This window comes from Amycolatopsis sp. 505 (genome assembly GCF_031625235.1).
Classification (GTDB): Bacteria; Actinomycetota; Actinomycetes; order Mycobacteriales; family Pseudonocardiaceae; genus Amycolatopsis.
This window is the reverse complement of the sequence record NZ_JACKQP010000002.1, coordinates 507,789-621,086: the sequence shown is the minus strand read 5'-3', so window position 1 is coordinate 621,086 and position 113,298 is coordinate 507,789. Positions and strand designations below refer to the sequence as shown.

Below are 113,298 nucleotides of genomic sequence, written 5' to 3'. Positions count from 1 at the left end.
CGACCCGGACCTGGAGTGGGACTTCCGCCTGCCGCGCGTGGCGTCGATCAACACGTCCGGCCACAAGTACGGCCTGGTGTACCCGGGCGTCGGCTGGGTGCTCTGGCGCGACAAGGCCGCGCTGCCGTCCGAGCTGGTGTTCAACGTGAACTACCTGGGCGGCGACATGCCGACGTTCGCGCTGAACTTCTCCCGCCCGGGCGCCGAGGTCGCGGCCCAGTACTACACGTTCGTCCGGCTGGGTCGCTCCGGCTTCCAGGCGGTCCAGCAGGCTTCCCGTGACGTCGCCCTGCACCTGTCTTCGGGGATCGAGTCACTGGGCCCGTTTTCGCTGCTGACGCGCGGCGACCAGCTGCCGGTGTTCGCATTCACGACCCGCCCGGACACGGGGTTCGACGTCTTCGACGTGTCCCGAAGGCTGCGCGAGCGCGGCTGGCTGGTGCCGGCGTATACGTTCCCGGAGAACCGCACGGACCTGGCGGTGCTGCGGATCGTGGTCCGCAACGGCTTCACGCACGACCTGGCGGACCTGCTGCTGGCGGACCTGAAGCGGGTGTTGCCGGAGCTGGAGGAGCTGGGCGGCCGCCCGAAGGACCCGGCTAAGGCGACCGCGTTCCACCACTAGTGCCAGGACTTGGCGCGGGCGTACTGGTCGGGCCACCGCACGTCCGCGCCGAGTGTGTTCGCCGCGCGCAGTGGCCAGTGCGGGTCGCGCAGCAGGGCTCGGGCCAGGAACACCGCGTCCGCCTGGTCGCCGGCGATGATCTGCTCCGCCTGGTGTGGGTCGGTGATCATGCCGACCGCGCCGGTCGGCAGGCCGGCGTCGGTGCGGATGCGCTCGGCGAACGGCACCTGGTAGCCCGGGCCGACCGGGATGTCCGGGTGCGGGGTGTTGCCGCCGCTCGACGCGTCGATGAAGTCGACGCCGCGTTCGGCGAGCAGCTTCGCGAGGCGGACGGAGTCTTCGACGGTCCAGCCTCCCTCGGTCCAGTCCGTCGCCGAAAGGCGGGCGAACAGCGGGACGTCCGTGGTCGCGCGCACCGCGTCCGCGATCTCCAGCGCGAGCCGGGTGCGGCCGTCGAAGTCGCCGCCGTAGCGGTCGGTGCGGGTGTTCGACAGCGGCGACAGGAACTGGTGCACCAGATACCCGTGCGCGAAGTGCAGCTCGATGAGGTCGAAGCCGGCGTCGACGGCTCGCCGGGCCGCCTGCGCGAAGGCTTCCGGCAGCGCAGCGACCTCGTCGGTGCTCAGCGGCCGCGCGGGAGCGTAACCCCCGAAGGGCTGTGCGTCCGCTCCGACGCTCTGCCAGCCGCCCTCTTCGGGCGGGACGCTGCCCTGGCCTTCCCACGGCCGCCGGGTCGAGCCCTTGCGGCCGGCGTGGGCGAGCTGGATGCCGATGGCGGTGTCCTGGCCGTGGACGAAGCCCACGATCCGGCGCCACGCTTCGGCCTGCGCGTCGGTCCAGATGCCGGTGTCCTGCGGGCTGATCCGGCCTTCGGGCGTCACCGCGGTCGCCTCGGTCAGAACCAGCCCCGCGCCGCCGGCGGCGAACTGGCCGAGGTGCACGAGGTGCCAGTCGCCGGGTAGGCCGTCGGTGGCGGAGTACTGGCACATCGGCGACACCCAAGCGCGGTTGGGCAGCGTCAGTCCCCGGACGGTGATCGGGCTGAAGAGTCGGCTCACCTCAAGAGCAACGACACGTGCCAGGCGTCTCTTCCCGTCGCCACGGCGTCTACCGGCGGGTAACGTCGACCACATGGGTGTCGCTGCTGACGAACGCCGGGCCTTGAGCGCCCTCTTCGATGAACTCGGGCCCGACGCGCCGACCTTGTGCGACGGCTGGACCACGCGGGACCTCGCCGCGCACCTCGTCGTGCGGGAGCACCGGCCCGATGCCGCTCCCGGGATCGTCGTGCCCGCTCTGGCCGGGTACACGCAGAAGGTCCAGGACCGCTACGCCGCCAAGCCGTGGGCGAACCTGGTCGAGCAGGTGCGGCGGGGGCCGTCGAAGTTCTGGCCCACCGCGATCGGCCCGCTCGAAGAGCTCACCAACACCGCCGAATTCCTCGTCCACCACGAGGACGTCCGGCGCGCGCAGGACGGCTGGGCGCCGCGGCCCGCGGACCCCACCCGGGACGCCGCCGCCTGGAAGTCGGCGAAGCAGGCCGCCAAGCTGAACCTCCGCAAGTCACCCGTCGGCGTGACGCTGCGCACGAAGGACGGCCGCGAAGCCGCCGTCAAGACCGGGCCCGATCCGGTGACCGTCGTCGGGGAGCCGGTCGACCTGCTGCTGTTCGTCTTCGGCCGCGACGCCGTTCACCTGGACTTCGAGGGTGACGCGGCCGCCGTCACCAAGCTTCAGACGGTGAACCGGGGGCTTTAAGCTGCCACTCATGCCGATGATCAGCGTTGCCATGTTCCCCGGTCGCACGCCGGCCCAGAAGAGCGCCTTGGTCCGCGAGCTGACCGACGCCTTCGTCCGCACCTGCGGCGGCAAGCCCGAGGGTGTCCAGGTGACGCTGGTCGAGATCGGCGCCGACCACTGGGCTTCCGGCGGCGTCCTGTACTCCGAACGCTGACCTCGCCGGGAGACCGGACCGGCCTCCCGGCGAGGACGTCAGCGCAGGCCGAGGGCCCGCAGCGCGAAGTGGACCTCGATCGCGGTCTGCTTGATCGTCTCCGCGATCACCAGCGAGCCGTGGCCCGCGTCGTAGCGGTAGAACTCGTGGTGCAGCTCGCGGCCGCCGAGGCGGTCGAGGTAGTTCTCGATCTGGCGGATCGGGCAGCGCGGGTCGTTGTCGCCGGCCAGCACGAGCACCGGCGCCGTCACGGCGTCGACGTACGTGATCGGCGAGCACTCGCGGTACACCGCGGGCACGTCCTCCGGCGAACCGCCGAAGAGCGCGCGGTCGAACGAGCGCAGCTGCTCCATCTCGTCCTCGTACGCGGCGACGTAATCCGCCACCGGCACCCCGGCGACGCCCGCCGCCCACCGCGTCGGCTGCGTGCCGAGCGCGAGCAGGGACAGGTAGCCGCCCCACGAAGCGCCGTTCACGACGCACTTCGCCGGGTCGCTGAGTCCGGTTTGGACGGCCCAGTCGTGGACCGCGGCGACGTCCTCGAGCTCGGTCAGCCCGGGACGGCCCTCGATGGCGTCGCGCCAGGCCGAGCCGTAGCCGGTCGAGCCGCGGTAGTTGACCTCGACCACGGCGAACCCGGCGTCGAGCCAGGTCGCGCGGTAGGCGGAGAAGCGGTCCTCGTCCGCCGCGTGCGGGCCACCGTGCAGGGAGAACACCGTGGGCAGCGGCCCGTCCGGCGCGCCCGAAGGCCGGGAGACGAGCGCGTGGATCCGCCCGCCGACGCCTTCGACGAACGCGTCGGTCACCGGCTCCGAGCCCGGTGCCCGCTCACCCGGCGGTTCCAGGAGGATCGCGTCGGTGCCGTCGGTGGTCCGGGCCCGGACCGCGGTCGGCTCGGCGGCACTGGACCACGAGTACTCGACCGTGCCGTCCGGGCGGACGCCCGCGCCGCCGATCCGGCCGGCCGGAGTGTCCACTGAGGACAACTCCGCCGTGTCGAGGTCGTAGCGGTACAACGAACTGCGGCCCTCGTGGAAGTGGACGACCAGCAGGGCGCGTGCGTCCGGGTACCAGCCCGCGACGACCTCGCCGGGCAGGTCCAGTTCGATCTCCGTCTCGGTGTCGGTCCGGACGTCCCAGACGAGCAGCTCCTCACGGCCGCGGCGCTCGTGCAGCACCAGCAGCCGCTGGTCGCCGGGCAGTGGCGAGAATTCGAGGGCGGAGAGGCCCTTGCCTTCGCCGTCCCACTTGTCCGCGACGGCCTCGAACCCGTCGGTCGCGAGCACCCGCAGCGCGGGGTGGCGCGAGTCGCCGTGCTCGGAGTGCGAGATCGCGATCAGGCTCTCGTCGCGGGAAAGGGAGGCGATGCCGGCGTCGTCCGGGTGGCTGTAGAACCGGCGCGTCTCGCCGCCGATCCGGGCGAACAGCTCGCTGCCGTCGTCGGTCGAGACGCCGACCGCGACGAGCCGGGTGCCGATCTCGAGGCCGGCCGGATAGCCGTCGTGGACGTCCGGGACGGCCTTCTCCGGCTTGCTGCCCTCGGTCGCCGCGAACGGCTCGCGGACCCAGGAGCCGAACTCGTCGCCGTCGGTGTCGTCGAACCACCAGATCCACTCGCCGTCCGGGGACGGCGTCGAGTGCAGGGTGCCGTTGGGCCGGTCGGTGACGCGGCGGTGCTCGTCCGTCGCGCGGTTCCAGGCGTAGACCTCCCAGACGCCGCTGGCGTTGGAGACGTAGACGCATGCGTCGGGGGCGTCGCGGGCCCACTCGGGCACGGAGATGCGCGGGGCGTGGAAGCGGGCCCGCCAGCGGGCTTCGGCTTCGGCGTCGTCGAACAGCCGGTCCGGGACCACCGCGGGCGGATATTGGTTGGCTGACTGCGTGCTCACCCCTCGATCCTGCCACCTTCTGGCCGTACTGTGTGCGAGGTGCTGGAGGGTTACGCGCCGGGCTACGGGCGAGACGCGGTGTCGATGATGGCGGCGCGCACGGCGGCGGAGCGCGCGACGTTCGCCCAGCCCCTGTTCCGGCCGGGCATGTGGGTGGTCGACCTGGGCTGCGGTCCCGGCTCGATCACCCTGGGCCTGGCCGCGGAGTCCCGGGTGACCGGCGTCGACCGCGACGCGGGCCAGGTGGTGCTCGCCCGCGAGGCGGCCCGCCGGGCCGGAAGGTCCACAGTGGACTTCGTGGTCGGGTCGGCGTACGACCTGCCGTTCGCTTCCGGCAGCGTGGACGTGGCTTTCTCGCACGCGCTGTTCGAGCACCTCGCCGCTCCGGCGGACGCGCTGGCCGAGTTGCGCCGGGTACTCCGCCCCGGCGGCAGGCTGGCGTTGTCCACATCGGACTGGAGCAAGGCACGTCTGCGGCCGAAGACGGCGAACGTCGACGCCGCGCTGAGAGGCCACTACCTCCTGCGCCGCCGCGCGGGCGGCAACCCGTTCGCGGGCCGCCACATCGCGGAGGAGTGCGTCCGGGCGGGGTTCACGGAGGTGGCTTCGCGGGCGAAGTACCGCGAGGACATGAGCTATCGCGACCTGGCGAAGTACGTGGAGTCGCGGCTGGACGCGGCGATCGCGGACCCGGCGTACGCGCGCGACCGCGACCAGCTGGCCAGCGCGGCCCGTTCGGCGTGGATGTGGACGCGCGGCGGTGACGGGGATTTCAGCCAATGCTGGGTCGAGGTGACGGCCACGCGAAAGTGAACGAGAACGCGCGGCCGCGCAGGGGGTCCAGGGCGGCGAAGCCCCCTGGCGGGGGTCTGGGGGTTCGACCCCCAGAAAATACCGAGGGGGCCGCGTAGGTTCGCGCAATTTGCGAACACGCGGCCCCCAAGGACCATCTCGTCGGGGTGGCGGGATTTGAACCCACGACCTCCTCGACCCGAACGAGGCACGCTACCAAGCTGCGCCACACCCCGAGGTACTGCTTAACGGGTCGTGGAGAAGTCTAGCGGACGCTGTCGCGGGCTTTGCGGGGGGCCGACTTATGGGGCTCGGACGACCCCGATCCGCGCGGGACCAGCGTCAACAGGCTCGCCTCCGGCGGGCAGGCGAACCGGGCCGGCGCCCACGGCGACGTCCCCAAGCCGGCCGAGACGTGCAGCCACATGTGCGCCCCCCACCGGGAGGCGCCGCGGGCCCGGCTGCGATCCAGGTCACAGTTGGTGACGATCGCGCCGTAACCCGGCAGCCGGAGCTGGCCGCCGTGGGTGTGGCCGGCCAGGACGAGGTCGTAACCGTCCGTGGCGAACGTGTCGAGCACCCGCGGCTCCGGCGAGTGCGTCACGCCCAGGCGGACGGCCGCGCCGCTGTCGGCCGGGCCCGCGATGTCGGCGTAGCGGTCGCGGCGCAGGTGCGGGTCGTCGACGCCGGCCGCGAACACCCGCTGCCCGCCGACGTCGATCGTGCGGCGGACGTGCGTGAGGTCGGTCCAGCCGTGCTCGACGAACGCCGCGCGCAGGTCGCGCCACGGCAGCTGGACGCCGTGGATGCGCTTCTTCTTGCCCTGCGGCATCAGGTAGCGGGCCGGGTTCTTCGGCTTGGGCGCGTAGTAGTCGTTGCTGCCGAAGACGAACACACCCGGCCGGTCGAGCAGCGGGCCCAGCGCGCGCAGCACCGCCGGGACGGCCGTCCGGTGCGACAGGTTGTCGCCGGTGTTGACGACCAGGTCCGGGTTCAGCTCGTCGAGCGCGGCGACCCAGCGCTGCTTGCTGTGGTGACCGGGCAGCATGTGCAGGTCCGAGACGTGCAGGATGGTGAACGGCCGCGAACCGGGCGCCAGCACCGGCAGTTCGGCGGTGCGGAGGGTCCAGCGGCGCCGTTCGATCCCGACGGCGTAACCGAGGGTCGCGGCGCCGAGCGCCACCGTCCCCGCGGCGAGGCGCGCCACCGTCGCCCCCGACGTGCGTGTGTTACTGAGCGTGCTCACAAACTCCAGGATACGTGCTCAACAGTTGGATGACTTCGCCGCCGTTACGGGGAACCTGGCGCTTAGCATTTGCGTCGGCCCGAAGACGGGAAACAGGCCGGGGGGCTTGGGGAGAACGATGGAGCAGTTCGGGCCGTACCGGATCGAAGGCCTGCTCGGCCGCGGCGGCATGGGCGAGGTCCACCGCGTGTACGACACCGCGCACGACCGCGTCGTCGCGCTGAAGCTGTTGTCCGAGCCCTTCGTCACCGACGAAGCCTTCCGCGCGCGGTTCCGGCGCGAGTCGCAGATCGTCGCGCGGCTGCGGGAGCCGCACGTGATCCCGATCCACGCTTACGGCGAGATCGACGGCCGCCTGTACCTCGACATGCGGCTCGTCGAAGGCCGTGACCTGAAGGAAGTGCTGGCCGACGGCCCGCTCGACCCCGCGCGGGCCGCCGGGATCGTGACGCAGGTCGCGGGGGCGCTCGACGCCGCTCACGTGGACGGCCTCGTGCACCGCGACGTCAAGCCGTCGAACGTGCTCGTGACGAGCGCGGACTTCGTGTACCTGGTGGACTTCGGCATCGCCCGGTCGATGACGGCGGAAGGGACGTCGATCACCGGCACCGGCAACGTGATCGGCACCCTCGACTACATGGCGCCGGAACGCTTCGGCGACGCGCCGATCACCGGTCTCGTCGACGTCTACGCGCTGGCGTGCGTGTTCTTCGAGTGCCTGACCGGCCACCGCCCGTTCCCGGCGGAGGGCGCGGCCGCGCAGATGGGCGCGCACCTGACCGCGCCGCCGCCGGTGCTTTCGCGGGCGCGGCCGGGGCTCCCGCCGGCCCTCGACGCCGTGCTGGCGCGCGGCATGGCGAAGAACCCGGCCGACCGGTACCCGACGGCGGGGGCGTTCGCCGACGCCGTCCGGGCGGCCCTCACCGCACCGGCCCCGCCGATCCCGACGTGGCAGAAGACGTTGCCGGGCTTCGTGGCGCACGCCGCCCCGGCGCCGACGACCCCGCCACGGCCGATGCCGCTCCCGACCGCGCCGCACCCGGGCCCGGGCCCGTTCACCGGGCCTCCGCGGGTGGCCGGGCCGGCCGCGAAGCCCCCGAAGCCGCAGCGGAACCGGTGGATCGCGCTGTGCGCGGTGCTGGCGGGCGTCGTCGTGGTGGCGCTGGTGATCACGTACGTCGTCACGCGGGACCGGACGACCCAGACGGGCGGTCCCGGCCCGACGGATCCCTCGATCACCGGCGAAACGTCGGCACCGCCGTCGGAAACCTCGACCGGGCAATCGTCCACTTCGGAATCCCCGAAGTCTTCGGAAGCGAAGCCGGCGCACGACGACCGCCTGGCCGCCGCGGTGCCGCCGATCTACCGGACGTGCACCGACGCGGCGGCGCCCGCCGGAGCGGTGGCGGCGGTCGAGTGCGGCGGTTCGACGGTCGGCGACGTCCGGATCGGCAACGTCTGGTTCGCGGAGCCGACCGGTGCGCGCTTCCTCCGCTTCGCCGACGCCGCGGCGATGGACGCGTTCTTCCAGAACATCGTGAAGGCCCAAGGTCTCACCCGCAACGACGCCCAAGGCGCGTGCCGCCCGGAGAAGTACCCCAAGATCTGGGGCACGTACTACCGGGCGGAGGTCCCCAACCCGGTCCCGGGCGAGTACCTGACCTGCTTCCTGGGCGACCCGGCCCAGCTGGTGTGGACGGAGAAGAAGAACCTCGTGGCGGGCATCCTGCTGTCCACGAAGGTCACCACGAACGACGACCTCGACAAGCTCTACCAGTGGTGGAACACGGAAATCCTGTCGGAGATGCCGCAGAGCTGAAAGCCGGAGGGCCCCGCGACGTCCGCGGGGCCCTCCGGCTTTCAGCGGGCGCCGCCGCCCATGTACTTCGGATCCGGTTGGGGCAGGTCCATCGTCGGCTGCCCCTCCATGATGTTCTTCATCGCGCCGAACCACGTCCGGGCCGGTGACCGGCCACCGAAGATGGTGCCGGTCGGGCACACGCGGACGTTGCCCGGGCCGGCGTCGCAGATACCGCCCTGGCCGCCGCCGAACTTGAACGTCATCGCCGCGCCCGCCAGCTGCGGGGTGCCGCCGACGAACGTCGCCGAGACGTTGCCCTGGGTGGTGCCCGTCTTGCCGATCATCGGGCGGTTCCAGCCGACGCCGCTGGCCGCCTGGAACGACGTGCCGCCCGGCTGGTCGTCCTTGCTCATGCCCACCGCGAGCGTGTTCGCCAGTGGCTCGGGCACGGCCTGCTCGCAGGGCGCTTCCTTGATCGGCACCGGTTTCCCGTTGCGGTCGGTGACCGCGCTGATCGGCGTCGGCGGGCACCAGACGCCGCCGGAGAGGATCGTCGCCGCCACGTTGCCGAGCTCCAGGCCGCTCAGCGGGCTGAAGCCCAGCGTGAACGCGCCGAAGCCGGGGTTGGCCCCGCGCGGGCCGTAGTACTCGGCCTGGCTCAGCCGCTTCGCTTCCGATTCGGCCTTCGGGTCGACGGTGCCGCCGCCGATGTTGCTCGCCATCGTGTCGCGCATGCCCAGCCGCCTGGCCATGTCGATGCCGGGGGCCGTGCTGCCGAGCCGGTCTTCGAGCTCGACGAACGTGGTGTTCGGCGACGTCGCCAGCGCGGTCTGGATCGTCGCGCCCTCGGCGATGCGGCTGTAGTCACCGGCGTTGCCGACGCAGTACCAGTTCGAATTGGCCGGCGGGCCGGTCTTCGGACAGGTCTTCGCGCCACCGGTGAACACGTGCGAGATGTAGTTTTCGGGCACCTGCACCGGTGTGAAGATGCCGGCGACGCCCTTCTCCAGCGCCGCCGCCGTGGTGAAGATCTTGTACGTCGACCCCGCACCACCGGTGTTGTAGACACCCGCGGGCAGCGCATACGTCGTCTGCCCGGCGTCCTGGTTCTGCCCGTAGTCGCGGTTCGCCGCCAGCGCCACCACTTCGTGCCGGTCCTTGCCCGGTTTGATCAGCGACAGCGTGTTCGCGATGTACGGCTGGGTCTTCTTGACCTGCGCCTCCGCCGAGACCTTCGCCTCGTGGTTGGCGCGCTCGTCCAGCGTGCTCTTGATCGTGTAGCCGCCGGAGTAGAGCTGGTCCTTCGTCATCCCGCCGGCCTTGAGGAGGTAGTCCTCGACGTACTGGCAGAAGAACCCGGCCTCCGGGCCGGCGCCGATGCAGTTGGCCGGCGGCTTCTTCGGGCCGTCCGCGACCACGCCCAGCGGCTCACCCTTGAAGCGGTCCGCGTCGGCCTTCGCCAGCTTCTTGTTGTCGACCATCCGGTCGAGCACCAGGTTACGGCGCGCGGTGGCCTTGTCCGGGTGGTTCCACGGGTCGTTGTTGATCGGGTTGTTCACCAGGCCGGCCAGCAGTGCGGCCTGCGGCACGGTGAGCTTCTCCGGCGTCGTGTCGAAGTACGCGTGCGCCGCCGCGCCGATCCCGAAGATCTGCCGGGAGAATTCGACGATGTTGAGGTAGTTGGCCAGGATCTGCTGCTTGCTCAGCTTCGTCTCGAGGTTGATCGCGATCCGCGCTTCCTTGAGCTTGCGCGAGATCGACTGCTCCTGGGCCTTCTTCTGGCCGATCGGGTCGTTCCGGTAGACGACGTTGATCAGGTAGTTCTTGGTGAGCTGCTGGGTCAGCGTCGAGGCGCCCTGGGTGTCGGCGCCGGTGCTGTTGCTGACGGCCGCGCGCAGCGTGCCCTGCCAGTCGACCCCGTGGTGCTCGTAGAACCGCTTGTCCTCGACCGAAACCAGGGCCCACTTCATGGCCTCGTTGATCTGGTTCTCGGTGATCGGCAGCCGGTACTGGCTGTAGAGGGTCGCGATGGGCTTGCCGGTGCTGTCGGTGACCGTCGTCACCAGCGGCGGCGGGATGTCCGCGAGGTCGGAGGAAGTCTTCTCCACCGTCTCGCTCGCCTGGTTCGACATGACGCCGGCCGCCCCCACGACGGGGAAGAGCATGCCGGCGACGAGCACCCCCGCGAGCAGACAGAGGCCGATGAGCTTGAACAAACCATCCGCTTTTCGCACGAGGGCCAGGCTACCCGGAACGGATCAGGCGCCGGTGACGCCGTGTCTCCGAAGGTGTGAAATCAGTGACAAAACAGCCCCCCTTCGGTGACAACTGGTAACGGAAGGCATTCTGGGTCTCGACGGGGGGAACCGACGGCCCCTACAGTCCGTCAACGTCTCACGAAGACAAGCCGTCGGATGGATCAACGCGGGTGGGAGCTCGCCTGGTCCGAACGGCGGCACCGGCACCGGGGAGGTGCCCGGGTAACCGACGTGAGCTGAGGGAGACACGCTCGCGGGGGCAAGGGAGCGCAGTGCCTTTCCCCGCTGGTGCGTCGATCACCAGGGTAGGGAGCTGGGGGTATGGAAACCAACCAGTCGAGCTGGCGAATCAACGCGTCCTGCCGGGACGCCGATCCGGACGGCCTGTTCGTCCGGGGTGCGGAGCAGAACCGGGCGAAAGCCGTCTGCATGGGCTGCCCGGTCCGCACGGAATGCCTCGCCGAAGCGCTCGACGGCCGGATCAACTTCGGCGTCTGGGGTGGCATGACCGAACGGGAACGGCGGGCCCTGCTGCGCCGCCGTCCCGACGTGGAGAGCTGGGCCGACCTGCTCGAAGCGGCCAAGCGGGACGCGGAGGAACGCGTCTCGGTCGGCTGAGCCGGGCTGCGGGTGGCGCGGTCCTGCTGCCGCGCCGCCCGTACCGCTCAGCCCGCGAGCTTCACGCCGATGTCGCGCAGGCCGTCGAGGTCGTGGACGTCGCCGGCCAGGGCCGGCACCTTCGCCAGCGCCACCTCTGGGTGCGCCCGGGTGAACCGGGCCAGCAGCCGCTCCTCGCGGGCCGCCAGCCCGACCCGGTCGGCGTGCAGCCGCAGCACCGCCTCGGCCAAGGGGGCGTTCTGCAGCGACTCGGCCGCGGCCAGTGCCTCCGTGCCGGACAGCTTCGCGAGCACCGGGTGCGTCCGGTTCGCGATCAGCCCGGCCAGCGGCATCGACTCCGAGGACAGCCGCTCCACGAAGTAGGACGCCTCGCGCAGCGCGTCCGGCTCCGGCGCGGCGACGACGAGGAACGACGTCCCGGACGAACGCAGCAGCTCCGCCGTCTTGCGGGCGCGCTCGCGGAAGCCGCCGAACATGCTGTCGAAGGCCTGCATGAACGCCGACGCGTCGGTGAGCAGCTGGCCGCCGATGATCGTCGACACGGCCTTGGCGAACATCGAGAACCCGGCGTTGACGACCTTGCGCAGACCCCAGCCGCCCGCCTTCGCCGGAGCGGTGAGCAGCCGGATCATCCGGCCGTCCAGCGCGCTCGACAGCCGGGTCGGCGCGTCGAGGAAGTCCAGAGCCGACCGGCTCGGCGGGGTGTCGACGATGATCAGGTCCCACTCGCCGGTGGCCGCGAGCTGGCCCAGCTTCTCCATCGCCATGTACTCCTGCGTGCCGGAGAACGACGTGGAAATCGTCTGGTAGAAGGGGTTCTGGAGCAGCTGCTCGGCGCGTTCCGGGCCGGCGTGCACGCGCACCATGTCGTCGAAGGTGCGGCGCATGTCGAGCATCATCGCCCAGAGCTCGCCCTTCGGCTCGAACCCCTCGACGTGCACCCGCTTCGGGTGGTTGCCGAGTTCGCGCAGGCCGAGCGCCTGCGCCAGCCGCCGCGCGGGGTCGATCGTCAGCACCACGGTCTGGCGGCCGCGCTCGGCCGCGCGCAGGGCGAGCGCCGCGGCCGTGGTCGTCTTGCCGACGCCGCCGGAGCCGCAGCAGACGATCACGCGGCTTTCCGGGTCGTCGAGCAGCGCGTCGATGTCGATGGTGGTCACAACCGCACCCCCTGGTCGGTCAGGGCTTCGGCCAGGTCGTAGAGGGCCGCGACGTCGACGCCTTCGGTCAGGTCCGGCAGCTCCAGGGTCGGCAGGTCGGCCTCGGCGAGCTGCTCGCGCGCCCGCTGCTCGGCGGCTACCCGCACGGCGTGTTCGACAGTCTCTTCCACGAGCGCGTCCAAAGTGTCTTCCGGCAGCTTCAGGCCGGCCGAAGCGAGCCCGTCGCGGACGCGGGAGGCGTCGACGCGCCCGTCGGCGGCGGCGGTCACCGACCGGGCGGGCAGCCGCGGCGGCCGGACCCGGTTGACCAGCACCGCACCGGGGCGCAGGTCGGCGCCGTCCAGCTCGGCCACGGCCTCGACGGTCTCGCGGACCGGCATCTCCTCCAGCAGCGTGGCCAGGTGGACCGCGGTCTCGCCGGAGTGCAGCAGCCGCACCACGCCCTCGGCCTGGCCGCGGATCGGGCCGGTCTTCGCGAGGTCGGTCAGGGCCTTGGTGACGTCGAGGAACTTGACGACCCGGCCGGTCGGCGGCGAGTCGACGACGACGGCGTCGTAGGTGTGCCGCCCGTCGGACTCCGTGCGGCCGACGCACTCCTTGATCTTCCCGGTGAGCAGGACGTCCCGCAGGCCCGGGGCGAGGGTGGTGGCGAACTCGATCGCGCCCATCCGCCGCAGCGTCCGGCCGGCGAAGCCCAGGTTGTAGAACATTTCGAAGTACTCGAGCAGCGCGGCCTCGACGTCGATGTGCAGCGCGCGCAGCTCGCCGCCACCCGGGACGGACGCGATGCGCTGCTCGGCGTACGGCAGCGGCTCGGTGTCGAAGAGCTGGGCGATGCCCTGCCGGCCCTCGACCTCGATGAGCAGCACCCGACGGCCTTCGCGGGCGAGCGCGAGGCCGAGCGCGGCGGCGAGCGTCGTCTTGCCCGTCCCGCCCTTGCCGGTGACGAAGTGCAGCCGGGCGCGGGCAAGCTCGTCGGTCCAGCCGGCATGGGAAATGGTCACTTCTGCACCCTAATTCAGCGCTCAACCGGCCAGCAGCATGACGCCGGCCGCAGCGGCGACGGCGGCGACGAGTGCCCAGCTCAGGAGGCCGGGCAGCACGGTCAGGGTGAGCACGCCCACGACCACCAGCAGGGTGAAGGTGATCACCCCGCCGAGCGCGACCTGGCCGGAGCTCTGCGTCCGGTCGCGCACCTTTGCCATCACGACGAGCACCAGCGGCAGCCCGGCCGCCGCGAGCAGCGCCGTCGCGATCACCCGCCACGTCTCCACCCCGCCACGCTAGCGACGCGCGCCCCCGAGCGTCGCGAATGACTCATTCGGGACCTCCGAGGTCGCGAATGAGTCATTCGCGGCATCCGGGCCGGGCGGCACGGAGCGTGAGATGGGCCACAGTCCGGCGCGTCGCGGGCGTTAATCCGGCGGTGGCCCGCGGTGCGGTTGCCCGCTTGGCTACGCTCCCGGCTATGAGCGCCACCAAGTGGGAGTACGCCACCGTCCCTCTGCTGATCCACGCGACGAAGCAGATCCTCGACCAGTGGGGCGAGGACGGCTGGGAGCTGGTCACCGTGCTGCCGAACCCGAGCGGCGAGCAGCACGTCGCCTACCTGAAGCGTCCGAAGGGCTGACCCGGTGAGCTGGAGCGAACGGCTGAAGGAGCTCGGCATCGAGCTGCCCGGCGTCGCGGCCCCGCTGGCCGCGTACGTGCCCGCCGTCCGGAATGGGCAGCACGTCTACACCTCCGGCCAGCTGCCCTTCGTCGACGGCGTGCTCGCCGCGACCGGCAAGGTCGGCGCGGAGATCAGCCCCGAAGAGGCGAAGGGCCACGCCCGCACGTCGGCGCTCAACGCGCTCGCGGCCGTGCACGCACTGGTCGGCATTGACAACGTCGCGCGGATCGTCAAGGTTGTCGGCTTCGTGGCTTCCGCGGAGGGCTTCACCGGTCAGCCCGCGGTCGTCAACGGCGCGTCCGAACTGCTCGGCGAGGTCTTCGGCGACGCGGGCATCCACGCCCGCTCGGCCGTCGGCGTCGCGGAGCTGCCCATCGGCTCGCCGGTGGAGGTCGAACTGATCGTGGAGGTGCAGTGATGGACCCGGACATCGAGCAGTCCACCCACGAACTGCTGCTCCGGCTGGCCGGGCGGCTGCCCGACCAGCTGCTGTGGCGGTTCCGCGACTGGCTCGGCGAGGGCGCCATGGGCACCCTCGCCCGGACCCTGCCGAGGTCTTTGCTTAAGCACAGGATCGACCTCGACCAAACGGAGTACCGGCTGCTCGTGGCCGGTCTCATCCCGCACGGCGCCGACTGGCACCAGGTCAGTTCGACGCTGGGGGTAGACGACGTCACCGAGAACCGGTACACATTCACGTCGAGTGCGCCCGAATGGGTTAACTCGGTCGACTCCGTGTCCGTGTTGATCCACGCAACGTTGCGCGGTCGCCCGGACGTGGGGGAAGTGCGGCAGAGCTGGCGGCACGTCGGTGTGGTCGGACAGGGCACCGCCAAGCGCGTCCTGCTGATCAACGCGCTGTCGGGGTTGCCGAGGTTGACCGGCGAACTGCAGCGCGTGCTGCGGGTCCTGGGCGACGAAGAGCCCAGCGTCGAAGTCATCCCGCCGCGCTTCGACCTGCCGGGGTACCACCGGGCCGCGCTGGCCGACTCAGAGCTGGTCTGCGTGGGCGCCGTGGCGGGGACCCGGCTAGTAGCCGCATAACGCTCGCCCGCCAGCGAGCTGGGAGGGAGCAAGGCAATGGTGGAGGTCCACGACGGCCCGCCCATGGACGGGTTCTCGGTGCCCCTGCGCCTGCACAACCTGTTGCTGGCCCTGGCGGGCCGGATCGACGACAGCGCGCTCACCGAAGCGCGTGAGCTGATCGCCCGGGCCCACATCGACGAGGCGGTCGAGCTGACCACCGGCACGCTCATCGCGGGCCGGATCCCGGTCAGCTCCGCCGAGCAGCGCGAACTGGCGCTGGTCCTCGAGATGAGCCGGTCGGACGCGACGCTGGCGAACGACCTGCTGGTCGATGAGGCCGAGCCGGTCAACACGCACCGGTTCACCGGCGAGAACGCGCCGGAGTTCGGCATCGCCGAGGCGCTCGACCGGACGCTGCAGGTGCTGCCGGACGTCCGTTCGGTGCACGCGGTGTGGCGCAACACCCCGGCCGGCAGCGTGCCGGGCGCGTTGCCCCAGCGCGTGGTGCTCGTGGAGCTGGGGCCGGAGGGCAACCCGCCGGCCGTCGCGTTCCGCGTCGACACGGCGCTGCGCCGGGCCGGGATCCACTCGGTCGTCGAGGTCAGCGGTCCGGGCGTCGCGCACTCCGAGTACCACCAGGCCGCTTCGGCGGCCGCGTCGCCGGCGTGGGTGACCGGGAGCACGACGTCGAGCTCGTCGTCGTACCGCTCGGAGCCCGCGAAGCCGCCGGCCCCGGTGACGTCGGAGCCGGTCGCGGAGTCGGGCAGCCGGCACAGCATGCGGTCGAGCAGCACCACCACGACGGCGCCGGCCGAGCCGGTCGCCCCGGTGGTGCCGATCGTGTCGCCGCCCGCCCCCGAGCCGCCCCGCAAGGCGCGGTCGGAGACGCGGGCGGAACGCACCGCCGACCTGACCCCGGCCGAGGTGGCGCAGCTGCGGCAGGCGCTGGCCGAGGACCCGGAGAAGGGCCGCGAGATCGCCGCGGGCAAGCCGTCGATGCACGAGGTCGTCGAGCTGCCGGCACTGGATCTGGACGACCCGAGCCTGAGCGAGCGCGACCGGGCGCTGCTGCGCGAGCTGCACGCCGAGCTGGCCGAGCGCGAGCGGGCCGAGGCGGCGAAGATGCGGCTCAACGGCGCGTCCCGCTCCGGCGGCGACCAGCGCGGCTGGACCGCCCCGTAGGACTCTGTTCGCGAGAAGGCGGCACTTCCCGTATGGGAGGTGCCGCCTTTTCCGTGTCCGGCGTGCCACAACTGCGCGACGGGACGTCGGGGTGCGGAGGTATGTTGCCGAGGTGGAGCAGCCAAAGGAGTTTGTCTTCGACATCCCGGTCGGCGCGGGGGTGGCCACCCGCGCCAACGCCGACGGCCCGCCGGCGACGCCGAAGGACGCGGCCACGGTGATCCTGGTCCGGGACGGCGCCGACGGCGTCGAGGTCTTCCTCCAGCACCGGGTCAAGGGCATGCCGTTCGCGGGCGGGATGACCGTGTTCCCCGGCGGCGGGGTCGACCGGCGCGACGCCGACACGTCGGTGGCGTGGGCCGGGCCCGAGCCGTCGTGGTGGGCCTCGCGGTTCGGCTGCGACGAAGCCCTCGCGCGGGCGCTGACCTGCGCGGCGGTGCGCGAGACGTTCGAGGAGTCCGGCGTGCTCCTGGCGGGCGGCGCGGAGGAGGCGCTCACCGACGTCACGCCGTACGCGGCGGCCCGCCAGGCCCTGGAGACGCGGGAAGTGTCGCTGGCCGGGTTCCTCGCCGACGCGGGCCTGACGCTGCGGGCCGACCTGTTGCGCCCGTGGGCGCACTGGATCACGCCGGAGCAAGAGCCGCGCCGCTACGACACCCGGTTCTACGTCGCGAAGCTGCCCGAAGGCCAGGAGGCCGACGGGGCGACGTCGGAGGCGTCGAGCTCCGGCTGGCAGCGTCCCGAAGAGGCCATCGCCGACGCCCGCGAAGGCCGCCGGATGCTGATGCCGCCGACCTGGCTGACGCTGAGCGAGCTGGCGGAGTTCGCCACGGCCGACGACGTGCTGAACGCGCCGCGCGAGATCGTCCGGATCGCGCCGACGCTGGTCCGCGAGAACGATCACGTCCGAGTCGTCCTGGAGCCGCGATGAGCGCCCCGGCCTACGGCGTGCTGCGCCAGGTCTCCGAGACGGCTTCCGTGCTGCTGGAGAACAACCCGTCGTCGATGACGCTCGAAGGCACCAACAGCTGGGTGCTGCGCGCGACGCCGTCGAGCCCGGCCGTGGTCGTCGACCCGGGCTACCGCGACCTCGAGCACCTCGAGCTGCTGGCCGCGGTCGGTCCGGTGGAGCTGATCGTGCTCACGCACCACCACCCGGACCACGCCGAGGGCGCGCCGTGGTTCGCCGAGCGCGTCGGCGCCCCGGTGCGGGCGTTCGACCCCGCGTTGTGCGTCGGCGCTTCGTCCTTTGTGGACGGTTCGGTGCTCGAGGCGGGCGGGCTCTCCCTCCGGGTCCTGCACACGCCCGGGCACACCGACGACTCGGTGTCCCTGGTCCTCGACGGCCAGGTCCTGACCGGCGACACGATCCTCGGCCGCGGCACGACGGTGCTGCACGACCTCGGCGACTACCTGCGTTCGCTGCGCAAGCTGATCGAGCTGCCGGCCGGGACGGTCGGCCTGCCCGGGCACGGTCCGGAACTGCCCGACCTGCCGGCCACCGCGCGCGAGTACCTCGCCCACCGGGAACAGCGGCTCGACCAGGTGCGTTCGGCCTTGAAGACGCTCGGGCCGGACGCCACGCCGCGCCAGGTCGTCGAGGTCGTGTACGCGGATGTCGACAAAGCGCTGTGGGCGCCTGCCGAGTGGAGCGTGCAGGCGCAGCTGGACTACTTGCGGTCGGAGGAGAACGGATGAGCAACGTCGAGGTCGAGTTCTATTGGCGCCCGGGCTGCGGCTTCTGCGCGGCCCTGGAGCGGCCGCTGTCGAAGAGCGGCTTCAACGTCCGCGCGATCAACATCTGGGAGGACCCGTCGGCGGCCGCCCGGGTCCGCGAGGTGGCGAACGGCAACGAGACGGTCCCGACGGTGATCGTGGGCTCGAAGGCGATGGTGAACCCGTCGTTCGCCGAGGTGGAGGCGGCGGTCAAGGCCGCATCGGCGAGCTGAGCGCGGCGGGCCGCCCCCGGTTGTAGCGGGAGCGGCCATCCGGGCGACTCACTGCCTGTGGACGACGACCGTGCGATCGACTTCGTGCTCAACGGCGAGCAGTACCGGTTGAGCCGCGCCCAGGTACTGAGCGCGGCGGCCCGCGGTGGGCCGGAGCCCATCCGCACGCACTGGGTCGGCATCGGCGAGCAGCGGTGGCCGCCGCGGCAGATCTTCGAGCGTGCGCTCGGGGTGCCGCGGACGGACTTCATCTCGCACTACGCGATCCGCCAGCTCCGGCGGCTCGGCTTCCCGACGAGCCCGCTGCCGCACGAACCGGGGATCCCCGAACGCGAACGGCCCGCGCCCGAAAGCGACCTCGGGTCGGCGATCAAGTCCTTCATCGACCTGCACGAGTTCTTCGGGCAGGAAGATCTTTCCCGCCGGGTGAGCCGGCTCGAAGACCGCCTGGAGGGCGCCGACCGCGACACCGTCGAGGAGCGGCTGGCCCCCGAGGGCTTCACCGCCGACCTGCTCGAGGGCGCGCTGCTGGTGCGGCGGCACGCCGGCCGCGTCAACGACCTCATCCACGCGGCGATGATCGTCCGAGCGCTGCCGAAGATCCTCGAACCGGGCGAACGCATCGTCCGGCGCCCGTCGCTGGCCTCGGGCAACGACGGCGGCCGCAAATTCGACCTCGAGACGGACCGCCGCGTGGCCGAGTTCAAGGCCGCCCAGTGGAAGGGCCGCGACACGATGCGCAAACGCATGCTCGTCGCCGACCTGGTCGGTCTCGTCCTCGAACGCGGTGATCGCCGCGCCGAACTGTACGTGCTCGGCTCCTCGCCGCTCGACTTCCTGCGCACCAGCACCTCGACGGTCGAGTGGGCACTCGGCCGCTCGTCACCGCACCTGCGGCAGGCCTACGAACAGCGCTTCGGCAGCGCCGTGCTGACGATCGGCCAGTTCACCGCCGGGCCGGCGGCGGACGTCGTCCTCCGCGACCTGACCGGACTCATCGGCTGAGCATCGGCATCAGGTAGTACGTCAGTTCCACCTCCCCGGCCTCCGCGGCCCGCAGGACGCACGCCCGCATCCCCGGCTGGATCGACAGCACCACCCGCTCGCTGCCGAACGCCGCCAGTGCGTCCAGCAGGTAGCGGGCTTGGAAGGAGGGTGCCGTCCGCCCGCCGCTGACCTCCGCCTTCAGGACCTCCTCCGCCTCGCCCGTGTCCTGCCGTGCGCTCGCCAGCCGGACCTGGGCGTCGCCCACCTCCAGCGTCAGCACCCGCCTGTCCTCCGCGTACACCCCCACCCGGCGGACCGCCGCCGCCAGGGCGTCCGCCGCCACCGTCACCGTGGTGTCCACCGCGCCCGAGGGGATCGAGTCCTCCGACAGGAAGCCCGCGTCCAGGACCGCCGTCGCGACCAGGCCTCCCGGCCAGCTCACCCCGAACCGGCCCGGGCTCACGTGCAGCCCCACCCTCCCGCGGGCCTGCCGGGCCGCCTCCGCCAGAAGGGCCGCCGGGACCAGGACGTCCAGGGTGCCCGGCGACCGCAGTGGCAGCCGGGCCACCGCCATCCGGTAGCGGTCCGACGCCGTCAACGTCAGGCCGGACCCGGCCGCCTGCACGCGGACGCCGGTGAACAGCGGGAGCGGGTCGTCCTTCGCCGCCGTGCCCGCGACGATCCGCAACGCCGACGCGAACGCTGCTCCGTCCACTTCGGACACCTGGGCGGGTGGGTCCGAAGCAGGACCGGACGACGGCAGCAGGGGCAGCGCGAACCGGGCGTTGTCCAGCCGCAACGCCAGGCGCGTGCCCTCGACGACCAAGCGGACCAGCTCCGCGTCGAGCACCTTCAGCGTCTCCACCAGCGGGGCGGCCGGGACCACGACCGCGCCGTCGGTGTGCGTGGTCGCCGGGCAGCCGAAGCGCACGGCGAGGTCCGCTGCCGCGCCGGCGACCGTCAGGCCGGCCGCGTCCGCCTCCAGCCGCAGCCCGGTGCGGGACGGCAGGAGGCGTGACGCGGCCGAGACGGCCGCCGAGAGGCGGTGGGCAGGCGCGGTGACGTCCATGCCCACAAGCTAGCGGCGGGCACCGACAAAAACGGCGGAACTACGCGTTGACCAGCGCCGGAACCGGCGCGGGCCGGGCCGAGCGGACCGTGCCGCGCAGCAGCCACACGACCAGCGCCAGCGCCAGCCCCGCCACGCTCGCCGCCAGGAAGGCCGCGCCCGGGCCGGCGTGCTCGACGACGTACCCGCTGATCGACTGGCCGGCCGCCAGCCCGAGCGTCACCGCCGTGAGCACCCAGCCGAACGCCTCCGCCGCCGTGCCGGACGGCGCCACCACCTCGATCGTCGTCGAGTGGGCCGTCGACTGCGGGGTGATCAGCGCCCCCGCCAGCAGCATCATCAACGCCAGGCCCCACAGCGAGGACGGCCACGCGAGCAACGCGACCAGCGCACCGAACCCGCCGAGCAGCACTGGCAGCCGCAGGCCGAGCTGCCGCGGCCACGGCCGCAGGCTGTAGGCGACGCCGAACGCGACCGAGCTCAGCGACCACGCCGAAAGCAGCAGACCGCCCACGGACGCCTGGCCCGCTTCGGTGGCCGCGGCCGGCACGGCGACCTCGACGAACCCGATCACCACGCCGAAGCCGAGCGCGGCGATGGCCAGCGTCCGCATGCCCGGGCTGGCCAGCGCGCCCAGCAGCGACCCCGACGAACCCGAGGAGGGCCCCCACGCGCGCACGGCCGGGCTCAGGGCGAACAGCACCGCGCCGGTGAACTGCAGCGCGACGCCGAGCACCAGGCCGGTGCCCGCCCACGGCGCCATGACCAGCAGCCCGGCGACGCCGGGGCCGAGGATGAAGAAGACCTCCATGCTGATCGCCTCGTACGAGAAGGCCGCGTTGCGCGGGCCGCCCGGCGGGAGCAGCCGGCCCCACAGCGCCCGCGACGCCGACCCGACCATCGGCTCGGTCAGCCCGGTGAGGGCGCCCAGCGCGACCAGCACGGCCGTCGCGGCGTGCGACTCGATCGCCGTGACCAGCCCGCTCATCGACAGCGCCAGCAGGACCGCGACGGTCAGCAGCGGCCGCGTCGGCCCGAACCGGTCGATCAGCCTGCCCTGCACCACCGCACCGACCGAAACCCCGACGAGTGAACCGGCCGAGACGAGCCCGGCGACGGCGAAGGAACCGGTCTCGCGCTGGACGTAGAGCAGCGCCGAGATGCCGATCATCGCGATCGGCAGGCGGGCGAGCACGGACGCGACGGCGGGCCACCGGACCGCCCGGGTCGTCAGCGCGGTGCGGTAGTCGGCGAGGGACGTGCGGCTTTCGTGGTTCGAGACAGACTGGGACACGCGTACAAGTATGCCGCAGAGTGGTACGTCGGTACCAGTTATTTGACGGTCAGGTTCGTCACCGCCGGATCCCGGGACCGGCGCGAGAGGTCTCGATCAGGTAACACTCACGATATTCTCCGTGGACTCCTGCAACGAAACGGCCCGGACGGCGTCCTTGAGAGTGAATGGCCTTGAATTCGTGGGTATGGGCCGTGATGGTTGAACAACAGCACAGAAAACCCAGCTCCCTCCGGCACTCGGGTCGGGGCCTGGCCCGGAGGGCGGGGAGCGCGGATCGTCGGGGGATGGTCCGCGCAAACAACGAAGAGCCGGTGCGCCACGTCGGGGGTGGCGCCCGGCTCTTTGTTGTGAACGCAGAAGGCCCCTCGGGTGCACCGAGGGGCCTTCGACGTGCGTGGTTCAGCGAGCCCGGCGGGCCAGCCGCTCCGGGTCCAGGATCAGCACGCTCTTGCCCTCGAGCCGCAGCCAGCCGCGGTGGGCGAAGTCGGCGAGCGCCTTGTTGACGGTCTCGCGCGAGGCGCCGACGTACTGGGCGATCTCTTCCTGCGTCAGGTCGTGCGTGACCCGCAGCAGGCCCGCCTCCTGGCTGCCGAAGCGCTGCGCGAGCTGCAGCAGCGCCCGCGCCACGCGGCCGGGGACGTCGGTGAAGATCAGTTCCGCGACCATGTTGTTCGTCCGGCGCAGGCGGCGCGCGACCACGCGCAGCAGCTGCTCGGCGATCTCCGGGCGGGTCGAGATCCACTGGCGCAGGGCCGGGCGGTCCATGGTGACCGCGCGGACCTCGGTGACCGTGGTCGCGCTCGACGTCCGGGGGCCGGGGTCGAAGATGGACAGCTCGCCGAACATGTCGGACGGGCCGAAGATGCCCAGCAGGTTCTCGCGGCCGTCCGGGGACTTGCGGCCGATCTTCACCTTGCCGGACTGGATGATGTACAGCTTGTCGCCGGGTTCGCCCTCGTTGAAGATGACATGGCCGCGGGGGAACTCCACGGATTCCAAGGTCTGGGCCAGCGCCTCCGCCGCTGCCGGCTCCACACCCTGGAAAATGCCCGCACGGGCCAGGGTTTCGTCCACCTCGGGTGCCTCCTCGTCGAGAAACGATCACGCTCCCCCTGGGCTGGAGGAGCGTGACGCCGATCACTTGCGCGTCAGTCTAGGGCGTACTCGCGAGATCGCCCGCCGGACTCGCGCACGGCGGAAACGATCTCGTTCGAACGTGGAGCCTAACTCCGCACGCGGCGCGCGCGTAGCCTGGCTGCCCGTCCGCCCAGCCTACGCAGCCGGAACAGCTCCAGCGCACGGCCGATGCCGTGCCCGTAGAGCGCCCTGACCTCGTTGGGCTGCGCCTGCTCGAGGAACTCTTCGACCTCGTTCTCCTGCACCGCGACGTGCTTCAGCCTGCTCTCGACGCGCTCCATGCCCAGCGCGAAGAACATGATCACCAGGGGGACCAGGATGACGAACCAGACAGTCATGACCGGACCCCGAAACACTCGATGGAAAGCATCTACTCCAGATCCTCGCTCATGGCGGCCGGAAAACGCGCCGAGGTGGTGCTCTGGCGTGTCGGTCGTCCACCGGTGCAGTCACCGGCTCGTCCGACGGCGCCCGTAGGCTATCGGGGTGCCACCTGCCACCACGAACGCCCCCCGTGAGGGCGCTGGTGAAAGCCGATTGGCTCTGGTGAGACGCGCCAGGCGGATGAAGCGTTGCCTCGACGACGTGTATCCGGGCGCCCACTGCGAGCTCGACTTCACCACGCCACTGGAACTGCTGGTCGCGGTCGTGTTGTCCGCGCAGACCACCGACGTCCGGGTGAACCTCGTCACGCCCGCGCTGTTCAAGCGCTACCGGACCGCCGCCGACTACGCCGGTGCCGACCGCACCGAGCTCGAGGAGTACCTCCGGAGCACCGGCTTCTACCGGGCGAAGGCCAACTCCGTGATGGGCCTCGGCGCGGCGCTGGTCGAGCGCTTCGGCGGCGAGGTCCCCGGCAAGCTCGAAGACCTGGTCACCCTGCCCGGCGTCGGCCGCAAGACCGCCAACGTCGTCCTCGGCAACGCCTTCGACGTGCCGGGGATCACCGTCGACACCCATTTCGGCCGGCTGGTCCGGCGCTGGGGCTGGACGGCGGAGGAGGACCCGGTCAAGGTCGAGCACGCGGTCGGTGAGCTGATCCCCCGCAAGGAGTGGACGATGCTCTCGCACCGGGTGATCTTCCACGGCCGGCGCGTCTGCCACGCCAAGAAGCCGGCCTGCGGCGCCTGCCCGCTGGCCAAGGACTGCCCGTCCTACGGCACCGGGCCGACCGGGTTCGAGGAAGCCGCGAAGCTGGTCAAAGGCGAAGAAAAGGACCACATCCTGGCCATGGCGGCGCCCCGGTGACGAGCGTCACCAAGTGGGCACTGGCCGCCGCCGTCCTGGCGGTGGCCTTGCTCGTCGCGCTGCTGCCGCGCGGGGGTGCCGACACCGCCGCGAAGCCGGCGGGGGACCTCGGGCCCGCCCGATCCGCGGCGGCGCTCCAGCCGTGCCCGGCGCCCGGGGCGGCACAGCCGGTGAAGCAGCTCGACGGCGTCACGGTGGACTGCCTGGGCGACGGCGCGCGCGTCGACGTCGGGAAGGCCCTCGCCGGGGCTCCGGTGCTGGTCAACGTGTGGGCGTCGTGGTGCGAGCCGTGCCGGACCGAGCTGCCCGTGCTCCAGGAGTACGCGAAGCAGCCGGGTGCCGTGCGCGTCCTCGGCGTCCAGGTGCAGAGCCCGGCGAAGGACGGCCTGGAGCTGCTCGCGAAGCTCGGCGTGCACCTGCCGTCGGTGTACGACGGGGACGGCGGCAGCGGACCTGTCCGGACGGCGCTCAAGGTGCCCTCGGCGCTGCCGGCGTCCTACTTGGTCACCGCGTCCGGCGAGGTGCGGTTCATCGCGAATCCTCGCTCGTTCGTGAACACTGACCAGGTGCGTGTGGCAGTCGAGGGGGCATCGTGATCGGACCACTGGTCGAACCCGAGTCGGTTCCCGAGTGGCTCCGGCCGCTGGTCAAGGTGAGCGCCGAGGTCGACTCGAAGACGTTCACCCGGTTCAGCCCGCCCGAGGACACCTACACGCGCGCCGCCGCGGTGCTCATCCTCTTCGGCGAGCGCGAAGCCGACGGCGAGCCGGACGTCCTCCTGCAACGCCGCGCCGACACGCTGGGCTCGCACGCCGGCCAGGTCGCCTTCCCCGGCGGCGGCGCGGAGGACGGCGACGGCGGCCCGATCGGCACCGCGCTGCGCGAGGCCGAAGAAGAAACCGGCGTGGTCCCCTCGGGCGTCCGCCCGGTCGCGGTGCTGCCGGAACTGTTCGTCCCGGTATCCGGGTTCGCCGTGACGCCGGTGCTGGCCCACTGGGCCGAGCCGTCGCCGGTGCACGCGGTCGACCCGGCCGAGACGGCGTCCGTCGCGCGGGTGGCCATCGCCGACCTGGTCGACCCGGCCAACCGGTTCACCGTGCGGAAGAAGGGCATGCCCTGGAAGGGGCCGGCCTTCGAGGTCAGCGGCTTGTTCGTCTGGGGGTTCACCGCCGGGCTGCTGTCGGTCCTCCTGAGCCTGGGGGGCTGGGAGCGCGAATGGGACGCGGGCGACGTCCGGGACCTCGACGAGGCGCTGGCCGCGTACCACGCGCAGCGTCTTACCGGGGCTCCGCCCCGGGCCGGGGGCTCCGCCACCCGGACCCCCAAAAAGCAGGTGGCAGGGGAGTGACGCCGTGAACTGGGTCGATGTGCTGGTGCTGCTGCTGGCCCTGCTGGCCGCCGTGTCCGGTGCGTTCCAGGGCGTGATCATCGCGCTGCCGTCGCTCGTCGGCGTCGTGCTCGGGGCGGTCGCCGGGATCAAGCTCGCACCGGTCGTGGTCTCGTTCTTCGACGACCCCGTCTGGAAGGTCGCCTTCGCCGTCGCCACGGTCGTGTTCCTGGTCGCCTTCGGCGAGGCGATCGGCGTCTACGTGGGCCGGCGGCTGCGGCAGAAGATCAACCCGGACAAGCTCTCCGGCATCGACAAGACGCTCGGCGCGGTCGTGCAGGCCCTCGTCGTCTTCGTGGTGGCGTGGTTGATCGCGACCCCGCTGACGACCGTGTCCGGCCTGCCCGGGCTGGCCAAGGCGATCAACAACTCGGTCGTGCTCGGCAAAGTCAACGAGGCCATGCCGGAGGCCGCCCAGGGCTTCCCGAGCCAGCTGCGCAAGCTGCTCGACGCGTCCGGCTTCCCGTCCATCGTGGACCCGTTCCAGAAGGCCCCGACGGCGGACACCTCGCCGCCGGATCCCGCCCTGCAGCGCAGCGGGATCGTCCAGGACCTGCACGGCAGCGTGGTCAAGATCCGCGGCACCGCCGGCTCGTGCTCGCGGTCGCTGGAAGGCAGCGGGTTCGTGGTCGCGCCGCAGCGGGTGATGACGAACGCGCACGTCGTGGCCGGCACCGACACCGTCGGCATCGAGACCACCCAGGGCGATTACCCGGCCCGCGTCGTCTACTTCGACCCGGAGGTCGACATCGCGGTGCTCGCGGTGCCGCGGCTGAAGGCCGAGCCGCTGCAGTTCGCGCCGGAGACGGCGCGGGCGGGCGACAGCGCGATCGTGCTCGGCTACCCGCTCGACGGCCCGTACCGGGCGACGCCGGCCCGCGTGCGCGGCCGGATCAACCTGCGCGGCCCGGACATCTACGAGGCCAACACCGTCCAGCGGGACGTCTTCACCGTCCGCGCCGAGATCCGCAGCGGCAACTCCGGCGGCCCGATGGTGACCCCGGACGGCAAGGTCATCGGCGTCGTTTTCGGCGCGGCGGTGGAGGACCCGGAGACCGGCTTCACGCTGACCGCCGAGCAGGTCCGCGCCGAGGTCGACGCGGCTTCGTCGCAGTCGGCGAACGTGTCCACCGGCTCCTGCGCGGCCTAACGCCCGAAGCGCAGCGCCAGGCCGTCGAGCAGGGCCCGCATGCCCAGGTCGAAGATGTCGTCCAGGACGAGGTCGTAACCGGTCTCGGTGAGGTCGGCGAGCATCCTGGCGAACGTCGGGTGCCCGGCGGCCATCGCCGCCACGGCCGGGCCCTGGTGGTCCATCCAGTCGTCCTCGGTCAGGCCGGACGACGCCAGCGCGCTCTGCTCGCGCTCGAGGTGGACCGCCATGCCCTGGACGTGGCCGAAGACCAGGACGTGCAGGTTGCACAGCGTCGCGGCGTCGACGCCCAGCTCGGACAGCGCCGCGAGGGTCCATTCGCCGTGCACGGCGAGGTTGCGCAGGGGCAGCGGCCGGGTGATCGGCCCGAGCTGCGCCAGCCACGGATGCCGCTTGAACAGCGACCAGAGGGTGCGGCCGCCGAGCAGCAGCCGCTCACGCCAGTCGCCGGACGGCTCGGCCGGGTAGCCGCGCTCGCCGAACGCCGCGTCGGCCATCAGCAGCACCAGCTCGTCCTTGCCCCGCACGTACCGGTACGGCGCCATCGCCGCGACCCCGAGGCGGGCCGCGACACCGCGCATGGACAGCGCGCCGAGGCCTTCGGTGTCGGCGATGGTGATCGCGGTCCGCACGAGCTGCTCGCGCGTCAGCCCGCGCTGACCGCCGCGGCGGTCGCGGTCGGCGACGACCGTGCCGGACCGCGGCTCAGCGCGGACCACGCCCTCCTGGCTCAGCAGGTCCAGGGCTTTCGCGGCGGTCGCGAGCGCGACGCCGTGGTCGGCCGCGAGCCGCCGGGTCGAGGGCACCCGCGCGCCCGGCGGGAGCTCGCCGCGGGCGATCCGCGCCCGAAGTTCGTCGGCGATGGCCACGTACTTCACGACTGACTCCTGACCTAGTACAGACGGCCATCTGTACTAGTACAGAAATAGCCTTTGAGCTGCTCTTTCTCCACAGTGGAGCGTACAAGCGTACGACTCTGGAGGAAACCATGCGGAACATCCTGATCTCGGGTGGCGGGATCGCCGGCGGTGCCCTGGCCCGGTTCCTGGCCCGCGACGGCTGGTCGGTGACCGTGGTGGAGCGGGCACCTGGCCCGCGCACCGGCGGCCAGGCGATCGACGTGCGCGGGGTCGCCCTCGACGTCGTCGACGAGCTGGGTCTCGGCGACCGGATGCGCACGCTGCGGACCCGGATGCGGGGCATGTCCGTGGTGGACGGCGACGGCCACGAGCTGCTCCGCTCCGAGGAGCACACCTTCAGCAGCGGGCGGCTCGACAGCGCCGACTTCGAGATCCTGCGCGACGACGTCGTCGAACTGCTGCTGGGCGCACCCGGCGTCGAGTACGTCTTCGGCGACTCGATCACCGCCCTGACCGAAGAGGCGCACGGCGTGCGCGTCGAGTTCGAGCGCGGCGGCTTCCGGACGTTCGACCTGGTCGTCGGGGCGGACGGCCTGCACTCGGCGGTGCGGCGGCTCGCGTTCGGCCCGGAAGCGGACTTCACCCGGCACCTCGGGCAATACCTGGCGATCTTCCCGACGGCCAACTTCCTCGGTCTGGAGGACTGGCAGATCTGGTTCCGGCACGAGCACACCGGGGGCGTGGTCTACCCGGTCCGGGAGAACACCGAACTGCGCGTCACGCTCGGCTTCGGCTCGGAACCACTGCCGCGCATGACCGTTCCGGAGCAGAAGCGGCTGGTCGCCGAGCGGCTCGGCGGGATCGGCTGGGAGGTGCCGAAGCTCCTCGAAGCGATGGCCGCCGCGGACGTCTTCTACTTCGACGCCATGGCCCAGATCCACCTCGACCGCTGGTTTTCGGACCGGGTCGTGCTGCTCGGCGACGCCGGATATTGCGCGTCGGCGCTGTCCGGACAGGGGACGAGCCTCGCCCTGGTCGGCGCGTACGTCCTCGCGCAGGAACTCGGCCGGGCCACTCGCGAAGAGGCCTTCGCGGCTTACGAACGGCGGATGCGGCCGTTCGTCGCGGTGAACCAGGCACTGGCCACCGAGAATCCCGAAGGACCGGCCTCGGAGGAGTCGGTGGAGCGGGCGAAGAACGCCATCAGTCTCGCTTGAGGAAGCCCGCCAGGGCCGCCGACGTGCGGTCGGGCACCTCGAGGTGCGGGAAGTGCCCGACGTCCGGCCAGATTTCCGGCTCGGCGTGCGGGCCCGCCCAGCGCGTCGACGACATCGCCGTTTCGGGGAGGATGCAGGTGTCGTCGGCGCCGTGCAGCTGCAGCGTCGGCACCGCGATCCGGGTGCCGACCGCGTCGGTGAACCGGCGGCCTTCGCCGCGGAACTGGGCGCGGAACGCCCACCGGTAGTACTCGAGCGCGCTGTGCGCGACCCCGGGCACGAGCATCGCCTGCCGGAACGCCTCGACGCTGCCGGTGAAGTCCGAAGTGGACCGCCAGCGGCGGCCGGCCCAGCCGCTGAACAGGTCCGCGACGGCCTGGGCGTCGTCCTTCACCAGCCACTTCTCCGGCGCCATCGGCACCTGGAAGCGAAAGAGGTGCCCGGCCGCCCGGCCCTGGCCGCGCCACGGGCGGGCCGCGCCCGAGCGCAGGGCGAGCGGGTGGGCCGCGCCGATCGCCGTCACCGAGGACACCAGCCGGGGGTGCAGCGCCGCGACCGTCCAGGCCAGCATGCCGCCCCAGGCGTGCCCGACGAGGTGGGCGCGGCGCGCCCCGAGCGACTTGATCAGGCCGCCGACGTCACCGGCCAGCGTCCAGGCGTCGTAGCCGCGGGGTGGCTTGTCCGAGTCGCCGTAGCCGCGCAGGTCGACGGCGACCGCGCGGAACCCGGCGTCGGCCAGGGCGCTCAGCTGGTGGTGCCAGGTCCACCAGAACTCGGCGAACCCGTGCAGCAGCACCACGACCGGCCCGTCGCCGAGTTCGGCGACGTGCAGGCGGATGCCGTTCGCGGACACGTCGCGGTGGACCCACGGGCCGTCGAGCCGGACGATCGACGGGTCGGGGGACGCGTGCAACGACTCAGTCGCGCGTGGTCACGCCGGCTTCGGGCGCGCGCTGCGGCTTGAGCGCGGCGGCGGTCTCCTTGACGCTGGCGATGGTCCGCTCCGGTGCCTTGAACTTCTTCACCTTGCGGTAGCCCAGGAAGCCGGCCGCGCCCGCGACGAGCAGCATCAGGACGAACACGATGCCGAACGCGATCCAGCGGTACCGCACCCACTCGGCCAGCCCCTCGGCCGCGAAGAAGAACAGGAAGAACGTGCTGTACAGGAAGACCGTCAGCGCGATCAGGAAGAAGACGGCCCCCTTGAGGCCCTTCTTCACCTCGCCGACCAGCTCGGACTTCGCGAGCTCCATCTCGGCCCTGACCAGGGTGGAGATGTGCTGGGTCGCGTCGCCGACCAGCCGGCCGATCGACTGGTCGCCGGGGACGTCGGAGGCGGAGGACAGCGGGAGGTAAGGCACGGCCCCCACGCCGTCGGGGGTGCGTTCGTGTTTGGGGCTGCTCACCGGGTCATCGTGCCATGTGTCCCGAAACCGGGCGCGGCGGAGTCACAGTGTGTCGGCGTTTTCGGCGTGAACCTTGCTACGGCGGAGTAGCAAGGCCGCCGCCAGCAGGGACGCCGTCGCCGACGCGATCAGCACCGCCGCCTTCGCCAGCTCGCTCGTCTCACCCGGCAACGCGAGCTCCGCGATCAGCAGGCTCACCGTGAACCCGACCCCGCCGAGCACCGACAACGCGGCCAGGTCCCGCCAGCCCATCCCGCGCGGCTTCTCCGCCAACCGCAGCTTCACGGCGAGCAGGCTGGCCCCGAGGATGCCGACGACCTTGCCGCCGAGCAGCCCGGCGAGCACCGCGAGCGGCAACGCCGTGGTGAACACCGCGCCGAGCGCGTCGGCGTTGACCGAGATCCCGGCCGCGAACAACGCGAACACCGGTACGGCGACGGCCGCCGACCACGGCTGGAGCCGGTGTTCGAGGCGCAGCGCGGGGGCTTCGGCCTCGCCCTCGTCGGCGCGGACGCGGGTGAGCAGGCCCAGCGCGACGCCGGCGATCGTGGCGTGGATGCCCGCCGAGTGCACCGCGACCCAGGTGATCAGCGCCAGCGGGACGTACAGCCACGGCGTCCGGACGCGGCGGTGCTGCAGGAACGCATACAGGGCGAGCGCGAGGACGGCCACGGCCACGGCGACCAGGTCGAAGCCGGTCGTGAACAGCACGGCGATGACGATGATCGCGCCGAGGTCGTCCACCACGGCCAGGGAAAGCAGGAAGACCCGCGCGCTCGACGGCAGGTTCGACGCCGTCAGCGCGAGCACGCCGAGGGCGAAGGCGATGTCCGTGGCGACCGGGATCGCCCAGGCCCGTTCGATCCCCGGCGTCCCCCAGCCGACGGACAGGGCGACGAGCGCGGGCACGACCATGCCGCCGAGCGCGGCGACGACCGGCAGGATCGCCTGCTTGAACCGGGACAGCTCACCGATGACGAGCTCGCGCTTGAGCTCCAGCCCGGCGACGAAGAAGAACAGGGCGAGCAGGCCGTCCTTGGCCCAGTCGCCGATCGTCAGGTCGAGGTGCAGGAATTCCGGACCGAGCCGGAACTCCCGCAGCGCGTGGTAGCTGTCCCGCAGCGGCGAGTTGGCCCAGAGCAGCGCGACCGCCGTCGCGCCGAGCAGGATGAGCCCGCCGGTCGTCTCCGTGCGCAGGTACCGGGCGAATTCACTGAACGGGCGGGTCATCGGGGGCGGCTCCAGGGGTCGCTGATCACTGTTGCCGACCAGGCTTCCCGGCGCACCTCGATCGAATTTTACCAAGCCTTTGTCACCCATTGTCATGACCGCTGTCACACGTGGTGCCGGTGGTGGGTAACCAGCCGGGCTCTTAGCATGCGAAACGACAACGAAGTCCCTAGACAAAGGAAGACGAGTTGTGAGCACCTCCACCGAGGTCCAGCAGGACACGAGGTTCTTCGGGCACCCACGAGGACTGGCGAACCTCTTCGGCGTCGAGATGTGGGAGCGGTTCTCCTACTACGGGATGCTCGGCATCCTGCCGATCTACCTCTACTACAGGGTCGAGCAGGGCGGTCTGGGCCTGGCGCAGGAGTCCGCGCTCGGCATCGTCGGCGCGTACGGCGGCCTGGTCTACCTGTCGGCCGTCATCGGCGCGTGGGTGGCCGACCGCCTCCTCGGCTCCGAGCGGACGCTGTTCTACAGCGCCGTGCTGATCATGATCGGGCACATCAGCCTGGCGCTGCTGCCGGGCCTGGCCGGCATCGGCGTCGGCCTTGTGTGCGTCGCGGTCGGCAGCGGCGGGCTGAAGTCGAACGCGACGGCGATCGTCGGCACGCTCTACGCCGAAGGCGACGAACGGCGCGACGCGGGCTTCACGATCTTCTACATGGGCGTCAACCTCGGCGGGTTCGTCGGCCCGCTGCTGACCGGCCTGGCGCAGACGGAGGTCGGCTTCCACCTCGGGTTCGGCCTCGCCGCGATCGGCATGGCGCTCGGCCTGACGCAGTACACGTTCGGCCGCAAGAACCTCGGTGACAAGGCGAAGGAGGTGCCGAACCCGCTGCCGTCGTCGCAGCGCGCGCTGGCCGTCGGTGCCGCCGTCCTGCTGGTGGCCGCGGTGGTGACCCTGGTCGTCACCGGTGTCGTCAACCCGGGCAACCTCGCCGACGTCGTCGTGTGGGTGGTCGGCGTGATCTCGGTGATCTACTTCCTGGTCATCCTGACCAGCGGCAAGATCACCGCCGTCGAGCGCAGCCGGGTGTTCTCCTTCATCCCGATGTTCATCGCCAGCGCGGTGTTCTTCTCGCTGTACCAGCAGCAGTTCACGGTCGTCGCGGCCTATACCGACCAGCGGCTGGACCGGGACCTGTTCGGCTGGGTGATGCCGGTGTCCTGGGTCAACTCGATCAACCCGGTGTTCATCATCGTCTTCGCCCCGGTGCTGGCGGCCCTGTGGACGAAGCTCGGCGAGCGGCAGCCGTCGACGCCGATGAAGTTCGTCCTCGGCACGGTGCTGATGGGCGCGGCGTTCCTGCTGTTTTTGCCGATGGTGGGCAGCGGCAAGAACGCGAGCCCGATCCTCGCGATGGTCGGCATCCTGTTCGTGTTCACGATCGCCGAGCTGTGCCTGTCCCCGGTCGGGCTGTCGCTGTCGACGAAGCTCGCGCCGGAGGCGTTCCGGACGCAGATGGTGGCGCTGAACTTCCTGTCGATCTCGTTCGGCACGGCGATGTCCGGCAAGCTGGCCGAGTACTACTCGGTCGACGACGAAGCGCCGTACTTCAGCACGGTCGGTTTGGTCGCCATCGGGGTCGGCGTGCTGCTGTTCCTGGGCATCCCGTTCATCCGCAAGCTGATGAAGGGCGTGCACTAGCCCACGGTGACCCCGAAGACGACGCCGACGAAGTAGGTCACGACCATGGTGAGGGCGCCGACGCCGACGTTGCGGACGATCGCGCGCCCCACGTTCGCGTCGCCGAGCCTGGCGCTGACGTACCCCGTCAGCGTCAGGCCGACGACGACCGCGGCCGCGCACGCCCACACCCGCAGGGAGACGCCGGCCCAGGCGATGGACAGGATCGGCAGCAGCGCGCCGATGGAGAAGGCGAGCAGCGACGCCCACGCGGCCTGCCAGGGGCTGGTCAGGTTGTCCGGGTCGATGCCGAGCTCGGCTTCCGCGTGCGCCTGCAGGGCGTCCTTTTCGGTCAGTTCGCGGGCGACCTGGCTCGCGAGGTCCGGCGAGAGCCCCTTCTCCTGGTAGATCTCGGCGAGCTCGCGTTCCTCGGCCTCCGGCATCGTCTTGAGTTCCTGCTTTTCGAGCCGGAGCAGCGCCTGTTCGGTGTCGCGCTGAGTGCTGACGGAAACGTATTCCCCGCCGGCCATGGAAAAGGCGCCGGCGACGAGCCCGGCGATTCCGGCGGTGAGGATCGTCGTGCTTTCCGTGGTCGCCCCGGCCACGCCGACGACGATGCCGGCGACGGACACGATGCCGTCGTTCGCCCCGAGCACCCCGGCCCGCAGCCAGTTCAGTTTCCCGCCCACGCCCTGGTGTGGTTCGTGCGTGTGTTCCACGGCGTCACCGTCGATCGTTTCGGTCACGAGAACAGTGAAACACGAACGCGGAATCGTGGCGAGACTTGCCTTTTTGTCAGGTCCGCCTAAATAACACATGCCTTACCTAAGCCGGTCCAGTGTGGACTCTCAGCTGCGCTGGGTCATGATGGGCGCATGGAAGAGCAGGTGTGGCAGCCGCTGGTCACGGTGGAGGGCTTGCCCTTGCTGGGCGGCGAGGGCCGCTTCCGGCTGCTGGAGCGAGCGGCGACCGGCCTGGCCTACTTGATCCACTACCCGGCGGGTGTTGCTTCACCGCCACACGCGCATGACCACGACTCGATCGTCTACGTCCTTTCGGGCCGCCTGCGAGGTGCGGTGGAGGGCGTGGAGGCCGTCCTCGAGCCGGGTGACTCGGTCGTGCACCCACGCGGGGTGACCCACCACGTCGAGGCGCTGACGGACGCGATGTGGGTCGAGTTCAAGTCCCCGCTGCCCGGCCGCCCGCCCATCGCCTGAGCCCGTGTCGTCCCTCCAATCACGCGTGTCGCCCCCTCAATCACGCGTGTCGCCCCCTCAATCACGCGCGTTGAGTGCGTGAAAGCGGAAACGCCCGGCCCGCGCGAGGCGGACCGGGCGTCTCCTGGAGTGAAGCTCAGGCGTCCAGCTCGGCGAGGGCCTGCTTGGCCTTCTCGAGCTCGGCCTCCAGCGCGGCGACCTTCGCGGCCTGCGCCTCGCGGGCCTGGTTGATCACCTCGTCGATCGGGCCGGACAGGTCGCTGTGCAGCTCCTTCGCCGCCCGCGAGACCGCCGCGGCCGGGATCTCGAGGCCTTTCGCGACCCACTTCGAGCCGTTCTTCAGCTCGGCCTGCCACTCGCCGTCGGCGGTGCCGGTGACCGTGAGGGTCAGTTCGACCGTGCGGGTCTTCTTCGCCGTCGACGCCGTCGCCGCGCCCTTCGGGCGGCCGCGCTTCGGCTTCGGGGCCTCCTCGGCGGCGGGCTCGGGCGAGTCCTCCGAGGGGGCCGGGGACGCGGACTCGGTGACGGCCGCCTCGTCGGTGGAAACCTCCGAAGCCGGAGCGGCCGGAGCAGCCGGAGCCTCGGCCGAAGCCGAAGTCATTTCCTCGTCGTGCGTCAGGACATCCACGGTCATCGTCGTGTCGTCTCCTTGCCCGGGAAGGGGGTGTGGTTCGCGGCACAGCGTAGAACATGCGTTCGACTCGTGCCACACGGGGTGTCATGACAGAGCCCTCCCGGCGCGAAGCCGGAAGGGCTCTGACGGCGAGAACGCTAGCTCACTCCTCCGACTTGCCCGACTTCAGGCCCGACGAGATCAGGTCCATCACCGACGAGTCGGCCAGCGTGGTGACGTCACCGACCTGCCGGTTCTCGGCGACGTCGCGCAGCAGGCGGCGCATGATCTTGCCCGAGCGCGTCTTCGGCAGCTCCGGCACGACCATGATCTGCCGCGGCTTCGCGATCGGCCCGATCTCCTTCGCGACGTGGTTGCGCAGCGCCTGGATGGCCTCCTCGCCGCCGTCGACGGCGTTGCCGCGCAGGATCACGAACGCCACGATGCCCTGGCCGGTCGTCGGGTCGGTCGCGCCGACGACCGCGGCCTCGGCCACCGTCGGGTGCGAGACCAGTGCCGACTCGACTTCGGTCGTCGAGATGCGGTGGCCGGACACGTTCATCACGTCGTCGACGCGGCCCAGCAGCCAGACGTCACCGTCGTTGTCGTACTTCGCGCCGTCGCCGGCGAAGTAGAAGCCCTGCTCCTTGAAGCGCGACCAGTAGGTGTCCTTGAAGCGCTCTTCGTCACCCCAGACACCCCGCAGCATCGACGGCCACGGCTTGTCGAGCACCAGGTACCCACCACCGCCGGGCCCGACCTCGTTGCCCTGGTCGTCGACGACCTTCGCGGAGATGCCCGGCAGCGCCTTCTGCGCCGAGCCCGGCTTGGTCGAGGTGACGCCCGGCAGCGGCGAGATCATGATCGCGCCGGTTTCGGTCTGCCACCACGTGTCGACGATCGGAGTCTTGCCCGCGCCGATGTTCTCGCGGTACCAGATCCACGCCTCCGGGTTGATCGGCTCGCCGACCGAACCCAGCACCCGCAGCGACGACAGGTCGTACTTCTCCGGGATCTCCGCGCCCCACTTCATGAACGTGCGGATCAGCGTCGGGGCGGTGTAGTAGAGGGAGACCTTGTACTTCTGGACGATCTCCCAGTGCCGGCCCTCGTGCGGGGTGTTCGGCGTGCCTTCGTAGACGACCTGCGTGACGCGGTTGGCAAGCGGGCCGTAGACGATGTAGCTGTGGCCGGTGATCCAGCCGATGTCCGCGGTGCACCAGTAGACGTCCTCGCCGGCCTTGTGGTCGAAGACGTTGTGGTGCGTGTACGCGGTCTGCGTCAGGTAGCCGCCGGAGGTGTGCAGGATGCCCTTCGGCTTCCCGGTCGTCCCGGACGTGTAGAGGATGAACAGCGGGTGCTCGCTGTCGAAGGCCTCGGGAGTGTGCTCTTCGGACTGTCCGTCGACGAGCTCGTGCCACCAGAGGTCGCGGCCGTCGGTCCACGGGACGTCGCCCTCGAGCTTGTCGCCGGTGCGCTTGACGACGATGACCTTCTCGACGGTCTCGGCGCCGTCGAGCGCTTCGTCGACGTTGGCCTTCATCGGCGCGGCCTTGCCGCGGCGGAACTGGCCGTCGGAGGTGATCACGATCTTCGCGGCGGCGTCGTCGACGCGGGCCCGCAGCGCCGTCGGCGAGAAGCCGCCGAAGACGACGTTGTGCAGCGCGCCGATCCTCGCGCACGCGAGCATCGCGAAGATGGCCTCGGGGACCATCTGCAGCTGGATCGCCACGACGTCGCCGGCCGTGACGCCCAGCGACGCGAGTGCGTTGGCAGCCTTGGAAACTTCGGTCTTCAGCTCGGCGTAGGTGATGTCCCGGGTGTCGCCCGGCTCGCCGACCCAGTGGATCGCGACCTGGTCGCCGTGGCCGGACTCGACGTGCCGGTCGACGCAGTTGTAGGCGACGTTCAGCTTGCCGCCGACGAACCACTTCGCGAAGGGCGCATTGGTCCAGTCCAGTACCGTGGTCCACTTCGTGTCCCACGTGAGCCGCTCGGCCTGCTTGGCCCAGAACGCTTCGCGGTCGGCGTCCGCCTCGGCGTAGAGATCGGCCTTCGCATTGGCCTGGCCAGCGAATTCGTCACTGGGCGGGAAGGTGCGGCTCTCGGTGAGCAGGTTGTCCAGGGCTGGGGACTGCTCGGTCATGGTTGCAAGGCCTCCTGTAGTGCGCCGACATGACGGCTAGCGGCACGCTAGCGACGTTAGTCCGCCTTGTAAAAGGTTGCACCCACGTTGGCCGGCCGGTTCACCGTGCCAGGCGAGCCGCGGTGACTAAGCGTTCGTTCAGCCGGGCCTTCGCGGCCGGCCACTCCGGCGCGAGCATCGAGTAGAGGACGGTGTCGCGCGACGACCCGTCCGGCCGGATCCGGTGCGCGCGCAAGACGCCTTCGCGAAGCGCGCCAAGCCGTTCGATGGCGCGTTGCGAACGGAGGTTCCGGATGTCCGTCTCCCACGCGACCCGTTGCGCGCCAAGGGTTTCGAACGCGTGCGTGAGCAGGAGCAGCTTCGACTCGGTGTTCAGCCCGGTGCGCTGCCAGTCCGCGCCGATCCACGTGTGGCCGATCGACAGGATCCGGTGCTGCTCGACGACCTGGTAGTACGACGTCGTCCCGGCGACCCGGCCGGAGGTGACGTCGATCTGCGCGAACGCCCGGCGATCGGGGTCGGCGAGCGCCTGCTCGACCAGCCGCTCGGCCGCGGGGAGGTCCTGCGGCTGCCGGCTGCTCAGCCACGCCCAGATGCCCGGGTCGGCGCCGGCTTCCAGGAGGCCCTTGGCGTGCTCGGGGGACAGCGGCTCCAGGCGGACGTGCTCGCCGGACAGGGTCGGTCGGGTGTTCCAGTCGCTCACGTGACCACGGTAGATCGGTCAGTGGCTGCTCCGGATAGCCAATTTCTGATCATTTTTAGAGGCCACTTCCGGGTTGCCTATGCTCGGCGGACCACGACGGAAGGACGGGCTCGATGGGCGAAGAGCGGGAAGAGCTGAGCTGGGAGCTGTTCGGCACGGCGAGCCGTGAACTGGCTCACACCATCGCCGAAGACGGCTTCGCGCCGGACCTCATCCTCTCCATCGCCCGCGGCGGCCTGTTCGTGGCCGGCGCGCTCGGCTACGCGCTCGACGTCAAGAACCTGCACGTGATGAACGTCGAGTTCTACACCGGCGTCGACCAGCGCCTCGACCTGCCGGTGATGCTGCCGCCGGTGCCCAACGTCGTCGACCTGACGAGCAAGAAGGTGCTGATCGCCGACGACGTCGCCGACACCGGCGCCACGCTCAAGCTGGTCCGCGACTTCTGCCTCGAGCACGTCGCCGAGGTCCGCTCGGCCGTCGTCTACGAGAAGCCGCATTCGACGGTGAAGTGCGAGTACGTCTGGCGGCACACCGACCGCTGGATCAACTTCCCGTGGTCGGTCCTGCCGCCCGTGGTCACCCGCGAAGGACAGGTGCTCGACGCATGAGCGACCCCCTGAAGCCCCTCCTCGACCTCGAAGGCGTCGCGGCGGCGGCGAAGTCCGCGCAGGACGCGGTGTTCGCGGTCCACCGCCTGCCCGCGAACCTCCGCGGCGGCGCGGCGACGGCGGCGGAGGCGTCCGTGCGCGCAGCTCGCGCATCGGCCGGCATCGAAGGCGCGAACCCGGAACTGCCCCTCGACGGCGCGGTCGCCGACCCGGTGCTGGCCGGTGCCCTGCGCGTCGCGGAGACCCTGGAGTCGCTGCTGCCGACGTGGCGCCGGGCGCCGCTGCAAGCGTTGGCCCGCCTGCACGTCCTGGCCGCGGCGGACCTCGTCGAAGACCTGGACGCGTTGGGGCGCCCGCACTCCGGCGGCGGCCGGCTGGAGCTGCTGGCCCAGCTGGTGACCGGGGCGACGTCGGTGCCGGGCCCGGTCCTGACGGCGGTCGTCCACGGGGAACTGCTGGCGCTCAAGCCGTTCGGCAGCGCGGACGGCGTCGTCGCGCGAGCCGCCGCCCGGCTGACGATGGTGGCGACGGGCCTGGACCCGAAGGCGTTGAGCGTGCCCGAAGTGGCGTTCTTCCGCCGGGTCCCGCGTTACCTCGAAGCGGCGAACGGATTCGCGAGCGGGACGCCCGAGGGCGTACGCGGATGGCTGCTCTTCTGCTGCGAAGCGTTCGAAGCCGGTGCGAGGGAAGCGAAGAGCATCTCGGACGCCGCTTCCTAACCGGACAGCTTCGCCGACCACTTCTCTTCGATCCGCCCGAACCGCCACACCGCCAGTGCGACGGCCCACGTCAGCACGAACAGCCCGACGATCCCGAACCCGACGTAGTCCAGGTTCACCGAGGCGATCGCGGCGAGCGGCCCGGACGTGATGTCCAGCTTCTCGGCGAGGATCGACACCAGCTCGATCGTCCCGATGAGCAGCGCCACCGCGACCGACAGCGCGGTCACCGTGATGTTGTAGAAGATCTTGCGCACCGGCTTCGCGAACGCCCAGCCGTAGGCGAAGTTCATGAAACAGCCGTCCACGGTGTCGAACAGGCTCATCCCGGCCGCGAACAGGATCGGCAGCACGAGGATCGCGTACCAGGGCAGCGCGAACGTCGCCGCGCCCGCGGCCAGCACGAGCAGCCCGATTTCGGTCGCCGTGTCGAAGCCCAGCCCGAACAGCAGCCCGACCGGGTAGATGTGCCACGGCTTGCGCACGGCCTTCGTCGCCCCGCGCAGCAGGCGGTTCATGAGGCCGCGGTTGTCCAGCTGGTGCTCCAGCGCGGCCTCGTCGAACTCGCCGCGGCGCATCTGCCGGAACACCCGCAGGATCCCGACGAGCACCACCAGGTTGAGGATCGCGATCACGTACAGGAACACGCCGGACACCGACGTCCCGATCACGCCGGTCGCCTGGTGCAGCGCCGACGAGTCGTCCTCGACCTGCCCGGCCAGCGCGCGGACGCCCAGCGACAGCAGCAGGCACAGCACGAACACGATCGTCGAGTGCCCGAGGGAGAACCAGAACCCGACCGACAGCGGCCGCTGGCCGTCGCCCATCAGCTTGCGGGTCGTGTTGTCGATCGCGGCGATGTGGTCGGCGTCGAACGCGTGCCGCATGCCCAGCGTGAACGCCGTGACGCCCAGCCCGATCCCGAACACGCCGGACGTGCCCAGCGCGTAGTGGTGCGGCGCGACGAACGCCGTGAGCACGCCCCAGCCCACGACGTTCAGCAGCAGGATGACTCCGCCCATCCCGCCGATCGACACCCACTCGCGACGCGACAGCCTGCGCCGCGAGTCCTCGTCCGTGCCCGCCATCGCCACCTGCCCTTCCTCATCTGAGAGGTTAGACAGATGAACAGGTGAAGATCTAGCTCGCTCGCACCCTGAGAGAGTCCAGCGCCTTGCGCACGTGCCCGCCGGACGCGTGCAAAGCCTTCGCGGCGCTCTTGACGTCCTCGCCGGACAGCAAGTGCACCAGCGCCACCTTGAGGTCGCCCCCGGCCTCGGTGAGCGCGTCCGAGCAGTCCGCCATCGTCATGCCGGTGGCTTCCTGCAGGATCCGGATGGTCCGGCCGCGCAGCTTCGCGTTCGTCGCCCGCATGCTGACCATCAGGTTGGAGTAGGTCCGGCCCAGCTTGATCATCGTCGCCGTGGAGAACGACGTCAGGATCATCTTCTGCGCCGTGCCCGCCTTCATCCGGGTCGAGCCGGCGATCGCCTCCGGACCGGTGTCGACGGCGATGAGCACGTCCACCCCGGCCGGCTTCGCGGCCTTGGCGTTGCCCGAGACCAGCCCGGTCCGGGCACCCTGGCGGGACGCCGCCAGCAGCGCACCCAGCACGTACGGCGTCCTGCCCGACGCCGTCAGGCCCAGCACGAAGTCGCCGGGCTGCACCATCGCGGCCATCTCGGCGGCCCCCGCCGCCGAGTCGTCCTCCGCGTTTTCGACGGCGTGCCGCAGCGCGCGCTCACCGCCGGCGTGGTGCGCGATGAACCAGTCGCCCGGCACGTTGAACGTCGGCACCAGCTCGGCCGCGTCCAAGGTGGCCAGCCGCCCGGACGTGCCCGCGCCGACGTAGTGCACCCGGCCCCCGGCCCGCAGGGCGTCCACCGCGTAGTCCACCGCGCGCGCCACCTGGGGCAGCACCGCGGCCACGGCACCGGGGACCGTGCGGTCCTCGGCGTTGATCGCGCCCAGGATCCCCGCGGTGGACATCAGGTCGATGTCCTTGGTGCGGGGATTGCGGGTCTCGGTCGGCGAATCGACGTGCACCGCCTGCACGGGGACGGTCATCATGCGCCTCACAGTTTCTCCGGTCATTACTTGCCGGTTTCCCGCGGACGGCGACGACCGTCCGGCCTGACCCCCAAGCGGTGCGAGCCGACTGCGTCCCTGGTCGCGTCCAGTGCGCTGACCGACGCGTCCATGTGCCGCTGTGCGACCCCGATGAACAGGCAGTCGATGACGGTGAGCTGGGCGATCCGGCTCGCCGTCGCTCCCGAACGGAACGTGGTTTCCCGGGCCGCGGTCGTCAAAACATGATCGGCGACCTCGGTGATCGGGGAGCGGGGGAAGTTCGTCACGGCGATGGTGATCGCGCCGTGCTCGCGCGCCACGCGCAGCGCCTCGACGGTGTCGGTGGTCGCGCCGGTGTGCGAGACGCCGATCGCGACGTCACCGGGGCTCAGCACCGCGGCCGAGGTGAGCATGATGTGCGTGTCCGACCACGCGAAGCACACGCGGCCGATGCGGTGCAGCTTCTGCTGCAGGTCGGCGGCGACGAACGCGCTGGCGCCCACGCCGTAGACGTCCACGCGGCCGGCGTTCGCGACGACCTCGATCACCCGCTCGAGGGTGGCGACCTCGAGCTGGTCGGCCGTCTCCTCGACGGCACGGGCGTCGGCGAAGCTGACCTTGCCGATCACGGCGGCCAGGTCGTCCTCCGGGCCGATCTCGCCGCCGAGGTTGCGCGTGGTGCGCGCCTCGGTGCGCGCGGTGTCCGCGGCCAGCGCGATGCGCAGCTGCGGGTACCCGCCGACCCCGACGGCCTTGCAGAACCGGGTCACCGTGGTCTCGCTCGTGTTGGCGGCCAGGGCCACCTCGGTGATGCTGCGCCGCGCCACCGAGGCGGGGTCTTCCAGCACCACCTTGGCCACGCGCTGTTCGGCGCGGGCCAGGCCGGGGAGCAGGGACCGGATCCGCACCAGCGGGCTGGAGTCGGCGTCCCGCACGGCCGTCTGGACCGATACGGGCTCGGACGGTGCCGTGCCGACTACGGATTCGGTATCACTCACCGTCGGAAAGTTACTAACCGTTGGCATCTGCGACAAGGCTACCCACACCCTTCGGTCGGATCGCAACCCGTCCGTGTCTGCGGATCTGGATTTGCGATTAATCACTGACCAGAAAGTCGCCAACCAGGTCGACCTTGTTAACGAGGTCAAGCTAACGACTTGGCAACTTAGTGTCGCGGTGCAAGCGGCAAGGGGACGGTAAAATCCGGCTTGTGGTGGACGTTCGGCGACCGGCCGGTCACCGAGAGGTCAACTGCCAACCCTCCGCAGCGAAAACGGCCGGGTCTCGTTCACCGTCGAGGAGTGATCGGCCGCTCTCGGTGACTTTCACACCGTCCACCGAAACTCCTCGTCCCGTGTAACTCGGGTCGGTGCTGTAACGCCAGCGGAGGCTCACCGACGTGCCCTGCGGCAGCGTGCCCACCGCCTTCCACCAGGCGCGGTGCCCGTGTCCGGAGAGCGACGTCACGATTCCGGAGGGTGCGCCCGGTCCCGAAACCGATAGGGCGATCGGTTGCCAGTTAACGCCGTCGGTGCTCGCTTGCAGCTGAAGTGGATCTCCCTCGCCTTCGGTGTCCACGAAGGCAGCGAACGAGACGCGTGCTTGATCACTATGCGTGGTGAAAACCCGGGTACTCAGCGTAGCGACGGCGGCGTTACCGAGCGTGCTCGTCCAGGCGTCCTTCCCGGCCACCGGCCGCACCGCCATGGCCCTGGCCAGCGACGTCGCCCAGATCTGGCGGGCGGTGTTGATCGAGCCCCAGTTCCGGCTCGGGTGCACCCGGTTGGTCAGCAGGATCGCGAACGACCGGGATTCCGGGTCGATGACCAGCGTCGTTCCCGTGTAGCCGGTGTGCCCGGCGGTGACCGGCGACGCCAGCGCGCCCATGTACCAGGGCTGGTCGAGCTCGAAGCCGAGGCCGTGCGAGTCGTCCGGGAACTGCTGGTTGTAGTTCGTGAGCAGCTGCCGGACGGTGTCCTGCCGCAGGATCCGGTGCCCGCGGTAGCTGCCGCCGTTGAGGATCGCCTGGGCGAGCGTGGCCATGTCGCCGGCGGTGCTGAACACGCCGGCGTGCCCGGCGACGCCGCCGAGCGACCACGCGTTCTCGTCGTGCACGCTGCCGCGCACCATCCCGCGCGGCGGGTTCGCCTGGAACTCCGTCGCGGCGATCCGGGCCAGCTTGGCGGCGGGCGGGTTGTACCCGGTGTCGGTCATGCCGAGCGGTGCGGTGATCCGGTCGTGGACGACCTTGTCGAGCGATTGCCCGGTCAGCTTCTCGACGATGAAGCCGAGCGTGAGCAGGTTGATGTCCGAGTAGAGGTACGTCGTGCCCGGCTTGTTCTTCAGCGGGCTGTCGAGCACCGCCTGCCGGCGCGACGGGATGTCCGGGTAGCCCGCCCAGAGCGACGGGATCGGGTCGGCGTCGAACCCGGAGACGTGCGTGAGCAGCATCTTGACCGTGATGGCGGCCTTGTCGCCGGTGGCGAACTCCGGGAAGAACCGGCTGACCGGCGTGTCGATGGTGAACTGCCCGCGTTCGACCAGCTGCATGACGGCGATCGAGGTGAACAGCTTCGAGATCGAAGCCATGTCGAAGATCGTGTCGTTCTTCATCGGGACCTGCTGGTCCGCGGGCAGTTCGGTGCCTGCCGCGTCGGCGTACCGCAGCGCGCCGCCGACCGCGTACCGGTCGACGACGACGCCGTCGTGCGCGAGGAGGCCGACCGCCCCGGAGAAGTGCGGGTGCCCGGACGCGTCCGGCCTCGTCCAGCTCGCCAGGAAGTCCTCGGCGGCCTTCACCGGCGCCGGGTCGAGGCCGACGTCCTGGGGCCGGCCGTCGCGCAGCGTCGTCCACGGCGGGGCGAACCCCTGCTGCGGCCGGTCGAAGCGGCCGGCCGCCGGATCGTGGCTGGTGATGGCGCTGGCTCCCGAGGTCAGAGTGGTCAGCGCGACCAGCACGCCGGTGGCCGCGACGAGCACCTTCCTAGCACGCACGAGTCTCCCCCTCAGTGGTAGAGCAGGTAGTGGCGGCGTCTCCGGTCGAACCCGGCCAGCTCGGCCCGCCAGGCGCCGGTGACCTCGTCGACGCCCGCGCCGGCGTCGATCATGGTCCGGAGCCGGTCGGACCCGGACAGCTTGTCGATGTAGTTGTCGGGCCGCCAGGCGAACACCTCCGGGTGCAGGGCCTTCGCCGTGACGAGCATGGCGACCGCGGTCCGGATCGCGTCGAAGGCACGTGGGTCGCTGACGGACAGCTGCACGCCGCCGCACGTCTGGTTGACGAACTTGCTGAACGTCGGGACGAAGTAGGTCTCGCGGAACTTCGCTCCGGGCAGCTGCTCGTCTTCGAGCTTCTCGCGCCAGCGCCAGTCGAGCCCGGGCGCGCCGATGATCTCGAACGGCCGGGTCGTGCCGCGGCCCTCGGAGAACACCGTGCCCTCGAACATCCCGGTGCCCGGGTAGACGAGCGCGGTGTCCGGCGTCGGCATGTTCGGGCTCGGCAGCACCCAGTTCAGCCGGGTTTGCGCGAAGAGCGTGTCGCGCTGCCAGCCGCGGACCTGGACGACGTCGAGCTTCAGCTCTTCACCCGGCAGGAACTCCCCGCCGAAGAAGCGGGCGAGCTCGCCGACGGTCATGCCGTGCTGCTGCGCGATCGGCTGCCGCCCGATCCCGGAGGCGAACTTCGGGTCGAGCACCGGCCCGGCCGCGCGGCCGCCGAGCGGGTTCGGCCGGTCGAGCACGACGAAGGCGGCTTCGACCTGCGCCGCGGCCACCATCGCGGTGTAGAGCGACCAGATGTAGGTGTAGAAGCGCGCGCCGACGTCGGCGATGTCGAAGACGACCGTGTCGACGCCCGCCTTGGTGAACAGCGAAGCCAGCTTCGCCGCGTCGACGCCGTACGCGTCGTAGACCGGGACGCCGGTGCGAGGGTCGGTGTAGTCGCCTTCGGAGCCGCCGGCCTGCGCGCTGCCGCGGAAGCCGTGTTCCGGGCCGAAGGCCGCCACCGGTTTCACGCCGGCGGCGACCATCGAGTCGACGATGTGGTCGCCGTTCAGCAGGACGCCGGTCGGGTTCGACAGCACGCCCAGCTTGCGGCCTGTGAGGGAGCGCCAGCCCTGCGCGGCCAGCTGCTCCGCGCCGGTGAGGACCCGGTCGGCTTTCTCCGCTGCTTCGGGTTGGGCTCCGGCGACGGCCGAGCCGCCCGCCAGCACGGGGACGGCGAGCGCGCTCGCGCCGAGGAAGTGCCGCCGGTTGAGGTTCACCAGGTCAGCCCGTGGCCGAAGGGGTACTTCACGGTCTGCACGTCGGCGCCCGCCGGGATGTCGACCGGCAGCTTCCCGACCGGTTTCGTCTCGCCGAGGATGACCTTGGCCAGCGCCTCCAGGGTCGGCCCGATGTAGCCGTAGGTGGCCAGCCACGTCTTCACCGCGCTCGGGTAGCCGGCGTCGTACGGGATCTGCGCGGCGACCGCGACGACCGGCTTCCCGGTGGCCTGGAGGGCGTCGAGCAGCTTGGTCTGCAGGGGGTAGGTGGCGATGTTGTTCGTCAGCACGACCACGAGGTCGGCGGTCTGTGCCTTGGCGACGGCCTGCGCGACCTGGGCGTCCGTCGGCGTCTGACCGGTCTGGTAGGCCGTCGCGGCCGTGCCGTGGGCGGTCAGCTTCTGCGCGAGGGTCGTGGTCGTGGAGACGCCCCAGCCGGTGACGAGCGTGGTCGCGGGCTTCTGCTTCAGGGGCAGGAGACCGGCGTCGTTCGCGACGGCCGTGATGCCGCGGTCGGCGATGTCCTGGGCGGTCGCGAGGTTCGACGGCGTGCCGACGGTCTTCATCACCCGGTTCGGGTCGACGAACGGCGAGAAGAGGATGCCGCTCTTGAACTTGAGCTTGAGCACGCGCAGCACGCTCTGGTCGATCCGCCGCATCGGGATGTCACCGGACTTCACCGCGGCGAGGACCGAGTCGATGGCGACGTCGAGGTGCACCGGCATGAGCAGCTGGTCGACACCGGCCTTCAAGGCGAGGACGGGGATCTCGGCGTCGCTGTGCAGCTCGCGCACGCCCTGCATTTCGAGCGAGTCGGTGATGACGACGCCGTCGTAGCCGAGTTCGCCGCGCAGCTTCCCGGTGACGATCGGCTTCGACAGCGTCGCGGGTTCGAGCGACGGGTCGAGGCTGGGGAACTGGATGTGCGCGGTCATGATCGAGTCGACGCCGGCCTTGATGGCGGCCTTGAACGGCGGCACGTCGGTGGCCCGCCACTGCGCCTCGGTGCTGTCGATGCGCGGCAGCCCGGTGTGGCTGTCGGTCGGCGCGGCGCCGTGGCCGGGGAAGTGCTTGGCCGTCGCCGCGACGGACTTCTCGAAGCCCTTGACCTCGGCCGTGACGAAGTCGCCGGCCAGGCCGGGCTGCCCGGAGAAGGACCGGACGCCGATGACCGGGTTGACGGGGTTGGAGTTGACGTCCGAATCGGGCGCGAAGTCCTGGTTGATGCCGACGGCCCGCAGCTCCCGGCCGAGGATGGTGGCGGCCTGCGTCGCCCGGTTCGTGTCCCGCCCGGCGGAAATGGCCATGGCGTTCGGGAACTCGGTGGCCGGCGCGCCCATCCGCGTGACGGTGCCGCCTTCCTGGTCGGCGGCGATCTGCAGCGGGATGTGCGCCCCGCTCGTGACGGCGGCCTTCTGGAGGCCGTTGGACAGCTTGGCGACCTGCACGGGATCGTCGAAGTTGTCGCGCGAGTCGTTGTTGAAGTAGATGACCCCGCCGAGGTGGTACTTCGCGACGACCTGCGCGGGGGTGTCGACGCCGAAGTCGACCTGGTTCTTCGGGTTGACCTCGTCGGCGGTCTTGCCGTTCACCCAGGTGACGAACAGCTGCCCGACCTTCTGCTCGAGCGTCAGCCCGCGCAGGGCCTGCGTCGCGGCGGCCTCGGCCTGCGCGTCCACGCTCACGCTCGGTGCACTCGCCGCGGTCGCGACACCCACACCGGTGAAGGCGAGCACCCCCACGACGGGCAGGGCGAGCGCATGGAACCTCCGATTTCGGGTCGTCACGACTCAGCCTCCCAGAAAGTAGCGGGCGCCGTCGGACGTGAGAAGTCCACTCGGAGGCGCCAGTATCGGGAAGCTACTCACCGAATCCGGCGATGTCCATCGGCCGACCGCACGAACGCGCCAGTCGTACCCGGATCGGTAGCAAACCCACCGCCCGTGTCGACCCTTCAATCACGCGTGTCGACCCCCCAATCACGCGTGTCGACCCCCCAATCACGCGTGTCGACTCCCCAATCACGCGTGATGCCCTGCCAGTCACGTGAGATGCCCCGGCCCGCCCGTCTCCTGCGCCGGCACGACCCCCCAAATAGACGAGGCGGCGCCCGTAGCCGAAGCCACGGGCGCCGCCTGCAAGCGCGAACTTCTCGGGCGACCAAGCGTGCAACTCTGGTCGTACCTACATGGACTCGGCGTGTGGCGTCCCACTACGCAGTCCCTAGACGACGAGCCTCCCGCGGCGCGCTGCGCGTGGGTACCCGGAGTCCGCGCACGGAGGTTTGCCGGGGTGGAACAGGCTTCTCTTCTACCTGTTCCCTGGCCGACCGAACGTCCGCACCTACTTTCTACGCCGTGAGCCCGGTCACTTCAAGTGCGCGGACGGGTGCACCGGTACAGAGGCTGGATCGGGTGACACGGGCACCCTCCGCGACGGACAATTCGGGGCTGGGCCAAGCAAAGCGGAGGCCGTACGGCCGTGTGGGTGGCGGGTGTCCGGTTAGCGCGACCGACGGCGACGGCTGAGGCCGTACCAGGTCGCTCCGGCGGCCACCGCGCCGACGCCGAGGGCCACCATTCCGGCCGATCGCGTCGGGATCCGGGTGCGCAGCGACATCGGCCGGTCGAAGGCCAGGATCGGCCAGCCGCGCTCGAGTGCCTCCCGCCGCAGGAGCTTGTCCGGGTTGACCGCGTGCGGGTGCCCGACGACCTCGAGCAGCGGGATGTCGGTGCTCGAGTCGGTGTAGGCGAAGCACTCGGCGAGGTCGTAGCCGTACGTAGCGGCGAGTTGCTTCGCAGCGACGGCCTTGTTGGCCCCATAGCAGTAGAAGTCGACTTCGCCGGAGTAGCGGCCGTCGACGATCTGCATCCGCGTGGCCACGCTCCGGGTCGCGCCGAGCATCTCCGCCACCGGCGCGACGACCTCTTCGCCGGTCGCCGACAGCACGATCACGTCGTGCCCGTCTTCGCGGTGACGCGCGATCAGCTCCGCCGCCTCCGCGTACACGAGCGGGTCGACGACGTCGTGCAGCGTCTCGCGCACGATCGCCGAAACCTGGGCGACGTCCCAGCCGGCGCACAGCGCGGAAACTTCGGCGCGCAGCCGCTCGGTTTTGTTCTCATCAGCACCCGCGAGTGAGAACACAAGCTGCGCGTATGCGCTTCGCAACGCCGCGCGACGGTTGATCAACCCTTCTTTGAGGAGGGGCTTGCTGAACGCCAGCGCGCTCGACGAAGCGATGATCGTCTTGTCCAGGTCGAAGAACGCGGCCACCGCGTGCTCCGGGCCCGGCTTCCGGATGCGCGACGGCGCGCTGCTCGGTTCGGCCACCCGCCCAGGATAGGAGCTTGATCGCGGGGCGTCCCGTTGATCCACCACACGCGCGTCGCGCCGGGCGGAAAATCCATGACAGGCAGGCACTTCGGGCGGGCTGTGCCGTTATCGAACTGTGTGCCTCATCCGATGCGCGAACCGGCGCCGGGCGGAGTTACAGTGAGGGAGCCCGGTGTCCAACCGGGCCGGTTCAGTCCGACCCCCCGGGGCTGAACCCACGGCGGCCCCCGTCCCTCCCCCCTGGCGGGGGCCGCCCTCTTACCTCCCGATTGCCTTTCCCGGTTCGGTTTCCGGTTTTCGCGCCGAGACCTTTTTGCCTTCCGCTTACCTTCGGCCTTTCCCATCGCCTTGTGAATCATCGATCGCGAAGCGCACGGAATCTTCGCGTGCGGATATCCGTGCTCATTTCCACCGCAGATGCGTCGATCCTGCCACGTGCCACCCACGGAACCGGTTCGAAAGGGGCGCACGGGCGGCAGTTGTCCACAACACCCCGGTTGTCCACAGCCGGCCGCCCGACCCGTTGTGCCGCCCCATCCCCGCCCGCGACGGTGGAACCCGGGCCACCCACGGCCCGCACCGACGACGGGGGAGGAACGCATGACGGGGGAACGACCGCTGGTGATCGCCGCGGACGAAACCGTGCTCGACGAGATACTGCGCGTGGCCGCGGTCGCGGGCTGCGAGCTCGACAGCGCACCGGACCTGACAGCGGCGAGCGGGCGCTGGGCCCGAGCGCCGCTGGTGGTCCTCGACGAAGAAGCCGTGCGGCACCCACCGGCCCTGCCCCCGCGCGGCGGGGTCCTGCTGGTCTGCAAGGGCAGCCCGGGTCCGGAGACGTGGGAGCACGCGTTCCGCGGCGGCGTGGAGCGCGTGATCTCGTTGCCCGACGAGGAAACCGCGTTGGCCGGCGCGTTCGCGGACGTCGTTGAAACACCGGCGGAGCAACCCGGCCTGGTCCTCGGCGTGGTCGGCGGCCGCGGCGGCGCGGGCGCGTCGGTGTTCGCGGCCACCCTGGCGCTGACGGCCGCCCGCGACCCGGGAGGCGCGTTGCTGCTGGACTGCGACCCCCTCAGCGGCGGTCTGGATGTGTTGCTCGGCTTGGAAAAGACGCCCGGAACACGCTGGCCGGACGTCCAGCTGAGCGGCCGGGCATCGGTCTCCTCACTGGCGGCGGCCCTCCCACAGCGAAGCCACCGCGGCAGCAGCCTCCCGGTGCTCGCCTCCGGCCCCGAAGGCAAGGGCCCGGACGTCGAGTCGTTGTCGGCGATCCTGACCGCAGGCCGCCGCGCGGGCCGGACTGTGGTGTGCGACCTCCCGCGCAGTCTCGACGAGGCGGCCGAGGAGGTGGCGCTGAGGGCCGACCTGGTCCTGCTGATGGTGCCGATGGAGTTCCGAGCCTGCCTGGCGGCGAAGAAGGTCCTGGGACGCCTGTCGAAGCTGACGGCGCGCATCGGCATCGTGGCATGTGGACACTCGAAGGACCCGTCCGTGACCACGGAAACCCTGATCGGCCCACCCCTGATGGCCTCAATGCCCCCGGAGCGCAACCTCTGGGGAGCCGTGGAGCGCGCGGAGTTCCCCACGAAACCAAGAGGCCCACTGGCGACAACGGCCGCGCAGATCCTTCAGACAGCCCGCCGCGAAGCCCAGGCGGCCGCCCGATGACCCCCACAGCGGCCGGTCTCCGCACCAAAACCGCCCCGACGAGGGTGTCGGACCTGTTGCTGCCAACGGTCATCAGCCTCCTGACCCGAGCCCCGGCAAGAGCGGAAGCGTTCTCAGCACTGCTACAGCCCGAGCCGGAGCCTTCGGCTTGCTCACGCCTGTCGCCAGGCACCCGCGTCACCGCAGCGCACGGGGACCACGCTGCCACACCGCCGCGCTCCGCTCCGCGCGCCGACCCGCCGCCTGGCACTCGCGTCACTGCAGCGCGCGGTGGCGAGTCGGCGATCCGCCGCTCTGCCACGCCACCGAGCTCCACTTCGCGCGCCGACCCGCCGCCTGGCACTCGCGTCACTGCAGCGCGCGGTGGCGAGTCGGCGATCCGCCGCTCTGCCACGCCACCGCGCCCCGACCCGCCGCCCGGCACTCGCGTCACCGCAGCACGCGGCGGCCACTCGGCGATCCGGCGCCCTTCCACACCGCCGCGCCTCACCCCGCGCGCCGACCCACCGCCTGGCACTCGCGTCACCGCAGCACGCGGCGGCTGCTCGGCAGTCCGCCGCTCTGCCACACCGGCGCGTTCCACTTCGCGCGCCGACCCGCCGCCCGGTACCCGCGTCACTGCAGCACGCGACCACCCACCGGCCATCCCGCAACCCACGCACCGACCAAGACGGGCAACCCCATGACCACCGACTTCGTGGACCGCGTCCGCAACCGTCTCGCGGGCGACCGCCGCCGAGCCGATCCGGTCGCCGTCGCGACCGCCGTCCGCGCCGAAGCGGGCGGTGCCCTCGGCCACGACGCCGTGCTCGACGCGGCCCGCCAAGCCCGCGACGAGTTCGTCGGGGCCGGCCCGCTCGCCCCGCTCCTCGACGACCCGGCGACCACCGACGTGCTCGTCACCGGCCCGGCCGAGGTCTGGACCGACGGCCCGCAAGGCCTCACCCGCACCGGGATCCGCTTCAAAGGCGAAGAATCCGTCCGCCGCTTGGCCCAGCGCCTCGCCCTCGCAGCCGGACGCCGCCTCGACGACGCGCAGCCCTACGTGGACGGCTGGCTTCCGGGTACCGGCCCCCACGGCCGCATCCGCGTGCACGCCGTGCTCCCGCCGATCGCGGCCGGCGGCACCTGCCTGTCCCTCCGCGTCCTGCGCCCGGCGACGCACGACCTCACTGCCCTCGGCGAACTCGGCGCGTTCGACGAGGCCGGAGCCAAGCTGCTCCGCAACGTCGTCTCGAGGCGCGCGGCATTCCTCGTCACCGGCGGCACGGGCGCGGGCAAAACCACGCTCTTGGCCGCGCTGCTCGGCGCCGTCGACCCGGGCGAACGCATCGTCTGCGTCGAGGACGCCGGCGAGCTGCAGCCCGCGCACCCGCAGTTCGTCAGCCTCGTCGCCCGTCCGCCCAATGTGGAGGGTGCGGGCGCGGTCGGCCTGCCCGAGCTCGTGCGCCAGGCGCTGCGCATGCGCCCTGACCGGCTCGTGGTCGGCGAAGTCCGCGGCGCCGAAGTCGGCGCACTGCTCACCGCGCTCAACACCGGCCACGACGGCGGCGCCTGCACCATCCACGCCAACTCCCCGGCGGAGGTGCCCGCTCGCATCGAGGCGCTGGCGGCGCTCGGCGGCCTCGGCCGCGATGCCGTGCACAGCCAGCTCGTCGCCGCGATCCGCGTGGTGCTGCACATGCGGCGCGAACCGGGTGGCCGCCGTCGCCTCGCCGAGGTCGGTGTCCTCCGCCCCGAACACGGCCGGGCTCGGGTCGTGCCGGTGTGGCGCGCGGGCCGGTGGACGGTTGACCGGCACCTCTTCCCGACATCGGGGGCGATCGCGTGCTGAGTCTTCTGCTGGTGCGGATTTCGTTGCTGCTGAACGCCTTCCCGCGCAATCGAAGGAGGCGGCGATGATCACCCCGTGGCTGCCGCCGCTGTGCGTGGGCGCGGCCCTGGCCTGCTGGCCCGCGGCGCCGAGCCGGTTCCAGGTCATGATCTCGCCGACGGCCACCATCCGGAAGCTCCACGGGTGGCGCGCCGTCCGCTGGCTGCTGCCGACTGCCCTCGCCGGCTTGCTGGCGGGAGCGGGCGGCGCGATCGCCGCCGGTGTGCTGACGCTGGCTTGGAGCCAGGAGTGGCGAGCCCACCACCGGGCTACCGCGGACCTGGCGATGGCCATCCACACCGCGACCGCGTTGCGGACGATGGTCGCCGAGCTCCGAGCCGGCGCCCACCCGGTCACGGCGGCAGAAGCCGCCGCGGACGTGGTCCCAGCGCTGGCGGGAGACCTCCGCGCCCTGGCGATGGCGGCCAGGCTCGACACCGAGCTGCACGCGCCGGCGCTGCCGCACCTGGCCGCGGCCTGGACGTTGGGCCAACGCCACGGCCTCCCGATGGCCGACGTCCTCGACGCGGCCCGCCGCGACGCCGAGGCAGGCGTGGCGTTCGCCCGCCGGATGCGCGCGAAGCTCGCCGGGCCCCGCGCGAGCGCGGCGGTGCTCACCGGGCTGCCGGTCCTGTGCGTGCTGCTGGGGGAGGCCATGGGCGCGGCGCCGCTGCCCGTGCTGACCGGCAGCACGCCGGGCCAGGTGCTGCTGGTCGCCGGGTGCCTCCTGCTCTGGGCGGGCACGGCCTGGTGCCGGGCCCTGACCGGACGGGTGCGAATCCGATGACCGCGATCGCGCTCCTCTTCTTCGCCGGGGCCCTGCTGAGCTGGCCGGACGAAACCATCGCGCGGCGCTTCGCCCGGCTGACCGACGGCCCGAAGCCCGTCCGCAAGGGGCACCGCGCACTACCGCCCATCGCGGCGGCAGTGGGCGGAGTCTCGACAGCGGTGCTGGTCGGCGGGGTCACCGGAGTGGTGGCAGGCACGATCGTGACGGCAACCGGGTGGTGGGCGATCCGCCGCAGCCGGCGGCCACGATCACCGGCCGTCGACATCGCCGCCAAGCTGCGGCTGGCGGGAACACTCGACCTCCTCGCCGCCTGCCTGCGCGCCGGGCTGCCGGTGCCTTCGGCACTGGAGGCCGTGGCCGGTGCGGCGCCCGCGGCGGCGAGGGCGGCGCTGAGCTCGACGGCCGGACTGCTCGCCCTCGGCTCCCGGCCGGACGAGGCGTGGGCGCCGGTGCGGGCCGTCCCGGGCCTCGGCGAGCTGGCCGCCGCGGCGATCCGGACGTCCCGGTCGGGCGCGGCCTTCGCCACGGCGGCCGGCGACCTCGCCGGGCGGTTCCGCGACGAGCTGGCCACCGAAGCCGAGGAGCGGGCCGAGAAGGCCGGGGTGACGCTGGCTCTGCCGGTCGGTCTGTGTTTCCTGCCGGCCTTCTTCTGCCTGGGCGTGCTGCCGGTCGTCCTCGGCCTCGCGGGACGGCTCGGCCCGCTGTTCTGACCACGAACCCATAGGAAGGGAAACCCCATGCGCGCGTTCCGCCGCCGCTTCCGCTCGGACGACGGTTCCACGACGGTCGAGTACGCCATCGTCACGGTCGCCGTCGCGGCCTTCGCCGCCGTCCTCTATTCCTTGCTCACCGGGGACTCGGTCGTCTCATGGCTGACGAACCTGGTCATGAAGGCCTTGGCGGTGCCGTCATGAGGCACAGGGACGAGGGCTCGGTGACGGTCGAGGCAGCACTCGGCTTGGCCGGCCTGACGGTGGTGACGGTCCTCCTGGTCGCGGCGCTGGCCGTGCTGACAAGCCAGCTGCGCTGCACGGACGCGGCCCGCGAGGCGGCGCGCCTGCTGGCCAGAGGCCAGCCGCAGGAGGCAACGGCCGCGGTCCACCGGATCGGCCCACCGGGCGCGGACCTGGCGTTCGAGCAAATCGGCGACGAGATAACGGCCAAGGTGACGGCCCATCCGGCGGCCGGCTTCCTCCCGGACATCCACCTCGACGCAACGGCCTACGCGGTGGCCGAGCCGGGCACGGAGGTGACGAATGGCTGACAGTCAGGTCCCCGACAGAGGAGCGGCCACCATCTGGACGGCCATGGCGGTGGCGGCCCTGACGGTCGTGGCAACGCTGGCGATGTGGCTAGGGGCGACGGTGATGGCGCGCCACCGAGCGGAGTCAGCGGCCGACCTGGGCGCCCTGGCGGCGGCCTCCCACGCGAGCGAAGGCCCGGTCCGCGCATGCGAGCGCGCAAGATGGGTGGCCGACCGGATGCGAGTGACGCTCCGGACCTGCCGCTGGCAACAGCTCGACGCACTGGTCGAGGTCGAGGCAAGCACCCCGGCGATCGCGGGCTTGCCAAGACCCTCCGCCCACGCCCGCGCAGGCCCGGCGGCCGAACCAGCACGTTCAGCCCCGGCAATCTCGACGGACAACCTCGGCAGCACGCCCATCCGCCCACCCCACGGCTGAACCCGACGCGCGCCGCGGCGGCATGCCCTCCGCCTCGTGCGCGGCTGAACCGACGCGCGGCCTCGGCGGCACGCTCCATCCGCCACCCAGGGGGAGCTGCCGCACGCAGCCCGTCATCGCGCACCTGCGACACCCGTCGCCCGTCCGCGACTTCCGTCGCGCAACCGCGACACCTGCCGTGCTCGGCGATGCCTGTCGCGCACCCGCGACACCTGCCGTGCTCGGCGATGCCTGTCGCACACCCGCGACACCTGCCGTGCTCGGCGATGCCTGTCGCCCATCCGTGACACCCGTCGCGCACCCGCGACAACTCTCGCGCACGGGTGATGCTCGTCGCCCATCCACGACACCCGCGACAGCGGCTCCCACCCGCGAGCCCCGCTCACCGAGGTACCCACCCCTCAGCCCCGTCGCGCCTCGGCGACAGCGCAACCACGCTCGACCCGAGCCGCCCGGCGGACGCCGACCGGTCGGTATGGGGCGGTGACCGGCTGATCCGCGCGTGCGGGCGATGAGCGGCCGATTGTCACGGGCAGCGGTCGTTGGTGCACGGCGAGCGGTCGAATCGGCTGCTCACCTGGGCCGAAGCGGCGTCTCCACCGCCCCGGACGAGCGGCGGCAAACCCCGCGGATCCCGGAGTTTGCCGCGACGAACGGTCCGTGTGCGGTCGCCGTTCGCCGTCCATCCGCGCCCGGGGGTTCGGTCGGGCCGTACGGATCACTGGGCGTTCATCGCCTCGTAACCACCGGTTGTCGCGCGGGGGTTCCGGGCAATGTGCAACTTGCCGTTAAGTGAGATGTGCGACACCACGGGGTCGCGGAGAACCGGAACTTGAAGGCAGGAAACACTGATGTTGGACGCGAATTGGCCGGACAGCTGGCGCGGTGCCTTCCGCATCGAACTGCGGGCGGAGGCGATCGGTCTCGCTTGGCGCGGCTGGCCGGTGCTCCCGGGTGTCGACCCCGCTCCGCTCACCGGTGGCGACGACCTCACCTGGCGCCGTCCGGTTCCGGCCATCGACGCCTGGCGTGAGCAGATCGGCACCCACGCCCACGAAGTCGCCACCTGGTTCTCCGACCGCACCCACAGCCTGCTCGTCGCCACCGGCACCGTGCTCGACGCCATCGAGGTCGACGACGAAATCGGCAAGCGCGCCTGCCGCCTCCTCCGCGCCATCGGCCACCCCGCGCCGATCATCGCGCTGCCGAACGGCCGCTGGCTCTTCCTGACCACCGTCGCCGACCACGTGCCGGCCGAGCTGGCCTCGCGCGCCGGCATCCAGTGGCACGGCAAGGACAGCTACATCCCGCTGCCGCCGTCGCCGTTCCAGCATGGTGTCGTGCACTGGCGCGTCAAGCCCGAGGTCTGCGGCTGGCAGCTGCCGGACGCCGCCGAGGTGCACGACGTGCTCGTCCGTGCGCTGGCCGGCGCCGAAGCCCCGCAGCTGGTCCAGACCACCGCGGCCTGAAACCGGACCACCGCCGCCGGCCGGTCCCAGCCCGGCCGAGGCGGAGCAGGACACAACTCCATGGACCACCAAGTGGCCGTTCTAGGCACCGTGTTGACGCAACGCCCCGAGCACGGTGTCCAGTACAGCCACCGCCCCCGCCTTGTCCAGCGGCTCGTTGCCGTTCCCGCACTTCGGCGACTGGACGCAGGACGGGCATCCCGTCGGGCACTCGCAGGAGACGATCGCCTCCCGCGTTGCGGCCAGCCACGGGACAATCGCGGCATAACCGCGTTCGGCAAATCCCGCACCCCCGGGATGCCCGTCATGCACGAACACCGTCGCCTCCCCGGTGTCTTCGTGCCACGCGGTACTCACCCCGCCGATGTCCCACCGGTCGCACGTAGCGAACAGCGGTAGCAGGCCGATCGCCGCGTGCTCGGCGGCATGCAGGGCACCGGGGACCCGTGCCGGAACCAATCCGGCACCCCCCGGTGTCCTGCCACCCTCGCGAACGGGCCCCCGACCGTTCGCCTGGGTCTCCTCCCCGGTCCCCACCGGCCCCGCAGATTCGGTCCCCACCCGATGGCCCCCGGTCCCCACCTCGCCATCCGAACCAGCGGAACCAACCGAACCAGCCGAGTCGCCGGAACCGAGCAGCGAAGACGACACCGTGTACCAGACCGCACGGGTCCGCAGGCTCTGCTCCGGCAGATCGAGCGGCGTGTGGTCCAGGACCTCCCCGGACGGCCGTCGTCGCAGGTACCCGACCACCTGCGACGTCACGGCCACCTCGCCGAGGCAGACGCTCACCCCGCCGAAGTCCTGCTTTTCCTGGGTGCCCAGCACCGAGATGTCCACGATCTCGCGCGGCGTCGTCGTCCAGTCCGGGTTCTCCGCGTGGACCAGTGCCAGCCCCTGGTCCAGGTCCAGCTCGTCGACGACGTACGACGACCCCTGGTGCAGGTACACCGCGCCGGGGTGCACGGCGAAGCAGGCCGACCCCGGGTCGACCGTTCCGAGCATCCGGCCGGAGTCCGCCTCGACCACCGCGATCTGCTCCCCGCCGGTGCCGCGGATGCCGACTTCGGCGTGCGGCCGGTCCCGCGACGTCCAGTACCAGCCGCTCGACCGGCGCCGCACCAGCTTCTGCTCCGCCAGCTCGGCCAGCACCTCCTGGGCGGCCGCGCCGCCGAAGACCTCCAGCTCGGGCAGCGTCAGCGGCAGTTCGGCGACGGCGCACGCGAGCTGCGGCGCCAGCACGTACGGGTTCGCGGGGTCGAGCACCGCCGTCTCCACCGGCCGCGAGAGCAGCGCCGCCGGGTGGTGCACCAGGTAGGTGTCGAGCGGGTCGTCCCGCGCGACGAACACCACCAGCGCCGAATCGCCGGAGCGACCCGCCCGGCCGGCCTGCTGCCAGAACGAGGCGAGCGTGCCCGGGTAACCGGCCAGCACCACCGCGTCCAGGCCCGCGATGTCGACGCCCAGCTCCAGCGCGTTCGTCGTCGCGACGCCCAGCAGCCGGCCCGACAACAGTGCCGCCTCCAGCGCGCGACGCTCTTCCGGCAGGTAACCAGACCGATACGCCGCAACGGTTTCCGACAACACCGGGTCCACTTCGGACAGAATGCGGCGCGCCCCCAGCGCCGCCAGTTCCGCGCCCCGCCGCGACCGGATGAACGCCAGCGACCGCGCGCCTTCCAGCACCAGGTCGGCGAGGATCCGCGACGTCTCCGCCCCGGCCGAACGCCGGACCGGCGCCCCGTTCTCCCCGGTCAGCTCCTCCAGCAGCGGCGGCTCCCACAGCGCGACCGTCCGGGCGCCGCGCGGCGAAGCGTCCTCCGTCACGGCGACACAAGACACGCCCGTCAGCCGCGAGGCGAACGAAGCCGGCGAAGCCGTCGTCGCCGAAGCGAGCACGAAGACCGGCGAAGCGCCGTAGTGCTCGGCCACCCGCCGAAGCCGGCGAAGCAGCAGGGCGACGTGCGAGCCGAAGACGCCGCGATAGCTGTGGCACTCGTCGACGACCACGCAGCTGAGCCGCCGGAAGAACGTGGCCCACCGGCCGTGCGCCGAGAGGATCCCGCGGTGCAGCATGTCCGGGTTGGTGAACACCCAGTTCGCGTGCGCGCGCACCCAGTCGCGCTCGGCCATCGGCGTGTCCCCGTCGAACGACGCCGCCCGCACCCCCGGCACGTCCAAAGAGGACACCGAACGCAGCTGGTCCGCGCCCAGCGCCTTCGTCGGCGACAGGTACAGGGCGTTCGCCTTCTCGCCCGCGGCCAGCCGCGACAGCACCGGCAGCTGGTAGGCGAGCGACTTCCCCGATGCCGTTCCGGTCGAAATCACTACGTGCCGGCCCTCGTACGCGTGCGCCGCCGCCTCCGCCTGGTGCGCCCAGGGCGCCGAGACGCCGCAGTCACGCAGCGCAGCGACGACCGCCGGATCCGCCCACGACGGCCACTCTGCGTAGCGCGCGGCGCGACCCGGCAGGTCCGCGACGTGCGTGACCGGGTGCTCGCGCGACGGGATGCCGGCGGTCACCCGCCTCAGCAGCCGCTGCCCACGTGATTCGTCCACCCGCCGAGCTTGGCACAGGGGTACGACAGTTCTGGCATCCCCAGCTGCGCCAACGGATCGGCGAAAGGGTGATCGATCAAGTGAGGAGGCTCACAAGGTAACGGAATGTACCGTCACCGGGACGGCGTGAAGACGCTGGTTGCGATACCAATACACTCCCGCAATCCACACCCTCTGTGGTGAGCGTCATGTGAGACGTGCATTGCTGCCCGGCTAGCGTGTCGCTCGGTACAGGGTCCATGCCAGCGCCGGCCGTGTCGAACCCTCGGCTTGCCGTCGACGCTGGCGCACGGCGACGTCTCATGGAGGACGAATGTCACGGCAGTTCCTCGCGGAGGGCGGCGGAAATCTCGCGCTCTCCGGAGGTGGCTACACGATTGTCGGTGTAGTCGCCGTGGTCGCGCTTGCCGCACTCGTCATCGGCTACGTCCTGCTCAAGGAGGTGCTGGCCGCAGGCCAGGGCACCGCCAAGATGCAGGACATCGCCAAGGCGGTGCAGGAAGGCGCGGCCGCGTACCTCAAGCGGCAGCGGAACACTCTCGCCATCTTCGGCGTGATCGTGTTCCTCCTGCTCTTCATCCTTCCCGCCGACGACTGGAACGAGAAGATCGGCCGTTCGATCTTCTTCCTGGTCGGTGCGGGTTTCTCGTTCGCGATCGGCTACCTCGGCATGTGGCTGGCGACGCAGGCCAACCTGCGCGTCGCGGCCGCGTCGCGTGAGGAAGGCGGCCGCGAGAAGGCGATGCGCGTCGCGTTCCGCACCGGCGGCGTGGTCGGCATGATCACCGTCGGCCTCGGCCTCTTCGGTGCCGCGGTCGTCGTGCTGGTCTACACCGGCCAGGCGCCCAAGGTGCTCGAGGGCTTCGGCTTCGGCGCCGCCCTGATCGCGATGTTCATGCGTGTCGGCGGCGGTATCTTCACCAAGGCCGCCGACGTCGGCGCGGACCTGGTCGGCAAGGTCGAGCAGGGCATCCCGGAGGACGACCCCCGCAACGCCGCGACCATCGCGGACAACGTGGGCGACAACGTCGGCGACTGCGCCGGCATGGCCGCGGACCTCTTCGAGTCCTACGCCGTCATGCTGGTCGCCGCGCTGATCCTGGGCAGCACCGCCTTCGGCGTGCACGGCCTGATCTTCCCGCTGATCGTGCCGGCCATCGGCGTGATCACCGCCGTCATCGGTGTCTACATCACCAAGGCGCGCGCGGGTGAGGGCGGCCTGGTCACGATCAACCGCTCCTTCTACATCTCCGCGGTGATTTCCGCGGTGCTGTCGGCGATCGCGGCGTTCGTGTACCTGCCGAGCAGCTTCTCCGAGTTCGGCGCCGGCTTCGAGAACAGCGGCAACCCGGCGGTCATCGCGACCGTCGCGGTGATCATCGGCATCGTGCTCGCGGCGATCATCCTGAAGCTGACCGGCTACTACACCGGCACCGAGTACAAGCCGGTCAAGGACGTCGGCCGCACCTCGGAAACCGGCCCGGCGACGGTCATCCTGTCCGGCATCTCGGTCGGCTTCGAGTCCGCTGTGTACACCGCCCTGGTGATCGGCGCCGCCGTGTTCGGCGCCTACCTGCTGGGCGGCGGCGTCGCGCTGTTCGCCGTGGCGCTGGCCGGCACCGGCCTGCTGACCACCGTCGGCGTCATCGTCGCGATGGACACCTTCGGCCCGGTTTCGGACAACGCGCAGGGCATCGCCGAGATGTCCGGTGACGTCGACGAGAAGGCCGCGCAGATCCTGACCGAGCTCGACGCGGTCGGCAACACCACCAAGGCGATCACCAAGGGCATCGCGATCGCCACGGCGGTCCTCGCGGCGACGGCGCTGTTCGGGTCCTACTCGGACGCGATAACCAAGGCGCTGTCCGGCATGGGCAACGGCGTGGTCACCGGGATGGACGCGGCGAAGTCGTTCATCAACGAGGTCGTCAGCCCGAACACGCTCGTCGGCGTGATCGTCGGTGCGGCCGTGGTGTTCCTCTTCTCCGGTCTCGCGGTCAACGCGGTGTCCCGGGCCGCCGGCGCGGTCGTCTTCGAGGTGCGCCGCCAGTTCCGCGACATCCCGGGGATCATGGAGGGCACCACCCGCCCCGAGTACGGCAAGGTCGTCGACATCGTCACGCGCGACTCGCTGCGTGAGCTGACGACGCCGGGTCTGCTGGCGGTCTTCGCCCCGATCGCGGTCGGCTTCGGCCTGGGCACCGGCGCGCTCGCCGGCTACCTGGCCGGCGCGATCGCCTGCGGCACCCTGATGGCGATCTTCCTCGCCAACTCGGGTGGCGCGTGGGACAACGCGAAGAAGCTGGTCGAGGACGGCAACCACGGTGGCAAGGGCTCGTCCTCGCACGAGGCCACCATCATCGGTGACACCGTGGGTGACCCGTTCAAGGACACCGCCGGCCCGGCGATCAACCCGCTGATCAAGGTGATGAACCTGGTCTCCGTGCTGATCGCGCCCGCCGTCGTGCAGTTCTCGATCGGTCCCGACGAGAACGCCGCCGTCCGCATCATCATCTCGCTCGTCGCGGTCGCCGTGATCGTGGCGGCGATCGTGGTGTCGAAGCGGCGGGGCACCGTCATTTCCGACACCCCGGCCGAGATCAAGGCCTGAGTTCCAGGGTGACCCCGGGCCCGGTGCGCCGCGACGCGCACCGGGCCCGGGGCCTGCCCGTCCCAGAAAGGCCCGGCGACTTGCGAAGCACCACCGAGTCGGTACCGTCGGGCCTGCTGGGACGTCGTCGGGCAGGAGGTACGCGAGTGCGGCAGCGGACGACCGTTTTCGCCGCTCTCACCACGACGATCGCCATCGGTCTCGCCGGGTGCGGGCAGCCCGCCGAAGTGCAGGCGCCGCCACGTGACCAGGACCTTCCGGTGACGACGCCGTCGCCGCGGCCCGATCCGGTGGCGAACTGGGCGAGCGGCTACTGCGACGCGGTGACGCACCTGGTCGGCGCGCTCGCGTCACTGCCGGCCGTCGACCCCAGTACGCCGCAGAAGGCGTCCCGGACGTCCAGTGACCTCCTCGCCTCGGTCGTCGACGGGCTCGACCAGAGCCTGGCCGGGCTGAACGCGCTCGGAGCGCCGCCGCTGCCGTCGGCGGACGGCGGGCGCCAGGACGTCATCGGGCAGTTCACCGCGATCCGCGCGGAGGCCGAGAACGCGCGGCACCGCATCGAGGCGGCCCGCGGGAACGCCGCGGCGACGAAGGAGGCCCTCGGCCAGGCCAGGGCGACGCTCGACCGCATCGACGCGCTCGACTACCTCAAGGGCCTCGACGACGTCCCCGCCCTCGCCGCGGCGCAACAGCGCACCCCGGCCTGCCGCCGGCTGGATCAGCCTGCCGGCTGAAGATCCGCGCGAGACCTGCCGCGAATCGAACTTGTGTTCTAGTATGGCGCGGTGGATCGGACGATCTCGCTCTTCTCCGCCGAGGCCAGCGGGCCGGGCCTGGGCGACCTGGCCGGCCTGTTGTGCTGCCACGGCCAGATCACCGGCTTCGGGCGCACCGCCGCCCGGCTCTCGGTGGTCGTCGAAGAGCCGTGGCGCGCGCACGTCCTGGCCGGCGAGTTCCGCTGCCGCGGTGCGGACGCCCAGGTCTCGAAGGCCGACTGCGGCCGTCCGCAGGTCCGCACGTCGTTCCGGGTCGATCTGCTGCCGCTGGCGCTGCGGTGGCTGCGTGAGGGCTGCGCGGGGCCGGTCGAGGACGACTCGGGCAAGGCGGTGCCGGACGGGTTCCGGCTGAGTGGCGCGATGCTGCGGATGTGGGCGCTGGCCGGCGGCCGCCCCGGCACGCAGGGTTACCTGCTGGGCGTCGACCCGCTCGCGCCCGGCATGCACGAGCGGCTGGTCGAAGCGCTGACGCCGTTGGGCGTCGCGGCGAAGCTCACCGGTCCGAAGGCCGACGTCCCGGCCGTCAAAGTCACCGGGAAACGCCGGCTGGAGGCGCTGCTGGAGCTGATCGGGGAGCCGCCGCCCGGCGCCGAAGCGGCGTGGCCGGGCGCGGCCCCGCAACCGGTCCCGCACCCGGAGGCCGTCACGAGCACGGCCTGACCGGGTGCGGGGGCCGCGTCAGGGCCGGGGCAGCGTGCAGCCGGCCTGGGTGAGCGCGATTTCGTTGGCCGGGGTCAGGCACGCGGGAATGCCGTAGGTCTCCTGGCCGTAGTTCGTCTTGTAGTGCACGGTGACGTTCCCGGCCTGGTCGACCTCGCACGGGTTGTTGTCCGTGCAGCGCTCGCCGTCCTCGTTGCCGGTGTTGTTCACGCCGACGACCTTGCCGCCGGAGATGATGGGCGAACCGGAGGTCCCGCCGATGGTCTGGCAGGCGGACGTGTAGCGGATCGAGTCCTTCCAGGTCCAGCTGCCCTCCTTCAACCGGTAGACGAACCCGTCGATGTTGCAGGAGTAGATGCGCTTCCAGTACCCCGAGACGACGTCGATCGCGGCACCGGCCGACGGGTGGGCGTTCGACAGTTCCAGCGGCGAGATCCCGTAGCTCGCCTTGATCTGCGCGTAGGTGGTGGTGAGCTGGTAGAGCGACACGTCGGTGTCGGTCATCGTGCCGTAGACGATCTTCTTGGCCCGGAGCGTCGCCTTGTTGCTGCCGCTGGCGGTGAGCAGCGTGAACGTCCGGCTGGAGGTGCGGTTGGTGATCACCTGGCCCGGCGCCGGGAAACCGGTTTCGAGGCAGTGGCCGTTCGACATCACGAGCGCGGGCGCGGTGTCGGGCGTCGCGGCGGGCTTGACCACCGATCCCGAGCAGTTGGACAGGGCCACGGTGCCGGCGAAGTTCGCCGCGGCCGCGTTCGCCGGTGTGACCCCCAGCAATACTGTGGCGGTCGCGGCGGTGAACAGGGCGCCGAGCAGGCGTCGGGTCATGGCGGGTCCTTTCGGCTGGACGGGGAAACCAGTGAAGCGGTGACATCCCTGCGCCCACCACCGTCGAACGGAGGGTATCCGGACGGTCACGCGCTAGGCTGCGCGGGACGTGGCCGAAATCACGTGGCAGGTAACTTGGGGAAACATCGTCGAGGTCAGCGGCGATGCGCTGGGCACAGGACCGGCGGCGTGTTGGGCCACCTCCGCGCCGTCCGGCCGGGAACAGCGTGCACACTGGCAGGTCGAGACACGGGCCCTGGCAGGGACGTGGTGCAGTCCCGCGGCGGCGGGACGAGATGAGCGGAGAGCAGGACAGCGTGGCAGGAGCACGGACCAAGAAGAACGGAGCCGCGGCGGGCAACGGCGCCGGGCACCGGCGGCTGGTCATCGTCGAGTCGCCGACGAAGGCCCGCAAGATCGCGCCCTACCTCGGCGGCGGGTACGTCGTCGAGTCCTCCGTCGGGCACATCCGCGACCTGCCGCGCGGTGCCGCCGACGTCCCCGCCCAGTACAAGGGCGAGGCGTGGGCGCGGCTCGGCGTCGACGTCGACAACGGCTTCAAGGCCCTCTACGTGGTGACCCCGGACAAGAAATCCAAGGTCACCGAGCTCAAGGGTCTGCTGAAGGACGTCGACGAGCTCTACCTCGCCACGGACCCCGACCGCGAGGGCGAGGCCATCGCGTGGCACCTCCTCGAGACGCTCAAGCCGAAGGTCCCGGTCCGCCGGATGGTCTTCCACGAGGTCACCGAGCAGGCCATCCGCGCGGCCGCCGACTCGACGCGTGAGCTCGACGCCGACCTCGTCGACGCGCAGGAGACCCGCCGCATCCTCGACCGCCTCTACGGCTACGAGGTCTCGCCGGTGCTGTGGAAGAAGGTCATGCCGAAGCTGTCGGCGGGCCGCGTGCAGTCGGTGGCGACCCGGATCGTGGTCGAGCGCGAACGCGAGCGGATGCGCTTCACCTCGGCGTCGTACTGGGACATCTCGGCGACCATGGACGCCGGTGAAGAGGCTTCGCCGCGGAACTTCCCGGCGCGCCTGGTCGCCGTCGACGGCGCGCGCCTGGCCACCGGCCGCGACTTCGGCTCGGACGGGCAGCTCAAGGCGTCGAACACCGAGGTCCGCGTGCTCGCGGAGGCCGACGCGCGGCGCCTGGCCGAAGCGCTGAAGCAGCGTGACTTCAAGGTCGCGAGCGTCGAGGAGAAGCCGTACACGCGCAAGCCGTACGCGCCCTTCATGACGTCGACGCTGCAGCAGGAGGCCGGCCGCAAGATGCGGTTCACCTCCGAGCGCACCATGCGGATCGCGCAGAAGCTGTACGAGAACGGCTACATCACCTATATGCGTACCGACTCCACGACGCTGTCGGAGTCGGCGATCTCGGCCGCGCGCAGCCAGGCCACGCAGCTGTACGGCAAGGAGTACGTCTCGCCGACGCCGCGCCAGTACACGCGCAAGGTCAAGAACGCGCAGGAGGCCCACGAGGCGATCCGCCCGTCGGGCGAGGTCTTCCGCACGCCGGGCCAGGTCGCGGGCGAGCTGGACACCGACGAGTTCCGGCTCTACGAGATGATCTGGCAGCGCACGATCGCGTCGCAGATGGCGGACGCCAAGGGCACGACGATGTCCGTGCGCATCGTCGGCAACGCGACCTCGGGCGAGGAGTGCACCTTCGCCGCTTCGGGCCGCACGATCACCTTCGCGGGCTTCCTGAAGGCGTACGTCGAAGCGGTGGACACCGAGACCGGTGGCGAAGCCGACGACAAGCAGAGCCGCCTGCCGGTGCTGGAGAAGGACCAGGCGCTGACGGCGTCCGAGCTGAACCCGGACGGCCACACCACCTCGCCGCCGGCGCGGTACTCGGAGCCGAGCCTGGTCAGCAAGCTGGAAGAGCTGGGCATCGGCCGCCCGTCGACGTACGCGTCGATCATCAAGACGATCCAGGACCGCGGTTACGTCTGGAAGAAGGGCTCCGCGCTCGTCCCGTCGTGGGTCGCGTTCGCCGTGATCGGCCTGATGGAACGGCACTTCGAGCGGCTGGTCGACTACGACTTCACCGCCGGCATGGAGGACGAGCTCGACCGCATCGCGGCCGGTGACGAGCAGCGTGCGCAGTGGCTGTCGAAGTTCTACTTCGGCGGCGACATGGGCGTGGACGGCTCGATCGGCCGCCTGGGCGGGCTCAAGAAGCTGGTCGAGGGCAGCGTCGAGGACATCGACGCGCGGGAGATCAACTCGATCCCGCTGTTCAGCGACGCCGACGGGCACACGGTCGTGGTCCGCGTCGGGCGCTACGGGCCGTACCTGGAGCGCGAGGTCAACGGCGAGTCGCAGCGCGCGAACCTGCCCGAGGACCTGCCGCCGGACGAGCTGACGCAGGAGATCGCGGAGAAGCTGTTCGCGACCCCGCAGGAGGGCCGCACGCTGGGCACCGACCCGGTGAGCGGGCACGACATCGTCGCGAAGGAAGGCCGCTTCGGGCCGTACGTGACCGAGGTGCTGCCGGAGATCGAGATCCCCGAGGATGCCACGGCCGCGCAGAAGAAGGCGCTGAAGGCGAAGGCGCCGAAGCCGCGGACGGGCTCGCTGTTCAAGTCGATGGACATCGAGACCATCACGCTGGACGACGCGCTGAAGCTGCTCTCGCTGCCGCGCGTGGTCGGCAAGGACCCGGAGTCCGGCGACGAGATCACGGCGCAGAACGGGCGCTACGGGCCGTACCTGAAGAAGGGCACGGACTCGCGTTCGCTCTCGACCGAGGACCAGCTCTTCTCGATCACGCTCGAAGAGGCGCTGAAGATCTACTCGGAGCCGAAGCAGCGTGGCCGGTCCGCCACCGCGAAGCCGCCGCTCAAGGAGCTCGGCGACGACCCGGTGTCGGGTAAGCCGATGGTGGTCAAGGACGGCCGCTTCGGCCCGTACGTGACCGATGGCGAATACAACGCGACGCTGCGGAAGGGCGACGAGATCGAGTCGCTGACCGCGGAACGGGCGGCCGAGCTGCTGGCGGAGAAGCGGGCCAAGGGGCCGGCGCCGAAGCGGAAGGCGCCCGCGCGCAAGCCGGCTTCGACGACGGCGAAGACGGTCAAGGCGGGCACGACCAAGAAGGCGACCACGGCCAAGCGCTCGAGCTCGACCGCGACGAAGGCCAAGTAAGACCCGAGGGCCTCCTCTGCTGGGGAGGCCCTCGGCGTCACACCTTCAGGTGACACCTCGAACGGATGTTCGGGAAATTGTCGGTGGTCCCGGGTTTCATGAACGCGTGACCAGCACACCACGCACCGTGCACACGGTGACCACCAAGATCCTGAAGCCGGTCCGGGCGGCGGCCGCCGGCAGTTCTACCGCCCTGGACCTGATGGAGGCGCTGCCCGAGTTTCCGGGCAGCGGCGGCGTCTGCGGCGTGGCCGTCGCGATGTCCGACGAACCGTGGACCTCGGCGTTCTTCGACGACCGGACCGCGTTCGGCGTCGCCGGGGACGGGTTGAGCCTGTCCGGGCCCTCGCCGGGCGGCGTCGCGAAGCTGCTGCGGCTGGCGTTGACGCGCCTGCCGCCGCTGCCGCCGGTGCCGGGCGAGGGGCTGTACCTCGACGCCGACGAGCGCGGCGTCCTCGAACCCGAGCAGGAGTGCCTCGTCCTGGATCTGATGGACGATCTGCGGCGGACCCGGCGTGGCACCGTCCAGTTCGACATCCACCGCGACGGCTCACCGCCGCAGTGGGAGATGCTGGCGTTCGTCGACGACGACCGCGGCCGGCACCTCGCGGCCTTGAGCAGACCCAAGGGCGGCCACCGCCGGCTCTGGTGGCTGCCCGGGACCGTGGAGAGGCTCGCCGAGTTCGTCGAAGGGCGGGTGCCGGAGCATGGCTGAGCCGCTCGCCGACCGCTCACCGACCGATGTCACCCTCTCGAACATATGTGCGAGAAATTGTCGGTGCCAGGGTGTTCAATCGAGGGGTGAGCAACGCAGTCGCCGTCTTCGACGTCATCGACGAGGTCATCGCCCCGCTGTCGGCCGAGGTGCCGGAGCGGCCCTCGGTGATGGAGTTCTACGACCCCGAGTTCGAGATCCCGCCGGTGCTGGCGGACACCGGACCGCTGCCGGGGCGTCGCTCCGCGCCCGCGTCAAGCCTCGCGGACGAGGTGGAGCAGTACACGCGTTTCGTGGCGGGGATGGCCGCGATCGGCCTCGCCCCGGGCGGCGAGGTGACGGCGGAGGCGGTCGGTCTGTACCGGGCGCTGCGCGGCGGCTTCATCCGCGGCGTGGTCACCGGGGTCTTCCCGGCGCGGGCGAAGCCGTGGGAGGTCCGTTTCTTCGGCGACGAGGACTACACGACGGTCCTGCACAAGCTGGGCAACCGCGCGCGCCTGCGGTCGGGTTTCCTCAGCGAGCTGCCGGGCTGGGTGTTCGACGGCCTGCCCGACCGCGCACCGGGGCCGGGCGAGCACCTGCGCATCGAGACGGACGAGCGCGGCCTGATCCCGCGACACTGCGAGAGGGCGGTCGAACAGATCCGCCAGTCCGCGGCCCGGCCGAGGCTGGGCACGGTCCTGGTCGACCTGGCCGTGCGCAACGCCATCCTGGCCGAGTACCCGCACGGCGCATTCGGCCTGGTGGACAACGACCTGGGCCGCTACCAGTTCAGCGCCGCGGTGGCCAGAAGCGGCCGCTGGACGGTGACGTGGGGCCCAGCCTCGCGGAGAACGGCGGAGCAGTGGATCGTCGAGGCGGTGCAGAGCCATGCGTGAGCAAGGGGAGGTCCGAAAGACGGCAGGCGAGGGAGTGGACAGGGTGGTAGCTGCGGCCTCGAAGGACCTGACGGTCCGGGAGGCAATCCTCGCGGCAGCCGAGCTGAACAGCGGCATCCCAGAGCCCCGCCCCTCAGCCGACCCAGCCCCAACCCCGCCCACCCCAAGCGGCCCGGGCCACCAGGCTGCCGCCGGTGGCACGGGTCGCCAGGTCAGGTCGGCTGGCGGAGGCCGCTCAGGTGGCGTGGCTGGCTCGGCTGACGCACGTCGTTCGGCTGACGCGCGTGGCGCGGCCCGCTCACCCGGCTCGGCTGCCAGGCCCGGTCCGGATGCAAGCGAGAGGCGGCGGCATGGCTGAGCGCACAGCGGCCCGGGAGCTGCTCGAGCTGGCGGCCGGCCCGGTGCTGGCGGCAATGCCGGACCGCGAGCCGGTCGACCGGCTCTACAACCCGGACGTCAGCGACCACGACATCCTGGTCCACGGCCCGGTGTCGGACGACCCGGCGGACCTGGTGGCCGAGGTCGAGCGCCACATGGCCTGGGCCGCCTGGATCGACGGCACCCCGTTCGGCGCGAACGGCGAGCTCAACGAGATCGGCTTCGAAGTCGTCTCGCTGATGCTGCGCGGCTCGGTCCGCGCAGCCCTGTGCGGCGTGTTCGACGACGGTCCGGAAACGGCGGACATCCGCTGCTACGCCGACGGTGAGCGCGCCTTCATGATGGGCTCGCTCCCCGGCCGTACGGCGATCCACCTGGCCGACTTCGAGGAACTGCCGGAGATGCTGGTGGCCGAATTACCGGACGTCCCGTTCGGCGCTTCCCCGCGAGCAATCTGGGTCTCGGTCGACGACGACGGCCTGGTCCACGACGGCCAAGACGACGATGTAGGAGCAATGCGAGAGCTGCTGGCCCGCCCGAGATCGGGAACGGCGGTCCTGGACATGCTCGCCTTCGGAGGCCTGTGCGCAGAGTTCCCGGACCACGGTTTCGTCCTGGTCGACACCGACCTGGGCCGCTTCGCCCTGGCCGCGCTCGACCGAGGAGAGGGCCGCCGCCAGCTCGTCCTGAGCCCCTTCAGCCGCGGCATGCTTCGCGACTGGTGCCGCAAGATGATCGACCTCGGACAGGAGGAGACGTCCTGAACAAAGGCCGCAGGTAAGGCCAGCCCTGGCCACCCCACCCCAACCCGCCACTGTGACCCGTTTCACTACGATCTGTCACCAACAGCGGTCGACCTGGTGACCGTCGGACTGGACACTTCAGGAGGTTCGGGTGCGGGCTTGCGCTGCGTGACCGACCATCCACTGGAGACAGAGCCATTGGGCGGATGCGTTATCCGCCTGCGTCGCTACCCTGGAAAGGCGAGGACATTCAGTAGTGAGGTGGTCACCATGAGCGCGAACGGTGAGGCTCCCTTCTTCAATGCCCCCGAGCTCACTCAGCGCGACGGCACACTGTCCGAAACACCTGGCGAGATGTTCGCGGACCCGGTCTCCGGGCTGGTCACGGCGTCGCCCGAGCCGCGCACCGCGGTCCCGAATGGCCAAGAGCCCATCGCCATCCCGGTGGCTGGGCCGGTGCAGCCGGACGAGGAAGCCGTGCGGCGGATGGTCGAGGAGACGCTCCGCGAGGACAAGGCGCCCGAGGCGATCCCGCCGGCCGGGACCTTGAACCAGGGCCAGCCGTTGGGCCTGCTCCCGAGGCAGCGGACGCGGCGGCGCACCTGGCCGACCAGGCCGCCGCAGATCATGCGGCCCGTGCGGCAGGAGCCGCTGGCCGATGAAGACGTCGATGACGTCGAGCTCGTGCCCGTCAAGCGGCGGCGGCTGCCGCGGATGCCCTCGGTGTCGATGCCGGCGTTCAACCGGCCGTCGTCGAGCGCGGCCGGTGTCATGCTCGCCGTCGCCTTGCTGATCGTGTTCGGTTTCGTCGCCATCGAGATGGTTTCGAGCCTGGTCAGCAGCGTGACGGGGCTGTTCGACTAGCGCTCTCGCCCGCCTCGCACCACGGGGCCGTCCCGCGCGCCAGACGCCGATCGGGCTACCCTGGCTTCACGGTCGGGTCCCTCCCGGCACCGCGGTGACTAGTGGGGTGGGCGTATCAGCGAGGGCGTGCGATCGGTACCCGGGGCCGGCCCGGGTGCGTCGTCGGGCGCCGAGGCGTCCACGATCAACCGGGTCCGGCGGGTACTGGCGATCAAACCGTTCCGGCGCCTCTGGGGCGTCACGTACCTGTGCAGCGTGGCCGACTGGCTGAACATCCTGGCCCTCACCGGCCTGGCCACGAAGCTCACTGACAACTACTTCGCGCAGAACTTCGCCTTCGTCGGCGTCGTCCTGACCGGCCTGGCCCCGGGGCTGCTGTTCGCCCCGGTCGGCGGGCTGCTCGCGGACCGGTTCGACCGCCGCAAGGTCATGGTCGTCGCCGACCTGCTGCGGTGCGGTTTCCTGCTGTCCATCGCGATCGTCAGCGCGCCCTGGTGGCTGCTCGCCGGCAACTTCCTCGTCGGCTGCGCCTCCAGCATGTGGATCCCCTCGAAAGAGGCCGCGGTCCCGAACCTGCTCCGCCGGCCCGACCAGGTCGAGACGGCCAACCAGCTCGGCATGGTGATGACCTACGGCCTCGCCGTCATCACCGCGGCCGGCGCGAACGCGGTCATCACCGGCGTCAACACGACGTTCCACCTGTTCCCCGGCGACCCGAGCCTCAACATCGCCAAGCTGGTCGTCATCATCACCGGCCTGCTCTACTTGGCCAGCGCGATCCTCATTGCCACGCGGATCCCCGAGCTCTCGCTGCGCAACGTCCATGCGCTGCCGGAGCAGAAGGTCAAGCAGGCCGACGAGGAAAAGCTCGGCATCGGCGCGATGATCGCCGACGGCTTCCGGTTCATCCGCAGCACGCCGCTCGTGCGCGGGCTGCTCGTCGGCGCGTTCGGCGCGTTCGTCGCCGGTGGCGCCGTGATCGGCTCGGCCAAGCCGTACTCCTCCAGCCTGGGGGCCGGTGACTCCGCGTTCAGCCTGCTCGTCCTCGCCGTCTTCCTCGGCCTCGCCACCGGCATGGTCTTCGCGCCCAAGCTCGCCCGCCGGCTCCCGCATGACCGCCTGTTCGGCCTCTCGATCGTCGCGGCCGCGATCTCGCTCGGCTTCGTGGCGCTGTCCCCGCACCTGACCGTCTCGCTGATCGCCGTGGTGCTGGTCGGCGTCTGCGCCGGCACGGCGTTCCTCACCGGCGTGACCATCATCGGCTCGCGCGTCGAGGACGCTATCCGCGGCCGGATCAACGCGATCTACCAGCTGATGATGAAGCTGGTTCTGTTCGGCACCACGGTCACCGTGCCGCTGCTCGTCGGCGCGGTGCAGCGGCACACGATCACCGTTTGGGGCAACCCGCTGACCATCGACGGCACGCGCCCGGTGATGCTCGGCGGCGCCGCGATCGCCCTGGTAGCCGGCCTCTTCGCTTACCGGCAGATGGACGACAAGCGCACCGAGCCGATCCTCGCCGACCTGCGTAACGCGCTGCGCCGCACGCCACGGCGGGTCAACGGCTTCCTCATCGCCGTCGAGGGAACCACCGCGATCAACACCGCTATCCAGGCCGTCAACCTCGCCGACTGGATGCGCGGCGGCACCCGGCCGGTCGTCGTCGCCGCGGATCCGGCGCTCGACGACCAGCGGCTCACCGCGCTCGTCTCCGGCGCCTCGCTCACCGGGGCGCGGGCCCAGGCGCTGGCCGCCGCGGCGGTGCGGGCCGACATCGTGGAGCGGCACGTCCAGCCGGCGCTGGACGCCGGTTCGGTGGTCGTGATGGAGCGGTTCGTCGACTCGCCGCTGGCGCACCTGTCCGCCGTCGCCGGGCTCGACAGCGACGAGCTCGAAGGCCTCGCCGACTGGGCGACCGGCCGCCTGCGCCCGGACCTGACCATCCTCCTGGACGCTGCCCCGACAGGGGCGCCGCGCGACAAGTCGGCCGCGATGAACGACCAGTGGCGCGTCCAGCACCTGCTCACCGAAATGGCCGCGGCCGACCCGGACCGGTACGTCGTGATCGACGCCGACGGCTCCGACGTCGAGGTCGCCGAGCGCATCCGCACCGCGCTGCGCGCCGTGTTCGTCGGACGGCTGGCCGCGCTGGCGCCGACGACGGAGAAGCCGGTGACGCTCCCGCTGGAAACCCTGCCCGTCGAGACCCCGGAAGAGCCTCGCGTGGAGGCGAAGTGACGACGACCGAACGCATCGGCGTCTGGAACCAGCTGGTCGGCCAGGAACCCGCGGTCGAAACGCTGAGCGCGGCCGCTTCGGCGGCCGCCAAGATCATCGCCGGCGAACCGGCGCCACCCGGCGCGATGACGCACGCCTGGCTGCTCACCGGCCCGCCCGGCTCCGGCCGTTCGGTGGCCGCGCGGACGTTCGCCGCGGCCCTGCAATGCAGCACCGGCACCGGCTGCGACGCCTGCCCCGGCTGCCACACGACGATGGCGGGCACGCACGCCGACGTCCGGCTCGTGGTGCCGGAAGGCCTGTCGATCTCGGTCGCCGAGATGCGCGCGCTGGTCCAGGCCGCGGCGCGGCGCCCGACGACCGGCAACTGGCAGGTCGTGATCATCGAGGACGCGGACAGGCTCACCGAAGGCGCGTCGAACGCCCTGCTGAAGGCCGTCGAGGAGCCGCCGGACCGCACGGTGTTCCTGCTCTGCGCGCCGTCGGACCACCCCGAAGACGTCTCGGTGACGATCCGCTCGCGCTGCCGCCTGGTGACGCTTCGGACGCCGCCCCCGGAGGCGATCGCGGACGTGCTGATGCGCCGCGACCACGTCGACGTCGAGCGCGCGCAGTGGGCCGCATCCGTGTGCGGCGGCCACGTCGGCCGCGCGCGCCGGCTCGCCACGGACGAGGCCGCGCGGCAGCGCCGGGCCACGGTGCTGAGGATCCCGCTCGGCCTCCGCCGGATGGGCGACGTCTTCACCTGCGCCGACCAGCTGATCAGCGCGGCCGAGGCGGACGCGGGCGAGGCCAGCAAGGCCCGCGACGAGGACGAGCGCAACGAGCTGCGGACAGCGATGGGCGGCGACGGCGTCGGCAAGGGCGTCGCGGGCGCCAAGCGAGCCGCCGAAGCCGCGGTCAAGCAGCTGGAGAAGAAGCAGAAGTCCCGCGCGACCCGCACCCAGCGCGACACGCTCGACCTCGCGCTGGTCGACCTGGCCGGCTTCTACCGCGACGTCCTGGTGACGGCGACCCGCTCCGGCGCGACGCTCAACCACCCGGACCACGCCGACCAGATCCGCGAAGCAGCGTCGGCGTGGACGACGGAGTCGACGTTGCGCCGGCTCGAAGCGGTGCTGGAGTGCCGCGAGGCGATCGAACTGAACGTGAAGCCGCGCATCGCCGTCGAGGCGATGGTCACGACGCTTCGCCAGGGCTGAACACGAAGGAGCCCCGCCAGGCGTACCTGGCGGGGCTCCTTCACACCCCTCGGGTCACTCGCGCGGACGCGGCGAGGGTTTGAACGGCTTCTCTTCGACGGCCACGGCCAGCGGGCGCCGCCGTCCGCCCGGCATCGCGGCCACCATGACCACGCCGAGCAGCAGCATCGCGGTGCCCGTCCAGAACAGCGGCACGGTGTCGTACGCGCCGCCGGTGTAGGCCAGGTTCTTCACCGGCCCCTTCGGCGCCTCACCACCCGCGGGCGGCGGCGTCGACGCCGTCCCGCAGATCACGCCGCCGGTGGGCGCGTACGCCCGGGCGATCTGCTCGCCGAGCGACAGCTGGGCCAGCGACGACGGCAGGTTCTTCGCCTGGTCGTCGGGCAGCAGGCTCTTGAGCTTGGTCGTCGGCAGCAGCTGCAGGTCGAACATCCGCGCCGACGCGCCCAGCTGGAACCCCTTGAACGGCGTGGTCATGTTCGCCGACTTCTGGTCCAGCCCGGCGATGCTCAACCGCAGCACGCCGAGGTCGAGCACGGTGCCCGCGGTGTTGCCGACCTGCTGGACCGGACCTTCGAGAGGCGCCAGGAGACCGCCGACAACGGGCAGGTCCTTGAGCTTGCCGAACTGGTCGCTCAGCGGCTTCAGCGGCAGCCCGATCGGGATGTCCTTGGTCGGGTGCGCCGCGTCGAGGGTGTAGAGCGTCTTCCCGCCGGCGGCGATGGTCAGCACCGGCGCGGTGTACTCGACCTTGGACGTCTTCGCGTCGCCGGTGGAGGTCACCTCGAGCGTCGGCTGGCTGGCGACCTTGATGCTCAGTGCCAGCGGCGTGCCCTTGAGGATCTCGATGTCCGCGGCCTGCAGCGTCGACGTCGACTGCACGGCCTTGTTCTTCGACCCCGGGATGTCGACCAGCTTCACCTGCGACCGCGACGACAGCGTGTTCGGCAGGCTCAGCAGTGAACCGTTGCCGTCCGCGGCCGTCTGCCCGCCGCCCTGCAGCAGGCCGCCGAGGCTCTGCAGGCCCTTGGTCAGGTCGAACCCGCTCGCCAGCGAGCTGGGGTCGAGCTTCGGCTTCAGCGCGTCCAGGCCGAGGTTCGGCATCGACGGCACGACGTTCAGCAGCGACAGGCTGGCCACCGACGTGCTGGCGTCGGCGATGGTGTCGACGCACGGGCCGAGCGAGTCGCTCCACCGCGCGTGCGCGCTCCCGTTGAGCAGGCCCACGTTCAGCAGCGGGTTCGGCGGCGCGTTGAGGCCACCGGTGATCGGCTGCGGGTTGTCGGGCAAGGCGGTCTGCACGACGCTGCCCGGCGTCTGCGGCGCGTTCCCGCCGATGGACAGCCCGAACGGCGACGCCTGCGCGATGGCCTTCTCGTAGCTCAGGTAGGCATCCGAGTTCGCCGACGCGCTCGACAGGCCCATCCCGGCCTCGAGCGCGGACTGCTTCGGCAGCGTCTGCCCGAACCCGGGGAGGATGGTGCTGGTCGGCACGGCGTTGGGCAGCAGCCGGATGATCCCGAGAGCGGTCCCGGCGTCCCCTACGGCCTGCCCCAGCGGCTGCGGCCCGATCGGCGCGGAAATGGGCGCCTGCCCCGGATGCGCCGGCTGCGGAATCGGCGTCGTCGGATAGGTCGGGTCGGCCATCGCCGGCGCCGCGCTGAGCAGGAGCAACGCAGCAGCCGCCGGCAGGGCCGCCGAGCGGGGCAGTCTTCGCCGCATGTGCCAGAGCCTCCAAGTGGGGTCGGCCGGGGAGTGAGACCGGCGTCATAGGGCCTTAACGACGATCCCCCCGGAAAGTGACGCGCACAGCTTCCGCTACACTTGTCGACGTCGCCAGCGGAAGCCGGCGACACGCCGCCTTAGCTCAGTCGGCCAGAGCGATTCACTCGTAATGAATAGGTCAGGGGTTCGATTCCCCTAGGCGGCTCCGCAGGTCAGGCCCCATCCGAGAGTCCTCGGATGGGGCCTGACTCGTGTGGTGGGTGACTAAGTGGGTGACTAAGACACCTGGTTGGTGAGAGAAGAAAGATCCGCAGGTCACCCGTCGCGGGGGAAGATCGGGTCCGTCGCGATCGCGCCCGACTCGACCGGGGTGCGCGGCGAAGCCGCCCGGCTCGGGGTGATGGAGACGCCGAGCGAGCTCGGTGACGTCGGTACGGGTAGCCGGGTTCTCGGCGGCGGGGTCCGCCGCGGTTTCCGTCAAAGCTGCTCAGGTGCCCGCAAAGCCAGATTTAGCTCAATCGCGAGGAGACCTGTGCTTAACCCGACGACCACGCGCCCATCGATTGCATTGACAGTTGCGGCTTCGGCGTAGGCGGGGATGTTCACAAGCTGGGTGCCGGTGATCGGGTCCCAGATCCGCACCGTCGCATCGGCGCTGGCGGAGGCGAGTAGGTCACGGCCGTCCACCCGCAGCGCACTGATCCCGCTGACCGAGCCCGTGTGGCCGGTCAGCTGGCGGACTTCGGTGCCGGTGGTCGGGTCCCAGATCCGCACCGTCCCGTCGGCGCCGGCGCCGGCGAGTAGGTCGCGGCCGTCCACCCGCACCGCACACACCCCGGTTACCCAGTTCGCGTGGCCGGTCGGGCGGCGGACTTCGGTGCCGGTGGCGGGGTCCCAGATCCGCACCGTCTCATCGTCGCTGGCGGAGGTGAGTAGGTCGCGGCCGTCCACTCGCACCGCACTGATCCCGCGGACCCAGTCCGTGTGGCCGGTCAGCTGGCGGACTTCGGTGCCGGTGGTCGGGTCCCAGATCCGCACCGTCTTATCGTCGCTGGCGGAGGCGAGTAGGTCGCGGCCGTCCACCCGCACCGCACACACCCCGCGGACCCAGTCCACGTGGCCGACACGGCGCCGGAACCAGCGACGAGCTAGCTTACGGACCATAGTCCCGGTGGCGGGGTCCCAGATCCGCACGGTCCGATCGGCGCTGGCGGAGGCGAGTAGGTCGCGGCCGTCCACCCGCACCGCACACACCCCGGTTACCCAGCCTGTGTGGCCGGTCAGCTGGTGGACTTCGGTGCCGGTGGTCGGGTCCCAGATCCGCACCGTCCCATCGGCGCTGGCGGAGGCGAGTAGGTCGCGGCCGTCCACCCGCACCGCACACACCCCGTGCACCGAAGCTGTGTGGCCGGTCAGCTGGTGGACTTCGGTGCCGGTGGTCGGGTCCCAGATCCGCACCGTCTCATCGGCGCCGGCGCTGGCGAGTAGGTCGCGGCCGTCCACCCGCACCGCACACACCCCGTGCACCGAAGCGGTGTGGCCGGTCAGCTGGTGGACTTCGGTGCCGGTGGTCGGGTCCCAGATCCGCACCGTCTCATCGGCGCCGGCGGAGGCGAGTAGGTCGCGGCCGTCCACCCGCACCGCACACACCCCGTGCACCGAAGCTGTGTGGCCGGTCAGCTGGTGGACTTCGGTGCCGGTGGTCGGGTCCCAGATCCGCACCGTCTCATCGGCGCCGGCGGAGGCGAGTAGGTCGCGGCCGTCCACCCGCACCGCACACACCCCGTGCACCGAAGCTGTGTGGCCGGTCAGCTGGTGGACTTCGGTGCCGGTGGTCGGGTCCCAGATCCGCACCGTCTCATCGGCGCCGGCGGAGGCGAGTAGGTCGCGGCCGTCCACCCGCACCGCACACACCCCGCGCACCGAACCTGTGTGGCCGGTGAGGATGGAGCGTTCAGTGCGGGGCCTCACGTGGGCCCATATCCCGCGGTATGGGGCCGCGCCGACATGTTGGCGGTAGCCGAGGTCGAGTTCGTCCAGCGCCTCCGTAACGGAGAAAAGCGCCAGCCGGTGCGCTGGGTCCGCGTCGATCGCTGCGGGAGTGCGGTGCAGCAAGCTCACAGCTTGCTGGGCGCGGGACGTGGAAGTACCTGCGGCCGTGGCCGGGATCAGCCGGCGCAGGTCGGCATGCAGGGTGTAGTCCACGTCGGTCAGCAACTCGTCGATCACCCCGGCCCGCGCAGCGTGGGCGGGCAGGGACTGGCGCAGGTATCGGGGCGCGGCGCGCCATCCGCGTTGCCGGCCGTAGTCGATAAACGCTCGTGCGATCGCGGCCTCATCGGCGGCGGACGAGGGGCGCTTGGCGAGTGTTTCGTTCAGTGCTTGGTGGAACAAGCGATACACCGGATCGTAGGACCGGCTGCTCTCTACCAGGAAGTTCGCGGCCGAGGTCTGCGCGAACTCCCGCATCTGGCGCTCGTCCGGAGCGCGGCCCAGCAGAGCCTGCAGCGCTGCGCGCCACACGCCGACCGGCACGCCGGGCGCGTCGATGTATGCCAGCGCAGCCAGCAGATCTTCCGCAGACAGCCCGTCGACGGCCGGGAGGTGCTGGAGAAATCCGGCGAGGGCCTCGCGGACATCCGGAGTGAAGCGGATCTGCTCGACCGGAATCGGGTACTCGTCGTACAGACCATGTGTGCGGGCGACCAGGCTGGCAACCAGGAAGTTCCGTTCGGCTAGTGCAGCGATCCGGCGCGCCACTGGAACGGCGACGGCGTCGGACTGGTACGGGTTTCCCGGACGCTCCGCCCCACGCAGTTGCAGCGTGGCCTGCGCACAGGCGGCCAGGTCGTCCAGCTCGAAATAGTTGGGCTCGTCGAGATCGATCACCGGGACCCGCGACCCGAACAACTGCAGCAGATCCTCCTCCCCGACGAAGCGGCGGGTTCCCACGAGGATCTTCGTCTGCGCAGGGCCGTGTCCGGCCGTGATCGGAAGCAGGACGTCCCGAATGATCGCGCGGGCCTGCTCGGGATCGTCGGCTTCGTCGAGCGCGTCCACGACCAAGGCGAACCTGTCTGTGCGATCCGCGGTCGCTGTGGCCAGCAGGGCGGGGAGGTCAGCCGGTTCTTGTGGGAGTGGAGCAGAGGCCGCGCGGGCGATCTCGCGGGCTACTTCCAACGCCGTTTTACTCTTGACGTGGACGGCGCAATCCACCGAGCCTTTCGGAGCCAGCACCTGGCCGTCCTCCGAAGCTCCGGGCTCCCCGTCTTCGATGTCGCCGGCGGCGGTTACGACAATGCGCCCGAGGACAGCCGACTTTCCTGCGCCCGGCCTCCCGGTCACGATCAGGATCGCCGGGTCATGGTCCGGGCCGGTCAGCCAGTTGACGATCTCGCGCAGCGCCTGCACCCGGCCGCGGAACCGGTTCCCCTGCTCCGCGGCTGACATGACCCCGCGGGCACGGGGCCGCCAGTGCCGGTCAGCCTCTCGGTCCCTGCCCAGACTCCAGTGCCAGCCCCACGCCTGCTGAGCCGCCTCATCGCTGGCCCGGATACTCCACTCGGTCAGTACCTGGATCTGCTCCTCCGGAGCGAACCGGTCAGCGTGGAACAACGTCAGCCCCTGGCCGTCGCCCCCGGCCTCGGCCGTGCCGACCATGGCGACGACGGACTCATAGTCTGGGCACCACAACCCGCCACCGCTGAACCCCTGATCGATCGGATAACGGGACTGGGTATCCAGCCTTACCCACCCATACCCCAAGCCCGGCCCGAACTCACCATGCGCGACACTGCCCTGCCACTGCCCGCCGGGGAACCCGACGGCCTCCCACCGCAGTCCCTTCAACGCGTCAGCAGGTGGGCAGCGCAACCGCGCGACCGCCACACCCGCCGGAATCGGAGAATCCAGGTGCAGCACAGCCATGTCCGCCTGCGGAGCTGCGGCCCGACGGACCTCCCGGACGCGCACCCGGTTCAGCATCGCCTCTGATTCCGCAAACGGGAACGCCACACACAACCCGGCGCGCCCATGCTCGCTCGCCGGTATCACGTGCGCCGAAGTCAGCACCCGCCGCTCGTCGAGGACCACCCCGGTCCCGGCTGGGCCGAGATCTTCGAGCGTCAGATGCACAGCCACAACCCAAGACCGGGACGGCAATACCGGATCGCTGTTCATCCCGATGGACCTACGCACCTGCCGTCGGCGCTGCCGGTGATGCGCCCGGAGTGTCGCTGGCTGGCTCCTCTTCAGCGTCAGGCTCGGGTCGCCAGATCATCTCGACCTCGAAATTGCTCTCGAGTGAGGTTTTCGCGATCAGCCAGGTAGCGCCACCACCGACCTTGATGCCGAACTTCAGCTTGACCTCGTCCGGGCGTGCCTGGCGCACCTTGTCCAGGACCACCCTGGCTGCTTCGACCGCGGGCGCGACGGCGTCGCGGATCCGGCCGGCTATTTCCTCGGCCCCGGCTGGCCGGAATCCGGGAGGCGGGTCGATCTCGAATCGCACCACGGTCTCGTCATCCACCGCGTACTGCACGACGTTGGACACTGCAATCACCTCCATACCGCTGATTCACTGACGTCATAGACACAACGTCGCTGCAGGTTCCCCGGTTGCTACACGACAGTTGACGCCGAGTGACGACTTTGATGATCGAGTTGGCGCGCTCACGCTGCCTTCTCGTGCAGCTCATAGCGTACTTCGATCAACTTCGCTCGACGATGACGGTGACCGACGCCGGACCAGGAGGCCAGGCCCCACCGGCAGCTCGGGCGGGGCCTGGCTCGTCAGGCGGGGACTAAGACGCCTGATTGGTGGTCGGACGAAGTTCCGGAGGTTCGTCCGTCGCGGGGAAGAGCCGGTCCATCGCGACTGCGCCCGATTCGACTACCGGTCGGATCTGCTTCCGGTAGACCAGCTCCGTGACGGCAGTGCTGCTGTGGCCGACCAGCCGCGAGATCTCCTCTATCGGCATGCCGCCGTCCGAGAGGATCGAGACGAAGCTGTGCCGCAGCTCCCGGGGCGTCCACTGCGTCGGCTTGAGTCCGGCCGCCTTAATCACCCGGCGGAAGTCTCGCCGGACGTTGTTGACGTCCCGCTCGGTGCCGACGTTGGTCGCGAAGACCAAGCCCTGTTCGCGCCAGTCGTCGCCCGCGACGGCCTTTACCGCCTTCTGGGCCACCCGGTGGTCCTCCAGCGCCCTCACGGCCCGCTCAGGCAGCGCCAGCGTGCGCCGGGACTTCCGCGTCTTCGTCTCGCCCTTGGCGCGGACCGAACGCCACACCTTGACGTTTGGCGGGATCGCCGGCGACGCGTCCGGCTTGCCGACCAGGTCCACGTGATCCCACGTCAGCGGCCGCATCTCCTCGGTTCGCGCACCGGTCAGCAGCGACACGACGATGTAGGCGCGCATCGGCGACGACTCCGCCGCGGTGAGCACCGCTTCGGCCTGAGCGAGCGTGAGTGCCTTCGACGGCCGGCCAGTCCCCTTACCGGCGGGCAGTTCCTCGCACAGCAACACCACGTTGTGTCGAACCCGCTTGCGCACCTGAGCACGGTTGATCGCCCTCCGGAGGATGGAGCGGAGATTGCGCAAGGTCGAGGTGACCAGCACTTCCGCCTTCTCCGCTAGCCACTCCTCGACGTCGTCCACGTCGAGCTTCACCAGCGGACGAGCGCCGATCGCCGGGATGATGTGGTTGTTCGCCAGCGACCGGACGGCCTTGACCGTGTTCGGGTCCCGCTCGCCCCGTTCGTAGCTGTCCAGCCAGTCGTTCACCGCCTGCGCGACCGTGTAGCTGGCCGACGCGTTGACCGCGCCCTCTTCGACGTCGCTGAGCAGCTCCTTGAGCTTCGTCTTGGCTTCCGTCTTCGTCTTGCCGCGTGCCTTCCGCACGATGCGCTTGCCATTCGGCCGGAAGCCAACAGTGACCTCTGCGGTCCAGCGCTGGCGCGACTCGTCCCAGTAGAGCCCGCCGTCTCCGCGGCTACGCCGACTTGCCATAGCGGACCTCCGCTTCCTTGATGAGCAGCTCGACGTATTCCTGGATGGCGACGGCCGGCACGAGCCGGGCGCGTCCCTGCTTGACCGAGCGCAAGCGCCCCGAGCGAAGCTGTTCGTAGATGACCGAGCGGCTCATCGAGAGCAGGCGCATGGCTTCGGTGATCCGGTAGAGGTGCCGTTCGGGCACGGCGACCGGCATGGGTGCGGCGTTCATCGATCCCCCTCGGTGTCGTGGTCCGGCTTGGCGGGCGCGACGTCCGCGACGTCCGCGACCGGGCTGGTCAGTACAGGTGTGAGCGGCTGTTGGGTGCCGCGACCGTCCGCGACCCCGGTTGCGGAGGTCGCGGCAGCGGTCGATGACTCCGCGGCGCCTAATCGAGCTCCGACCTGCGGGGTTGCGGTGGTCGCGGAGGTCGCGCCCGTTTCGAGCGGCGGGAGATATCGGCTCCAGGCGTCGGCCAGACCGCCGTCGCCGTCGATGCGGTAGCCCTTCAGCGTCTTGCCGCTGACCTTGAGGTCCTTCGGGCGGACCAGGTACCGGTCGAGTTCCTTCGCCAGGCGGCGACTGTCGAGTGGCTTGCCCTGGAGGTCGGTCCATGGGCCGTCTTCGATGGCGTGAAGTTCGCGGATCAGTTCGGCGGTGACCATGCGGTCGGTGTTCTCGACCGTGAAGATTTCACGGACGTCGGCCAGCAGCCGTACGCCGATTGATGCTGGTTGCGCGGTCGCTTCGAGCACGAAGTGACAGCAGGCCCGCCGTGCGGTCTCCGGCCAGTGCCCGCCGGCCGCGTCTGCGATGGCCAGCAGCGGCCGCCAGATCTCCGCGGCCCGGTCGCGGACTCCGTCCGGTCGTTCCGGGCGTGCGCGGCTCACCTCGTCGCCGACTCGGCCGACCCACTCCGCCAGCTCGGCGCGCACCGGCGCGGACTCGCGTTCGACGTCCTCTTCGATGAACTCCTCGACGATTTCGTCGAACCGGCGCTTGCGCATGTGCACGGTGATCGCCCGCGTGGTGATGGTGTCCGGCATGCCGCCGGCGATCCCGGCGAGCGCGACCGGCGCGTAGACCGGGAACCGCGTGACGTTCATGCTCTTGGCGTCACCGACGCACCGCGTCACCGTCGCCGAGCGCTTGTAGCCCGCGTTGAGCAGCGCGCGGAGGTCCTCGTTGTTCCCGCCGGTCTTCGGGTTGAACACTGCGTCGATCTCGTCGAACAGCAGCGTCATCGGTCCGTCGGCGAGCATCCGGAAGATCGCGGCCGGCGTGATGCTGATCGTCATCTCCGGTTTGGCTACGAGGTACTGCGCGACCTCCAGCACGCGTGTCTTGCCGCTCCCCGGCTCCGCCGAGTCGAGGATCAGGCGCGGCGTGACGTAGAGTCGCTCGGCCACGTGGGTGTGCGCGTACCAGAGCGCCAACGTCGGCGCGGCGTGCTCGTTGGCGAAGGCGGAGAAGCGCGACACGAACGTCACGACCGCGTCGAGGACCTCGTAACCCGGCTTCGCGAAGGCACTAGCCGGGGCAGGGCCGAGCCAGCTCAGCGGGATGACCGGCGCAGCCTCCGGAAGGGACTCGCTCGGCTGGGTGCCGCCGTCCTCGGCCGGCTTGGCGGCGATGCGGCGGCCGCGCCAGACACGCTGGCAGTTCTCCGAGCAGAAGTCGCCGGACGGCGAGTCGCCGCGTGGCCGGCCGCACTGCTGGCAGCTGGGTGCCGGCTCGTCGGAGATGACGAAGTCGATCACGGACAGGGTGTCGTCGAATCCGGACATCAGGCAGCCACCTCCAGGCGCGCGGTCGGCTCGTCGTCGCCGCCGGCCTCGCGGTAGCGCCGCCACAGGTCGTCAAGCCGCTCGGTGTCGTCGAGCTGGTGGCGGAGAACGTCAGTCGGCGAGTCGTCCTCGACCGCCTGCACCAGGCGGGCCGCGTGCTCCCGAACAGCTCGGCGGTAGGCGGTCTTCAGCACGAGGGCTTTCAGCCAGGCGCCGTAGTACGGCGGCGGCAGGATCGGGCCGTCGGTGTAGGTCTCGACGATCCAGAGGCCGAGGCTGTGCAGGCGGTGCGCGCCGCCGGACCGCGGTTCGGTCGCTGTCCGCTCGCGGGCGTGGTCCATCACGGCCATCGGTGTCGGTGCGTGGCCCGCGCCGGTCAGCTCGATGACCAGCTGGAGGACGCGGGCGGCGATCGGAGAGCCGAAGTCGTCGGCGCGCATGCCGGCGAGCAGTCGACGGGCCCCTGTCAGCCGGACCTGCATCACGCAGCCCAGGAACTGACGCTCGGGGTCGAGCAATGTGGTCTTCATGGGGTGGCCTTTCGGTTGAGCTGCGCGTCAGCGGCTGTTGTCGCGGCGGTCGCGGTCACGGAGATCGCGGTACGACCGGCGGGCGCGGAGACAGGAGTTGTAGGCGCGCCGGCCGGCGCGGAGCGTGCGACCGGTGCCGTCGCACCGGCGGCAGAGCCGGATCGCGCGGAGCAGTGGCGAGCGGAAATTGCCGAAGCCCCGGCAGGAGCGGCACGGCTTGTAGGGGTAGACCGCGCACGACCATGAGTAGCCGAGAGTGACGATTGTGAGAACGAGCAGGAGCAGGACGGTCGGGTTGCTGAGGGGGTTCAACGGAGCCTCCGGGGCTGTTTTTGGCCGCACTCGGCCCGCGCCTCTAGGTGCTAGGGCGCTGATCAGCGGTGTTGTGGTGGTCTAGGGAGGGCTCTAGGTCTAGAGGGCGAGGCTCTAGACCTAGAGCCCTGCGCGAGCTAGCCGCTCTTGCGGTTCCGGTCACGCTCGGTCAATGCGTCGGCGATCCATTCGCGCTTGACGCCCATCCGGTTGGCGCCCTTGCCGGTGTCGGTGTCGTTGCCCCACACCTGCTTTGTGGTGATCCCGAGCGGCTTCAACGCGGTGGAGAGCTGGGTTGCCTTCGCCGCGCCGGTCGGTAGCTCGGCCCACGGGCCGTAGACCGCCGGCCGCAGCTCGGCGAGCCGGTCGACGATGCGTTCCGACCATGCCTTCTCGGCGTCGCCGATCGCGGTCAGCACGTCGGCGAGCAGGGTGCTCGTGCCCTCGTCCTCTTCGGGCGTGAGGTCGAGGCCAGCGGCGTAGCCAGTCAGCCGTCCGGCCGCCAGTCGCGCTGTTCGTGCGCGGGCCGCGAGCTTCTCCGCGTCCGGGCCGTCGATGTACACGCCGCGGGTGATGCGCGGCTCGTCGCCTTCGCCGGCCAGGTACCCGATGCCCTTGTCCCGAAAGGACAGAGTGGTGGCCCGGATGCCGTTCCGGTACGACGAGGTCCCGAGCACCATGTCGTTGGCCTGCTGGCCCGTGACCTTGAGGCAGAACCGCATCACCGCGTTGTCGCTGATCGCCGTCGGGATGCTCTTCGCGTCCGGTCGTTGCGTCGCCAGGATGATCACGATCCCCAGCGCCGGGCCACGCTTCACGAGGTCGGTGCAGACCTCCTCGATCTCCGCGCCATACTCCGGGTGCTCGAACCACTTCTGGCACTCGTCGACACCGATCACGATCGGGTGCAGGCCAAGGGACTTCTTGCCGGCCAGCTCCGGCGTGACCTTGTTCTCCGGGCACAGGTCCTTCGGCAGTTCCCGGATCACCTTCGCGCGCCGCCGCAGCTCGTCGGCGAGCGCCCGCAGATCGGCGACGGCGTACGCGATGTCTTCCGGCTCGTCGCCGGCGCGGTACCGGTGCGACACCGGCGCCAGCGGCGAGAGGTCGCCGGTTCCCTTGAGGTCGAACGAGTGCAGCTCGGCCCTCGGGTCCAGCGCGGCGATCAGCAGCAGCTCTCGCAGCGTGAACGTCTTGCCCATCCGCGGGATCGCGCCGATGACCATCGAGATGAACATCAGCGTGATGTCCACCCACCGGCCGCGCTGGTCGGTGCCGAACGGCTGCGGCTTGAACAGGTCCACGGTGCCGGGCTTCCGCAGCGGCCAAGTTGCCTGTCGCGACTTGGACAGGTCCTGATCGCCGACCCACAGGACCATCCGCCCGGGGTGAACCTCGGCGTTGCCCTCCGGCCAGACGCAGCCGAGCGGACGGCCAAGGCCAGACGCGAGCTTCGCGCGCCGCTCGACCACTTCGGACACCGTGACGCCCGGCGGAAGGTCGACGTCGGCGCGCCAGCCGGGGCCGTCGCGAGTGATCGGCGCCGTGAACCCAATTGCGTTCGGGTTCTTGGTGAGGGCCTGGTTGATGCCCGCGATGCCGAGCACCGACAGCGCCTGAACGACGTTGTCACTCGTGAGCTTCTGGACCTGCGTGGACAGGACGGCCCGAGACGACACCACCGGGTTGTCCCGGGTGGACCCGAGCTTTCCGAGCAGTCCTACCGCAATGGCGCCGCAGGCCCAGATCGCCCACTCCGGCAAGACGTTCGGCAGCGTGAACACCAGGACCAGGCCGACCGTCGACACGAGACCGAGCTGAATCAGCCGGAGCACGACTCGCCGGTCACGCTGCTGCGACAGCTTCAGGTAGAGGTCCGCCTTGTCGGCCGTGGCCGTCTCCGAGCGGGCCGGACGCCCCTCGGCGTCGGTCACGTACTGGCCGGTTGCCGCCAGCAGGAGGAAAAGGCCGCGAGGAGAACGCACCACGAGCCGAAGCGCGTAGAGCGGTGACCGGGCTGCGTGGTAGCCGGCCTTATGCGCGTAGTGCTTCCCCACCCACTTCGCGGCGTCCTTCGCGTCGGCCGTCGACTTGAGGTAGCCGGGAATGATCGCCTGGCGGTTCTGCGAGCGGAGGCGGTCCAGCCAGGACGAGCCGTCCGTGACCGGGCGGTCCACCGGAACAGCCGGCAACTGCTCCGCGGTTTCGTCGCCAGGCTCGGCGTCGGCGACGAACGGCTCGGCCTCGACGGGCGTCGTGCTGGGGAACGCGATCACGCGGCCGCCGTGCGGTTCGTTGGTGGTGCTCATCAGTCGTTCACCTCCTGGTCGGTGGTGTCGCGTACGAGGTGTGCGAGGGCCGCGCCGCAGCCGAGGACGACCACCGGCAGGCAGGAGACGAGCGTGGTCACCGGCCAGGGAGCGCGTTCGACGTCCGCCGCGGACATCAGGTGATAGGCGACCTGGCCGACCATCCCGAGGACGAGCGAGCCCAGGGCGGACCACTTCGCGAAGCTGCGGACTCGGTGAGTCCGGGTCGCCGGGGACAGCCAGACCCGCAGGGCGAATGCCGCGTAGGTCTCGACCCCGATGGGGAGTGTGATCGCCGAGTTGATCGTCAGGTGGTCCCAGATTCCCGGCAGGAGCTGGATCGGGCCGAACCCGGTCAGCCTGCCGAGACCGACCCAGCCGCTCCAGACGGCGACGAACGCCGGCAGGGCCAGGAGGAGCACCGGCCACAGCTTGATCCCCTGCACCTTCTCCGGCGTCGGGCCCGGGTCTGCGGTGACGCTGACCTGCGGCTCTGCGTCCTCCGAGGCCGGTTCTTCGGGAATCTCGGACTCCTGATCCGGTTCTTCGACCTCGGCGGGTTCCGTCACCGCGTGCAGCTTCCGCACGGGCTTGGTGTCGGCCTCCTCGTTCAGCGCGGCGAGGATGGCGCGGGCCTTCGGCGCACCCACCTTGAACTCGGTCATGATCCGGTTCCGGGAGGGGCACTCGCCCAGGTCCGCGGCGAACTCACGGACACGGGGCAGCAGGTCGGTGACCGAAGGCGGGTATGCGCTTCGGGTGTTCGTAGGCGTGTCGAGCCCTACCATGGGTGTTCTCCTGACTGGCTTGGAAGTGGTTGGGAGAAGCCCGGTCCGGCGGGTGGTTCTTGGCGGTTCCGTGCGCCGGGCCGGGGCGGCTTCAAGCGGCCGCGCCGGGGCTGTCCGACCGGCCCCGGAGGGCCGAGCTGACGTTCTGGCGGCTGATGCGCCGGACGTGTCGATGCGTCGCGGCCCGGTCCGTGCTCGGCGCCGGGCTGGTGCTCGCCGCTTCCTGGTCGTGAGCAGTCACGAAGTACTCGGCGATCATCGCGTCGATGTCCGACTCGGTCAGTCCGTCCGGCGCGTAGCTGGGCAAAGGAACGAGGTCATCCATTGGTGTGAACTCCAACGACTTGTAGGTCTCCCGCTCGGGAGCGGCCGGTGTCGGCCGGAACTCAACGTAAGTCCTGTCTATTAACTCTGTCAACTGACATGGGAGAACTGACTTAGCCAACTGACTTGGCCTACGCTGGTGGTATGGCATCCCTGAACCCGGACGACCCGCGTGCGCCGTTCTTGCAAGTAGCCGGTGGTCTCCGGGCCGCGATCCTGTCGGGGGAGTACGCCCCCGGGGCGCAGCTGCCGACCTACCAGGAACTGGCCGATTCCTGGGGGGTGGCGGTGAACACGGCCAAGAGCGCCGTTGCCCACCTCAGGGAAGAGGGCCTGGTGGTCATCCGGCACGGCAAGGGTTCATTCGTCCGTACCCAGCCGGCCGAAGGCGACTCCGCGGTTCGCTCCGAGGCCTCGGGAGACGAGCGGGTCTGGCAGGCCATTGCCGAGATCAGGAAGCGTCTCGGCGAGATCGAGCGGAAGCTGGGGGAGAACTAGCCGAACAGGGCGCGGAGGAACTGCACGACGCCGTCGATCACCGCGCCGATGCCGTGCGCGGCTCCGCTGGCCCACGTCGCCGAGTCGGCCGGATACTTGACGATCAGCACGACGATCGCGAGTCCGATGACCAGGCCGATCGCCTTGCCGACCAGGCCGCCCCCACTCTTCATAACCGGGAAGTTGTTCTTCGCCATCGCGGTCTCCTTTCGTTCTGCGACAGGCCCTGGAGGCCGGTCCGGATCGGGGTTTTCGATCCGGCGTTGTCGCTGATGAATTCAGGAAACCGCGCAGGGGCGGGGGTGCAGCAGTGTGCACGTGGGGGTGCGTTTTTGCACGTGGGGGGTGCACGGGGGGTGCTTTAATGACCTTCGGAGGTACCGGTGGTCGACAAGGGGAAGCAGCCGAACGCACTTCTAGCTGCGGTTATGCGACAGGCGGGGGCGACGAACAAGGGGTTCGCCCGCCGGGTGCGCGAACGCAGCCAGAGAGACGGCGGCGAGCTGGTCAGCGCGGACCACGTGTCGGTCAAGCGCTGGCTCGACGGCACGAAGCCGCACCCGCGCACCTGCCAGCTGATCGCCGCCGTCCTCGGCGAATTGCTCGGCCGGCCTGTCGGCCTCGATGAGATCGGCTTCGCAGCAGCGTCCGAGACCACCTCGGATGACGTCGGCCTGGAGTACCCGGAGGAGGTCGCCCACAGCCTGGTCGCGCTGGGCGCGATCACCGAACTCGAGTTGCGGACGCCGAAGCGGGTTGGCCCGCTGGCTGTCGTGCCGGAGGCCTGGAGCGGCCTGCTCGTCCGGTGGCTGACCGACTCCGACGACGAAGGCTCGCGGCCGCCGTCCGAGCCGCGCTCGATCACCCTCGTGGATGTCGAGGCGGTCCGCGAGGCAACCGCGATGTTCAGCAGCTTCGACTACAAGTACGGCGGCGGCCGGCCGAAGTCGCTCGTCGCCTCGTTCCTCGACCAGGAGATCCTGCCGAACATCAGGCACGTGTCTCCGCACGACCCGGTTGGGCGGGAGTACTTCCGCGAGGTCGCTGCCCTGACGCGGCTCGCCGGCTGGACGGCCTATGACACGGGCGCGCACGGCCTCGCGCAGCGGTACCTGACTCAGGCGTTCCGCCTGGCCAAGGCAGCCGGCGACAAGGCGCTCTGCGGTCGAATCCTCGCGGGCATGTCGCACCAGGCGAACTTCCTCGGGCACTTCCAACGGGCGGTCGACCTGGCGCGCGCCGCGTACAAGGGTGCGAACGGCTACGCCACTCCGACCACGATGGCGCTGTTCCACGCGATGGAGGCCAGGGCGCTTGCGTCCCTCGGCCGGGCAGAGGACGTCACGGCCGCGCTGCTCACGGCTGAACGGTGGCACTGCCAGGGCATCCGGGAGAACGACCCCGAGTGGATCCACTACTTCGACGAGGCCGAGCTACACGCCGAGTTCGCGCACTGCTTCCGCGACATCGGGAATGCCGAGTTGGCGAACCACCACGCGGCCGCGTCGATCGCCGCCTCGGAGTCGACTTACGTCCGCAGCCTCTCGTTCTGCCGGACCGTGCTGGCCACGTCGCACCTGCAAGGCGGGAACCTCGAAGAGGCGTTGGACGTGGCCAGGTCGGTCGTCGAGACCGCGGCGAAGCTGAAGTCGTTCCGGGTGATCTCGTACCTCGACGACTTCCGCGGGCGGCTGGGCGGGCATGCCGGCGACCCGTTGGTGAAGGAGTTCCTCGACTTCGCCAACATCCACCTGCCGTCAGAAAACCTTCCAGTGTCGGGGCGCCTGGTCGTCGCGTAGGTCGCTGATCCGCTTCTCGACCTCGGCTTTGACCTCGGCGGACTCGTCGACGGTCTGCGAAAGCCACATGGTCATGTTCAGCTCTCGTGTTGCCCTGACCACGGGGAAGCCTGGCCAGTCGATCGGGTCGAAGCCGTAGGCCGCCGTGTACGAGTCGTACTCGGCTTCGGAGGCCCAGCCGAACGCCTGGTGGCGGACGGAGAGCACGGCCGCGTCCCACTCGCGCGGTCCGTAGGCGAAGTCCTCGAAGTCGATCAGGTTCAGCGTTCCGTCGGGGGAGCGCATGACGTTGCCGGGGTGGGCGTCGCCGTGCACCGGGCCGGCGGGAAGCGGGAACTCAAGATCTTGGAACCTCTCGGAGAGCTCTTCGTACCGGTCGCGCAGGAAGTCCAGGTCCGCCTCGGGCAGCTTGCCCTTCAGGGCTTGTAGACGTGGCTCGACCTTCGGCATCGGCGAGAAGGCCGGCAACCGGAAGTCCGTTGGGTGGGGAAGTGCATGCAGGTCATGCAGTAGTTTCCCGAACTCGGCCGGGGTGATCGGGGTGTCGTCCTCTTCCAGGCAATTCCAGAAAGTGACGGGTAGCCCGTCCTCGACGAAGGGCTGTTCGTTGCCTTCGAGCACCGTCGCAGCGGGGAACCGGTTCTCGGCAAGCCACCCGGCGACGAGCACTTCCTTCGTGGCGGCCGGGATGGAGCGGCCGACGCGCACCACGGCGGAGCCGTCGGCCAAGCGGTAGATGGCGTTCTCCCCGAACCGGACTCGCTTCGCGTCGGTCGCATCCAGCCCGGCGAAGGCGCACGCTGCCTCGAAGACAGCTTGTGTCCGCTCCGTCGTGTAAGCCTTCGTCGATGTCATCAGACTCCTCTATCGGGGTGCCTTGGCCAGGCTAGAGCTTCGGCAGGAACGTGTGCTCGGCGAATCGGGGCGTGAGGCCCAGCCGGCGCGCCGCCTGGAGGGAGGTCAGGACGCGCCGGCCGGGGCTTAGGGCCACGCGTTCTCTGTGGCGTGGCGTCGTAGTGCTCGGGCGGCCTTCTCATAGGTCGCCAAGGTGGCTTGGTGGGTGGAGTACACGGCGCCGTGCTGGTGGCGCAGCCCGACGGCGAGGGCGCCGCCGCGGCGTTCGTAGAGGGTGAACGGTTCGACCAGGCCGGGCGGGCAGTCGGCGGTGGGGATGATCCGCAGGTTGATCCGCGGCCTTCTCCCCCAGGTGCGCAGTTGGTCGAGTTGCTCGCGGAGGACATCGGCGTTGCAAGCGTCGGGGCGCGTGGCAGCCTCGCCGATCAGGAACGTGTGCGGCGGGCCCGGCTCGTCGGACAGGGCGAGCTGACGTGCGGTCCGGAGAAGACAGCCCACGTCGGCGGCCTCCGGGTCGACCAGGCCGGTGTCCCGCAAGGCGCGGGCGTACTCGGCGGTCTGCAGGACCTCGGGGATGAGGGTTGGCGACCACTCGGTCACGCGGGTGGATCGCTGTTCGAAGGCGGTGCGCAGGTAGTTCTCGGCACGTCCGGTGCGGTCGATTAGGTCAGGGTCGTGGGATCGGCGGGCGAGGTCGAGGAGGTGTTCGCGCACATCGCGTGGTGCTCGCAGGACACCGAGGATGTGGGCCACGATCGTGTCCTGCGGTGCGCGGGGTAGACGCCGATCATGTCGGCGAGCCGGCGCAGGCCGATGCCGCGCTCGTTGCGGGCTTTGCGCAGGCCGCCGGCCAGGGCGATGACGGCTGGTCGGAGGGCAGTTTCGGTCACGGTTCAGACCGCTCCGTTCGGTCGTGGGTTTCTGTGTCAGGTGCATTGAGCAGGGCAGATGGATCGAGTTGGCTGGCGCGGCGGGTGAGGGCGACGCCGATGTGGACGAGTTGGCGGCCGAGGGTGCGCAGGCCGGCGGCGTAGGCGGCGTCGTCCGGCTGGAGGGTCAGCAGCTCGACCGTCACACTTCCGATCTTGGAATTGACCTTCGAGAGCGCAGCGAGCAGTCCGCGATCACGAGCGTGCACGGGGCACCCCGATCCGCCGGTGCTCGTTCTGGGCCGCGCAGACGGGACACACCCGACCCGGCCTGGGGATCACCCGGCGCCGGCTGATGCTGGGCCGGTCATGTTCCAGCGGGAAGCGGACGTCGGTCAAGCACCAGGGCAGCAGCATGAACAGCCGCGGATTGGTCATCTCCGAGTCCAGGTACAGGTGAGCCCACCCGTCGCCGCCCGTGAACTCGTGCCACTCCCAGAAGTCGGTGCCTGTCATCGGGCCGTCGTCCAAGGCAGTCATCGAAGCCCTCGCTCGACGTCGAACGCCCGGACCGCGGCGGCAGCCTGCTCCCAGTCGGCATCGGTCATGTCCGCGTGCGTCTTCGGAGGCTGGTAGGTATCAAGATTGATGTCGTTGAGCCGCTGACCACCCGAGTTGAACAGCGACGCGCCACACCGGAACGTCGGTCGGTCGTCGAAGTGCTCCGCGGTCATGGCGCCTTGCACCCCCGAGCTGTGCGAGCGTCGCGCAGCGAGACAGTCAGGGCGTCACCCAGCTGGTTCCGAAGTTGCGCGGCCGCCTCGGCGGTGAACAGGATTGGTTCGCCGGGAGGCGTCGAGCTGGTCAGCGCGATCCGGTCGTCATGCCGCACCTCGACCTCGACGTGTGCCGGACTGCCGAGCTGGTCCACACCCTCGGTGCTCTGTCGCGTACGTCGTCGATCACGCATAGTTAGTGACCGTACAAAGATGCAGGTCACAAACGTTTCCTGCTGGGAAACCCAAGTCTGTATCCTGAGGCGCATGGACTCGATCGGCATCACGATCCGTCGGCTTCGCCGTTGGCGTGGTCTGTCCCTCGAACAGCTCGCCGGCCTGTCCGGCTTGTCGAAGGGCTACCTGTCCAAGATCGAAAACGAGCGCACAGCGATTGACAAGCGCTCAACCTTGGTCGCGATCGCCGGCGCGCTCCGCGTCAGCCTCTCTGACATCACCGGCGACGGGCTGGAGATCCGGGACCCGCAGGCCGACTCCGCCATCCCCGCCATCCGCGACGCCCTGCTGAGCACCGACCTCGACGGCACCGAGCCGCCGATCGGCGACCTCGTCCAGCTGCTGTCCGAGACGCAGCTGGTCGCAGCCCTGCGGCAGGCGAACCAGGACGCCGAGGTGGGCGCCCGGCTGCCCGAGCTGCTGCTGGCCTTGCACACCCACGTCGACAAGCCGGACGCGCTCCGCTCGCTCGTCACCGCCACCCACACCACGGCCCTGCTCACGAAGGGCTTGGGGGCGTTCGAGCTGGCCTGGATCGCCGCTGACCGCGGCCACGAGGCAGCGCAGCGGCTCGGCGAACCCGGCTGGATTGCTCTCGCGGAGTTCGCGCGCACCCAGGCCCTGTCCGGCCTCGGCGCTCACAAGCGGGCGTCCAAGCTCGCCGAGCGAGCGCTGGACTACGTGCCGGCAGATGCCTACGACGTCCGTGGCGCGCTCACCCTCACGACCGGCTACACCGAATCCGTCCTGGGCGGCGACGCCACGGCGGCGCTCGACGAAGCCGCCGGCCTGGCCGAGCACGTCGAGTACGGTAACCGGAACTTCCTGCTGTTCAGTCCGGCCAACGTGGTGCTCTGGCGCATTTCATCAGCCCTTGAACGCGGCGACCACGCCGAGGCCGCTCGGCTGGCTGCGACCGTTGATCCGGCCGAGCTGACTATCGACTCGCGTCGCACCACGTTCCTGATTGAGCGCGCCCGCGCGCTCTACGGCATCCGCCGACCTGATGAGGAAGTGCTGGCTTTGCTGGTTAAGGCAGAAAAGTTGGGACGTATCCGCACGCGGACGAACCCGTTCGTCCGGGAGATCATCTCAACAATGCTCGCCCGCGCTCGACGCGAAGGCGTAGCCCGTGAGGTCCGCGGCATGGCAGACCGAATGGGATTAATCAAAATTGCATGATATTACTTCTTGTGATACGGCATGCAGTGTTATCGGTGATGGGCGCGCGGAGTAACGTTGTAGTCAACTCTTCATAGTTAATAGTTTACTTGAATTGAGGTCGACGCTTCTTGCGGAGGATTTCGTGAATCTAGTTGCAAAAATTAGGGTGAAGAGAGTTTCCTGATCTCCATAACCACGGACTGCGCAGAGTTCTGTCGACTTGATACTGATTTCAGGGCAGCCCTTAGTATTGGTGCGCCAACGCCTGCAATCAACTTGAGGATCGAACCTTGCGGGGGAATTGCCCAAACTGCGGCGGCCAGTCCAAGGTCAAGCTTACTTGGTTTTGCTGATTCAAGCGCTCCGCGAAGCGTGTTGGACTTTTCGATATCAGACTCAATTTTTGCCACTCGCTGCTTGATCTTATCGTCTACTATCTCTTCAAATGCGCTCATGTCGTCCTCTCGAAGAGTCGTGTTGCCGTCAATGAGTTCGCGAATCTGTGTTCTCCATTCACTGAAGGAAGCTTCCGATTCGCGAATGCTGCAGATTCGCTCAAAGGTTAGATCGTCGAAGGTGGGTAGAAGGACTCGTCTAAGGCTGCCTACTGCGACTCCGTCGCGGAGCTCCTTGTTTAACTTCGCTGCATCCGTGACGCGCTGGCGAAGGAGACTGAAGTCGGAATCGACGGTTGGCAGGAAGCGTGAATCGGTTTCGCCAGCAACGGCGAGTGTGCTATTGAAATAGATCATTGGGCTTTCGACGACGGACCGAGCGTGATCCTGAGGGACGACGCCGTCTCCTCCGACAACACTTAGGCCTCGAATAAAGTCATTGTGCGCCGGTGGTATGTCAAACTCTGATGAGAGGGTTTCAACTAGCGACGGGTTCATTGTGTCCTTACGGACCTGTGTTCGAATCGACTCTTTTGCTGTCTTCCAGATTCGCAGGTGTGGGACCGTCAGGATCCAGCCGCTGCGGATCCCGGGTTCAAGGACCTCCAGTCGGTACAAGGCTGCTTTTATCTGCTCGCGATTAGTGTCTTCGTCGGAGTTGTGGAACCCTGCTCCGTAGTGCTGCCCAAAGCCAAAGGGCATTATTTCCAATCCGTTTGTGCTCCGAAAAGATCCTGGTGCAAGGAAGTCGCGGTAATTAAATATCCAAGTATCAAGTGGGCAGTTTACAACGATTTGATCCACGTACAATGCTGCAGAATGCGCAAAAGGGAGGAGTTGTGATTGTGAGATCTTTCTCATCTCGGAACTAGTGGTGAAAGGCCGCTGAATATTTGCGACGAATGCGGCGCCGCCGCTATAGGAGCGGACGACGTCGGGCTCTAGATCGGGAAGCTTATGGCTGTAGTAATAGTCGTCTACGTCTATGGCGAGCGAGTGGAGCTCGTCGGTTGACAACTTGTCAACACTATCCGGGGTCCAGGGACCACCAAAGAAGGAATCTAGAAGGTCAATAATTGACTTGAACTGTCTTGTCATCCGTTGATTGTAGTGGATTCGACTCCAGTGATGAGTCACCTTTTGTGTGACGGCAGGCGTAAGTGATCGCGCTAAGTGGGATCGCAAGCCAGCTTGGAAGCCGCTCAGGACGCCAGGCGGGCTGACTGGCAGTCGCGGCGAGCCAGGTGAGACCGGCGGGAGTCTTGGTGTTCAACCCGGTTCAGGCGAGTTGCCGGGTGTGCCAACGAGTTGAGCCATGCTAACAACCCGTGATGAACGCCAGGAAAATCCACGCAGAGGGAGCAGTGGGTAGTCTTGTGATTACACGCCTGGCTCTGGTGTGCTGTGCTGGCAACATCGACGGGCGCAAGCCCACGACACGCCACCCTTTGGGTCCCCTGCGCGCACACACCCCTACAAGTAGTCTCTGGAAACCGGCAGGCCCCAACTTGGGGTCGGTGTGGCCCCAAGGGCTCCGTTTCGCCTTGAGACGGTATCCCGAAGGGGGTGAGAAATGCCCGGAGCGAAGAAAGGGCCGCTACCAGGGGACGCTGTCCGCTGGTACGGCCCGATCTTGAACTTCTTGGGCGGTGCATGCCGTCTCGTGGCGGAGCTGCTGCACCTCACCCAGCCGTAATAACCCTGCCGAAGGGAGACGCTCCCCGCCTGGCGGCAACCAGGAGGGGGGCGTTTCCGCCCTGTCCGGCTACGTGCAGCCATGTCGACTCAGGTCTGCTCATGTCTGCTCGTGTCTACACATTAACCATCCTGGTGCATGCATGCGCAAGTCGACACTGCGTGAACCTGGTCATCCGCCCTGCTCAGCCGCGTGCGGTCATGTCGGTCACGTCTGCACGTTAACCATCCTGGTGCATGCAGGTAGCTGCGGTGGACGCGCGCACGCTCACGATCGACCCGCCGACCGCCGGTCCGGCTTCCCTTGGGATCTTCCACCTCGAACTCGCTGCCAACTGGGCGGCTACCAGGCCAAGTCGGCCAACTCTCGCTCGTTCGTGTGCGGGGGAAGCGGCTGGTAGCGGACGTTCAAGAGGCTCACTGGATCACCTTGCCTTAACTGGCAGCCTCCGGGGAGGACCATTTGGTGGGTGACTAACTGGGTGACAATCGGGGTGACTAATCCTGGACCTACGCGGACGTTCGGGGACGGTGGATGTGCAGGTCAGAGCCCCACGGCCAAGGTCGAGAAGTGACGAATTCCGCTCGTAATGAATAGGTCAGGGGTTCGATTCCCCTAGGCGGCTCAGGGAAATCAGGCCCCGTCCGAGACATCTCGGGTGGGGCCTGACTCGTCTGGTGCGGGTCCAAGTGAGCGGCCGCTGGATGGAGGTTCTCTTGCACAAGATGGTGGTCCTGTATCCCGAACCCGCCGATCCCGCGCACTTCCGCGAGTACTACGTGACCCACCACCTGCCGCTGGTCGCTCAGATGCCCGGGCTGCTCGCGTGGCGGTACAGCTTCGACGTGGCCGCGACGCAGGGGCCGTCTCCGTACTTCGCGATCTTCGAAGCCGACTTCGCCGATGCCGCGGCGATGACCGCCGCGAGGGAGTCTCCGCAAGGCCTGCGGGTCGCCGCCGATGTGGCCAGCTACGCCACCGGTGGTGCCGTCGTCCTCCACTACCCGGTGCAGGCCTGAGGCCGTCCGAAGGGCCTGGGCCCCTCGGACGGCGACCTGCCTACTTCGGCGGGGTCAGCTTCACCACCGTGGCCGTGGCGTCGCCGCGGGGGGTTCGATAGGTGATCTCGTCGCCGGCTTTGGCGCCGACCAGGGCCAGGCCCAGGGGGCTGTCCGAGGTGATCGCGTCCGCGTCCTCGCCCGGGACCGTCACCACCTGGAACGTCTCTTCGTCTCCGTCGGAGAAGCGCAGGGAGACGACCGTGCCGTCCGGGAGCTGGCTGTTGCCGTAGCCGCCGTGCTCCATCTTGGCCGCCAGGTCGGCGATCTGGCGGTCGAGGCGGGCCGCGGCCTCCGCCCGGTCGATCACGTCCGCCTGGTCCGCCGCGTCCCCGGTGCGTTCCTGCTCGCCGGGTTGCGGCGCGAGGGCTTCCCGCTGCGCGCGCAAGTTCGCGATTTCCTTCTCCAGCTGGCTGCGCGCAGCCGGGCTGAGCCCCTTGTCCCCTGAGATCACCATGCCGGGCATTGTCCGCTGCGCGGACCGGGGTGGCCAATCCGGTTTTTCACCCGAAAGCCACCCACAGGACGTCTGCCCTAGGGTTTGGGGTCCGGCGTCCAGGAAGAAGGTAACGAGAATCACCGTGAGCGCAGTCCCCGGCCGCAGCGAGCAGCTCTCGCCGAACCAGCTGGCCAAGCAGGAACAGATCGTCGAAGCCGCCCGCATCGTGCTCGCCCGCGACGGGCTCGCCGGGTGCACCGTCCGGGCCATCGCCGACGCCGGCCCGCTCACCAAGAGCGCGATCCACTACTACTTCGCCGACATCGACGTCCTCATCGATCGGGCGATGGCGGCGCACATCACCGCCTTCGCCGCGGGCCTGCGCGAGGTCGCCGCGAAGCACGACGAACCCCGCGAGCGGCTCTTCGCCGTCCTCGAGGAGTACCTGAGCGTCTTCGCCGCGAACCCGAACGCCGCCTTCCTCTGGTTCGAGTACTGGATCGCCGCCGGACGCGCGCAGCACCCGCAGGCCATCGACGTCATGCTGACCTCGCTCACCGAGCTGCTCGCCGAGCTCCTCGCCCCGCTCGACGTCGACGACCCGCGCGCCCGGGCCCGCGCGCTCCTGTCGTACCTGCTGGGCACGGTCGTCCAGCAGCGGGTGCGCCCGCGGCCGTTCGCCACGCTGCGTGCCGACATCGAGGCGCTCTGCTTCGCGAACTACGGGTAGAAACGGCCAATAGATCCGTACTGCTCCGGATTGTGCGCTACGTCCGGCTCCCGCCAAGGTCGAGGAACCCCCGAGAGCAGGAGACGTGATGCGCACACGAACGTGCATGGCAGCGGCCGCGGCCGCCCTCTTGGTGCTCACCACCGGCGGCCAGGCCGGGGCCGCCCAGCCCGACGGCCCGCAGGTGTACGAGGTGACCGGTGCCGCCACCGCCCAGCAGCGCACTGCAATAGCGCGGACCGGCGCGGACATCCTCGACGCCGACGGCGCTACGACCACCGTCATCGCCAACCCCGGCGAAGCCGCCCAGCTGCGCGCGCACGGCTTCGGCGTCAAGGCGCTCGGCAAGGTCAACCGGCCGCAGGGGACCGCGGCCGTCCTCGACTTCCCGGCCGGCTACACCGGCTACCACACCTACGCGGAAACGCAGACCGAGCTGCAGAAAGCCGTCGCGAACCACCCGTCGCTGACCAAGCTCGGCAGCGCCGGGAACTCGTACGAAGGCCGTGCCCTGTCGCTCATCAAGATCAGCGACAACGCCGCCACCGACGAGAACGAGCCCGAGGTCCTCTTCACCTGCAACCAGCACGCGCGCGAGCACCTCACCACCGAGATGTGCCTCCACATCGTCGACCGCCTGACCAGCGGGTACGCCACCAACAACGCGATCAAGCGGCTGGTCGACAGCACCGAGATCTGGGTGCTCCCCAGCGTCAACCCGGACGGCTCCGAGTACGACATCTCCGGCGGCACGTTCCACAGCTGGCGCAAGAACCGCCAGGGCCCCGGCACCGACACCAACCGCAACTGGGGCTACAAGTGGGGCTGCTGCGGCGGCTCGTCGGGCCAGACGTCCAGTGAGACCTACCGCGGCACGGCGGCGTTCTCCGCACCCGAGACCCGCGCGGTCTCGAACTGGGTGAACTCGCGGGTCGTCGGCGGCGTCCAGCAGATCAAGACGCACATCGACTTCCACACCTACTCCGAGCTGGTGCTCTGGCCGTTCGGCTACACCTACGCCGACACCGCGCCCGGCCTGACCGCGGCCGAGGCGCAGAAGTTCCAGTCGCTCGGCCGGCAGATGGCCGCGACCAACGGCTATACGCCGGAGCAGTCCAGCGACCTCTACATCACCGACGGCAGCGTCAACGACTGGATGTGGGCGACGCACAAGATCTGGAGCTTCACCTTCGAGATGTACCCGAAGGGCAGCAGCCCGGGCTTCTACCCGCGCGACACCCAGATCGGCCCGCAGACCACGCGCAACGACCAGGCCGTGGACATCCTGATCAACGCCGCGATCACCGGCTGACCCCCAGCAGCCCCGGCCGCGGCCTGCGAACGGCCCCCTTCCCCGCTCGGCCGGGGAAGGGGGCCCGCGCGGTCTAGGGTGCGGGCATGCCTCTGTTCTCGTTCGAAGGGCGCAGCCCGCAGGTCCACCCGGACGCCTGGATCGCCCCCACCGCCACCCTCATCGGCGACGTCGTCGTCGAGAAGGACGCCTCCGTCTGGTACGGCGCCGTCCTGCGCGCCGACTTCGGCAAGATCGTCGTCCGGGAGGGCGCGAACATCCAGGACAACTCGGTCGTGCACGTCAACGTCGGCAAGGTCTGCGAGATCGGCCGGAACGTCACCGTCGGCCACCAGTGCCTGGTGCACGACTGCACGGTCGGCGAGCAGGCGCTGATCGGGAACGGCTCGACCGTGCTGGACGACGCCAAGATCGGCGAGCGGACGCTGGTCGCGGCCGGGGCCACCGTGACGCCGGGTACCGAGGTGCCGTCCGAGGTGGTCGCGATGGGCAGCCCGGCGAAGAAGTTCGTCCCGCTGACCGACTCCGCGCGGCTGTGGGTCGAGCACAACGCGGCCGTCTACCAGGACCTGGCGAAGCGGCACAAGGCCGGCGTCGAGGCACTGGATTGAAGTTGACCCTCCAGTAACTGGAGACTCTAGCTTCGGGGCATGGCTTCGAAGAAACTCACCCACCAGGTCACCCTCGAGCTCACCGCGGGCAACGCCCCGGTCGTCGACCTCGGCAAGATGCTGGGGCAGACCGGGATCAACCTCGTCGAGGTCAAGAAAGCCTACGACGCGGCCACGGCGGGCCAGCGCGGCGACATCGTGCCGGTGGTCGTCTCGGTGTTCGAGGACCGCTCCTTCGCGCTCCGGCTCAAGACGCCCCCGACGTCGTTCCTCATCAAGAAGGCGTTGGGGGACAAGGGTTCGTCGCGGCCCGGGCACGAGGTCGCCGGGAAGCTGACCACGCAGCAGCTGCGCGAGATCGCCGAGCGCAAGCTGCCGGACCTCAACACCTCCGACGTCGAGGCGGCGATGCGCACGATCGCCGGCACCGCCCGGTCCATGGGCGTCGTGGTCGTCGACTGAGGTGCGCAAGCACGCGGTCGTGCCGCCGTTCCATGCGCTCGACCCCGAGCTCGGGGTCGCGGAACGGTTGCTGCGCCAGGGAAACCCGCAGTTGTGCGGCATCGCCGCGCAGCTGCCCGACGAACCCGCGGCCGCGCGCCGCCTCAACGCCGTGCTGGCGGAGGCCGGGGCGCGGCCGCGGCTCGTCGACACCGGCGTGGGATGGCGGATCGTGTACGTGACGCCGTTCGCGGAGACCGGCGAGCTGGCCGCGGGTGCGGCGGGCCTGGCGGAGCTGGTGACCGTCGGCGGCTGGCGGCGGGTGAAGCGCTGCGCGACCTGCGCGCGGCCGTTCTGCGACCGCACGTCCGGCTGCACCCGCAAGTGGTGCGCCGAACACCGCCGGGCCGGCCGCGGCGTGGACTAGGCTGTTTCCCGCAGCAGCGACTGGCGCCATCGAGGTGGAGCACCACCGGGAAGCGACGACGAGGCCGGCACCGCGCGCCTGGGTGAAGGCCACTCCAGAGCCGGAGTACGCCATGACACACCAGCCGAAACTGAACGCACTCGCCGCCGCCGACCCCGCCATCGCCGGGCTCGTCGAGGACGAAGCGAAGCGCCAGCACGACAAGATCCGCCTGATCGCGTCGGAGAACTACGTCTCGCAGGCCGTGCTCGAGGCCACCGGGAGCGTGCTCACCAACAAGTACTCCGAGGGCTACGCGGGCAAGCGCTACTACGAGGGCCAGCAGTTCATCGACCAGGTCGAGCAGCTGGCGATCGAGCGGGCGAAGGCCGTGTTCGGCGCCGACCACGCGAACGTCCAGCCGTACTCCGGGTCGCCGGCGAACCTGGCCGTGTACCTCGCGTTCGCGCAGCCGGGTGACACCGTGCTCGGCATGGCGCTGCCCGACGGCGGCCACCTCACGCACGGCTGGAGCGTGTCCGCGACCGGCAAGTGGTTCACCCCGGTGCGCTACGGCGTCGCCAAGGAGACCGGCCGTGTCGACCTCGACCAGGTCCGCGACCTCGCCCGCCAGCACCGGCCGAAGCTGATCTTCGCCGGCGGCACGGCGATCCCGCGCACGATCGACTTCCCGGCGTTCGCCGAGATCGCCCGCGAGGTCGACGCGGTGCTCGTCGCCGACATCGCGCACATCGCCGGCCTGGTCGCGGGGGGCGCGCACCCCTCGCCGGTCGGGCACGCGCAGGTGATCACGACGACCACGCACAAGACCCTGCGCGGCCCGCGCGGCGCGATGATCCTGTCCGACGCCGACCACGCGAAGGCCGTCGACAAGGCGGTGTTCCCGGGTCTGCAGGGCGGCCCGCACAACCACACGACCGCCGCGATCGCGGTCGCGCTCGGGGAAGCGCAGCAGCCGTCGTTCAGCGAGTACGCGCACACGATCGTCGCCAACGCGAAGGCGCTGGCCGACGCGCTGCTGGCGAAGGGCTACGACCTGGTCTCCGGCGGCACGGACAACCACCTGCTGCTGATCGACCTGACGAACAAGGCGGTCGCGGGCAAGCCGGCGGCGCAGGCCCTCGACCGCGCGGGCATCGAGCTGAACTACAACACGGTCCCGTTCGACCCGCGCAAGCCGTTCGACCCGTCCGGCATCCGGCTCGGCACGTCCGCGATCACCACCCGGGGCCTCCAGCCGGAGCACCAGGTGCAGGTGGCGGAGTGGATCGACCGCACGGTGACCGCGGCCGCCGCGGCCGAGGAGGCCGCGCTGGACACGATTGCCGCGGAGATCCGCGAGTTCCTGGCGCCGTTCCCGATCCCGGGCTACTCCGCCTGAGCCAGCGCGTCCAGCACCAGCGCGTGCAGGGCCGGCGCGGCCGCGACGAAGCTGCCGTCCGACGGTGTCCACGGGGCGCCGCCGGAAGTGGTGACGACCGCGCCGGCCGCACGCGCGACCAGTGCGGCGCCGGCCAGGTTGGTGGCGTCGGTGCCGTACTGCCAGAAGAAGTCCAGCCGGCCGGCGGCGACGTCGGCGACCTGCCAGGACGTCGGCCCGAGGTTCCGCACCGCCGCGACTTTCGGCAGTACTGCGGTCAGCGAGGCGCCTGCTGCTTCGGCCACACCGGGCTGCTTCGCGATGAACGGCGGCTGGCTGGTCGCGGCGACGGCTGCTTCGAGGCTCTTCTTCCGTGACGGCTCGATCGGTGTTCCGTTCCGCTCGGCGCCTTCGCCCCGCTGCGCCGCGTAGGTCTCTTTCAACCACGGCGAGTGCAGCACCGCGAGCTCCGGCTCGCCGTCGCGGACGAGCGTCACGGTGAGGCAGTACTGCGGGAGGCCCTGGAGGAGCTGGACGGCGCCGTCGAGGGCGTCGACCACCCAGACCTCGCCGTCGGGGAGCTCGTCGAACTCGCCCGCCCACTTCGCTCCGGGCCGGAGGCCGGTGAGCGCGGCCCGGAGGTTCGCGGCCAGTGGGTCGTCGATGGCCGAGAAGATCTCGCCGAGCTCCCCGAGGGAGGCGGGTGGCCGGTCCGGGGCACGGACGCCGGCGGCCAGGGTTTCCACGATGTCGATCACCGGTTTCAGCATGCGCCCAGGATTAAGCTGACCGACGAGACCGAGTACTCCAGCCCGGCAGAGTGAGCGGAAGCGGACTGCACAATGCAGCTTCTGACCGAAATCGAACAGCGAGTGGTTTCGGCCCTGCAGGTCGACGGCCGGGCCGGTCCCGGCCGGATCGCCGAAGTCCTCGGCCTCTCGCCGCGGACGGTCACCCGCGTGATCGCGCGCCTGAGGGCCGACGGGCGGCTCGGTGTCGTCTGCGTTCCCGATCCCCGGCACGGCCTGCGGGGCGCGATGCTCCTGCGTGTGAAGGTGCTTCGCGGCCGGACGCCGGTGATCGCCGACGCCCTGGCCAAGCGCGACGACGTCCTGTTCGTCGACATCCTGGCCGGCGGCGAGGAAATCAGCGCGGTCGCGCTCGGCGGGCTCGACGGACGGCTGGTGCACGACGCGCTGCCCGCCACGTCCGCGGTCACCGAGCTGCGCGCACACTCGATCCTGCACGTCTTTTCCGACGCGGCGCAGTGGCGCACCGGTTTGCTCACCGACGCCGAAGCCGCGGCCCTGAGCCCGCCGCCACCCGGCGTGGACGTCACGCTCGACGAACTCGACCGGCGGCTGCTCGCCCGCCTCGCCGTCGACGCCCGGCTCGGTCCCGGAGAACTGGCGCCCGAAACCCCGGAGTCGACCGTCCGCCGCCGGCTCGACCGGCTGGCCGCGGCCGGGCGGATCCGGACCTACGCCAACGTCGACGCCCGCGCGCTGGGCCTCGAGATCGACGCGAACGTCTGGATGACCGTGCCGCCGGGACGGCTCGACGAGGTCGGGCGGACGCTGGCGGGTCACCCGATGGTCCACGGCACCCTGGCCACGACCGGCGTGACGAACCTGATGGCCGCCGTCTGGTGCCGCGACCTCAGTGACCTCTACGCCTTCGTGACGCGGCTCGAGGTGCCGTCCGCCGAGGTGACCGTGGTCGCGAAGGCCGTCAAGCGAGGTGCGAGACCGGGGTCACAGAATATTTGATTGCACGGTACAAGCTTCTCGGGGAATACTTGGCTCAGGCAAGTAGTTGAGAGGTACAAGCAACTACGCGGACTTCGAGGGAGACCCCATGAGCGACACCACCACGGCGGAAGGAGCAGCCGCTACGAACGGCAAACTGACTCACCGCCAGATCCTCACCGTGCTGTCCGGGCTGATGCTCGGCATGTTCCTCGCCGCGCTCGACCAGACCATCGTGTCGAGCTCGATGCGCACCATCGCCGACGAGCTCCACGGCCTGTCCCTGCAGGCCTGGGCCACCACCGCCTACCTGATCACCGCGACGCTCTCGACGCCGCTGTACGGCAAGCTGTCCGACCTCTACGGCCGCAAGCCCATGTACCTCACGGCGATCTCGCTCTTCCTGGTCGGCTCGCTGGCCAGCGGCATGGCGACGTCGATGTACGAGCTCGCCGCCTTCCGCGCCTTCCAGGGGCTCGGCGCCGGTGGCCTGATGTCGCTCGCGCTGGCGATCATCACCGACATCACCGCGCCGCGGGAACGCAGCAAGTACCAGGGCTACTTCATGGCCGTCTTCGGCATCTCGAGCGTGGCCGGGCCGGTCGTCGGCGGGTTCTTCGCCGGCATCGACACCTTCGCCGGCATCACCGGCTGGCGCTGGGTCTTCCTGGTCAACGTCCCGATCGCGCTCGCCGCGCTGGTCGTCGTCACGAAGGTGCTGAACCTGCCGCACACCCGCGTGGACCAGAAGGTCGACTACTGGGGTGCCGTCTCGCTGGCCGTCGGCCTGGTGCCGCTGCTGGTCGTGGCCGAGCAGGGCCGCGAGTGGGGCTGGGGCTCCGCGGCTTCGATCGCGATGTACGTCGTCGGCGCGCTGGGCGTCACCGCCTTCGTCTGGATCGAACGCCGGATGGGCGACGCCGCCCTGCTGCCGCTGCGCCTGTTCAAGCGGCCGGTGTTCCGGATGTCGACGATCGTCACCGTCGTGCAGGGCGCCGGGATGTTCGGCGCGATGATGTCGCTGCCGCTGTACCTGCAGATCGTCAAGGGCGCGACGCCGACCCAGGCCGGTCTGCAGATGCTCCCGCTGACGCTCGGCATCATGGTCGCCAGCCTGACCAGCGGCCGGATCATCGCGGCCACCGGCCGGTACAAGATGTTCGCGGTGGCCGGGATCGGCCTGATGGCGGCGGCGCTGTTCGCGCTGTCCACGATCACCGTCGACAGCTCGCTGGCCCTGGTCATGGTGATCGCCTTCGTGATCGGCCTCGGCCTCGGCGCCTCGATGCAGACGCTGGTGCTGGCCGCGACCAACGACGTCCGCCCGCAGGACATCGGCGTCGCCACCTCGGCGGCGACGTTCTTCCGGCAGATCGGCGGCACGGCGGGCACCGCGGTGTTCCTGTCGATCCTGTTCGGCACGGTCGGCGACCGGATCGCGAACGCCATCCGCTCGGCGATGACCACGCCGGCCTACACGGCGGCGCTGGCTCAGCACCCGGAGTTCGCGAAGCAGATGCAGGGCGGCCTGGACGTCAACGACACGTCGTTCCTGTCGACGCTGGACCCGACGCTGGCCCGGCCGATCCTGCAGGGCTTCGCCGAGTCGATGAGCACGGTGTTCCTGGTCGGCGGGATCGTGCTGACCGTCGGCTTCGCGCTCGTGTGGTTCCTCAAGGAGAAGCCGCTGTCGGACAAGTCGGCGATGGAGCAGCGCGCGGAGGCCGAAGAGGCCCCGGCGGCGCTCGCCCTGACGCACTGACCGCATGAAAAAGGCCCCCTCGGGAGATCCCGAGGGGGCCTTTCTCGTGGACTCAGTGACCGGTCCCGTTGGCTTCTTCCTTCGCCAGCCGGTCGGTCTCGCGCTCGTACGAGCGGGCGATCTCGTTCTCGGCCTCGGTGCGGCCGACCCAGGTCGAGCCTTCGACGCTCTTGCCGGGCTCGAGGTCCTTGTAGACCTCGAAGAAGTGCTGGATCTCCAGCTTGTGGAACTCGTTCAGGTGGTGGATGTCCCGCAGGTGCTCCAGGCGCGGGTCGTTCGTCGGGACCGCGAGGACCTTGTCGTCCGGGCCCTTCTCGTCGGTCATCCGGAACATGCCGATCGCGCGGCAGCGGATCAGGCAGCCCGGGAACGTCGGCTCCTGGACGAGGACGAGCACGTCGAGCGGGTCGCCGTCCTGGCCGAGGGTGTCGTCGATGAACCCGTAGTCGGCCGGGTACTGCGTGGCCGTGAACAGGGTCCGGTCCAGCTTGATGCGGCCGGTCTTGTGGTCGACCTCGTACTTGTTGCGCTCCCCTTTGGGGATTTCGATCGTGACGTCGAACTCCACGCCGTCCTCGCTGCTTCTTGTAGATCCGGGCATACCCGCATCGCGGGCGGCAACCTTCATGACTCTCTTGACGTCTCCTAGTGTGGACTACGCCCTGCCGGGGGGCCGCATCGATGTCGGCCACACGGCATGTGAGCTTGGCCCCTCCCGGGGCAGGTGAGAAGGAGTGGTGGGTGCCGGAAAACGACCAGCCGATGTGGCCTTCGTCGGACGAAGACCGCTCGTCGTCCGGCGCGCGGGAGACCACTCCGATGGCGCTGCCGGACCCGCCGGAGGCCGCCGCGGGCAGCCCCGGCGTGCCCAAGCTCACAGGCAGTGAGGCGCCCAAGGGCTCGTGGTTCGCGCCGAACGTCCCGCCCGAGCCGATCCCGGGCCTCAACGCCCCGGCCGAGGAGCCCCCGCCCCCGCCGTCGCCGGCCAAGCAGGACCTCGCCGACCGCCTCGGCAGCCGCGAGCCGAAGAAGCCGCAGCCCCCGGCCAAGCCCGCCGAGGAGAGCACGCAATACATCCGGGTCGAGCAGTCCGAGCTCAAGCCCGAGGCGGCCGCGTCGGCCGGCGAGAGCACCCAGTACGTCGAGCCGCCCGAGCCGAAGCCGGCCGGGGAAAGCACCCAGTACATCGAGGTGAAGCCGTCCGGGCCGGTGCCCGTGGTGCCGGTCGAGCGCCACGTGCCGCCCCGGGAGGAGCCGAAGCCGGAAGAGCCGCAGCAGCAGTGGCGTGAAGAGCTGAAGCACTGGCGCGAGGAGCAGCAGCGCCGTGAAGAGCAGCTGAGCCGCGCGGCCGCACAGCGTCGCGAGGAGCCCGAAGCCCCGCAGCCGTGGAGCCAGCGCATCGAGCTGCGCGAGGACCGCACCGGCGACCGGGCGGCCGAACCGGGCGACCGCCGGGCCGCGCTGCCGCCGGAGCCGCCGCGCGGGGTGGTGCCGTCGGCGTCCGCTGGCTCGCTGGCCCGCCCGCAGCGGATCGAGCCGGACGGCCAGCGGTTCGACGCCGAGGCGACCGTCGGGATCGAACGCCCGACCCCGTTCCCCGGCGTCTTCCAGCAGCAGCCCCAGCAGCGCAGCGAACCGCCCCGGAACGACCAGCCGCCGACGCCGGCCGAGCCGCCCGCCGCCGAAGAGCCGCCGAAGAAGCGGCGCAAGGGCAAGCTGATCGCCCTCGTCGTGGTCGTCCTCCTGGTGCTCGCCGGCGCCGGGGTCGCCGCGGCGACCCCGAAGGTGGCGAACCGGCTGGCCCTGCCTTGGGCGCCGAACGCGCCCAAGGGCGACCCGCCGTCGCCGCCGGTGGCCACCCGGCAGCTGCAGGGTCCGGCCACCGCCGGGACGGCGCCGACCGCGAACGGCGTCAAGGCCGCGCTCGCTTCGGCGGCCGGCAACGGCGCGCTCGGCCAGCTCACCGGCAGCGTGATCGACCCGGTGACCGGCACCGTCCTGTGGGACCGCAACTCCTCGACGCCGGTGACGCCCGCGTCGACGACGAAGGTGCTCACGTCCGCGGCCGCGCTGCTTTCGCTGGACCACAACCTGCGCCTGCCGACCAAGATCGTGCAGGGCGCGGACCCCGGCACGGTGATCCTGGTCGGCGGCGGCGACACGACCCTCACCAACCTGCCCCTGGGCACCGACTCCCCGCTGTACCCGGGGGCCGCGCACGTCGACGACCTCGTCGCGCAGGTCAAGAAGGCGGTGCCGGGCGTCAAGAAGGTGCAGGTCGACCTGACGCTGTTCAAGGGCGCGACGACCGCGCCCGGCTGGGAAGCGGGCGACGCGCCGTCGACGTACGCGACGCAGATGGCGCCCGTGATGGCCGACGGCGGCCGCATCAACCCCAAGGACAACAACTCGCAGCGCACGGCGAACGCGGGCAGCGCGCTCGCCCAGTCGATCGCCTCGAAGCTCGGGGCCTCGGCGGGCGGCCAGGCGACCGCGCCCAAGGACGCGAAGGTGGTCGCCGAGGTGAAGTCGGCCCCGCTGACCGAGCTGGTGTCCGACCTGATGGAGCTGTCCGACGACGTCCTCGCCGAGGCGGTCGCCCGGCAGGTCGCGCTCGCCAACGGCGAGGAGGCCAGCTACGCCGGCGGCGCCCGGGCGACCATCAAGGTCCTGAAGGACCACGGCTTCGACGTCTCGGGTGTCGCGCTGTCCGACGGCAGCGGCATCTCGTCGCTGAACCGGATCCCGGCGCGGCTGCTCACCCAGCTCCTGGCGGCCGCCGCGGCGCAGGAGGGCAAGGACCCGAACACCGCCAAGCTGCGCCCGGTGCTGGCGGGCCTCCCGGTCGCGGGCGGCTCGGGCACCCTCGCCGACAAGCGGTTCGACACGGCCGCGTCGCAGGCCGGCCGCGGCTGGGTGCGGGCCAAGACCGGCACGCTCACCGCGGTGAACACCCTCGCCGGGCTGGTCCTCGACCAGGACGGCCGGGTGCTGGTGTTCGCGTTCATGTCCAACGGCTCCGACACCGAGCCGGGCCGCGACGCCATCGACGCCCTCGCGACGAGCCTCCGCAAGTGCGGCTGCGCCTAGCGGACGCCGAACCGTACGAAGATCGTGGCCGGAAACCCCGCACCGGCCAGGTAGCGTCGGAAGGGTGAGTCAGGAAACGCAGACCCGGCCCATGGTCGACTGGGCGATCGCCGCGCAGACCGGCGCCTTGCTGGTGCGCGGCGGCCCGCAGGTGCCGCGGGAACGGGCCGAGGAGGCCGTCACCGACCTGCGCGAGCTGACCGCCAAGGCCGAGGGGCACGTGCGGCAGCTGACGAACCTGGGGCTCGACCTGCCGCTGCTGCCCGGCGAGGTGGTCGACCGCCCGGGCTGGGTGAGATCGGCCGCGGCCGGGCTGGACGCGCTGACCGGGCGCGCGCTGCCGCAGCAGGGCGGGCCGCTGGGGCCGATCCTGGCCGGCGGCGCCGGCGTCCAGACCGGGCTGGTGCTCGCCTTCCTCGCCAGCCGCGTGCTCGGCCAGTACGACCCCTTCGGCGGCCCGGAGCGCGCGGGCACGCTGCTGCTGGTCGCGCCGAACGTGGTCGCCGCCGAACAGGCGATGGACGTGCCCGGCCACGACTTCCGGCTCTGGGTCTGCCTGCACGAGTGCACCCACCGGCTCCAGTTCACCGCGGTCAAGTGGCTGCGCGACTACTTCGCCGACGAGGTCGAGCGGCTCGTCTCGGGGCTGGCCGGCGGCGGCACGGACAGCCTGTCCGACCTGGTCGGCCGGCTCCCGGAGGCGATCAAGCAGGGCCCGAAGCTGAACCTGGCCGAGCTGCTCCAGTCGCCGAAGGAACGCGCGGTGTTCGACCGGCTGCTGGCGCTCTCGACGCTGCTGGAGGGGCACGCCGACTACGTGATGGACGCCGTCGGGCCGCAGGTCGTGCCGAGCGTCGACAAGATCCGCGCGCGGTTCACCGCCCGGCGCAAGGGCGGCGGCGTCTTCGACCGGCTGCTGCGGGCGCTGCTCGGCGTCGACGCGAAGATCCGTCAGTACGAAGAAGGCGCGAAGTTCACCAAGCACGTCGTGGACGCCGTCGGCATGGACGGCTTCAACGCCGTCTGGCGGTCGCCGAACACCCTGCCGTCGCGCGCCGAGATCTCCGACCCGGCGGCGTGGGTCCGGCGCCTGCACGGATGACCGGGCCGGCGGTCGCGGCCGTCCGGCGGGCCGTCCGCGCCTTCCTGGAGACCGTCGAAGCACCACCCGAGCTGTGCGTCGCGGTCTCCGGCGGCGCCGACTCCCTCGCGCTGGCCGAGGCCACCGCGCACGTCGGGCACCGCCGCGGGCACGTCGTCCGCGCGCTGGTCGTCGACCACGGGCTGCAGGAGGGCTCGGCCAAGGTCGCGGCCGACGCGGCCGCCGCGGCGAAGGCGCTGGGCGCCGACGAAGCCGAGGTGCGCCGGGCCGACGTCACCGGCCCGGGCGGCCCGGAGGCCGCCGCCCGCAAGGCCCGCTACCGGACCCTCTCCGGGCACGGGCTCGTCCTGCTCGGCCACACCCTCGACGACCAGGCCGAAACGGTCCTGCTCGGGCTGGGCCGCGGCTCCGGCCCGCGCAGCGTCGCCGGGATGCGGCCGCACGACCCGCCGTGGGGCCGCCCGCTGCTCGCCGTCGGCCGCGCGACCACCCGGGCCGCGTGCGCCGAGCTCGGCGTCGAGCCGTGGGACGACCCGCACAACGCCGAACCGCGGTTCACGCGCGTGCGGCTGCGCACCGAGGTCCTGCCGTTGCTGGAGGACGTCCTCAACGGCGGAGTCGCCGCCGCGCTCGCCCGGACGGCGGCGCAACTGCGTGAAGACAATGAGGCGCTGGACACAATGGCGGACATGATCTTCACCCGCGCGGGCGGCGCCGAAGGGCTGGACGCCGGCGTCCTCGGGGCCGAGCCCGCGGCACTGCGGCGGCGGGTTCTTCGCAGGTGGTTGCTGCAATCGGGTGTGCGCGAGCTCACCGACGCGCACCTCCGCGCGGTCGACGACCTCGTCGCCCGGTGGCGTGGTCAGGGCGGCGTGTGGTTGCCCGGCAACTTGGAGGCGAGCCGGTGCCGTGGCAGGCTCTGCCTCACCTCCCAACCCACCACACGAGGAGAATGACCCGTGTACGAGGGCGAAATCGCCTCCGTGCTCGTCACCGAGCAGCAGATCAAGGACAAGATCGCGGAGCTGTCGGAGCAGATCGCCGCCGACTATCCGGCCAACGGGCAGGGCGAACTCCTGCTGGTGGGCGTCCTGAAGGGCGCGGTCATGTTCATGACCGACTTCGCCCGCGCGCTGCCGCTGCCGACGCAGCTGGAATTCATGGCCGTCTCTTCGTACGGATCGGCGACGTCGTCGTCCGGCGTCGTCCGGATCCTCAAGGACCTCGACCGCGACATCGCGGGCCGGGACGTCCTGATCGTCGAGGACATCGTCGACTCCGGCCTGACGCTGTCGTGGCTGCTGAAGAACCTCGCCAGCCGCAACCCCGCGTCGCTCGAGGTCGTTTCGCTGCTGCGCAAGCCGGAAGCGGTGAAGGTGGACGTGCCGGTGAAGTACATCGGCTTCGACATCCCCAACGAGTTCGTGGTCGGCTACGGCCTCGACTACGCCGAGCGGTACCGGGACCTGCCCTACATCGGCACCTTGGACCCGAAGGTCTACACCTCGTAGTCCGCCGGCGGGGGTTCACCGACCGTTCACCGCAATTACCGGATCCGCGGAACCCCGGGCACGAAGTTTGCGTCATAGGCTCTGATCACGTGCGTTAACCTATGCGAAGACCAATCGTGCCCGCGGGTGACCGGGTCGGGGGAACGGGAGAGAGTGCAGATGGGGAACAGCAGCGCTGCCGACGCGAACGCCTTCAAGGCCGCGGCCGCGGCGGGTCAGGTCGGGATCGACCCCGACGCCGCGCAGGCCGTGCTGAACAAGATCCGCACGGGCAAGGACGCCGTCGAGGCCCTGCTCGCCGGCGCGGGCACGCTCGCCCAGCCGCCGAAGCTCGGCGACAACCCGGTCGGCAACGCGATGGCCGCGAAGTTCGTCCAGCGCGCGGACGGCGGGGGCGACTCCTACGCCGCCGCGCTGCAGAACCTGCTCGACCAGTACTCCGCCGCCGAAGAAGGCATCGTCACGGCGATGTCCCGGTACCACGAGATCGACCAGGCCGCGGCCGACCCGTTCCGTAACGCCTGAGTCCAGAGGGGAACTCGTAGTCATGGCTCCGAACCACAGCGACCAGCCGGCGGCGACCGACCCGGGCTCGCTGGTCCCGCTCGGCGACAACTCGGCGTCGCAGAACATCGTCGACAACGCCCGCGGCAGCGCCGGCGGCTTCGACATGGGCAGCGACCGCGCGATCGCCAACCCGCCGAACTGGAACGCGCAGGAAAGCCAGCAGCTCTACGCCGGCGCGGTCAACAACAACGACCCCGGCACGGCCGAGGCGACCGGGCACGTCTGGGCGCACCACGGCTCCGAGCTGAAGCAGGCGTCCGACCACCTCTACAACGCGATCTCCGAGCTGGGCAACGCGTGGGTCGGCCGGGGCGCCGCGGGGGCGCAGGGCGCGCTGGTGGCCATCGCGAACTCCGGTTCGCAGGCTTCCGACGCCGCGCACACGATGTCCGACCGGCTCGCCAAGCAGGCCGCGGCGGCCGCCGAGGTCAAGAAGATGCCCGCCCCGAAGGACTACGACCCGAAGCAGGCCATGGCGGCCGCGCTGGCCGGCGGTCCGGCGGCGCTGATCGCCGACCAGAAGGCGCAGGCGGACGCGGCCAACGACGTCAAGGCGCAGCAGGTCGCGTTCTTCAACGCCTACACCCAGGCGATGAAGGAGGTCGACAACTCGACCCCCAGCTTCGGCCCGGAGTCGCTCGGCATGAAGCCGACGGCGTCGCACAACTCCCTGTCGTTCAACTCGGTGAACAGTGTCGGCAGCACGGGCTCGGTGGGCAGCCTGCCCGGCGCGGGCGACGCGATCTTCGCCTCCGGCGGCGCGGGCTTCGGCGGCCACGGCGCCGCGTTCGGTGCGCAGCACGCCGGTGTCGTCGGCCCGAACGGCGTCCACGGCGGCGTCGCGGGTGCGGGCTTCGGCGCGGACGCGGCCACCCTCGGCAGCGACGGTGCGGGCGGTTCGGTCAGCGGCGCGGGCACCGGCACCGGCGCGGGCCACGTCCCCGCGGGCAGCGGGCAGCCGGGTGGCAGCAACCCGCTCGGCAAGGTCGGCCTGGGCCTCGGCATCGGCGGGGTGGCCGGCGGCCTCGGCGCGCTCGCGTCGCGGGCGCTGGGCGCGGGCAGCAAGTCCGGTGCGAAGTCCAAGGACGACACGAGCCTGGCGGCGGCCGACGGCCAGGGCCAGAGCGCCGCGTCGGCCCAGGCGCCGCAGCAGGGTCTCGTCTCGTCCGCGGGCACCATCGGCGGGCAGACGCCGCCGCCGATGAACCCCGGCATGGGCGGCATGGCCCCGCAGGGTGCCCAGGGCGAGCAGGACGAGGAGCACACCCACGCGTCCTTCCTCATCGAGGCGGACCCGGACGAGGCCTTCGGCGCGAACCAGGCGACCCCGCCGCCGGTCATCGGCTGGTCCGGGGACGACGAAGACCGCTGATCCTTTCGGGCCGGGCACGCCGACGGTGTGCCCGGCCCGGTTTCTCCTGGGGGGTGGCCCGATGCCGAACGCCGAGCTGCTCACCCCGGTCGAGGTGGACTTCCTGTGGGAGTCGGCCGGGCTGGGCGAGCTGCCGTACCCGCTGCGCATCCGTTCGCAC

The 113,298-nt window shown here is 70.6% G+C and carries 110 protein-coding genes and 2 tRNA genes (2 of these 112 running past the window's edge); 61 read left to right on the top strand and 51 right to left on the bottom strand.

From position 1 onward, the window contains the following. Positions 1-625, top strand: the 3' portion of a protein-coding gene (locus H5965_RS09950; RefSeq protein WP_310969227.1) for a glutamate decarboxylase. It extends 764 nt beyond the left edge of the window; 625 of the gene's 1,389 nt are visible here — the last part of the coding sequence; the start codon falls outside the window, past its left edge; the stop codon is at positions 623-625. Here H5965_RS09950 and H5965_RS09945 read toward each other — a convergent pair. Beyond that, positions 622-1,683 carry an NADH:flavin oxidoreductase/NADH oxidase gene (locus H5965_RS09945; RefSeq protein ID WP_310969225.1) on the bottom strand — a complete coding sequence of 354 codons (1,062 nt, stop codon included), beginning with the start codon at positions 1,681-1,683 and terminating at the stop codon, positions 622-624. The two genes, H5965_RS09950 and H5965_RS09945, sit on opposite strands and share 4 nt — an antisense overlap. 73 nt (positions 1,684-1,756) lie before the next feature. Here H5965_RS09945 and H5965_RS09940 point away from each other — a divergent pair, with 73 nt between their 5' ends. Together H5965_RS09940 and H5965_RS09935 are read left to right on the top strand one after the other, a co-directional pair. Beyond that, entirely contained in the window at positions 1,757-2,383 is a 627-nt protein-coding gene (locus H5965_RS09940) for a TIGR03085 family metal-binding protein (protein ID WP_310969224.1), read from the top strand. A gap of 10 nt (positions 2,384-2,393) precedes the next feature. Beyond that, a complete protein-coding gene (locus tag H5965_RS09935) occupies positions 2,394-2,579 on the top strand; it encodes a tautomerase family protein (protein ID WP_086840847.1) in 186 nt (61 codons plus the stop codon). Positions 2,580-2,617: 38 nt separating this feature from the next. Here the strand turns inward: H5965_RS09935 and H5965_RS09930 are convergent, their stop codons facing one another. After that, positions 2,618-4,468, bottom strand: a complete 1,851-nt coding sequence (locus tag H5965_RS09930; protein ID WP_310969222.1) for a prolyl oligopeptidase family serine peptidase — start codon at positions 4,466-4,468, stop codon at positions 2,618-2,620. Between the two features lie 39 nt (positions 4,469-4,507). Between H5965_RS09930 and H5965_RS09925 the strand changes: the two genes are divergently transcribed. After that, on the top strand, positions 4,508-5,281 hold the full coding sequence (locus H5965_RS09925; protein WP_310969221.1) for a methyltransferase domain-containing protein: 774 nt from the start codon (positions 4,508-4,510) through the stop codon (positions 5,279-5,281). A 141-nt stretch (positions 5,282-5,422) separates the two neighbouring features. Here H5965_RS09925 and H5965_RS09920 read toward each other — a convergent pair. Together H5965_RS09920 and H5965_RS09915 are read right to left on the bottom strand one after the other, a co-directional pair. Next, positions 5,423-5,496 (bottom strand) — tRNA-Pro (locus H5965_RS09920). Between the two features lie 29 nt (positions 5,497-5,525). Continuing rightward, positions 5,526-6,467 (bottom strand): metallophosphoesterase, encoded by a 942-nt coding sequence (locus tag H5965_RS09915; RefSeq protein ID WP_310969680.1) that lies wholly within the window; start codon positions 6,465-6,467, stop codon positions 5,526-5,528. 157 nt (positions 6,468-6,624) lie between these two features. Between H5965_RS09915 and H5965_RS09910 the strand changes: the two genes are divergently transcribed. Continuing rightward, positions 6,625-8,325 carry a serine/threonine-protein kinase gene (locus H5965_RS09910; RefSeq protein WP_310969220.1) on the top strand — a complete coding sequence of 567 codons (1,701 nt, stop codon included), beginning with the start codon at positions 6,625-6,627 and terminating at the stop codon, positions 8,323-8,325. A gap of 41 nt (positions 8,326-8,366) precedes the next feature. Here H5965_RS09910 and H5965_RS09905 read toward each other — a convergent pair whose 3' ends face one another. Then, complete coding sequence (locus H5965_RS09905) at positions 8,367-10,541, bottom strand: transglycosylase domain-containing protein (RefSeq protein WP_310969219.1); 2,175 nt, start codon at positions 10,539-10,541, stop codon at positions 8,367-8,369. Positions 10,542-10,886: 345 nt separating this feature from the next. Between H5965_RS09905 and H5965_RS09900 the strand changes: the two genes are divergently transcribed. Beyond that, complete coding sequence (locus H5965_RS09900) at positions 10,887-11,183, top strand: WhiB family transcriptional regulator (RefSeq protein WP_310969217.1); 297 nt, start codon at positions 10,887-10,889, stop codon at positions 11,181-11,183. 47 nt (positions 11,184-11,230) lie between these two features. Here the strand turns inward: H5965_RS09900 and H5965_RS09895 are convergent, their stop codons facing one another. The 3 genes from H5965_RS09895 to H5965_RS09885 are packed head-to-tail and all read right to left on the bottom strand — an operon-like array spanning position 11,231 to position 13,614. Continuing rightward, complete coding sequence (locus tag H5965_RS09895; protein WP_310969216.1) at positions 11,231-12,340, bottom strand: ArsA family ATPase; 1,110 nt, start codon at positions 12,338-12,340, stop codon at positions 11,231-11,233. Then, positions 12,337-13,344, bottom strand: a complete 1,008-nt coding sequence (locus H5965_RS09890) for an ArsA-related P-loop ATPase (protein WP_310969214.1) — start codon at positions 13,342-13,344, stop codon at positions 12,337-12,339. The genes H5965_RS09895 and H5965_RS09890 overlap by 4 nt, the downstream gene beginning before the upstream one ends. A 21-nt stretch (positions 13,345-13,365) precedes the next feature. Continuing rightward, entirely contained in the window at positions 13,366-13,614 is a 249-nt protein-coding gene (locus H5965_RS09885; RefSeq protein ID WP_310969212.1) for a hypothetical protein, read from the bottom strand. Between the two features lie 194 nt (positions 13,615-13,808). On the opposite strand from H5965_RS09885, the gene H5965_RS09880 reads away from it, so the two are divergent. The 8 genes from H5965_RS09880 (at position 13,809) to H5965_RS09845 (ending at position 19,174) form a co-directional block, all read left to right on the top strand. Beyond that, a complete protein-coding gene (locus H5965_RS09880; protein WP_003068074.1) occupies positions 13,809-13,970 on the top strand; it encodes a DUF4177 domain-containing protein in 162 nt (53 codons plus the stop codon). A 4-nt stretch (positions 13,971-13,974) separates the two neighbouring features. Then, positions 13,975-14,430, top strand: coding sequence for a RidA family protein (locus tag H5965_RS09875; protein WP_310969209.1), 456 nt, complete (start codon positions 13,975-13,977; stop codon positions 14,428-14,430). After that, complete coding sequence (locus tag H5965_RS09870; RefSeq protein WP_310969207.1) at positions 14,430-15,056, top strand: hypothetical protein; 627 nt, start codon at positions 14,430-14,432, stop codon at positions 15,054-15,056. The genes H5965_RS09875 and H5965_RS09870 overlap by 1 nt, the downstream gene beginning before the upstream one ends. A 36-nt stretch (positions 15,057-15,092) precedes the next feature. After that, on the top strand, positions 15,093-16,220 hold the full coding sequence (locus H5965_RS09865; protein WP_310969205.1) for a hypothetical protein: 1,128 nt from the start codon (positions 15,093-15,095) through the stop codon (positions 16,218-16,220). A 112-nt stretch (positions 16,221-16,332) separates the two neighbouring features. Next, complete coding sequence (locus H5965_RS09860) at positions 16,333-17,151, top strand: NUDIX domain-containing protein (RefSeq protein ID WP_310969204.1); 819 nt, start codon at positions 16,333-16,335, stop codon at positions 17,149-17,151. Next, positions 17,148-17,918 carry an MBL fold metallo-hydrolase gene (locus H5965_RS09855; RefSeq protein WP_310969203.1) on the top strand — a complete coding sequence of 257 codons (771 nt, stop codon included), beginning with the start codon at positions 17,148-17,150 and terminating at the stop codon, positions 17,916-17,918. The genes H5965_RS09860 and H5965_RS09855 overlap by 4 nt, the downstream gene beginning before the upstream one ends. After that, positions 17,915-18,169: a glutaredoxin domain-containing protein gene (locus tag H5965_RS09850; protein ID WP_310969201.1), complete on the top strand. Its 255-nt coding sequence runs from the start codon at positions 17,915-17,917 to the stop codon at positions 18,167-18,169. The genes H5965_RS09855 and H5965_RS09850 overlap by 4 nt, the downstream gene beginning before the upstream one ends. 57 nt (positions 18,170-18,226) lie before the next feature. Then, complete coding sequence (locus H5965_RS09845; protein ID WP_310969199.1) at positions 18,227-19,174, top strand: hypothetical protein; 948 nt, start codon at positions 18,227-18,229, stop codon at positions 19,172-19,174. Here the strand turns inward: H5965_RS09845 and H5965_RS09840 are convergent. The 4 genes from H5965_RS09840 to H5965_RS09825 all read right to left on the bottom strand — a co-directional run bounded on the left by H5965_RS09840 (position 19,164) and on the right by H5965_RS09825 (position 22,997). Next, a complete protein-coding gene (locus tag H5965_RS09840) occupies positions 19,164-20,225 on the bottom strand; it encodes a DNA polymerase III subunit beta (protein ID WP_310969198.1) in 1,062 nt (353 codons plus the stop codon). The genes H5965_RS09845 and H5965_RS09840 overlap by 11 nt on opposite strands. Positions 20,226-20,265: 40 nt before the next feature. Further along, positions 20,266-21,519: an MFS transporter gene (locus H5965_RS09835; protein ID WP_310969196.1), complete on the bottom strand. Its 1,254-nt coding sequence runs from the start codon at positions 21,517-21,519 to the stop codon at positions 20,266-20,268. A gap of 402 nt (positions 21,520-21,921) precedes the next feature. Beyond that, on the bottom strand, positions 21,922-22,596 hold the full coding sequence (locus H5965_RS09830; protein WP_003081747.1) for a Crp/Fnr family transcriptional regulator: 675 nt from the start codon (positions 22,594-22,596) through the stop codon (positions 21,922-21,924). Positions 22,597-22,745: 149 nt separating this feature from the next. Further along, positions 22,746-22,997: a hypothetical protein gene (locus H5965_RS09825; protein WP_003081722.1), complete on the bottom strand. Its 252-nt coding sequence runs from the start codon at positions 22,995-22,997 to the stop codon at positions 22,746-22,748. Positions 22,998-23,223: 226 nt separating this feature from the next. Here H5965_RS09825 and nth point away from each other — a divergent pair, with 226 nt between their 5' ends. The 4 genes from nth to H5965_RS09805 are packed head-to-tail and all read left to right on the top strand — an operon-like array spanning position 23,224 to position 26,444. After that, entirely contained in the window at positions 23,224-23,907 is a 684-nt protein-coding gene (gene nth / locus H5965_RS09820; protein ID WP_310969190.1) for an endonuclease III, read from the top strand. Next, the gene (locus tag H5965_RS09815) at positions 23,904-24,503 is read left to right on the top strand and encodes a TlpA disulfide reductase family protein (RefSeq protein ID WP_310969188.1); all 600 of its coding nucleotides are present in this window, start codon (positions 23,904-23,906) and stop codon (positions 24,501-24,503) included. The genes nth and H5965_RS09815 overlap by 4 nt, the downstream gene beginning before the upstream one ends. Beyond that, the gene (locus H5965_RS09810) at positions 24,500-25,255 is read left to right on the top strand and encodes a CoA pyrophosphatase (RefSeq protein WP_310969185.1); all 756 of its coding nucleotides are present in this window, start codon (positions 24,500-24,502) and stop codon (positions 25,253-25,255) included. Before H5965_RS09815 ends, H5965_RS09810 begins: the two co-directional genes overlap by 4 nt. 4 nt (positions 25,256-25,259) lie before the next feature. Continuing rightward, positions 25,260-26,444 (top strand): MarP family serine protease, encoded by a 1,185-nt coding sequence (locus tag H5965_RS09805; RefSeq protein ID WP_310969184.1) that lies wholly within the window; start codon positions 25,260-25,262, stop codon positions 26,442-26,444. On the opposite strand, the gene H5965_RS09800 is transcribed toward H5965_RS09805, so the two are convergent. Beyond that, on the bottom strand, positions 26,441-27,322 hold the full coding sequence (locus H5965_RS09800) for a GntR family transcriptional regulator (protein WP_310969183.1): 882 nt from the start codon (positions 27,320-27,322) through the stop codon (positions 26,441-26,443). The genes H5965_RS09805 and H5965_RS09800 overlap by 4 nt on opposite strands. A 110-nt stretch (positions 27,323-27,432) precedes the next feature. Between H5965_RS09800 and H5965_RS09795 the strand changes: the two genes are divergently transcribed. Further along, positions 27,433-28,521, top strand: coding sequence for an FAD-dependent monooxygenase (locus H5965_RS09795; protein WP_310969182.1), 1,089 nt, complete (start codon positions 27,433-27,435; stop codon positions 28,519-28,521). On the opposite strand, the gene H5965_RS09790 is transcribed toward H5965_RS09795, so the two are convergent. The 3 genes from H5965_RS09790 to nhaA are packed head-to-tail and all read right to left on the bottom strand — an operon-like array spanning position 28,508 to position 31,157. Beyond that, the gene (locus H5965_RS09790) at positions 28,508-29,434 is read right to left on the bottom strand and encodes an alpha/beta hydrolase (RefSeq protein ID WP_310969180.1); all 927 of its coding nucleotides are present in this window, start codon (positions 29,432-29,434) and stop codon (positions 28,508-28,510) included. The two genes, H5965_RS09795 and H5965_RS09790, sit on opposite strands and share 14 nt — an antisense overlap. A gap of 4 nt (positions 29,435-29,438) precedes the next feature. Continuing rightward, entirely contained in the window at positions 29,439-29,927 is a 489-nt protein-coding gene (locus tag H5965_RS09785; RefSeq protein WP_310969179.1) for a phage holin family protein, read from the bottom strand. A gap of 42 nt (positions 29,928-29,969) precedes the next feature. Beyond that, the gene (gene nhaA / locus H5965_RS09780; protein WP_310969178.1) at positions 29,970-31,157 is read right to left on the bottom strand and encodes a Na+/H+ antiporter NhaA; all 1,188 of its coding nucleotides are present in this window, start codon (positions 31,155-31,157) and stop codon (positions 29,970-29,972) included. Positions 31,158-31,347: 190 nt separating this feature from the next. Here nhaA and H5965_RS09775 point away from each other — a divergent pair, with 190 nt between their 5' ends. After that, the gene (locus tag H5965_RS09775; RefSeq protein ID WP_310969177.1) at positions 31,348-32,805 is read left to right on the top strand and encodes a peptide MFS transporter; all 1,458 of its coding nucleotides are present in this window, start codon (positions 31,348-31,350) and stop codon (positions 32,803-32,805) included. Here H5965_RS09775 and H5965_RS09770 read toward each other — a convergent pair. Beyond that, positions 32,802-33,530, bottom strand: a complete 729-nt coding sequence (locus H5965_RS09770; RefSeq protein ID WP_310969175.1) for a VIT family protein — start codon at positions 33,528-33,530, stop codon at positions 32,802-32,804. The two genes, H5965_RS09775 and H5965_RS09770, sit on opposite strands and share 4 nt — an antisense overlap. Before the next feature lie 129 nt (positions 33,531-33,659). Between H5965_RS09770 and H5965_RS09765 the strand changes: the two genes are divergently transcribed. Then, positions 33,660-34,001: a cupin domain-containing protein gene (locus H5965_RS09765; protein ID WP_310969173.1), complete on the top strand. Its 342-nt coding sequence runs from the start codon at positions 33,660-33,662 to the stop codon at positions 33,999-34,001. Positions 34,002-34,137: 136 nt separating this feature from the next. Here H5965_RS09765 and H5965_RS09760 read toward each other — a convergent pair whose 3' ends face one another. The 3 genes from H5965_RS09760 to H5965_RS09750 form a co-directional block, all read right to left on the bottom strand. Beyond that, positions 34,138-34,635 (bottom strand): DUF6319 family protein, encoded by a 498-nt coding sequence (locus H5965_RS09760; RefSeq protein ID WP_310969171.1) that lies wholly within the window; start codon positions 34,633-34,635, stop codon positions 34,138-34,140. A 142-nt stretch (positions 34,636-34,777) separates the two neighbouring features. Further along, positions 34,778-36,760, bottom strand: coding sequence for an acetate--CoA ligase (gene acs / locus H5965_RS09755; RefSeq protein WP_310969170.1), 1,983 nt, complete (start codon positions 36,758-36,760; stop codon positions 34,778-34,780). Between the two features lie 100 nt (positions 36,761-36,860). Next, a complete protein-coding gene (locus H5965_RS09750; RefSeq protein ID WP_310969169.1) occupies positions 36,861-37,463 on the bottom strand; it encodes a GNAT family protein in 603 nt (200 codons plus the stop codon). 113 nt (positions 37,464-37,576) lie between these two features. On the opposite strand from H5965_RS09750, the gene H5965_RS09745 reads away from it, so the two are divergent. Both H5965_RS09745 and H5965_RS09740 read left to right on the top strand, forming a co-directional pair. After that, positions 37,577-38,074 (top strand): phosphoribosyltransferase, encoded by a 498-nt coding sequence (locus H5965_RS09745; protein WP_310969167.1) that lies wholly within the window; start codon positions 37,577-37,579, stop codon positions 38,072-38,074. Then, positions 38,071-38,793, top strand: a complete 723-nt coding sequence (locus H5965_RS09740) for an oxidoreductase (RefSeq protein WP_310969166.1) — start codon at positions 38,071-38,073, stop codon at positions 38,791-38,793. Before H5965_RS09745 ends, H5965_RS09740 begins: the two co-directional genes overlap by 4 nt. Here the strand turns inward: H5965_RS09740 and H5965_RS09735 are convergent. The 7 genes from H5965_RS09735 to H5965_RS09705 form a co-directional block, all read right to left on the bottom strand. Then, positions 38,790-39,881 (bottom strand): HoxN/HupN/NixA family nickel/cobalt transporter, encoded by a 1,092-nt coding sequence (locus tag H5965_RS09735; protein ID WP_310969165.1) that lies wholly within the window; start codon positions 39,879-39,881, stop codon positions 38,790-38,792. The genes H5965_RS09740 and H5965_RS09735 overlap by 4 nt on opposite strands. A gap of 52 nt (positions 39,882-39,933) precedes the next feature. Continuing rightward, positions 39,934-40,863: an N-acetylmuramic acid 6-phosphate etherase gene (locus H5965_RS09730; protein WP_310969163.1), complete on the bottom strand. Its 930-nt coding sequence runs from the start codon at positions 40,861-40,863 to the stop codon at positions 39,934-39,936. Positions 40,864-40,886: 23 nt separating this feature from the next. Next, positions 40,887-41,888, bottom strand: a complete 1,002-nt coding sequence (locus tag H5965_RS09725; protein ID WP_310969161.1) for a MurR/RpiR family transcriptional regulator — start codon at positions 41,886-41,888, stop codon at positions 40,887-40,889. Between the two features lie 211 nt (positions 41,889-42,099). After that, positions 42,100-43,821 carry a serine hydrolase domain-containing protein gene (locus H5965_RS09720; protein WP_310969679.1) on the bottom strand — a complete coding sequence of 574 codons (1,722 nt, stop codon included), beginning with the start codon at positions 43,819-43,821 and terminating at the stop codon, positions 42,100-42,102. 47 nt (positions 43,822-43,868) lie between these two features. Then, entirely contained in the window at positions 43,869-45,125 is a 1,257-nt protein-coding gene (locus tag H5965_RS09715) for a DUF1343 domain-containing protein (protein ID WP_310969160.1), read from the bottom strand. Beyond that, a complete protein-coding gene (locus H5965_RS09710; protein ID WP_310969678.1) occupies positions 45,122-46,861 on the bottom strand; it encodes a glycoside hydrolase family 3 N-terminal domain-containing protein in 1,740 nt (579 codons plus the stop codon). The genes H5965_RS09715 and H5965_RS09710 overlap by 4 nt, the downstream gene beginning before the upstream one ends. Positions 46,862-47,627: 766 nt before the next feature. After that, positions 47,628-48,458: an HAD family hydrolase gene (locus H5965_RS09705; RefSeq protein WP_310969158.1), complete on the bottom strand. Its 831-nt coding sequence runs from the start codon at positions 48,456-48,458 to the stop codon at positions 47,628-47,630. Positions 48,459-49,061: 603 nt separating this feature from the next. Between H5965_RS09705 and ssd the strand changes: the two genes are divergently transcribed. From ssd to H5965_RS09665, 8 genes are all read left to right on the top strand, one after another. Next, a complete protein-coding gene (gene ssd / locus H5965_RS09700; protein ID WP_310969156.1) occupies positions 49,062-50,129 on the top strand; it encodes a septum site-determining protein Ssd in 1,068 nt (355 codons plus the stop codon). A 682-nt stretch (positions 50,130-50,811) separates the two neighbouring features. Further along, positions 50,812-51,963 carry a TadA family conjugal transfer-associated ATPase gene (locus H5965_RS09695; RefSeq protein WP_310969154.1) on the top strand — a complete coding sequence of 384 codons (1,152 nt, stop codon included), beginning with the start codon at positions 50,812-50,814 and terminating at the stop codon, positions 51,961-51,963. Positions 51,964-52,027: 64 nt separating this feature from the next. Then, a complete protein-coding gene (locus H5965_RS09690; protein ID WP_310969152.1) occupies positions 52,028-52,789 on the top strand; it encodes a type II secretion system protein in 762 nt (253 codons plus the stop codon). Further along, positions 52,786-53,502: a type II secretion system F family protein gene (locus H5965_RS09685; protein WP_310969150.1), complete on the top strand. Its 717-nt coding sequence runs from the start codon at positions 52,786-52,788 to the stop codon at positions 53,500-53,502. Before H5965_RS09690 ends, H5965_RS09685 begins: the two co-directional genes overlap by 4 nt. A gap of 27 nt (positions 53,503-53,529) precedes the next feature. Beyond that, positions 53,530-53,706, top strand: a complete 177-nt coding sequence (locus tag H5965_RS09680; protein WP_310969148.1) for a DUF4244 domain-containing protein — start codon at positions 53,530-53,532, stop codon at positions 53,704-53,706. A gap of 20 nt (positions 53,707-53,726) precedes the next feature. Beyond that, positions 53,727-54,056, top strand: coding sequence for a TadE family type IV pilus minor pilin (locus H5965_RS09675; protein WP_310969676.1), 330 nt, complete (start codon positions 53,727-53,729; stop codon positions 54,054-54,056). Then, entirely contained in the window at positions 54,049-54,474 is a 426-nt protein-coding gene (locus tag H5965_RS09670) for an Rv3654c family TadE-like protein (protein WP_310969146.1), read from the top strand. The genes H5965_RS09675 and H5965_RS09670 overlap by 8 nt, the downstream gene beginning before the upstream one ends. An 851-nt stretch (positions 54,475-55,325) precedes the next feature. Further along, positions 55,326-55,943: a bifunctional DNA primase/polymerase gene (locus H5965_RS09665; protein ID WP_310969144.1), complete on the top strand. Its 618-nt coding sequence runs from the start codon at positions 55,326-55,328 to the stop codon at positions 55,941-55,943. A gap of 81 nt (positions 55,944-56,024) precedes the next feature. Here H5965_RS09665 and H5965_RS09660 read toward each other — a convergent pair whose 3' ends face one another. Further along, positions 56,025-58,466, bottom strand: a complete 2,442-nt coding sequence (locus H5965_RS09660) for a DEAD/DEAH box helicase (protein ID WP_310969675.1) — start codon at positions 58,464-58,466, stop codon at positions 56,025-56,027. A gap of 349 nt (positions 58,467-58,815) precedes the next feature. Here H5965_RS09660 and H5965_RS09655 point away from each other — a divergent pair, with 349 nt between their 5' ends. From H5965_RS09655 to H5965_RS09645, 3 genes are all read left to right on the top strand, one after another. After that, entirely contained in the window at positions 58,816-61,113 is a 2,298-nt protein-coding gene (locus tag H5965_RS09655; protein WP_310969143.1) for a sodium-translocating pyrophosphatase, read from the top strand. Positions 61,114-61,259: 146 nt separating this feature from the next. Beyond that, positions 61,260-61,850 carry a hypothetical protein gene (locus H5965_RS09650; protein ID WP_310969142.1) on the top strand — a complete coding sequence of 197 codons (591 nt, stop codon included), beginning with the start codon at positions 61,260-61,262 and terminating at the stop codon, positions 61,848-61,850. A 51-nt stretch (positions 61,851-61,901) separates the two neighbouring features. Then, positions 61,902-62,552, top strand: coding sequence for a hypothetical protein (locus H5965_RS09645; protein ID WP_310969141.1), 651 nt, complete (start codon positions 61,902-61,904; stop codon positions 62,550-62,552). 18 nt (positions 62,553-62,570) lie between these two features. Here H5965_RS09645 and H5965_RS09640 read toward each other — a convergent pair whose 3' ends face one another. Continuing rightward, positions 62,571-63,377: a serine protease gene (locus H5965_RS09640; RefSeq protein ID WP_310969139.1), complete on the bottom strand. Its 807-nt coding sequence runs from the start codon at positions 63,375-63,377 to the stop codon at positions 62,571-62,573. A 296-nt stretch (positions 63,378-63,673) separates the two neighbouring features. On the opposite strand from H5965_RS09640, the gene topA reads away from it, so the two are divergent. The 7 genes from topA to H5965_RS09605 all read left to right on the top strand — a co-directional run bounded on the left by topA (position 63,674) and on the right by H5965_RS09605 (position 73,553). After that, the gene (gene topA, locus H5965_RS09635; RefSeq protein ID WP_310969138.1) at positions 63,674-66,535 is read left to right on the top strand and encodes a type I DNA topoisomerase; all 2,862 of its coding nucleotides are present in this window, start codon (positions 63,674-63,676) and stop codon (positions 66,533-66,535) included. Between the two features lie 106 nt (positions 66,536-66,641). Beyond that, on the top strand, positions 66,642-67,250 hold the full coding sequence (locus H5965_RS09630; RefSeq protein ID WP_310969136.1) for a hypothetical protein: 609 nt from the start codon (positions 66,642-66,644) through the stop codon (positions 67,248-67,250). 86 nt (positions 67,251-67,336) lie between these two features. After that, positions 67,337-68,128: an ESX secretion-associated protein EspG gene (locus H5965_RS09625; protein ID WP_310969134.1), complete on the top strand. Its 792-nt coding sequence runs from the start codon at positions 67,337-67,339 to the stop codon at positions 68,126-68,128. Positions 68,129-68,478: 350 nt separating this feature from the next. Next, positions 68,479-69,270: a hypothetical protein gene (locus H5965_RS09620; protein ID WP_310969132.1), complete on the top strand. Its 792-nt coding sequence runs from the start codon at positions 68,479-68,481 to the stop codon at positions 69,268-69,270. A 96-nt stretch (positions 69,271-69,366) separates the two neighbouring features. Further along, positions 69,367-70,113: a hypothetical protein gene (locus H5965_RS09615; protein WP_310969131.1), complete on the top strand. Its 747-nt coding sequence runs from the start codon at positions 69,367-69,369 to the stop codon at positions 70,111-70,113. A gap of 126 nt (positions 70,114-70,239) precedes the next feature. Next, on the top strand, positions 70,240-72,351 hold the full coding sequence (locus H5965_RS09610) for a dTMP kinase (protein ID WP_310969129.1): 2,112 nt from the start codon (positions 70,240-70,242) through the stop codon (positions 72,349-72,351). Continuing rightward, complete coding sequence (locus tag H5965_RS09605) at positions 72,348-73,553, top strand: DNA polymerase III subunit delta' (RefSeq protein ID WP_310969127.1); 1,206 nt, start codon at positions 72,348-72,350, stop codon at positions 73,551-73,553. The genes H5965_RS09610 and H5965_RS09605 overlap by 4 nt, the downstream gene beginning before the upstream one ends. Before the next feature lie 54 nt (positions 73,554-73,607). On the opposite strand, the gene H5965_RS09600 is transcribed toward H5965_RS09605, so the two are convergent. Next, complete coding sequence (locus H5965_RS09600) at positions 73,608-75,275, bottom strand: hypothetical protein (RefSeq protein WP_310969126.1); 1,668 nt, start codon at positions 75,273-75,275, stop codon at positions 73,608-73,610. 134 nt (positions 75,276-75,409) lie between these two features. On the opposite strand from H5965_RS09600, the gene H5965_RS09595 reads away from it, so the two are divergent. Continuing rightward, a tRNA-Thr gene (locus H5965_RS09595) sits at positions 75,410-75,483 on the top strand. A gap of 272 nt (positions 75,484-75,755) precedes the next feature. Here the strand turns inward: H5965_RS09595 and H5965_RS09590 are convergent. The 9 genes from H5965_RS09590 to H5965_RS09550 form a co-directional block, all read right to left on the bottom strand. After that, a complete protein-coding gene (locus H5965_RS09590; protein ID WP_310969125.1) occupies positions 75,756-79,457 on the bottom strand; it encodes a trypsin-like peptidase domain-containing protein in 3,702 nt (1,233 codons plus the stop codon). A 10-nt stretch (positions 79,458-79,467) separates the two neighbouring features. After that, positions 79,468-79,830, bottom strand: a complete 363-nt coding sequence (locus H5965_RS09585; RefSeq protein WP_310969124.1) for a CU044_2847 family protein — start codon at positions 79,828-79,830, stop codon at positions 79,468-79,470. 250 nt (positions 79,831-80,080) lie between these two features. Next, a complete protein-coding gene (locus H5965_RS09580; protein WP_310969122.1) occupies positions 80,081-81,286 on the bottom strand; it encodes a site-specific integrase in 1,206 nt (401 codons plus the stop codon). Then, on the bottom strand, positions 81,270-81,500 hold the full coding sequence (locus H5965_RS09575; protein WP_310969120.1) for a helix-turn-helix domain-containing protein: 231 nt from the start codon (positions 81,498-81,500) through the stop codon (positions 81,270-81,272). The genes H5965_RS09580 and H5965_RS09575 overlap by 17 nt, the downstream gene beginning before the upstream one ends. Continuing rightward, complete coding sequence (locus H5965_RS09570; RefSeq protein WP_310969118.1) at positions 81,497-83,056, bottom strand: DUF3631 domain-containing protein; 1,560 nt, start codon at positions 83,054-83,056, stop codon at positions 81,497-81,499. Before H5965_RS09570 ends, H5965_RS09575 begins: the two co-directional genes overlap by 4 nt. Beyond that, positions 83,056-83,586: a hypothetical protein gene (locus H5965_RS09565; RefSeq protein WP_310969117.1), complete on the bottom strand. Its 531-nt coding sequence runs from the start codon at positions 83,584-83,586 to the stop codon at positions 83,056-83,058. The genes H5965_RS09570 and H5965_RS09565 overlap by 1 nt, the downstream gene beginning before the upstream one ends. A 449-nt stretch (positions 83,587-84,035) precedes the next feature. Next, positions 84,036-86,207, bottom strand: coding sequence for an FtsK/SpoIIIE domain-containing protein (locus tag H5965_RS09560; protein WP_310969116.1), 2,172 nt, complete (start codon positions 86,205-86,207; stop codon positions 84,036-84,038). Then, positions 86,207-86,872: an ABC transporter permease gene (locus H5965_RS09555; protein ID WP_310969115.1), complete on the bottom strand. Its 666-nt coding sequence runs from the start codon at positions 86,870-86,872 to the stop codon at positions 86,207-86,209. Before H5965_RS09555 ends, H5965_RS09560 begins: the two co-directional genes overlap by 1 nt. 214 nt (positions 86,873-87,086) lie before the next feature. Continuing rightward, positions 87,087-87,302: a hypothetical protein gene (locus H5965_RS09550; protein ID WP_310969114.1), complete on the bottom strand. Its 216-nt coding sequence runs from the start codon at positions 87,300-87,302 to the stop codon at positions 87,087-87,089. A gap of 161 nt (positions 87,303-87,463) precedes the next feature. On the opposite strand from H5965_RS09550, the gene H5965_RS09545 reads away from it, so the two are divergent. Continuing rightward, positions 87,464-87,817, top strand: a complete 354-nt coding sequence (locus H5965_RS09545; RefSeq protein WP_284745092.1) for a GntR family transcriptional regulator — start codon at positions 87,464-87,466, stop codon at positions 87,815-87,817. On the opposite strand, the gene H5965_RS09540 is transcribed toward H5965_RS09545, so the two are convergent. Continuing rightward, the gene (locus tag H5965_RS09540; RefSeq protein WP_310969113.1) at positions 87,814-88,014 is read right to left on the bottom strand and encodes a hypothetical protein; all 201 of its coding nucleotides are present in this window, start codon (positions 88,012-88,014) and stop codon (positions 87,814-87,816) included. The genes H5965_RS09545 and H5965_RS09540 overlap by 4 nt on opposite strands. Before the next feature lie 231 nt (positions 88,015-88,245). Here H5965_RS09540 and H5965_RS09535 point away from each other — a divergent pair, with 231 nt between their 5' ends. Next, positions 88,246-89,616, top strand: coding sequence for a hypothetical protein (locus H5965_RS09535; RefSeq protein ID WP_310969112.1), 1,371 nt, complete (start codon positions 88,246-88,248; stop codon positions 89,614-89,616). Here the strand turns inward: H5965_RS09535 and H5965_RS09530 are convergent. From H5965_RS09530 to H5965_RS09500, 7 genes are all read right to left on the bottom strand, one after another. After that, a complete protein-coding gene (locus H5965_RS09530) occupies positions 89,575-90,471 on the bottom strand; it encodes an aminoglycoside phosphotransferase family protein (protein ID WP_310969111.1) in 897 nt (298 codons plus the stop codon). The genes H5965_RS09535 and H5965_RS09530 overlap by 42 nt on opposite strands. A gap of 126 nt (positions 90,472-90,597) precedes the next feature. After that, a complete protein-coding gene (locus tag H5965_RS09525; RefSeq protein ID WP_310969110.1) occupies positions 90,598-91,071 on the bottom strand; it encodes a DUF5753 domain-containing protein in 474 nt (157 codons plus the stop codon). Positions 91,072-91,133: 62 nt separating this feature from the next. Continuing rightward, complete coding sequence (locus tag H5965_RS09520) at positions 91,134-91,361, bottom strand: hypothetical protein (protein ID WP_310969109.1); 228 nt, start codon at positions 91,359-91,361, stop codon at positions 91,134-91,136. Beyond that, the gene (locus H5965_RS09515) at positions 91,358-91,546 is read right to left on the bottom strand and encodes a hypothetical protein (RefSeq protein WP_310969107.1); all 189 of its coding nucleotides are present in this window, start codon (positions 91,544-91,546) and stop codon (positions 91,358-91,360) included. Before H5965_RS09515 ends, H5965_RS09520 begins: the two co-directional genes overlap by 4 nt. A 49-nt stretch (positions 91,547-91,595) precedes the next feature. Continuing rightward, positions 91,596-91,880, bottom strand: coding sequence for a hypothetical protein (locus tag H5965_RS09510; RefSeq protein ID WP_310969106.1), 285 nt, complete (start codon positions 91,878-91,880; stop codon positions 91,596-91,598). Further along, the gene (locus H5965_RS09505) at positions 91,877-92,074 is read right to left on the bottom strand and encodes a hypothetical protein (protein WP_310969105.1); all 198 of its coding nucleotides are present in this window, start codon (positions 92,072-92,074) and stop codon (positions 91,877-91,879) included. The genes H5965_RS09510 and H5965_RS09505 overlap by 4 nt, the downstream gene beginning before the upstream one ends. Beyond that, a complete protein-coding gene (locus H5965_RS09500; protein WP_310969103.1) occupies positions 92,071-92,271 on the bottom strand; it encodes a hypothetical protein in 201 nt (66 codons plus the stop codon). The genes H5965_RS09505 and H5965_RS09500 overlap by 4 nt, the downstream gene beginning before the upstream one ends. A gap of 112 nt (positions 92,272-92,383) precedes the next feature. Here H5965_RS09500 and H5965_RS09495 point away from each other — a divergent pair, with 112 nt between their 5' ends. Further along, the gene (locus H5965_RS09495) at positions 92,384-93,535 is read left to right on the top strand and encodes a helix-turn-helix transcriptional regulator (protein ID WP_310969101.1); all 1,152 of its coding nucleotides are present in this window, start codon (positions 92,384-92,386) and stop codon (positions 93,533-93,535) included. Between the two features lie 143 nt (positions 93,536-93,678). Here the strand turns inward: H5965_RS09495 and H5965_RS09490 are convergent, their stop codons facing one another. Next, positions 93,679-95,010 carry a hypothetical protein gene (locus tag H5965_RS09490; RefSeq protein WP_310969100.1) on the bottom strand — a complete coding sequence of 444 codons (1,332 nt, stop codon included), beginning with the start codon at positions 95,008-95,010 and terminating at the stop codon, positions 93,679-93,681. A 1,314-nt stretch (positions 95,011-96,324) separates the two neighbouring features. On the opposite strand from H5965_RS09490, the gene H5965_RS09485 reads away from it, so the two are divergent. Then, complete coding sequence (locus H5965_RS09485; protein ID WP_396136882.1) at positions 96,325-96,627, top strand: EthD family reductase; 303 nt, start codon at positions 96,325-96,327, stop codon at positions 96,625-96,627. A gap of 40 nt (positions 96,628-96,667) precedes the next feature. Here the strand turns inward: H5965_RS09485 and H5965_RS09480 are convergent, their stop codons facing one another. After that, the gene (locus H5965_RS09480; protein ID WP_310969099.1) at positions 96,668-97,123 is read right to left on the bottom strand and encodes a GreA/GreB family elongation factor; all 456 of its coding nucleotides are present in this window, start codon (positions 97,121-97,123) and stop codon (positions 96,668-96,670) included. Between the two features lie 124 nt (positions 97,124-97,247). Between H5965_RS09480 and H5965_RS09475 the strand changes: the two genes are divergently transcribed. The 6 genes from H5965_RS09475 (at position 97,248) to glyA (ending at position 102,007) form a co-directional block, all read left to right on the top strand. Next, the gene (locus tag H5965_RS09475; RefSeq protein ID WP_310969097.1) at positions 97,248-97,835 is read left to right on the top strand and encodes a TetR family transcriptional regulator; all 588 of its coding nucleotides are present in this window, start codon (positions 97,248-97,250) and stop codon (positions 97,833-97,835) included. Positions 97,836-97,941: 106 nt separating this feature from the next. Beyond that, complete coding sequence (locus H5965_RS09470) at positions 97,942-99,147, top strand: M14 family metallopeptidase (protein WP_310969673.1); 1,206 nt, start codon at positions 97,942-97,944, stop codon at positions 99,145-99,147. A gap of 86 nt (positions 99,148-99,233) precedes the next feature. Further along, positions 99,234-99,758, top strand: coding sequence for a gamma carbonic anhydrase family protein (locus H5965_RS09465; RefSeq protein ID WP_310969096.1), 525 nt, complete (start codon positions 99,234-99,236; stop codon positions 99,756-99,758). 39 nt (positions 99,759-99,797) lie between these two features. Further along, positions 99,798-100,220, top strand: coding sequence for a 50S ribosomal protein L11 (gene rplK, locus H5965_RS09460; protein WP_310969094.1), 423 nt, complete (start codon positions 99,798-99,800; stop codon positions 100,218-100,220). A gap of 1 nt (position 100,221) precedes the next feature. Next, complete coding sequence (locus H5965_RS09455; RefSeq protein WP_310969092.1) at positions 100,222-100,626, top strand: ABATE domain-containing protein; 405 nt, start codon at positions 100,222-100,224, stop codon at positions 100,624-100,626. Between the two features lie 112 nt (positions 100,627-100,738). Continuing rightward, positions 100,739-102,007, top strand: coding sequence for a serine hydroxymethyltransferase (gene glyA / locus H5965_RS09450; protein WP_310969091.1), 1,269 nt, complete (start codon positions 100,739-100,741; stop codon positions 102,005-102,007). Here the strand turns inward: glyA and H5965_RS09445 are convergent. Next, complete coding sequence (locus H5965_RS09445; RefSeq protein ID WP_310969089.1) at positions 101,995-102,756, bottom strand: inositol monophosphatase family protein; 762 nt, start codon at positions 102,754-102,756, stop codon at positions 101,995-101,997. The genes glyA and H5965_RS09445 overlap by 13 nt on opposite strands. Before the next feature lie 72 nt (positions 102,757-102,828). Here H5965_RS09445 and H5965_RS09440 point away from each other — a divergent pair, with 72 nt between their 5' ends. Both H5965_RS09440 and H5965_RS09435 read left to right on the top strand, forming a co-directional pair. Continuing rightward, positions 102,829-103,755, top strand: a complete 927-nt coding sequence (locus H5965_RS09440; protein ID WP_310969087.1) for an Lrp/AsnC family transcriptional regulator — start codon at positions 102,829-102,831, stop codon at positions 103,753-103,755. A gap of 88 nt (positions 103,756-103,843) precedes the next feature. Continuing rightward, a complete protein-coding gene (locus H5965_RS09435; protein ID WP_310969085.1) occupies positions 103,844-105,496 on the top strand; it encodes an MDR family MFS transporter in 1,653 nt (550 codons plus the stop codon). A gap of 52 nt (positions 105,497-105,548) precedes the next feature. Here the strand turns inward: H5965_RS09435 and H5965_RS09430 are convergent, their stop codons facing one another. Continuing rightward, complete coding sequence (locus H5965_RS09430; RefSeq protein WP_310969083.1) at positions 105,549-106,064, bottom strand: inorganic diphosphatase; 516 nt, start codon at positions 106,062-106,064, stop codon at positions 105,549-105,551. Between the two features lie 173 nt (positions 106,065-106,237). Between H5965_RS09430 and dacB the strand changes: the two genes are divergently transcribed. From dacB to H5965_RS09395, 7 genes are all read left to right on the top strand, one after another. Continuing rightward, positions 106,238-108,586: a D-alanyl-D-alanine carboxypeptidase/D-alanyl-D-alanine-endopeptidase gene (dacB, locus tag H5965_RS09425; RefSeq protein ID WP_310969081.1), complete on the top strand. Its 2,349-nt coding sequence runs from the start codon at positions 106,238-106,240 to the stop codon at positions 108,584-108,586. Between the two features lie 91 nt (positions 108,587-108,677). Further along, on the top strand, positions 108,678-109,688 hold the full coding sequence (locus H5965_RS09420) for a zinc-dependent metalloprotease (RefSeq protein ID WP_310969672.1): 1,011 nt from the start codon (positions 108,678-108,680) through the stop codon (positions 109,686-109,688). Continuing rightward, a complete protein-coding gene (tilS, locus tag H5965_RS09415) occupies positions 109,685-110,644 on the top strand; it encodes a tRNA lysidine(34) synthetase TilS (protein ID WP_310969079.1) in 960 nt (319 codons plus the stop codon). Before H5965_RS09420 ends, tilS begins: the two co-directional genes overlap by 4 nt. 3 nt (positions 110,645-110,647) lie before the next feature. Continuing rightward, positions 110,648-111,199 carry a hypoxanthine phosphoribosyltransferase gene (hpt, locus tag H5965_RS09410; RefSeq protein ID WP_125308269.1) on the top strand — a complete coding sequence of 184 codons (552 nt, stop codon included), beginning with the start codon at positions 110,648-110,650 and terminating at the stop codon, positions 111,197-111,199. 159 nt (positions 111,200-111,358) lie between these two features. Next, positions 111,359-111,724, top strand: coding sequence for a hypothetical protein (locus tag H5965_RS09405; RefSeq protein ID WP_310969078.1), 366 nt, complete (start codon positions 111,359-111,361; stop codon positions 111,722-111,724). A 22-nt stretch (positions 111,725-111,746) separates the two neighbouring features. After that, entirely contained in the window at positions 111,747-113,138 is a 1,392-nt protein-coding gene (locus H5965_RS09400; RefSeq protein WP_310969076.1) for a hypothetical protein, read from the top strand. Between the two features lie 61 nt (positions 113,139-113,199). Then, on the top strand, positions 113,200-113,298 hold the 5' portion of the coding sequence (locus H5965_RS09395; protein WP_310969074.1) for an ESX secretion-associated protein EspG. It continues 678 nt past the right edge of the window; the window shows 99 of its 777 coding nt (coding positions 1-99); its start codon is at positions 113,200-113,202; its stop codon lies beyond the right edge, outside the window.

Bases quoted from the DNA above. Each gene is read 5' to 3' on its own strand.
- H5965_RS09940 (WP_310969224.1), top strand. From the start codon at position 1,757: ATGGGTGTCGCTGCTGACGAACGCCGGGCCTTGAGCGCCCTCTTCGAT.
- H5965_RS09935 (WP_086840847.1), top strand. From the start codon at position 2,394: ATGCCGATGATCAGCGTTGCCATGTTCCCCGGTCGCACGCCGGCCCAG.
- H5965_RS09910 (WP_310969220.1), top strand. From the start codon at position 6,625: ATGGAGCAGTTCGGGCCGTACCGGATCGAAGGCCTGCTCGGCCGCGGC.
- H5965_RS09900 (WP_310969217.1), top strand. From the start codon at position 10,887: ATGGAAACCAACCAGTCGAGCTGGCGAATCAACGCGTCCTGCCGGGAC.
- H5965_RS09880 (WP_003068074.1), top strand. From the start codon at position 13,809: ATGAGCGCCACCAAGTGGGAGTACGCCACCGTCCCTCTGCTGATCCAC.
- H5965_RS09870 (WP_310969207.1), top strand. From the start codon at position 14,430: ATGGACCCGGACATCGAGCAGTCCACCCACGAACTGCTGCTCCGGCTG.
- H5965_RS09865 (WP_310969205.1), top strand. From the start codon at position 15,093: ATGGTGGAGGTCCACGACGGCCCGCCCATGGACGGGTTCTCGGTGCCC.
- H5965_RS09855 (WP_310969203.1), top strand. From the start codon at position 17,148: ATGAGCGCCCCGGCCTACGGCGTGCTGCGCCAGGTCTCCGAGACGGCT.
- H5965_RS09850 (WP_310969201.1), top strand. From the start codon at position 17,915: ATGAGCAACGTCGAGGTCGAGTTCTATTGGCGCCCGGGCTGCGGCTTC.
- H5965_RS09840 (WP_310969198.1), bottom strand. From the start codon at position 20,225: ATGGACGTCACCGCGCCTGCCCACCGCCTCTCGGCGGCCGTCTCGGCC.
- H5965_RS09825 (WP_003081722.1), bottom strand. From the start codon at position 22,997: ATGACTGTCTGGTTCGTCATCCTGGTCCCCCTGGTGATCATGTTCTTC.
- nth (WP_310969190.1), top strand. From the start codon at position 23,224: ATGAAGCGTTGCCTCGACGACGTGTATCCGGGCGCCCACTGCGAGCTC.
- H5965_RS09795 (WP_310969182.1), top strand. From the start codon at position 27,433: ATGCGGAACATCCTGATCTCGGGTGGCGGGATCGCCGGCGGTGCCCTG.
- nhaA (WP_310969178.1), bottom strand. From the start codon at position 31,157: ATGACCCGCCCGTTCAGTGAATTCGCCCGGTACCTGCGCACGGAGACG.
- H5965_RS09765 (WP_310969173.1), top strand. From the start codon at position 33,660: ATGGAAGAGCAGGTGTGGCAGCCGCTGGTCACGGTGGAGGGCTTGCCC.
- H5965_RS09760 (WP_310969171.1), bottom strand. From the start codon at position 34,635: ATGACCGTGGATGTCCTGACGCACGACGAGGAAATGACTTCGGCTTCG.
- acs (WP_310969170.1), bottom strand. From the start codon at position 36,760: ATGACCGAGCAGTCCCCAGCCCTGGACAACCTGCTCACCGAGAGCCGC.
- H5965_RS09745 (WP_310969167.1), top strand. From the start codon at position 37,577: ATGGGCGAAGAGCGGGAAGAGCTGAGCTGGGAGCTGTTCGGCACGGCG.
- H5965_RS09740 (WP_310969166.1), top strand. From the start codon at position 38,071: ATGAGCGACCCCCTGAAGCCCCTCCTCGACCTCGAAGGCGTCGCGGCG.
- H5965_RS09735 (WP_310969165.1), bottom strand. From the start codon at position 39,881: ATGGCGGGCACGGACGAGGACTCGCGGCGCAGGCTGTCGCGTCGCGAG.
- H5965_RS09730 (WP_310969163.1), bottom strand. From the start codon at position 40,863: ATGATGACCGTCCCCGTGCAGGCGGTGCACGTCGATTCGCCGACCGAG.
- H5965_RS09725 (WP_310969161.1), bottom strand. From the start codon at position 41,888: ATGCCAACGGTTAGTAACTTTCCGACGGTGAGTGATACCGAATCCGTA.
- ssd (WP_310969156.1), top strand. From the start codon at position 49,062: ATGACGGGGGAACGACCGCTGGTGATCGCCGCGGACGAAACCGTGCTC.
- H5965_RS09695 (WP_310969154.1), top strand. From the start codon at position 50,812: ATGACCACCGACTTCGTGGACCGCGTCCGCAACCGTCTCGCGGGCGAC.
- H5965_RS09690 (WP_310969152.1), top strand. From the start codon at position 52,028: ATGATCACCCCGTGGCTGCCGCCGCTGTGCGTGGGCGCGGCCCTGGCC.
- H5965_RS09685 (WP_310969150.1), top strand. From the start codon at position 52,786: ATGACCGCGATCGCGCTCCTCTTCTTCGCCGGGGCCCTGCTGAGCTGG.
- H5965_RS09680 (WP_310969148.1), top strand. From the start codon at position 53,530: ATGCGCGCGTTCCGCCGCCGCTTCCGCTCGGACGACGGTTCCACGACG.
- H5965_RS09670 (WP_310969146.1), top strand. From the start codon at position 54,049: ATGGCTGACAGTCAGGTCCCCGACAGAGGAGCGGCCACCATCTGGACG.
- H5965_RS09665 (WP_310969144.1), top strand. From the start codon at position 55,326: ATGTTGGACGCGAATTGGCCGGACAGCTGGCGCGGTGCCTTCCGCATC.
- H5965_RS09655 (WP_310969143.1), top strand. From the start codon at position 58,816: ATGTCACGGCAGTTCCTCGCGGAGGGCGGCGGAAATCTCGCGCTCTCC.
- H5965_RS09640 (WP_310969139.1), bottom strand. From the start codon at position 63,377: ATGACCCGACGCCTGCTCGGCGCCCTGTTCACCGCCGCGACCGCCACA.
- topA (WP_310969138.1), top strand. From the start codon at position 63,674: ATGAGCGGAGAGCAGGACAGCGTGGCAGGAGCACGGACCAAGAAGAAC.
- H5965_RS09620 (WP_310969132.1), top strand. From the start codon at position 68,479: ATGGCTGAGCGCACAGCGGCCCGGGAGCTGCTCGAGCTGGCGGCCGGC.
- H5965_RS09600 (WP_310969126.1), bottom strand. From the start codon at position 75,275: ATGCGGCGAAGACTGCCCCGCTCGGCGGCCCTGCCGGCGGCTGCTGCG.
- H5965_RS09590 (WP_310969125.1), bottom strand. From the start codon at position 79,457: ATGAACAGCGATCCGGTATTGCCGTCCCGGTCTTGGGTTGTGGCTGTG.
- H5965_RS09580 (WP_310969122.1), bottom strand. From the start codon at position 81,286: ATGGCAAGTCGGCGTAGCCGCGGAGACGGCGGGCTCTACTGGGACGAG.
- H5965_RS09575 (WP_310969120.1), bottom strand. From the start codon at position 81,500: ATGAACGCCGCACCCATGCCGGTCGCCGTGCCCGAACGGCACCTCTAC.
- H5965_RS09570 (WP_310969118.1), bottom strand. From the start codon at position 83,056: ATGTCCGGATTCGACGACACCCTGTCCGTGATCGACTTCGTCATCTCC.
- H5965_RS09565 (WP_310969117.1), bottom strand. From the start codon at position 83,586: ATGAAGACCACATTGCTCGACCCCGAGCGTCAGTTCCTGGGCTGCGTG.
- H5965_RS09560 (WP_310969116.1), bottom strand. From the start codon at position 86,207: ATGAGCACCACCAACGAACCGCACGGCGGCCGCGTGATCGCGTTCCCC.
- H5965_RS09555 (WP_310969115.1), bottom strand. From the start codon at position 86,872: ATGACCGAGTTCAAGGTGGGTGCGCCGAAGGCCCGCGCCATCCTCGCC.
- H5965_RS09545 (WP_284745092.1), top strand. From the start codon at position 87,464: ATGGCATCCCTGAACCCGGACGACCCGCGTGCGCCGTTCTTGCAAGTA.
- H5965_RS09540 (WP_310969113.1), bottom strand. From the start codon at position 88,014: ATGGCGAAGAACAACTTCCCGGTTATGAAGAGTGGGGGCGGCCTGGTC.
- H5965_RS09535 (WP_310969112.1), top strand. From the start codon at position 88,246: ATGCGACAGGCGGGGGCGACGAACAAGGGGTTCGCCCGCCGGGTGCGC.
- H5965_RS09530 (WP_310969111.1), bottom strand. From the start codon at position 90,471: ATGACATCGACGAAGGCTTACACGACGGAGCGGACACAAGCTGTCTTC.
- H5965_RS09510 (WP_310969106.1), bottom strand. From the start codon at position 91,880: ATGACTGCCTTGGACGACGGCCCGATGACAGGCACCGACTTCTGGGAG.
- H5965_RS09505 (WP_310969105.1), bottom strand. From the start codon at position 92,074: ATGACCGCGGAGCACTTCGACGACCGACCGACGTTCCGGTGTGGCGCG.
- H5965_RS09495 (WP_310969101.1), top strand. From the start codon at position 92,384: ATGGACTCGATCGGCATCACGATCCGTCGGCTTCGCCGTTGGCGTGGT.
- H5965_RS09490 (WP_310969100.1), bottom strand. From the start codon at position 95,010: ATGACAAGACAGTTCAAGTCAATTATTGACCTTCTAGATTCCTTCTTT.
- H5965_RS09480 (WP_310969099.1), bottom strand. From the start codon at position 97,123: ATGGTGATCTCAGGGGACAAGGGGCTCAGCCCGGCTGCGCGCAGCCAG.
- H5965_RS09470 (WP_310969673.1), top strand. From the start codon at position 97,942: ATGGCAGCGGCCGCGGCCGCCCTCTTGGTGCTCACCACCGGCGGCCAG.
- H5965_RS09465 (WP_310969096.1), top strand. From the start codon at position 99,234: ATGCCTCTGTTCTCGTTCGAAGGGCGCAGCCCGCAGGTCCACCCGGAC.
- rplK (WP_310969094.1), top strand. From the start codon at position 99,798: ATGGCTTCGAAGAAACTCACCCACCAGGTCACCCTCGAGCTCACCGCG.
- glyA (WP_310969091.1), top strand. From the start codon at position 100,739: ATGACACACCAGCCGAAACTGAACGCACTCGCCGCCGCCGACCCCGCC.
- H5965_RS09445 (WP_310969089.1), bottom strand. From the start codon at position 102,756: ATGCTGAAACCGGTGATCGACATCGTGGAAACCCTGGCCGCCGGCGTC.
- H5965_RS09440 (WP_310969087.1), top strand. From the start codon at position 102,829: ATGCAGCTTCTGACCGAAATCGAACAGCGAGTGGTTTCGGCCCTGCAG.
- H5965_RS09435 (WP_310969085.1), top strand. From the start codon at position 103,844: ATGAGCGACACCACCACGGCGGAAGGAGCAGCCGCTACGAACGGCAAA.
- H5965_RS09420 (WP_310969672.1), top strand. From the start codon at position 108,678: ATGGTCGACTGGGCGATCGCCGCGCAGACCGGCGCCTTGCTGGTGCGC.
- tilS (WP_310969079.1), top strand. From the start codon at position 109,685: ATGACCGGGCCGGCGGTCGCGGCCGTCCGGCGGGCCGTCCGCGCCTTC.
- H5965_RS09405 (WP_310969078.1), top strand. From the start codon at position 111,359: ATGGGGAACAGCAGCGCTGCCGACGCGAACGCCTTCAAGGCCGCGGCC.
- H5965_RS09400 (WP_310969076.1), top strand. From the start codon at position 111,747: ATGGCTCCGAACCACAGCGACCAGCCGGCGGCGACCGACCCGGGCTCG.